Below are 110,164 nucleotides of genomic sequence, written 5' to 3' on the forward strand. Positions count from 1 at the left end.
CCGGTTACGACACCCAGGTCGGCGAGCGCGGCGTGACCCTGTCCGGCGGCCAGCGCCAGCGCATCGCCATCGCCCGTGCCATCCTGCGCGACGCCCCAATCCTGCTGCTCGACGAGGCGACTTCGGCGCTCGACGCCGAAAGCGAGAAACTGGTCCAGAAAGCGCTCGAACAACTGATGGCCGGACGGACCACCATCGTGATCGCGCATCGCCTCGCCACCATCCTGAAGGCCGACCGCATCCTCGTCATGCAGGATGGAAGGATCGTCGAGGAAGGCACCCACGCTTCGCTGTCGCGGCGCGAAAACGGCATCTATTCGCGGCTGGCGAAATTGCAGTTCGATGACGGCACACAGGCCGCGATCCAGGGCGCGGCCGAATAGGCCGGACCGTCCCGGTCAGCGCTCGGTAAGCTTCAGCTCGATGCGGCGGTTGCGGTCTCGCGCCTCCGGCGTGTCGGCCGGATCCAGCGGCTGATACTCGCCGAAGCCCGCTGCGACCAGCCGCTCCGGCGGCACGCCCTGCGAGATCAGATATTTGACGACCGACGTGGCGCGCGCGCTCGACAGTTCCCAGTTGTCGGCGAAACGGCCCGTGCCCGAAACCGGCACGTTGTCGGTGTGCCCGTCGACGCGCAGAACCCAGTTGATTTCCCCGGGGATCTCGCCTCCGAGCTCGATCAGCGCCGCGGCAAGCTTGGCCATTTCGGTCGCGCCGGCCGGATTGAGATCCGCCGAGCCCGACGGGAACAGCACTTCCGACTGAAACACGAACCGGTCGCCGACGATGCGGATGTTCTCGCGGTCGGAGAGGATCTCGCGCAGCCGGCCGAAGAAGTCCGACCGGTAGCGGTTGAGTTCCTGTACCCGCTGCGCAAGCGCGACATTCAGCCGCCGGCCGAGATCGGCGATCTTGGCATTGGACTCTCGGTCGCGCTCCTCGGACACCTCCAGCGCGTCCTCCAGCGCGGCGATCTGCTGGCGCAGCGCCAGGATCTGCCGGTTGAGCAGTTCGACCTGGCTCAGCGCCCGCTGGCTGATCGCGCGCTCGTCGCCCAGCGCGGCTTCCAGGTCGCCGATCTGGCTCTGCGCCGCCTCGCTCTCGCCGCTGCCGGCCGCAAGCAGGCTTTCCAGCCGCGACCGTTCGGCTTCCGCCGCCGACAGCGAAGCCTGCAACGCCAGCAACTGGTCCTCGGCATCCTGCCGGTTGCTGCGCTCAAGCGCGAGCAGTTGCGTCAGCTCGTTGATCTGCGAGTTCAGCCGGTTGAGCACGGCGTCCTTGCCGGAAATCTCCTGGCTCAACAGGAACTGTGCCAGCACGAAGACCGACAACAGGAACATGATCGCAAGGAGCAGCGTCGCCATGGCGTCGACGAAGCCCGGCCAGTAATCGACTCGCCTGTCGCTGCGGCGGTTCCGCGCCAGAGCCACGGCTATCTGCCCCCGTCATTCTTTTCGATGGCCGCGCTCAATCGGTCCAGCGTCCTACGGATCGCCTTCTGCTCCTCGGATTGCGATTCCACCCAGTCGCGCATCATCTGCTGTTCGGAGCGCATGTTGCGCACCAGCCCCTGGATACCCTCGGCCAGATTGGCCATCGCGGCGGTGGCCCGCTGATTGCCGCCCGCCCCGCTCTGCATCGATTTCAGCGCTTCGGCGACCGTCTTCATGTCGGCGCTGGTGTCGGCGCCGGCCCGCAGGCTGGGCACGCCGGATTGCAGGTCGGTCACGGACGAGAGCCAGTTTTCCAGCTCCGTGTAGAAACGGTTCTGCGCCCGGCCAGCCTGCAGGTCGAGAAAGCCCAGCACCAGCGATCCGGACAGGCCGAACAGCGAGGACGAGAACGCCGTGCCCATGCCTTCCAGCGGCGCGTTCAGGCCGGCCTTCAAGGCGTCGAGAATGTCGTTGGCGTCGCCCGCGCCCGGATCGAGCGACTGGATCGTCGCGCCGATCGATCCGATCGTCTGCAACAGGCCCCAGAAGGTGCCGAGCAGGCCGAGGAAAACCAGAAGGCCCGTCAGGTAGCGGGAGATGTCGCGCTGCTCGTCGAGGCGCGTGGCGATGGAATCGAGGATCGTGCGCGTTGAAAGTGTGGAGAGCGACCGCGCTTCGTGCCGGCTCAGAAGCGCACGCATCGGCGCGAGCAGCACAGGATCGCGCCGCGCCGCCATCAGCGCGTCGCCGGACCGGTAGGTGTTCACCCAGCCGACCTCGCGAAACAACCCGATAACCTGCTGGAAAACGAGGATGATGCCGACGAAGAGAACGCCGAAGATCAGCCCGTTCAGCCCCGGATTGCTCATGAAGGCCGTCGAGATGTGCCGGAACAGGATCGCCGCAACGAAGCCGACGATCACCAGGAAGATGATCATCGATAGAAGGAAGACTTGCGGGTTGGACAAGCGGTTGGGATCGAACCGGCCCTGCGGCGGGACGGTCGCGCCGTCCTGTTCCGTATCATCCATGCTCATTCCCGAATCCCTTTGGCATACGATCCCCTATGGATAACGAGACCTTAGACGGAAAAATGGCATAATCAAATGACGGAACGGCGTCCAACGCCAACCGGCGGGAAGGATTCGGATAGCCGGTGCGCTGATCGATATCCGGCGCGACAACGAGCGAACGGTCTCGTCAGCCTTTCGTCAGCGGACGATTGACCGTGTCCATGAGGGCCTTGTGGATCGCCTCGTTGCCCGCCGCGATGTCGCCGCGGCCGAACATGTCGGTTCCGCCGGCGAGGTCGCTGACGAAGCCGCCCGCCTCGCGGATCAGCAGGATCCCTGCCGCCATGTCCCAAGGCGACAAGCGCTCTTCCCAGAACCCGTCGAGACGCCCGGCAGCGACATAGGCGAGATCGAGCGCGGCGGCGCCCGAGCGCCGGATGCCGATCGCCTCGCCCATCACGTGGCGCAACTGCACCAGGAAGCGGCCGTGGTCACCGCGCCCGAGATGCGGGATGCCGCATCCGATCACGCAATCCGTCAGCTTGCGGCGCGCCGCGACCCGCAGGCGTCGATCGTTGAGATAGGCGCCCGCGCCCTTTTCCGCCGTGTAAAGCTCGTCGGTGGCCGGGTTGAAGATCACGCCGGCAACGAGTTGGCCCTGGCGCTCCAGCGCCAGCGACACCGCGAAGTGCGGAAAGCCGTGCAGGAAATTGGTCGTCCCGTCGAGCGGATCGATGATCCAGCGGTGCTGGGTATCCTTGCCCTCGACCGTTCCGCCTTCTTCCAGCAGGAAGCCGTAATCGGGACGTGCCCGCTCGAGCTCCGTGCGCAACACCTGTTCGGCGCGCAGGTCGGCCTGGCTGACGAAATCGCCGGGCCCCTTGACGGAAACCTGCAGGTTCTGGACCTCGCCGAAATCGCGCGCCAGCCCCCGGCCGGCCTTCATGACCGCCTGGACCATGACATTCATCAGTGCTGAACGCGCCATGCCGCTCGTCCTTCAGATCGTGTGTCGAATATCCGCGGCGGACGGTCAGTCCGCGCGGCGAATGTAAGTGATCTCGTTGGTGTCCACGAGGATCTTCTCGCCGGCCTCGATGAAGGGCGGCACCATCACGCGCACACCATTCTCCATGATTGCCGGCTTGTAGGAGGATGCCGCCGTCTGGCCCTTGACCACCGGGTCGGCCTCCACGATTTCGAGCACCACCTGGTCGGGCAACGAAACGCCGATCGGCCGGTCTTCGTGCAGTTCCACCGTGACCGTCATGCCGTCCTGAAGGAAGGCGGCGCGATCGCCGACGAAGTCCTTCTGCAATTCGAGCTGCTCATAGGTCTCGTTGTCCATGAAGACCAGTGCGTCGCCCTGCTCGTAGAGGAACTGGAAATCCTTCTGCTCCAGACGCACGCGCTCCACGGTCTCGCTGGCGCGAAAGCGTTCGTTCAGCTTGGTGCCGTCGATCAGGTTCTTCAGTTCCACCTGGTTGAAAGCGCCGCCCTTGCCGGGTTTCACGGCGTTGCATTTCACAGCCGCCCAAAGCCCGCCATTGTGTTCGATGACGTTGCCCGGCTTGATTTCGTTTCCGTTGATTTTCATGTGAGAGCACCGATTGTTGTCGCCCACCAGGGGGCCGCGTATTGGGGCGGTTCAAGACCACACTTGCGGCGATCTTTCAAGCTGCTTCGCCGCGCCGGCGGCGTGGAAGGTTCAGCGCAGGCGGTTGGCCCGATCGATGGCCGCGCGCCGCTCCTCCTCGGTCAACCCTTCCCAGAAGTCGTCCAGCGCTTCGTCGCGCAGCCCCGCGCGGCGCGTGACGACCACCCAGGCGGCGGCCTCCATTTCGTTCGGCTCCGTGCCGAGCCCGCCCCAATAGAGCTTCGCGACTTCCGCCTGCGCCGCGACATTGCCGGCGCGCGCCGCGCGGATCGTCCAGGCGAACGCCTTGTCGAGGTCGCGCACCCCGCCGATGCCGTGCAGGTACCAGTTGCCGAGATCGAACTGCGCCGTATCGTAGTTCTGGCGCGCCGCCTTGATCAGCCATTCGCGGGCGGCAACCGGATCGGGCGCAACGCCGGCCGTGCCGTTGACCAGGAACTGGCTGACGGCATATTGCGCGTCGGCGATCCCCTGCTCGGCGGCCTTCAGGAAATAGGGATAGGCCTCCATCGTGGACCGGCTTCCGGGCCTCTGGTCGATCAGGAGCTGCGCGTAATTGAACTGCGCACTCGCGTTGCCGGAATCCGCCGCGGCCTTCATCAGCTTGCGCGCCTCGTCGATCGCCGCCGGATCGTTCTTCCTGTCCAGGAGGATCAGGGCATATTGCAGCTGCGCTTCCGCCACGCCCTGCCCGGCCGCCAGGCGATACCATTTGGCGGCTTCTTCCTTGTCGCGCGAGACGCCGAGACCGCGCGCATAGATTTCGGCCAGCAGCGTCTGCGCCGCCGGATCGCCCTGTTCGGCGCGCGGCAGGGCCAGGTTGCGGGCGGTCAGGTAGAGCCCGCGCTGATAGGCGCCGAAGGCCTCGTCGACGGGCTGGTTGCCGAAACGCGAGGGAGCGATCTCCTCCGCGTCGAGCGTCTCCGGTCCGTCCGCCGCATAGACGGCGGGCGCGCACGCCACGGCGATCGCCACGAGAGCGGCGAGCCCGCGCCCGGCGCGCCTTGCGACTGCCATTGTCATGCCGCTTCGGTCAGGGTGAACGGTCCGAGGATGCGGTTGGCTTCGGCCACGGCCTCGCCCGGCTCCACCCCCTCCGCGAAGATCGCCCGCGACAGGGCGACGAATTCCGTTCCGGTGGATGCGGCGTCGGCCAGCGTCTCCAGAGACGCGCCGCCCATGAGGATGCATGGGATCTCGACCATCGCGGCCCACCACTCGGCGATATCCATGTTCTTGCGGTGCGGGCCCGGATGGGTGTCCTGTCCGAAGCGCCCGAAGAACAGGTAGTCGGGACGCGCCTCGCCCATCTCCAGAGCCTTGTGGCGGGTCTCGGCCCCGCCGGCGCCGACGATGTTGCGGCCGGCCAGCCGTTCCGCCGCCTCGCTCAAATCCGCCATTCCGCTGTCGACGTGCAGCCCGTCGGCGCCGGTTCGGCCGAAAGCGCGCGTGTCGTTGACGGCGATGGCGGCGACGCCCCGCGCCTGGGCGACGGGCACGCAGGCTTCGAGGTGCTTCTGATAAGCGCCCTCGTCGAGATCATGGACGGGGAAGATGACGGACGCGACATCGCCTCCGGTGAGTGCGGCTTCGAGCCGGGCGGCGAAGGCCGGACCGGACTCGCCGGGCGGCGCGACAAGCACGAGCCTGCAACGTTCGAGATCGGCCTCGTCGGCCGTATGGGATACCGTCTGGTTCATGGGCGCTAACTAAATTTCCTTCGGGTCCGGTTCAACCGGAAAAGGGACCGTTTTGCGGCGGAACCGTCCCGCTTCCCCGCCGCGACCTTTCTTAATCGCGTGAAATGCCGTAAGCGCGGCAGTGTCCAACGTCTCCGACGGCCCCCGATGCCCATCATTACCGATCCGTATTTCTATGCCGCGGCCATCCCGGCCGTCATCTTCGTCGGCCTGTCGAAAGGCGGCTTCGGCGGCGCGATGGCGCTGATCGGCATGCCGCTGATGGCGCTCGTCGTCTCCCCGATCAAGGCCGCGGCGATCATGCTGCCCATCCTGATCGTGATGGACATGGTCAGCCTGTGGACCTGGCGCGGCGTCTTCGACGGGCGCACGCTGAAGATCATGCTTCCGGCAGCGATTGTCGGCATCGGCATCGGCTGGCTGACGGCGACCTGGGTCACGGCGGCCCATGTCCGTCTCCTCGTCGGCGCCATCGCGCTGCTCTTCGTCGCGGATTATCTGCGCCAGCGGATCATGGATACCGGCAAGCAGCCCCTGGCGCACAACCCGATCAAGGGGCAGATCCTCGGCATCATCGCAGGCTTCACCAGCTTCGTCTCGCATGCCGGCGGCCCGCCCTATCAGTTCTATGCCCTTCCGCTCCGCCAGGATCCCAAGGTCTTCGTCGGAACCTCGGTCATCTTTTTCTCGGTCGTCAACGCGGTCAAGCTCGTACCCTATTTCGCGCTCGGGCAGTTCGACCCGACCAATCTGGCGACATCCGCCGTGCTGATGCCGGTGGCCCCGGTCGCCACGCTGACGGGCGCCTGGATCGTCCGCCGCATCGACAGAAGTGTCTTCTATCCCTTCATGTACACGATGATCCTGGTCGTCGGCGCGAAGCTCGTCTACGACGGATGGACCGGACTTTAGCTGCCGCGTGGGAAGGATTGACCGCGGCCTGGTTTGCCCCTACCGGTTAAAAGATGAATGCCGCGGACTCCTTTCACGCAATCGCAGACGCCAACCGCCGATTCATTCTGGAGGAGTTGCGCCGCGCGCCCATGACGGTGGGGGAACTGGCCCAAAAGCTTCCCATCTCCCGTCCAGCGGTTTCGCAGCACATGAAGATCTTGCTCGATGCGGGGCTGGTCTCGGCGCGCGCCGCGGGCACGAAGCGGTTTTACGAACTGAACCCGGCGGCCTTCCTGCCGCTCAACATTTGGCTCGACCAGTTCTGGGACGGCGACTGAGCGCCGTCCCGAAAAGGCCGCCTCGCGGCGGCCCCAAACTCGGATAACTGATGTGACTAGTGACGCGTCGCGGTGCGGATGCGCTCGATCTCTTCCTTCACGCGCAGCTTCTCGCGCTTGAGCTGGGTGAGTTCGACGCTGTCGGGTACGGGGCGGGACATGGCTGTGGAAATCTGCGATTCCAACGTTCCGTGCTTGCGCAGGAGGGACTCCAGATGGGCTTCTATCGACATGTAATGTCTCCTTCCGTTTGACCGGCCTGTCGTGGGCCGGACTTGGCATGGTGACACGGAAACCCGCATCTGTCGAACACGTGGCTGTGGAAATGAGTGTGAATTTGTTGCAAATAGTGAACTGATCGTAACGCGGGGATTCGCGACCGACGGCAGGCTGAAACACGACAAGAAGGAAGCGGCATGTCAGAGCAGGATCAGGCCGATTTGCGGCTTGCATTTGCGCGGCTTAAACAGGAACACGCAGACTATGACGCCGCCATCGACGCGATGCTCCAGGTCGGGTGCAACATGATGCAGATCCAGCGCATGAAGAAGAAGAAACTCGCCGTCAAGGACCAGCTTCAGAAGCTGGAAGACCAGATCATCCCGGATATCATCGCCTGACCGGAACCGCCATGACCGCAAAAGTCGCCATCATCATGGGCAGTCAATCCGACTGGCCGACCATGCGGCACGCCGCCGCTGCCCTGGATGAGCTGGACGTGCCTTACGAGGCGCGCATCGTCTCCGCCCACCGCACGCCCGACCGCATGGTCGAGTTCGCCAGGACCGCGAAACAGTCCGGCTTTCAGGTCGTCATTGCCGGCGCCGGCGGCGCCGCGCACCTTCCGGGCATGGTCGCTGCGATGACCCCGCTTCCCGTGCTTGGCGTGCCGGTCGAATCGAAAGCGCTGTCCGGGCAGGATTCGCTGCTGTCGATCGTGCAGATGCCGGCGGGCATTCCGGTCGGAACGCTTGCCATCGGCAAGGCGGGCGCCACCAATGCCGGGCTGATGGCCGCTGCAATCCTCGCCTTGCAGGACGACGCGCTTGCCGGCCGGCTCGAGGCCTGGCGCGCGGCCCGCACCGCCGCCGTCGCCGACCATCCGGTCGACGAGGAAAGCGGCTCGTGATGCGGCTGCGGCGCGGCGCCACGATCGGCATCATCGGCGGCGGCCAGCTCGGCCGCATGCTCGCAATCGCCGCGGCCCGGCTCGGCTTCAAGACCTGCGTGCTGGAGCCGCAGGAGGAATGTCCGGCGGCCCAGCTCTGCGACACCCACATCGTCGCCCCCTATGACGACCTGAGCGCGCTGGAAGACCTCGCCGAGCGCTGCGACGTCATCACCTACGAATTCGAGAACATCGATCTCGACGCTGCGCGCTGGCTCGAAGGCCGCGCAGAACTGCGCCCCGGCGCCCTGGCGCTCGAAATCGCGCAGGACCGGCTCGCGGAGAAGAATTTCCTCAATGACGCCGGCATCCGAACCGTGGCGTTCCGCCAGGTCGACGACGCGGCGCAACTGTCCGAGGCGCTGGCGGCGTTCGGCGGCCGCGGGATCCTCAAGACCCGCCGCTTCGGCTATGACGGCAAGGGCCAGGTCCGCTTTCGCGGCGACGCGTCCGACCCCTCACCAGAGGCCGCGCTGGAAAGCCTCGGCCACGCCCCGTCGATCCTGGAAGAGTTCGCACCCTTCGCCGCGGAGATTTCGGTCATCGCGGCGCGCGGAGCGGATGGGGCCGTCGCCTGCTACGACCCGCCCTGCAACGTCCACGAGGACGGCATTCTTGCGACCTCGACCGTGCCGAGCGGCTCAAGCAACGAGATCGAGTCCGCCGCGAAGACCGCGGCCGGCAAACTCGCCGAATCGCTGAACTATGTCGGCGTGATCGGCCTCGAGTTCTTCGTGATGTCGGACGGAAGCCTGCGCGCCAATGAATTCGCTCCGCGCGTCCACAATTCCGGGCACTGGACGGAAGCCGCATGCACAGTCTCGCAATTCGAGCAGCACATCCGCGCCGTCGCCGGATGGCCGCTCGGCGACATACGCCGGCATAGCGATTGCGTCATGCACAACCTGATCGGAGACGATATCGGCCGCATTCCCGATCTCGCCGGCCAGTCCGATGTTCTGGTGCACGATTACGGCAAGGCCCAAAGCAGAAAGGGCCGCAAGATGGGGCATTTCACCCGGATTACTCCGCGCATCGGTTGACATCGGCCGGGGTTTGCGGTTATCCACCGCTCCACTGGTTTGGCGCGCCTTTCGGCGCGTTTTTGTTTGAGCCCTCGACGGGCACCATAGGCGATAAAATGAAGATCAAGAACTCGCTCAAGGCGCTGAAGACTCGTGACCGCAACAACCGGGTCGTTCGCCGCAAAGGCCGCGTCTACATCATCAACAAGCAGAATCCGCGCTACAAGGCTCGCCAGGGCTGATCGGCGCCGCGTTGCTCGCGGCTGCCTCACGCAATTTTGCATTTGACGTTTGCGATGCGGGCAATACCTTGTCCGCATGCAGACGTTTTTTCGCTTTGTCCTTCTGACCTCGATTCTCGCTCTCGGCACACCCGCAGCGCTGGCGCAGGACGTTCCTGCCCAGGATTTCAACGGACCCGAATTCGAAGAACCCGGCCTCGACGAGCCCTTGCCGGTTCCGCGCGAAAACCTCACCCCGCAGCCGCCTGTCTATGACGACGTGCCGCTGGCCGCGGAGCCCGAGGCGACCCGGCTCGACGAGCTTTTCACCAAGCTGAAGAAGGCGAGTGATTCGCGCTACGCCGAAACTTTGGCCAACGGCATCTGGACCCAGTGGTACCGCTCCGGCAGCGCGACGATCGACCTGATGATGGGCTGGGCAAACGACGCCTACGAGGAAAAGAAATACAATGTCGCGCTGGATTTCCTCGACCAGGTGATCATCCGCGCACCGGACTTCGCCGAAGGCTGGAACCGCCGCGCCACGCTGCATTACTCGATGGACAATTTCGCGAAATCGATGACCGACATCGAGAAGGTGCTCGAACTGGAACCCCGCCACTTCGGCGCGCTGGCCGGCCTGGCCACGATCCTGGAGCGCACCGGCAAGAACGAGGCCGCGCTCAAAGCCTGGATGCGGGCGCTGGACGTCTATCCGGCGATGCAGTCCGCGCAGGACGCGGTGGTTCGGCTGTCCGACGAACTGGCCACCGACCAGATCTGAACCCGGCAACGCAGGACGAGACGATACCGGGCCGATGAACCTTGTCACCGTGACGCTTCTCGCCATCGCAGCGCCATTCCTGGTGCTCGCCGCGATCACCCGCGTCTGGGTCTGGCAGGTCGAGAAGGAGCATCCGCCGATCGGAAGCTTCGCGACCGCCAACGCCACGCGCATGCATTACGTCCTGGACAAGGCCGGTGCTTCGGCCGACCTGCCGCCGATCGTTTTCCTGCATGGCGCAAGCGGTAATCTCGCCGACCAGATGACGGCCTTCCGCGATCGCCTCGCCGGTCGTGCCGACCTCCTCTTCGTCGATCGGCCGGGGCACGGCTGGTCGGAGCGCGGTCCCCGTTCGAACGAACTTCCCGACGGCCAGGCCGCCACCGTCGCCGCGCTCATGGACGAACTCGGCATCGACAAGGCGGTGATCGCCGGCCATTCCTTCGGCGGAGCCATTGCCGCCAGCTTCGCGCTCGAACATCCCGACAAGACGATCGGCACGCTCTTCCTCGCACCCGTCAGCCACCCCTGGCCGGGCGGCGTCGACTGGTACTACAACCTGACGCCGGTCCCTGTGATCGGCCGCATCTTCTCCGAAACGCTGGTGCTGCCCTTCGGCCTCGGACGCATGAAGTCCGGCATCGCGGCCGTCTTCACGCCGAACAAGCCGCCCGAGGGTTTCGTCGAACAGACCGGTGTGCCGCTGCTGCTGCGGCCCTGGCACTTTCGCTCGAACGCCACGGATGTCGCCCGCCTCCACGACTACGTCACGCGAACGGCGCCGCGCTATCGCGAGATCCGTACTCCGGCCGTGATCATCACCGGAAACTGTGACGCCATCGTCCTGCCGAAGGTGCATTCCGTCGGACTGAACCGCGATCTGCCGGACGCCGAACTACTTTGGATCCGTAATCTCGGCCACAAGCCGGATTATGTCGCGACCGATCTAGCGGTCGCGGCCATCGAGAAGCTTGCCGGTTTCCCGCGCGACCTGCAGTCCATGGCGCGAGCACTGGAAGCGAGGATCGCGGATGACGCCTTCGGGCCGCTTGAGCGCTGCCTCGGCGATGTCGATCAGATGCCGGACAGTCCGTCAGAACCGATATAGGCGATCCGCAGCATGTTGGTCGCGCCCGGCGTGCGCAGGGGCACGCCCGCCGTGATGATGATCCGGTCGCCGGGCTTGGCGAACTCCTCGCGAAACGCGATGCGGCAGGCACGGTCGACCATGTCGTCGAGATCGATCGCGTCGTCGGTCACCACGCAATGCAGCCCCCAGACGAGCGCCAGCCGGCGCGCCGTCTCGATCACCGGTGAAAGTGCAATGACCGGGGTGTCGGGCCGCTCGCGCGAGGCGCGCAGGCCCGTCGTGCCCGACGAGGTGTAGCAAACCACCGCGGACAGTTTCAGCGTATGCGCGATCTGCCGGGCCGCCGCCGAAATCGCATCCGATCCCGTCGCCTCTGCCTCGGGACGCTGTGCGTTCATGATGCCCTGGAACAGCGAGTCGCGCTCGACCTTCTCGGCGATGCGCGACATCGTCTCGACCGCCTCGACCGGATAATCGCCGGCCGCCGATTCCGCCGACAGCATCACCGCATCCGCGCCTTCATAGACGGCGGTGGCGACGTCGGAGACTTCGGCGCGTGTCGGCACCGGAGCGGAGATCATCGATTCCAGCATCTGGGTAGCGACGACGACCGGCTTGCCGGCCTTGCGCGCCGCGCGCGTGATCTGCTTCTGAATTCCGGGCACCGCTTCCAGCGGCATCTCGACGCCGAGATCGCCGCGCGCGACCATGATCGCGTCGGACAGTTCGATGATCTCGTCCAGCCGCTCTACGGCCTGCGGTTTCTCGATCTTCGAGAGGAGCCCCACCCGTCCGCGCGCGATCTTGCGCGCTTCGGCCAAATCGTCAGGACGCTGGATGAAGGACAGCGCCACCCAGTCGATCTCTTCCTTCAGCACCGCGTCGAGGTCGACGCGATCCTTCTCGGTCAGAGCGCCGACGCCCAGCGTCGTGTCCGGCAGGCTGACGCCCTTCTTGGTCGAGATCTTCGTGCCGGAGACCACCTTGGCGACGATCGACTTGCCGTCGGTCTTCTCGGCTACCAGTTGCAGCCTTCCGTCGTCGATCAGCAGCCGGTGGCCGGGCTGAACCGCTTCGAGGATTTCGGGATGCGGAAGATAGACGCGCGTGGTGTCGCCCGGCTCGTTGCGATTGTCGAGCGTGAAGGTCTGGCCCGGCTGGAGCTCGACCGCGCCGTCGGCGAACGCGCCGACCCGCAGTTTCGGACCCTGCAGATCGGCCAGCACGCCGATCGGCCTGCCGATCCGTTTCTCGACCGAGCGGATGCGCTTGACGAGGTCGCGCATCAGATCGTGGCTGGCATGGCTCATGTTGATGCGGAACACGTCCGCACCGGCATGATGCAGCTTTTCGATCATCTCTTCGGTTGATGAGGAAGGGCCAAGCGTCGCGAGTATCTTGACTTTGCGAACGCGCCTCACTGGCCTTCTCCTTGCTGTCCGTTGGATGCCTGACCGGCCGGACTGGTCTCCGCCGGTTCCGGATCGTCCACGAGCTGGACCATCCAGTTTGTCTGGTTGCCTGTATCGTATTCACGGAAGCCGGCTTTCTGGAAGCCGCGCGCGTAGCAGTCGTTGACGCCCGTGATCTTGAACTGCAATTCGGCGATGCACATGCTCACCGGCCCGTCCCATCGCCCGCCGCGCACGCCGTCCTCCGCATAGAGGTAGTAGTAGCGTGATTCCAGCGGCCCCTCGATGAGCGTCTTGCAGGTCGAACCTTCAACGGCCCACCATCCTTCCGTGATCCAGCCGGCCCGCGCCCGGTAGCCGATGGCGACGCCGACAAGATCCTGTGTTGCGTTGCACACGCGAAAGTCCGCCCGTGCGACCCCCGTCTGCAGCGCGATCGCGGCCGCAGACACCGCGAACAGACCGACAACGCGCGTGTAAATCGATTTATCGAACGGATTTATCGGCATTTCGGGTGACACTGGTGTGACGCGATACAAATGGGTTTTCTCATCGTGGTTTGTCGCATGGCAACACTTTATGTCAATGCAAAGGTGGAACACAGACATGTTTTGCGCCCGCAGGCGATATCCCCGGGCTTGAAGCGCCGCCTGCGCCACCGATATGAAGTCCATCGCATGAGAGTGGAGACCCGGACATGACCGACATCCCGGAAGAAAAGCGCACCGAACTGGAAGCCGCCGCGTTCCGGCGCCTGGTCGCGCATCTGCGCGAGCGCACCGACGTGCAGAACATCGACCTGATGAACCTCGCCGGCTTTTGCCGGAACTGCCTGTCCAACTGGTATCGCGACGCCGCCGGGGCCGACGGCCTGGACCTGACGAAGGACGAAGCGCGCGAGATCGTCTACGGCATGCCCTATGACGACTGGAAGGCGCAATATCAGACCGAGGCGTCGCCGGACAAACAGGCCCGCTTCGCCGAAGTCGCGCCCCGCCACGATTGAGCCTGCACGCCTGATCGGGCTTTGACGATCGTGCATGGCCGGCGCCCCGTCAGGCGGGCGGCCACTTGAAGTCGTTTGCCCGGCCCGGCTTGCCGGGCGGCGGAACGCCGTCTTCCACCAGCTTCTTGCGCGCCGATTTCGCCTTCAGCGGGCTTTCCGGGTTCTGCTGGTTGACCGCGCGGATGTCGCCGAGAAGCGCGGTGCCGCCGTCCAGTTCCGGTGCGCCGACGGGTATCGGGTCGATGCGCTCGACATCCTCTTCCAGCAGCAAGGGCGGCAGGTGCATCGGCGAATAGCTCTCCGGCGCCAGCACCGTCAGCAGCGACGACGCTGCGTCACCGAACATCTGCTTGATCTGGCGCTCGACGTAGAAGGCGAGCTTGCGCTTGCCCGCGGTGGTGAAATTGATGCCGTCGGAATTGCGCAGGCTGACCGTCTGTCCGTTGATGTCGGAGCCGCGCGTGATGAAATTGCCGTCCTGGTCCACGAAACCGTCCCAGATGTCGACGAAGGTTCCGCCGGCGCTCTCGACCGCGGCGCGGTAGAATTCGTTGAAAGCGAGAATGTCGGCCGACATGCTCTTGAAGCGATAGGGCGCCCCGCCGACCCAGATCAGCGGAGTGTTGGTCTTGCGCACGCTCTGGGCCAGGCGCTCGATACGCGCCTTGTATTCGCGCACCCAGGCTTCGCTGCGCACCTGTTCGGTCTTTCCGTCCACCCGCATCGGCTGGCGGTCGTTGGAACCGATCATGACGACGACGAGCGCCGGATCGACCTCATCGATGATCGGCCCGACAGACGCGTTCCAGTCATAGTAGTCGTCGCGGACGAGACCCGACGACCCCTTGCTGCGCGCCTCGATCACGATCGCAGGCGCCTTCTCGAAGGCCGTTTCCAGCCCGCTGGCAAGGCCACCGGCGGTGAAATCGCCGACCACGAGGATGACGAGGGCGTTTTCCACCTTCTCCGGCGTGGGCTCGGACGCGGTGGAGTTTGATTGCGACTGCGATTGCGGCGCGACGCGCGCGCGCTTCACGTCACGGCGCGGCGCCTGCTGAACCTTCTCCTTCGCCTTGTTGCGACGGAACAGGAGGTCGATCAGGTTGCGCTTGGGCTTCTCCCTGGCCGATTGCGCCTGCGCCACGGAAACGCCGATCCCCGGCGCAACGCCGGGACCGGGCTTCACGGACAGGAACACGCCCGCAAGGGCCAGAACGATCAGCGGACGAAAGAACACCGCACGCATAGACAACATCCGCGGTTGACGACGCGGCCCGAGCCGCGCCGCGGTCAACGATCACGCAACAGGTTTAGCAATTCCTTGGAGGCATAGCCATCCTGCTGCAGTCCCGATTCGGCCTGATAGGAGAGTATGGCGCTTCGCGATTCCGGTCCGATCTTGCCGTCGATCGACCCGCCATAGTGCCCCTCGGTCTTCAGGCGCTTCTGCAATTCCTCGCTTTCGGCGATGCTGAGCCGGGTGAACGGCCGGGTCCAATCCTTCCTCGGCGCCGGGAAACCGGCGATCTGGTCGGCGAGCAGCCCGACGGCAAGCGCATATTTGTCGGCATTGTTGTAGCGCTTGATGACGAAGAAGTTCTTCACCATCAGGAAGGCCGGTCCGTCCCGCCCTTGCAGCACCTTCAACTCCGCGGATTGCCCGCCGCGGGGGAAATCCTTGCCGTTGGCGCGCCGCACGCCGATGCTTTCCCATTTCGACAAAGACATCGATCCGCCCGGGAACTTGCGGCCTTCCGGCAGGACGACCTCGTAACCCCAGGTCTGGCCCTTCTCCCAGCCATTGCGCCGCAGCAGGTTCGCCGCGGTCCACAACGCGTCCGGCACGGAATTCCAGATGTCGCGACGCCCGTCGCCGTCACCGTCGAGGGCGTAAGCGATGTAGCTCGTCGGAATGAACTGGGTATGCCCCATGGCGCCGGCCCACGAGCCCATCAGGTCCTTGCGGGACACGTCGCCGCGCTGCAGGATCTTCAAGGCGCCGATCAACTGGCCGCGCGCATATTTGGCGCGGCGGCGGTCGGCATAGGCCAGCGTGGCGAGCGCCTGCGGAACGTAATGCAGCCGGTCGCTGCGCTTCAGGAACTCGCCATAGTCGGACTCCATCGACCAGATGGCGAGGACCACGTGGCGGTTGACGCCGGTCTGGCGCTCGATCGAGTCGAGCAGGCGGCGGTACTTGCGCGCCATCTCCCGGCCGGTCGCCACCGAGCGTTCGTTCACCCGCCCGTCGATATATTGCCAGGCTTCGTCCCTGAATTCGGGCTGAAACCGCGCCTTCTCAAGCACGGTGGGGTCGGGCGCGGTGATCCCCGCGAAGGCCCGGTCGTAGACCGACGCGGAAACGCCGTTGGAAATTGCGATCTTCCGGAAATCTCCGATCCACCGCTGAAAGGCGGCGTCGGCGGATGCGTGGGATACGGCCAGTGACGCGAAAAGCGCCGTCGCCGCGATCACGGTTCCCGCATGTCGCAGACTGGATGCAAAGGGCATGGCTCTCACTCCTTTGTTGGCCCCGTGTCGATTCGCCCTGTTCCGCAATCGAACCGTCGATGTTTTGCTCGACAGAATCCAACGATTCCGTGGCATAATTTCGACGGCCCTATCGCTGCAGCCTCAAGCCGACGCGGGCGGTCGTCGTGGTCGAGCGTTGCAGCGGATCGCCGCTGAAGACGCGTTCATGGCCGAACTGCGTCACAAGGCCGGCAAACCGATTGAACCAGTGGGTGAAGGTCGCCTCGGCGCTCACCGTGGTTTCGTCCGCGCCGCTTTCGGCATCGCGGTATTCCACGCCCAGCGAGGCTTCCGCCGTCAGATAGGAGCGTGCGCGGTGAACGACGCCGAGATCGGCGGCATAGACGAGCGCGCCGCCCTCCCCCGACTTGCCGCTGGTTTCCGTGGTCGTGGACAAACCGAGGCTGACGTCGGTTTCGCGCCGCGGCGACCAGTTGACCGTGGCGGCGACAGAGATGCCGCCGATGTCGTCGAGCGCGGCATCGGCGACGTCTTCAAGCACGTAGCCGGCCGCGATCTCGCCATTCAGCTTCTCGCCGAGATCGACCTGCGTTCCCAGTTGCAGCGCGTATCGCATCGCGTCGCGATCGTAGCCGCCGCTGTCCGGCGTGTGGACCATGCGCCGCGTCCCGTAGCTGCCCTGGACGAAGGGCGCGAACACAGGCGACGCGTGAAAGCCCACGCGAAGCCGGCCGTCGATGACGGTGTTGTCCAGGTCGGACTGCGAGATTACCGCCCCGTCGCTGAGTTCCGCGTCGCCGTACATTTCATGCGTCGCCGCGATTTCGACTTCCCCGAACAGCCCGCCGGTGTCGCGGGCGAGAACCAGCGATCCGCCGACCGTCTGCGTCGCGGGCTTGTTGACCCCGCTGACCGCAGGCACCAGCGACGGGTCGGTGGCGGCGACGAACGCAGCCGATTGCGGATCGTCCAGCGCGTAGGCATAGCTCAGCGTCCCCGTCAGCGTGGCGTCCGCGCCGATATCGAGACGTCCGGTCGCCTCGGCCGACAGCGCCGGCTCCATGGTGCCATTCTCCAAGTCGCGCTGCAGGTTGCCGTCCACGGACATACCCATCGCATGCCGCGCCCAATCGGATTCCAGTTCCAGTGCAAGCGCCCCGTCGAGCGGCAGCGAACGGGTCGTCGATTCCGTGACGACCGGCGGAGCGCCGCTTTCCGTGTTGGCCGTTTCGGCCTTGGCGGAGAAGCCGACATCCAGCGTCGAGCGCAGCACGAAACTGCCCAGCTGCACCCCTGGGGCCGAGAACGGATCGTCCTCGCGCGTCGCACCGCCGCCTTGCACCGGCCCGATGGCGCCGGTGGGCATCAGCCTGGATCGCGCCGCGTCGTCCTGGGCCATTTCGGGATCGCCGGGCACCGAGGCCGCGGCCTCGTCCTCCATCGTCCAGATGTCGGAGCCGGCGTCGCTCGCCGACGGATCATCCGTTCCAAGACGCAGATCGCCGAGGTTCTGGCCGGCCGCGGGCGCGCAAAGGCCAAAGGCCAGCAACGCGCCGCCAAACAGGGGCACGAGCCGCACCGGGTGTCGCATCCGGTTCCATCGCCTTGAATTCGGGACCGTTGCCACGGTCAGTCACCTCGTTTTCGTTACCAGATGCTAAATGGCCGTGGTTAACGAATGCTTAGGGGCTGCCGCAAAAACCTTTGAATTCAAGGGCGTTCGACTTGCCTTACACGCTGTCTTTCATGGACAAGTCGCAGAGGTTGGAGTAGCCAAGCGCCATGAGCAGCGAAGCAAAAAAGCTGGAGCCCCTTGCAGAGCCGATCCTGTCGGCCATGAGGGCGATTTCCGTCGAGCAGAAGGGGCTCACCGCCCTGTCCGAATCCCTCGGCAACGGCCTCGGCGCGCCTTTCATGCAGGCGATCGAGACGATCCGCGCGATCCGCGGCCGCGTCATCGTGACCGGCGTCGGAAAGAGCGGCCATATCGGTTCCAAGGCGGCGGCGACGCTGGCATCGACCGGCACCCCGGCCTTTTTCGTCCACCCTGCCGAAGCCAATCACGGCGATCTCGGCATGATCGCCCGCGACGACGCGATTCTCGCCATGTCGTGGTCGGGTGAAACCCAGGAATTGAGCGGCATTTTGCGCTATTCGCGCCGCTTCGAGATCCCGCTCATCGCGATGACGGCCGGCGTCAACTCGACGCTGGCGCGCGAGGCCGACATCGTCCTGGCCCTGCCGAAGACGGAGGAAGCCTGTCCGCACGGGCTCGCGCCCACCACCTCGACGCTCATGCAGCTCGCGCTCGGCGACGCGCTGGCCGTCGCCCTTCTGGAGAGCCGCGGCTTCAGCGCCTCCGATTTCAGGACGTTCCACCCCGGCGGCAAGCTCGGCGCGAGCCTGACCCATGTCGGGGAAATCATGCACAAGGGCGACGCGCTGCCGCTGGTGCCGGCAGGCACGCCCATGCCGCAAGCCGTTCAGGTCCTGTCGGCGAAACGCTTCGGCTGCGTCGGCGTGATCGACGCGGACGGACTTCTGGCGGGCATCTTCACCGATGGCGACCTCGCCCGGAACATCGAGAACAACCTCTCCGGTCTTCTGGTCGACGACATCATGACCCGTACGCCGAAAACGGTGACGGAACAGACCCTGGCGGCGACCGCGATGGACCTGCTCAACCGTCACAATATTTCCGCGCTGATGGTGGTCGAGGGGCGCAAGCCCGTCGGCATCCTGCATTTCCACGATCTCTTGCGGATTGGGGTCGCCTGACAGGGCGAAGCGTCGTCCGCCTCGCCCATGAGACGCGTCAGGCCCTTTCGATTTCCAGCCGGTCGGAATTGCCGCCGCTGACGCGGACCGTCGTTCCCGCCGGAAGATCAGGCCCCTGCACCCGCCACAAAGTGTCGCCGAGGCGCACATGGCCGACGCCGTTGGTGATCGGCTGCTCCAGCGTGGCGGTCCGGCCGATCAGCTGCGCGACGCGGTTGTTCAGCATCGGCTCGTCGCTCGGCTTCTCGCGCCGCGCCAGCCAGGAACGCCCGGCATAGGCCAGGATGACCGAGAGCACCAGAAAGGTCAGGACCTGCGCCTGCCAGCCCCAGGCCTCCGCGCCATTCCCGGCGAAAGCAAGTGAAGCGCCGCCCACGATCAGGGCCGCCGCGCCCATCCACATGAAGAAGACGCCGGGCGCAAGCAGCTCGAGGACGAGCATGACAAGGCCGAGAATGACCCAGCTCCACGCTCCGAGCGCGCCTATCCATTCGATGATCATCTCACGCGTCCTCGTTGCGCTGGTCCGGCATCGAACGCCGCGTTGCGGGCACGGTGCGGCTGCGGGGCGCCTCGCCTGACGGACCGTCGCCGAAGACTTCCTTCGCGATCGCGCCGATGCCGCCGAGCGAGCCGATCAGCGATGCGGCCTCCATCGGCAGCATGACGATCTTCTGGTTCGGCGCCGAGCCGATCGTCTGCAAGGCCTCGGTGTATCTCTGTGCGACGAAGTAGTTGATCGCCTGGGTCGAACCGCCGGCGATCGCCTCTGAGACCGCCCGCGTCGCGTTGGCCTCGGCTTCGGCCAGACGCTCGCGCGCCTCGGCCTCGCGATAGGCCGCCTCTCGTTCACCTTCCGCCTGCAGGATGGCAGACTGTTTCATGCCCTCCGCGCGCAGGATCTGCGACTGGCGCTGGCCTTCCGCCTCGAGGATCTCGGCGCGCTTGTCGCGCTCGGCCTTCATCTGCCGCGCCATCGCATCGACGAGGTCGGTCGGCGGATTGATGTCCTTGATCTCGATACGGGTGATCTTGATGCCCCACGGGCTCGCCGCTTCGTCGACGACGCGCAGCAGACGTTCGTTTATTGCGTCGCGGTTCGACAGCAGCTCGTCCAGATCCATCGACCCCATGACCGAGCGGATGTTGGTCATGGTCAGGTTGAGAATGGCGTTTTCCAGCCCGGCCACCTGATAGGCGGCCTTCGGCGCGTTCAGCACCTGGTAGAAGCAGACGCCGTCGGCCTCCAGCGAGGCGTTGTCGCGGCTGATCACGACCTGCGTCGGCACGTCCAGCACCTGCTCCATCATGTTCATCTTCGCACCGATGCGGTCGAAGAACGGGATGATGATGTTGAGGCCCGGTTCCAGCGTCCGGGTGTACTTTCCGAACCGCTCGACAGTGTAGTTGTAGCCCTGCGATACGGTCTTGATCGCAGCAAACAGGACAATGACAATCAAGGCGGCAAACACCGCGACGGCAATATCGAATCCGAACATCGAGCCCTCCAAAAGCCGCAAGCGGCACCAACCATGTCTGCTATAATATGGGGACGTAAACCAGTGATTACAAAGCACTGGCCCAAATGACGTCTTCAGGCGTCATTGGCATCGATACGGAAATCAGGCCCGCGCCACGCACCCCGGCCAGCGCAAACCGCCTCAGATCCAGCCCTGCAACTCGCGCCGGACCATCGCTTCGATGACGGCCATGCCCTCGTCGCTGTCGTTGAGGCAGGGAATATGGGTGAAATTCTCGCCGCCATGCTCGTGGAAGATCTCAGCGCCCTCGCCGGCGATCTCCTCCAGCGTCTCCAGACAGTCCGACACGAAGCCCGGATTGAAGACCGCCAGCGACTTCACGCCTTCCCCGGCCAGCTTCTCGATCGTCTTGTCCGTGTAGGGCTGCAGCCATTCCTCCGGCCCGAATCGCGACTGGAAGCAGGTGATCAGCCGGCCCGTCTCCCAGCCGAGCCGCTTTTCGAGGAGCCTCGACGTCTTGTGGCAGTGGCAGTGATATGGGTCGCCACGCTTGAAGTAGCTTTGCGGAATGCCGTGATAGGAGGCGATCACCTTCTCCGGTTCGAAGTCCAGCGTCGCGATATGTGCCTCGATCGAGCGCGCCAGCGCCTCGATATAGGCCGGCTCGTCGTGATAGGAGGGCACGGTGCGCGCGGCCGGCATGAAGCGCGTCGCCATCAGCGCCTCGAACACCTTGTCATTGACGGTCGCGGTCGTCGTCGCGGAATATTGCGGATAGAGCGGAAACGCCACGATCCGGTCGCAGCCCTGCTCGCGCAACGCCGTCAGCCGCTCCTCGATGGAGGGGTTTCCGTAGCGCATCGCCCAGTCCGTGATGACGTGCGGATGACCCTTCAGCGCCTCGCCGAGCTTTTCGGCCTGCGAGCGCGTATAGGTCCGCAGATAACTCTCGTCGCGCTCCTTGTTCCAGATCTCCGCATAGGCCTTTCCGACCTTGCCCGGGCGTGTGCGCAGGACGATGCCGAACAGGATCGGGTACCAGACTGCCTTCGGCCATTCGATCACGCGCTTGTCGGTCAGGAACTCCCGCAGATAGCGGCGCATCGAAACGACATCCGTGCCGTCCGGCGTGCCGAGGTTGATCAGCAGCACGCCGACTTTCTGGATGGAGACTGGCGGATGATCCGATGGCAGCGGCCCGATGGCCTTCGAAGCCTCCCGGTCGATCGAGGTCGTGAGATTCATTCTTGTTTCCTTTTCGCCGGAACTTAGCCGCCGCCTGCGCAATTTCAATGCCGCCAAGCGACGCAACCCCGGCGCCCCAAACGAAAAAGGCGCGGGAATGTTTCCCGCGCCTTCATCTGTTTGCTGCCTGCGGATCAATTCGGAATGACGAGTTCCGTGCCGATCGTCAGGCTGCCGGCCGAAGCGCCCGGATTGGCTTCGGCGATCTTCTTCCACATGGTGCCGTCGCCGTAATAGGTCTTGGCGAGATCCCAGTAGTTGTCACCGCGCACGACGGTGTGCGTCTTCGGCGCCATGGCGTCTTCGGAAGCCGTCTCTTCCATGGCCGGCTTTTCTTCCGTCATGGTTTCCTCGGTCGCCGCCTCTTCCATGGCGGGCTTCTCTTCCGTCATGGTCTCCTCGGTCGCCGCTTCTTCCATGGCCGGCTTCTCTTCCGTCATGGTTTCTTCGGTGGCCGCCTCTTCCATGGCAGGCTTTTCTTCCATCGCCTCTTCGGCGGCCGGCTCTTCGGCCATCGCGGCTTCAGCGACGGTGATGCGGCCGTCCGTGTAGGGCTGGTAGGGGCTGTTGGCCGCGACGTAGTCGGCGAGCACCTGTTCCAGGCCCGGACCGTAGTCATAGGCGTTCATGCCGCTGTCCTTGAACACGGTGTAGCCGTCACCGCCGGCGCGCATGAAGTTGTTGGACACAACGCCGTAGGTGGCGACCGGATCGATCGGCGCGAAGGCGCCGCTGGCGTCGGCGACCATGACGTCAGAGACGCGCGAGCCCGGCTCCATGGCCACGTCGAAGGTGAACTTCACACCGGCGACCTGCGGGAAGCGTCCGGCGCCGTCCTCGATCTGGCTGACACCGTTCTCGAGCGCGGCGACCACGTCGGCGCCCGTCAGCTGGAACGTGGCAAGCGTGTTCTGGAACGGAAGCACGGTCAGCACTTCGCCCATCGTCACTTCACCCGCGTCGATGGAAGCACGCAGCCCGCCGCCATTCTGGATGGCGATCTGAACGCCCTGGTCCTTGACGCGATCGAGCATGGCATCGGCCACCAGATTGCCCATCGAGCACTCGACGGCGCGGCAGAACTTGCGGTCGCCTTCGATCGGTTCCGCGGACTCGCCGATCACCTTGGCCTTCAGTTCCTCGATCGGAGCGGCCAGTTCGGCGATCCGGTCGAGCGAGGCCTGGTCCGGCGTGACGGATGCGTCCATGGCGATCGGCTCGCCGGTCGCCTCGGTCACGACGCCTTCGTCGGAGAAGGTGACGGTCAGGTCTCCGAGATATTTCGAGTAGGCGTATGCCTGCACGACGGGGACCTTGTAGCCGGCCGGATTGTCGACCCAGGTCGGATAGGGGCCCTCGGCGTTTTCGGCGGTGTTCGACAGGAAGGTGTTGGAGTGGCCGCCCACGACGACGTCGACGCCTTCGATCTTGGCAATGGCCTCCAGGTCGCGCGGATAGCCGACATGGGTCAGCGCGACGATCTTGTTCACGCCCATCTCCGTCAGTTCCTTGACGGCGGCGGCGATCGTCTCGACATCCTCGGCAATCGTCACGTTCTCGCCCGGCGAGGACAGTTCGGCGGTGTTGTTGACCACGGCGCCGACGACGGCGATCTTCTCGCCACCCTTTTCGACGATCACATAGGGCTCGATCTTGTCGGCGAGTGCCGAAGCGCCGTCAGCGACGACGTTGGCGGACACGACCGGGAACTCGACTTCCGCGAGGAAGGTGGCGAGACCGTCTTCCCCGTCGTCGAATTCGTGGTTGCCGATGGTCATCACGTCGGTGCCCATCTTGTTCAGGAACTCGGCTTCCGCCGCGCCCTTGTAGGTCGTGTAGAACAGCGATCCCTGGAAATTGTCGCCAGCATTCAGGAACAGGAGGTTGCCGTCACCCGCCTTCTCGCGCGCCGCTGCCGCCGCGCTCACCAGGCGTGCGACACCGCCGAAGCACTTGCCTTCGGTTTCGTCTTCGGCCGAGCAGGTCGAATCGTACTTGTTGATCGATTCGATGCGCGAATGCAGGTCGTTGATGTGGATGATCTCCAGCGTGTAGTCCGCGCTGGCAGTGGCGGTTGCGACCGTCAGAGCGGAAACGCTCAAGGCGGCGAGTTTCAGAAATCGCTTCATGCTGTGCTCCCTTGTGGAATCGGCGCGCGGAGGTGACGACGCCGGTCAGCCACCTCTGGCATCGTATTGTTACGATTGAACGAAGGCGGCCATCGCCACATTGTTTCCATTGCAGGCCGCGCTTGGCAAGGGAGGTCTGCGATCACGCATTCGCGATCTCTTCCCTTGCGTTGTTTTCGTGGGGATATCCGGCCGGACGTCAGCCGAAGGTGCCGCCGCGGCGCACGAGCTTGAACTGCGCGCCGTCGGCGCGGGTGCAGTTCATTTCGCTCGGCGTGACCAGCCGGCAATTCGCCTTCACCCGCGTCGCCTTGCCGATCGAGACGTAGTCGAGCGAGATGGTCTGCGAGTCGATGTAGGAATAGGAGCCGCGCGCCAGCGTCGCGCCGTTGGAATTGTCGATCGTCGTCACGAGCCCGTTGCGCAGCTGCGAGGTTGAAATGCCCTGCGTGTCGCCCCAGTCGCCCTCGGCATAGGTCGGACGCGACGTGTAGACGCCGCCCGAGCGAGGCGCATCCATCACGCACCCGGCCAGGGAAGTGACCACGAGCATGGACACAGCGATTTTGGAAAACTTGACGGACTGGCGCAAAGACATGCGAAACCTCGACTGAACCGGTGGAATCAAAGCATACGGCATTTTCCGAAGGCATTGAAGGCGCAAGAACTTTCAACACCTGCGAATGTGGCGACAAAGAGGTTAATCGCCGGCCGCCTGCAAAGTTCCATCATCGATTTCACGCAAAACGGTTTCAGTTGCGGCCAGTCGGCGCTATGTGCTGGCCTGAGAGGAAACGTACAAGACAAGGTGATCGCATGCCCGCCTATCGCTCCCGAACCACCACCCATGGCCGCAACATGGCCGGCGCGCGCGGCCTATGGCGCGCCACCGGCATGAAGGATGGCGATTTCGGCAAGCCGATCATCGCCGTGGTCAACTCCTTCACGCAGTTCGTTCCAGGCCATGTCCACCTGAAGGACATGGGCCAGCTCGTCGCCCGCGAAATCGAGGCCGCCGGCGGCGTCGCCAAGGAATTCAACACCATCGCGGTCGATGACGGCATCGCCATGGGCCACGACGGAATGCTCTATTCGCTGCCGAGCCGCGAGATCATCGCCGACTCGGTGGAGTACATGGTCAACGCCCATTGCGCCGACGCCATGGTTTGTATCTCCAACTGCGACAAGATCACCCCCGGCATGCTCAATGCGGCGATGCGGTTGAACATCCCGGCCGTCTTCGTGTCCGGCGGCCCGATGGAGGCCGGCAAGGTCGTCTTGAAGGGCAAGACGCATGCGCTCGACCTGATCGACGCCATGGTCGCGGCCGCCGACGACAGCATCTCCGACGAGGAGGTGCAGGAAATCGAGCGTTCGGCCTGCCCGACCTGCGGATCCTGCTCCGGCATGTTCACCGCAAACTCGATGAACTGCCTGACCGAGGCGCTCGGCCTGTCCCTGCCTGGCAACGGCTCGACGCTCGCCACCCACGCCGACCGCAAGCGCCTCTTCGTGGAAGCCGGCCACCTGATCGTCGATCTCGCCCGCCGCTACTACGAACAGGACGACGAGGGCGTGCTGCCGCGGTCCATCGCGACCAAGGCCGCCTTCGAGAACGCCATGGCGCTCGACATCGCGATGGGCGGCTCCACCAACACGGTGCTGCACATCCTGGCGGCCGCTTATGAGGGCGACGTCGATTTCACGATGGACGACATCGACCGCCTTTCGCGCAAGGTGCCCTGCCTCTCCAAGGTCGCGCCCGCGAAGAGCGACGTGCACATGGAAGACGTCCACCGCGCCGGCGGTATCATGCGCATCCTCGGCGAGCTCGACCGCGGCGATCTCCTCAATCGCGACTGCCCGACCGTCCATTCCGCGACGCTCGGCGACGGCCTCGATCGCTGGGACATCCGACGCACCAACAGCGAGGACGTGCGCACCTTCTTCCGCGCAGCGCCCGGCGGCGTGCCGACCCAGGTCGCCTTCAGCCAGGAGGCACGCTGGAAGGACCTCGACATCGACAGCGAGAAGGGCGTGATCCGCTCCGTCGAGAACCCCTTCTCCAAGGATGGCGGCCTGGCCGTGTTGAAAGGCAACATCGCGCTGGACGGATGCATCGTGAAGACCGCGGGCGTCGATGAATCGATCCTGAAATTCACAGGCCCCGCCCGCGTCTTCGAAAGCCAGGACGCTGCCGTCAAGGCGATCTTGTCGAACGAGATCGTCGCCGGCGACGTCGTCGTGATCGTCTATGAGGGCCCGAAGGGCGGGCCCGGCATGCAGGAGATGCTCTATCCGACGAGCTATCTGAAGTCGAAGGGCCTCGGAAAGGCCTGCGCGCTGATCACCGATGGCCGCTTCTCCGGCGGCACCTCCGGCCTTTCCATCGGCCACGCGTCTCCGGAAGCCGCCAATGGCGGCGCCATCGGGCTGGTGCGCGAGGGCGATACCATCGAGATCGACATCCCCAACCGGACGATCAATCTCGCGGTGTCCGACGCCGAACTGGAGAAGCGCCGCGCGGAGCAGGACGCCGCCGGCTGGAAGCCCTCCAAGCCGCGCAAGCGCAACGTCACGACGGCCCTGAAGGCCTATGCGGCTTTCGCCGCTTCAGCCGACAAGGGCGCGGTGCGCATCCTGCCGGACTAGCGTCTGCTGAGCGTTGCGGGAATAAGGCCCCGCAGCGAATTGCCGCAATAAAGCTGCGACGCCCCGGCAAGATCGCCGGGCGTCAGCAGCGCCTCGCACGCAGCCCCGCTCGCCAGCAATTCCTGTCGCAAGACCCCCGGCAGCAGCCCGCAGAGGAGCGGCGGCGTAAGCAGGGCATCCCCCGGCGCCATCCGCGCGAAGACATTGGTGATCGTGCCCTCGCACACTGTCCCCTGCTCGTTGAGCAGGATCACTTCGTCGGCATCATCCACGGAGAATTCCGCCCGCGCCGCCGCATAGGTCCCGCGCCGCGTCGTCTTGTGACGCTGAAGCGGATCGTCGGACGCCAGCCGCGTCGACGCGATCGCCACCCGCCAGACCGTTCCCGGCGGATGCGCCGCATGGACCGAGGCGGTGACGGCCAGATCGCCGTCGCGCGCCAGTTCGAGCCGCATGCGCAAAAGGCCTTCGTCGGAAGCCGTTTCCCGCATCCGGGCAAGAGCCGCCGCCCGGTCGAAAACAAAACCGAGCGCCGTCGCGGACGCCTGCATCCGGTCGAGATGCAGGTCGCCACGCACGAACCCCGCCTCGGGGTCGTAGCGCAAGGTTTCGATCAGCCTGAAATCCATTTCTCCCCCGCCGCGAAGCGCGCCTTGAGCAGCGCTTCCTCATATTCGGCCTCGGCCACCGAATCGAAGACTATCCCGCCGCCGACATTGAACACAGCCTCACCGCTATCGAAGAGCGACAGCGTTCGTATGGCGACGCTGAATCGCATCTCGCCGCCCGGCGCGACATAGCCGATCGCTCCGCAATAGGCCTCGCGCGGCGACGTTTCCAGATCGTCGAGGATCTCCATCGCGGCGATCTTTGGCGCACCGGTGATCGAGCCGCAGGGAAACAGCGCCGCGAAGATGTCGTAAATCGTCACATCCGTCCTGAGCTTCGCCCGCACCCGGCTGATCATCTGGTGCAATGTCGGATAGGTCTCGACCTCGAACAGCGCCGGCACGTGAAGCGATCCGACTTCGCTGATGCGCGAGATGTCGTTGCGCAGCAGATCGACGATCATCCGGTTTTCCGCCTGGGACTTGATATCGTCCTTCATCTTGAGGATTTCAGCGGCGTCTTCCGCCGGATCCGGCCGGCGCGGCGCCGTGCCCTTCATCGGATGCGCCTCGATCCAGCCGTCGCGGCCCACCTGGAAGAACAATTCCGGCGACCGCGACACGAGGACAGGGTCGCACAGATCGACGCAAGCCCCGTAGCGCACCGGCTGGCGCGCTGTCAGTCCGTCGAACACGTCGCGGGGATTTCCACGCCATGCGCCCCGGATCGGGAAAGTGAGGTTTCCCTGATAGCAATTGCCGGCCCGCAGGTGATCATGCAGCACGGCGAATTTCCCGGCATAGGTTTCGCCATCCCAATCCGCCCGCAATCCCGACAGAAGCTCTCCATCATTCCCACCGTCCGGCAGGGCCGCATCGACCTCCGGCCCATCGAAGAGGCCGAAACACAAAAGCGGCGTCCGCATCGCTCGCGCACCGCCACGCGACGCCAGCGCCTCGTCGAAGAAAAAGCCCGCCTCGTATGAAACGAAGCCCGCCGACCATAGCCCTTCCCCCCGCGCGCGCTCGATCCGGTCGAACGCCGCCGCCAGTTCCGCGCCGTCGCGAGCGATCACAATCTCGCGCGGCCCGGAGAAGAACACCGATGTCGCTTCGAGATCGTTTCGGAAAAGGACAGAAGGGGCGGCTCGGCGGCCCATGGGCAAGGCATTCTCATCGCGGGAGGGCGAGCGCGAAGCTCATGTATACATGAGCGTTAGACCCGCTGACGGCTCTGTCCGTCAAGCGCAACGGGCGCGCTATCCGCAACTTGCCGCAAATAGGCGGTCAACCGTTCCCGGCCGACTGCGAGCCCCTTGTAGGCGAGTTGCTCCGCATCCAGCGCCGCCAGTTGCCCAAGGAGCCTGCACGCAAGCTCCGGGCCGGCCGGATGGCTCACCAGCACCGAGATCGGATCGAGAAAAATGCGGATCGTGAACAGGATGTCGCCCGAGCGGGGCATCTTGCGCAGGGTCTGCCGCTCGACGCGCAGATGAATGCGGTCCGGCGACATTCCGGCAAGAAACCCGCCGTCCACCTCCCTGCCCTCGTCACGCTCCTTTTTCGAGCGCGGATGATAGAGAGCCGCATTCTCCTGCAGAGACCAGTTCAGTCGCTCGACCGGCAATTCCACCCTCAGCTTGTCGAAGATGCGCGTGATCATCCCGGCTGTCCGCGTGCCCGGCCCGAAATCGGGCACGGTCGCGTGGATGACCTGCATGGGCCGGTCGAACTTCTCTGCCAGCGACCAGGATGACGGGAAGCACAGCGAGGCCGCGACCAACCGCCAGCCATCGTCGCATTTGCGCATCAGCACGAGATCGTCCTGCACAAGCAGCGAAGCCGTCTTGAGCGGTGCCGGATCGTCGGCAGCAAGCGGCACGCTCCGGCCCTCCTCGCCGATCGCCATCCGGTCTTCCGCAAGCCCATACGTGCCGGGAAACCGCTCCGGCAGATGACGGACCAGGTCGTCCAGAACCTCGCGCTGCGCCTCGACCGTGTCCGGCCGGGCCATGAAGACCCGGTCCGGGGCTGTGAGAAACAGCCTGTCCTTTTCCGCGAGATAGGCTTCGAGATCGCCGTCGATCTCGATCCAGTTCGCCATGTCGAACGGCTTCAGCCCGATCGTGAACGGCGTCGCCGATCCGTCATACGGCGTATGGGCGAGCTTCTTCATGGCGTTTGTGCCGGCGTTCCCTGATGAAAGATCATGCGCCAGGACCCGTCTTCTTCGCGGCGCCACAGCGAACTTCTGAGCGAGACCCGGGGATCTCCGTCGCCGCCTTTCCGCGAGGAGCGGTAGGTCGCCAGCACGATCATGTCGCTCACCCTCGCAACCTCGAAATCCTGGATCGAGACATCTGACGACGCGGTTTCTGAAACGAGCGCATCGACCACGTCCGCGAAGTCATACACCCGCCCGGACCGTCCGAATTCCCTGAAGTCCGGCGCGAGCACGGATTTGAGCCACGCGGAAGACCGCCGCGTGTCGGGAGCCGTCAGCGCCGTTTCGAGCGCGAGGATGTGATGCTTGAGGTCCTCCATCGCGACCTCGTCACGCGCCTTCGTCCATCGCCTCCAGCTCGTCGATGATGCCCTCGATGACCGACAGGCCCTTCGACCAGAAGGCGGGATCGGAGGCGTCCAGGCCGAATGGCGCCAGCAATTCGGAATGGTGTTTCGAGCCGCCGGCCCGCAGCATGTCGAAATACTTCGCCTGAAAACCGGTTTCCGCGTCCTGGTAGACGGCGAAGAGCGAGTTCACCAGGCAATCGCCGAAGGCATAGGCATAGACGTAGAAGGGCGAGTGGATGAAATGCGGAATATAGGCCCAGAAGGTCTCGTAGCCGCCGGCAAGCCGGATCGCCGGGCCTAGGCTTTCGCCTTGCACGCTCATCCACAATTCGCCGATCTGCTCCGAGGTCAGTTCGCCGGCCTTGCGTTCGGTGTGGACCTTGCGCTCGAAAGTGTAGAAGGCGACCTGCCGGACGACCGTGTTGATCATGTCCTCGGCCTTCTGCGCCAGCATCGCCTTGCGCTCGCGCCGTTCGGTCGTGCGGTCCAGCATCGAGCGGAAGGTCAGCATCTCACCGAAGACGGACGCCGTCTCGGCCAGCGTCAACGGCGTCTGCGCCATCAAGGCGCCCTGCTCGCCGGCCAGCACCTGGTGAACGCCGTGGCCGAGTTCGTGCGCGAGCGTCATGACGTCGCGCGGCTTGCCCAGATAGTTCAGCAGCACATAGGGATGCGCCGACGGCACGGTCGGATGCGCGAAGGCGCCCGGCGCCTTGCCCGGTCGCGCCGGCGCGTCGATCCAGGCCTTGTCGAAGAACTGCCGTGCGATCGCCTCCATTTCCGGTGAAAACGCGCCATAGGCGGAAAGCACCGTGTCCCGGGCCTCCTCCCAGCCGATCGTCGCCTGCGGCGTGTCGGGCAGCGGCGCGTTGCGGTCCCACGCCTCCAACTGGTCGAGGCCGAGCCACTTCGCCTTCATCGCGTAGTAGCGATGCGAGATCCGAGGATAGGCGTCGCGCACCGCTTCGGTCAGCGCGTCCACCACTTCGCGTTCGACCCGGTTGGCCAGATGCCGGCTGTCGGCGATGTCCTGGAAACCCCGCCAGCGGTCGGAGATCTCCTTGTCCTTGGCGAGCGTGTTGGTGATCAGCGTGAAGGTCGGCAGATGCGCTTTGAAGGTCTCGGCAAGGGCCAGGAAGCCTTTCTCGCGCTTGATGCGGTCATGGTCCTGCAACAGGTTCAGCGTCGGCTCGATCGCCAGTTCCTCGTCATCGACCACGAAGCGCAGTGCCGTCATGGTCTCGTCGAACAGCCGGTTGAAGGCGCCGCGGCCGGTCAGCGACTTTTCGTGGAAAAGCTGCTCGACCCGGTCTTCCAACTGGTAGGGCTTCTCCTTGCGCAGATCCTCCAGCCACGGCCGGTAGACGGCCAGCCTCGCATCCCCGGCGAGAGCGCTTTCCAGTTCCGCATCGCCCAGACGGTTCAGTTCCAGCGCGAAGAACAGCAAATGCGAACTGGTGTCGGTCAGGCGCTGCTGGATGTCCCCGTAGAACTTCGCCTTCGCCGGATTGGCCGTCTCGCCGGCATAGGTGAGGCTCGCATAGGCCATGATCCGGCCCAGCAGCTCTTCCAGTTGCTCATACTGCTCGACGGCCTTGCCCAATTCGCCCTGCGCGGCGGCGATCGCCAGCTTGCCCTTCCATTCCTCGCCGAAGGCACGGGCGTCCTCGTCAGCCTCTTCCAGGTCCCGCTTCAGTTCCGGCGCGTCGATCGCGGCATAGAGATCGGCGAGATTCCATTCCGGCAGGTCACCGAAGGGCGACCCGGGTTCGCTCGCCGACAGGCCGGCGGATCGGACCGGCGTGCCACCGGACAGGAAAATCGAATGGGAAATCATCAGGCTGCCTCGCCGCATCCGCCGGTGTCGCCGGCGATTGTTAAACTTTGAACGGCGGATTTAGCCCGCCCTTCAGCTGTGTGTGCCAACCTGACGCACAGATTGGAATTCCGGTCTCCCCTTGTCCGGAACATACTAGAGGCGCACGGCTGTACAAGCGATGAGAGATCGAATCCTCGTTGTCGACGACGACCCGGTCCAGCGCCGCCTTGTCGAGGCGGCAGTCGAACGACTAGGCTGCGAGGTGCAGACCTGCGACGGCGGCACCGCGGCGCTGAAGGCGCTCGACCAGGCGGCAAGCCCCTTCGACACGGTCCTGCTCGACCTCGTCATGCCCGACATCGACGGCCTGACGGTGATGCGCGCCATGCGCGAACGCGACATCGAGACCCCCGTCATCGTGCTGACCGCCCAGGGCGGCATCGACGTCGTCATCGCCGCGATGCGCGCGGGCGCGTTCGATTTCCTCGTCAAGCCGGTGTCGCCGGAACGGTTGAAGACCGCGCTTGATTCCGCCCTCAAGGTGACCTCGAAGCGCTCCCCCGCAAGCATCGGCACGAAACGTTCCAACGCGCGCACCATGATCACCTCCGCCGAATCGATGGACCGCGTGCGGGACCTGATCCGCAAGGCCGCCGCGAGCGACATTCCGGTGCTCATCGAAGGCGAATCCGGCACCGGCAAGGAACTGATCGCCCACGCGATCCAGGCCGACAGCGCCCGCAAGTCCAAGCCCTTCGTGGTGGTCAATTGCGGCGCGATCCCGGAAAACCTGATCGAGAGCATCCTGTTCGGCCACGAGAAAGGCGCCTTCACCGGCGCGACCGAACGCCATGTCGGCAAGTTCGTGGAGGCCGATGGCGGCACGCTGTTCCTCGACGAGATCGGCGAATTGCCGCTCGAGGCCCAGGTCAAGCTGCTGCGCGCCATCCAGGAGGGCGAAATCGAGCCGGTCGGCTCGCGCGCGGTGAAGAAGGTCGACATCCGCTTCATCTCCGCCACCAATCGCGACCTGATCGCCGCCATCAAGGCAGGCCGGTTCCGCGAAGACCTGTTCTACCGGCTGAACGTCTTCCCGATCCTCGTTCCGCCTTTGCGCCAGCGCGAGACCGACATCCCGCTGCTCGTGCGCCATTTCATGGAAACTTGCCGCCGCGGCGAACCCGGCTTCCGTGCCCGCTCGATCTCGCCGCGCGCGCTGGCCCTGCTGCAGTCCCATGACTGGCCGGGCAACATCCGGCAGCTTCAAAACGCCGTCTTCAGGGCCATGGTCCTGTGCGAAGGCGAGATGCTGGAGGAAGCCGACTTCCCGCAGATCCAGGCGCAGGTCCACGGCATCGATCCGCGCAGGCTGTCCGCGTCGACCGCACCGGGCGAGGAAACGACCAGGCCCACCGTCGATGCGCCCGGCATCGCTTCGACATCCGGCGAGCATGCCGATTTCTTCGGCGAGGCGGACATGCTGCGCATGCTCGACGAGACCGGCAACATGCGCCCGCTGGAAGACATCGAGGCCGAAGCGATCGCCTTTGCGATCGACCACTATGGCGGCCAGATGAGCGAAGTGGCGCGCCGTCTCGGCATCGGCCGGTCCACGCTTTACCGCAAGCTCAAGGAATACAATCTGAGCCAGGCCAGTGTCGCCGCCGAATAACTGTCGACAACTTTCGGCATCCGCCGGTCACGCGGCCTTTTGTCATCGTATTACCGCATTTGCCGACCATCAGGGCCGCCAAGTGGGGGGAAAATCGGAGACTTGGTGCGGATCGGCCTGTTATTCGGTGCACAATCGGGATTTCTCCGTGATCTGCGCTTCGATCATGATAACAAGCGGTTAACCATGTCTCCATTAGCCTCGCGGCATTGCAGTTCTGACGGGTTGGTGCGTATTGAGGTGCCGGACAACAAGTGAAGCAAGAGGGCTTCGCCAAGGGCGAGTGCGCGCATTCCCGCATGCGTTCGCCTTGCTGTGTCTGCTCGCCCCTCTCGCTCTGATTTCCGCCTCGGCCGCCGAGGCCGAAACGCGCACGCTCAAGCTCTACTACATCCACACGAAAGAGCGCGCCGAGATCACCTTCAAGAAGGACGGCAAATACGTCCAGAGCGGCCTCAACAAGCTGAACCGCTTCCTGCGCGACTGGCGGCGCAACGAGCCGACCAAGATGGATCCGCAGCTCTTCGACATCGTCTGGGAAGCCTACCAGATGGCCGGCGCGCGCGACTACATCCACGTCGTCTCCGCCTACCGCTCGCCGGCAACCAACGAGATGCTGCGCCGCACCCGCGGCGGCCAGGCGTCGAAAAGCCAGCACATGTACGGCAAGGCGATGGATTTCTACATCCCCGGCGTCAAGCTGTCGAAGCTGCGCGAGATCGGCTTCAAGCTGCAGGGCGGCGGCGTCGGCTACTATCCGAAATCCGGCTCGCCCTTCGTCCATTTCGACACCGGCAGCGTGCGCGCATGGCCGCGCATGAGCCGCGCCGAGCTCAACAAGGTGTTCCCGAACGGCGGAACGCTGCACCTGCCGCCGGATGGCAAGCCCCTGCCCGGCTACCAGCAGGCGCTCGCCGCCTACAAGTCGCGCAAGGCGAAGGGCCAGGCGACAGCCGTCACCTCCGGCGGCCGCAGCAGCGGTGGCGGCGGCCTGATCGCCGGCCTGTTCGGTGGCGGCATCCGGGACGAGGAGACGGTCCAGGCGCCCGCCGCGGCACCGCGCCCGCCTTCCGTGGTCCGCGCGCAGCCCGAACGGCCGCGCGAAACGCCCGCCACGCTGATGGCAGCACTTGCGCCCCGCGCGACGCCCCTGCCGCAATTCGCACCGCGTTCGGCGCCGATCGAGGCCGTCGAAGCGGTCGAGGCCGACGACGTGCCGCTGCCCTCCAACCGCCCGGAAATCCTGCTCGCGAGCACCAGCCCCGACGCGGGATTGCCGCGCCGTTCCGCCGAGGACATCGAGGCCGCGCTTGACAATGACAGCCCTCAAAGCCCGGCGGAGGACGAGGTCGAAAAGCTGATCGCCTCGGCCCGCGAAACCGACATCGTCAAGCGCGCGATGCAGATCCCGCTGCCGCAGGCCGCGCCGCGCCCCGAACGCATGGCCGGACCGAAGGTCGAGGTCGCCTCCCTGCCGAACCCGGAACCGCGCCCCGCCGAGACGGCGAGCGCTTTCGCACAGATACCGGTGCCCGGAGAACGCGCCGCCACCGAAGCGCGGCCGATGGCGCCCAGCTACGACACTGGCGTCGAAACCACCGAGAGGGCGCCGCGCCCCAATCCCTACACCGCGTCGATCAACCGCCCGGCCTCCGAACTCGTCCCGGCCGACATGATCGATCCGAGCCGCTTCGGCACCTGGACGACGGCACAACTGTCGCTCACGGATTACGGGCAGTTCGTCGAGCGCCCGATCTTCGCCCGCAACGCGCTTCGCGAAGCGCCGACCACCGTCTATACCCAGGGCTTCACCCGGCAGTCCGCCCCCGACCCGAACCGCTTCTCGGGCAAGGCCGTCAACTTCCTGACCGTGGCGAAGTTCGAAGGCGGCAAGGGCGGCGACGGCATGCCGCTGACGCTCAGCATCCCGCCCACGAACTGATGTCCTGACACATCCCGCGGAAGATCGGCCGCCGGCGATAGCCGTGCACGCTTCCTCGCCGACATATCAAAAAATGCGCCTACGCGAATCCGGCTCCGGCGATGTCGCCGAAACCGGAACGCGCAAGCGCATCAAAAGGTGAAATCGTGGTCGCGTCTCCCGGGAAACGCGAGACGTCTCAGATCATGCCAAGAGCGTTCTTGTAGAGGTCGAGGACGGCCTCTTCCTCCTGGCGCTCATTGGGATCCTTCTTGCGCAGGCGGACGATCGCGCGCAGCGCCTTGGTGTCGTAACCGCGCCCCTTGGCTTCGGCCATGACTTCCTTGATGTCGTTCTGGATCGTGGCCTTTTCCTCTTCGAGCCGCTCGATCCGCTCGACCAATTGCCGCAACTCGGCTGCCGCCACCGTGGTTTCGCTAACGGTTTCGTCCATCTGAACCTCGATATGTTTGCAGGACCATGCGCGGCCGCCTCATCTCCGCGAATGCGAAGCAGCGCCGGATGTCCGATGCTCTGGAAAGAGGTCAACCGATGCCCGATGCGCGCAGCAAGGTCAACTGCGCGCAAGCGTCTTTCACAGCTGCTTCGCGCTGCCCCGAAAGGCACGACGCACGGCTGTCACCTGCGCTTGGCGTCGAAGACGTGTTCGAGCTTGCGCGACAGGAGCCACGCCACCGGAATGGCGACGACGGCGCCCGCGATTGCCGCGATGCCGATATACTGGGCGGAGAACAAGTCGACCGTCAGAAGGCCGATCACGATGATGCCCATCAGCGTCGGAGCGGTGAGAAGATAGGCGGCGAGAAAGAGCGCGAACATGGCAACCCCCGTTTCATATTCCACGGAGGGAATATGTTCGCACGGGAGCGCCCTCGCCTTGACCGGGATCAAGGCGTTCAGCGTTCGCTTGGTCGGGAAGAAAAGCCCCGCCCGATAGGACGGCCGGGGCATGCAGGGCGGGATCAGCGCGGCAGCGTGGTCTCGCCCATCAGGAATTCGTCGATCGCACGCGCCGCCTGACGACCCTCGCGGATCGCCCAGACCACCAGCGACTGGCCGCGCCGGGCGTCGCCGGCGGCGAAGAACTTGTCGACCGTCGTCTTGTAGTCTTCGTCGTCGGCATGCACGGACGTGCCGCCGCGCCGGTCCACGTCGATCGTCAGCGCGTCGCCAAGCTCGGCCGACACGCCCTCTTCCAGCGGACCGGAAAATCCGATGGCGATGAAGGCGAGATCGGCGCGGATGAAGAATTCGCTGCCGGCGATCGGCTTGCGCCTTTCATCCACTTCGCAGCACTTCACATGGGTGATCTGGCCGTTCTCGCCGATGAATTCGAGCGTCGCGACCTGGAACTCGCGCTGCGCGCCTTCCGCCTGGCTCGACGAGGTGCGCATCTTGGTCGCCCAGTAGGGCCAGACCGCCAGCTTGTCTTCCTTTTCCGGCGGCTGCGGCCGGATGTCGAGCTGCGTGACCTTCACCGCGCCTTGCCGGAATGCCGTTCCGACGCAGTCCGACGCGGTGTCGCCGCCGCCGACCACGACGACATGCTTGCCGCCGGCCAGGATGGGCTCGGAGTTCCACGCGACCGAGGCGATGTTCTCGCCCGCCACGCGCTTGTTCTGCTGCACCAGATAGTTCATCGCCGGGTGCACGCCGCCCAGTTCGTCACCGGGAATGCCTGCCTCGCGCGGCTTTTCCGAACCGCCGCAATAAAGCACTGCGTCGAACTCGGCGAAGAGTTCGGCCACCGGCTTGTCGACGCCGATATTGACGCCCGTGTGGAACGTCACGCCCTCGCCTTCCATCTGCCGCGCACGCGCGTCGATATAGTGCTTTTCCATCTTGAAGTCGGGAATGCCGAAGCGCATCAGCCCGCCGACGCGGCTCTCGCGCTCGAACACATGCACCGTGTGGCCGACGCGCCCGAGCTGCTGGGCCGCGGCCATGCCGGCAGGCCCGGATCCGATCACCGCGACCCGCTTGCCGGTCTTGTGTGCCGGCGGCTGCGGCATGACGTAGCCGCTCTCATAGGCCCTGTCCGCGATCGCCTGTTCCACCGTCTTGATGGCGACGGGGATGTCTTCCAGGTTCAGCGTGCAGGCTTCCTCGCACGGCGCCGGGCAGATGCGGCCGGTGACTTCCGGGAAGTTGTTGGTGGAATGCAGGTTGCGGATCGCCGAGTCCCAGTCGCCATTGTAGACGAGGTCGTTCCAGTCCGGGATCTGGTTGTTGACCGGACAGCCCGTCGGCCCGTGACAGAACGGAATGCCGCAATCCATGCAGCGCGCGGCCTGCTTGGCCACTTCCGCGTCGTCCATCGGAATGGTGAATTCCTTGAAATGACGGATGCGATCCGATGCCGGCTGGTAGCGCGGCGTGTAGCGGTCGATCTCGAGGAAACCCGTAACCTTGCCCATGACTGATCCTGAAACTATTCCACGACGACCGCAGTGCCCGATGCAGATACCATCAGCATCGAGCCGCTGCCGGCCGTGATGTTTTCGTAATCGAGGTCGATCCCGATCACGGCGTTGCCGCCGAGACGGAGCGCCTCTTCCTGCATTTCCCTCAGCGCGATCTCACGCGCCTCGCGCAACGACTTCTCGTAGGCGCCCGAGCGGCCGCCGACGATGTCGCGAATGCCGGCGAAGAAATCGCGGAAGATGTTGGCACCGAGGATCGCCTCCCCGGTGACAACGCCGCGATAATCCACGATCCGCCGGCCTTCGATGGTGTTGGTCGTCGAAACGATCATCACCCTACTCCGCCGCCACGCTCATGCGCATGCGTTCCATTTCCTCGAGCGCACGCCGGTATTCGACCGGCATCACCTTGCGGAATTTCGGGCGGTAGGCGTCCCAGTTCTCCAGGATGTGCGCGGCCCGCTGCGATCCGGTGAAGTGCCGGTGATTGGAAATGAGCTGCAGAAGGCGCTCCTCGTCGTGACGCGTCATGTCTTCCGACACGTTGACGCGGCCCTTGTGGGCGAGGTCGCCGCCATGGTGATGCAGCTTCTCCAGGATGTCGTCTTCCTCCGGCACCGGCTCGAGTTCGACCATCGCCATGTTGCAGCGGGTCTCGAACGTATCGTCCTCGTCCAGCACATAGGCCACGCCGCCCGACATGCCAGCCGCGAAATTGCGTCCGGTCTTGCCGAGGACAACGACCACGCCGCCGGTCATGTATTCGCAGCCGTGATCGCCCACGCCTTCGACGACAGCCGCCGCGCCGGAATTTCGCACCGCGAAGCGCTCGCCGGCGACGCCGCGGAAATAGGCTTCGCCCTGGATCGCTCCGTAGAGCACGGTGTTGCCGACGATGATCGAATCTTCGGCGACGATCCTCGCATTGTCCGGCGGACGCACGATCAGCCGGCCGCCGCACAGGCCCTTGCCGACATAGTCGTTGCCGTCGCCGATCAGGTTGAAGGTGATGCCGTTGGCCAGGAACGCGCCAAACGACTGACCCGCCGTGCCGCGCAGCGTCACGTTGACCGTGTCGTCCGGCAGGCCCTTGTGGCCGTGCCGCTTGGCGAGTTCGCCGGACAGCATCGCGCCCGCGGACCGGTCCGTGTTGTGGATCGGCGTGTCGATACGCACCGCCTCGCGGGCCTCGAGAGCCGGCATCGCCTCGGCGATCAGCTTGCGGTCGAGGATCTCGTCGATCGGATGCTTCTGGCGCTCGGTCCAGTAGGTCGCGCTCTTCTCGGCTTCGGGCTTGTGGAACACACGCGCGAAATCGAGGCCGCGCGCCTTCCAGTGCTCGATCAGCGCTTCCTGCTGCAGCAATTCCGTCTCGCCGATGATCTCGTCGAGATTGCGGTAGCCCATCGCCGCGAGCAGTTCGCGCACTTCCTCGGCGACGTAGAAGAAGTAGTTGATCACGTGCTCCGGCGTGCCCTTGAAGCGCTTGCGCAGGACGGGATCCTGCGTCGCCACGCCGACCGGGCAGGTGTTCAGATGGCACTTGCGCATCATGATGCAGCCGGCCGCGATCAGCGGCGCGGTCGAGAAGCCGAACTCGTCGGCGCCGAGCAATGCGCCGACGATCACGTCGCGCCCGGTCCGCAGCCCGCCGTCGACCTGCAGCGCCACGCGCGAGCGCAGGCCGTTGAGGACGAGCGTCTGGTGCGTTTCGGCAAGCCCCATTTCCCAGGGCGAGCCGGCATGCTTCAGCGAGGTCAGCGGCGACGCGCCGGTACCGCCGTCATAACCGGAGATCGTGATGTGGTCGGCGCGCGCCTTGGCGACGCCCGCCGCGACCGTTCCGACCCCGACTTCCGACACCAGCTTGACCGAGATGTCGGCCGCCGGGTTGACGTTCTTCAGGTCGAAGATCAGCTGCGCCAGGTCCTCGATCGAATAGATGTCGTGATGCGGCGGCGGCGAGATCAGGCCGACACCTGGCGTCGAATGTCGGGTCTTGGCGATCACCGCGTTCACCTTGTGACCCGGAAGCTGGCCGCCCTCGCCGGGCTTGGCACCCTGCGCGACCTTGATCTGGATCATGTCGGAATTGACAAGATATTCAGTCGTTACGCCGAAACGGCCCGACGCCACCTGCTTGATCGCGGAGCGCTCCGGGTTCGGCGACCCGTCCGGCAGCGGAAGGAACCGGTCCGGTTCTTCGCCACCTTCGCCAGTGTTCGACTTCCCCCCAATCCGGTTCATCGCCACCGCCAGCGTCGCGTGCGCTTCCCTGGAGATCGAGCCGAAGCTCATCGCGCCGGTGGAGAAGCGCTTGACGATCTCAGCGGCCGGTTCGACGTCGTCGATCGACACCGGTGCACGCCCGGTCTCATTCGCGGTCCGGATGTGGAACAGCCCGCGGATCGTCTTCGCGTGACGCGCGTCCGCGTTCACCTGGCCGGCGAATTCGCGGTACTTGTCGGGCAGGCCGTTGCGCACGGCATGCTGCAGCGAGGCCACCGCATCCGGCGTCCAGACATGCTCTTCGCCGCGCACGCGGTACATGTACTCGCCACCCACTTCGAGCGCGTTCGTCAGCACCGGATCGGAGGAGAATGCCGCCTTGTGCCGGCGCACGGTCTCTTCGGCGACCTCGGCAAGGCCGATGCCCTCGATGGTCGTCGCCGTGCCGGTGAAGTACTTCTCCACGAACTCGCTCGACAGGCCGACGGCGTCGAAGATCTGCGCGCCGCAATAGGACTGGTAGGTCGAGATGCCCATCTTGGACATGACCTTCAGGATGCCCTTGCCGATCGACTTGATGTAGCGGTGCACCACCTCGTAGCGGTCGACTTCCGGCGGGAACTCGCCCCTGCCATGCATGTCGAGCAGCGTGTCGAAGGCCAGATAGGGGTTGATCGCCTCGGCGCCGTAGCCGGCGAGGCAGCAGAAATGATGCACTTCGCGCGGCTCGCCCGATTCGACGACGAGGCCGACCGAGGTGCGCAGACCCTTGCGGATCAGGTGATGGTGCACCGCCGCCGTCGCCATCAGCGCGGGAATCGCGATCCGGTCGGGCCCGACCTGCCGGTCCGACAAGACGATGATGTTGTAGCCGCCATGCACGGCCTGTTCGGCGCGCTTGCACAGCCGCTCGACCGCCACGGCCATGCCGTCGGCGCTCTCGTCGCTGTCATAGGTCGTGTCGAGCGTCTTGGTGTCGAACAGATCCTCGGTGTGGCCGATCGAGCGGATCTTCTCCAGGTCTCCATTCGTCAGGATCGGCTGGCGCACTTCCAGGCGCTTGCGCTTGGACGCGCCTTCCAGGTCGAAGATGTTCGGACGCGGACCGATGAACGAGACCAGGCTCATCACCAGCTCCTCGCGGATCGGGTCGATCGGCGGGTTGGTGACCTGCGCGAAGTTCTGCTTGAAATAGGTGTACAGCATCTTCGACTTGTTCGACATCGCCGAAATCGGCGTGTCGGTACCCATCGAACCGATCGCTTCCTGGCCGGTCGTCGCCATCGGCGCCATCAGGATACGCGTGTCCTCCTGGCTGTAGCCGAAGGCCTGCTGGCGATCGAGAAGGCTGACGTCCTCGCGCACCGCACGCGGGGCGACCGGCTTCAGGTCCTCCAGGATGAGCTGGGTGTTCTCCACCCAGTCGCCATAGGGGTGCATGGAGGCCATCTGCCGCTTGATCTCCTCGTCGGAGACGATGCGGCCCTCTTCCATGTCGATCAGCAGCATCTTGCCCGGCTGCAGCCGCCACTTGGTGACGATCTTCTCGTCGGGCACGGTGATGACGCCGGCTTCCGACGCCATGATCACCATGTCGTCATCGGTGACGATGTAGCGCGCCGGACGCAGCCCGTTACGGTCGAGCGTCGCGCCAATCTGGCGGCCGTCGGTGAACGCTACCGCGGCGGGGCCGTCCCACGGCTCCATCAGCGCGGCATGGTACTCGTAGAACGCCTTGCGTTCGTCATCCATCAGCTTGTTGCCGGCCCAGGCTTCCGGGATCAGCATCATGACGGCATGCGCGAGCGAGTAGCCGCCCTGGAACAGGAATTCGAGCGCGTTGTCGAAACAGGCGGTGTCGGACTGGCCCTCATAGGAGATCGGCCAGAGCTTCTCCATCTCGTCGCCGAAAAGCTCGGACTTCACCGACGCCTGGCGGGCAGCCATCCAGTTGACGTTGCCGCGCAGCGTGTTGATCTCGCCATTATGCGCGACCATCCGGTAGGGGTGCGACAGCTTCCAGGACGGGAAGGTGTTGGTCGAGAAACGCTGATGCACCAGCGCCAGCGCCGAGACGAAGCGCTCGTCGCGCAGATCCTTGTAATAGGCGCCGACCTGATAGGCCAGGAACATGCCCTTGTAGACGATCGTGCGCGACGACATCGACGCCGGATAGAATCCGTTGTCGCGGCCGTCGGTCTCCGAGTGGATCCGCGCTGAAATCACCTTGCGCAGGATGAACAGACGCCGCTCGAACGCGTCGCCGCCTTCAAGGTGGTTGGCCTTCGCCACGAAGACCTGCCGGTGAACCGGCTCGGTCGCCACGATTTCCGGCGCCTTCGACAAGGAGGAATTGTCGACCGGCACGTCGCGGAACCCGATCAGTTCCTTGCCTTCCTCGGCGATGACCTCGGTGATGATGCTTTCGATATGCGCGCGAAGCTCGGGGTCCTGCGGCATGAAGAAATGCCCGACCGCGTAGTCGCCGACAGGCGGCAGCTCGACGCCCTTTTCGGCCCATTCGGCGCGGAACAGCGCATCGGGAATCTGCACCAGCATGCCGGCGCCGTCGCCCATCAGTGGGTCCGCGCCCACCGCGCCGCGATGGGTCAGGTTCTCCAGCATCGCCAGGCCGTCACGGATGATCTTGTGCGACTTTTCGCCCTTCATGTGGGCGACGAAGCCCACACCGCAGGCGTCGTGCTCGTTGCGCGGATCGTAGAGCCCTTGCGCCGCCGGCAGGCCGGAAGCGGCTTTTCGCGCGGTGGCGGCCTTCGATACGGCCTGTCCGCCCATTCCGGCGGTTTCGGATGGAACCATCCTCGTCATCGCTCGATCCTCCGTCTCGGCGCAAGAAGCGCGCCCTTCAAACCCTGTCTAGCATCCCGGGCAAAGCCTGGCACCTTTCCGTTCGCGCTGCGTCACCCCGCGCCACCGACGCTCGCCGGTGAGATCGGAATGCCGCTCGTCAGGATCGGATCGGTGCCCTGCGCCTGCAGACGCCTATATGGATCAATCGGAAATTTCCATTCCAATTGACCCGAAATTCAAAATAGGACAGCAATGCTGCCCTATTCGTATGACAGATCGCAAAACTTTTCTCAAGATGCAAACACAAAAAAATCAAACCCTGTCTTGAACGAATCTGTCGCCAGGCCCGCGTTTTCGGTCACTTCCTTTCGCGGCGCCCACGCCTATCCATGCCTGCCGGGGTCAGTCCCAATAGTTCGCCATCAACGCAAGCGCCCATTCCGGTTCGCGGAATTCGCCCCGAGGGCGGTAGCCCGACCAGACCGGCTTGACGTCCAGCACCGGCGTGCCGTCGACCGCGTCCAGCCCCTCCACCGCGATCTCAAGGCCGTTGACGCCGACGACGCGGCAGATGCTGACGCCGATCCGGTTCATCCGCATGCGCCCCCGCTGGGCGAAGATCCCGACTTCGGGCCAGTCGGTCCGCCCGCGCGGATGCCGTGCGCCGAATTCCATGGGTTCGTCGGCATGCATGTGGAAATGGAAAACGACCTCGACATGCGAATGCGCGTCGACCCCCTTCAGGGCATCCGGCGAAAACAGGTCGTCACGCAGGCGTATCACCGCCCGGCTGTCGCCCCAGTGATCCTTGGTCGCCTCGACGCGCCCTCCTTCGACCCGCCCGATCGGCGTCATCGTGATCGTCTCGAAACCGTGATCCATCGATCCCTCCTCAACTCGGCGGCCGCAATCTAGCCGGGTCGACCCGCCAATGACAGCCACACCCCGAGAAGAGGACGGGCCGGCGCTTTCGGACGACCACGCCCAATCGGCCCTTGATCCTTCGGCCACGCGGTGCCAATCGGAACGTTCACGACATATCGCACTCCCCCGCTTTGCGCGATCCGCGCCAAGCGACCCCACCAAGGAGCCCCGCAGTGTTTTTCGCCTCCGACAACTGGGCCGGCGCCCATCCGAAGATTTCCGCTGCGCTCGCCGAACATGGCGGCGGCTTCAATGCCGCTTACGGCGCCGGCGAGATCGATCGCGCGGTGGAGCGGCGTTTCGCCGAGATTTTCGAACATGAGGTCTCGGTCTGGTTCCTGCCGACCGGCACGGCCGCCAATTCGCTGGCCGTCGCCTCCGTCGGCCACGTCGGGGGCGTCGCTTTCGCCCATCCCGACGCCCATATCCGCGAGGACGAAGGCGGCGCCCCGGAATTCCTGACCGCCGGCATGCGCGTGCGTCCTGTGCCGGGACCGGACGGCAAGATGGACGCCGCCCTCCTGCGCGAAACGATCAAGCCCTTCTCGCCCGGCGCGATCAATCAGGGCCGGGCCTCGGCTGTGTCGATCACACAGGCCACCGAAGCCGGAACGGTCTATTCCACCAGCGAGATCGCCGGCATCTCGAATGTCTGCCGCGATTTCGACCTGCCGCTGCACATGGACGGCTCGCGTTTCGCCAATGCGATGGTGACGCTCGATTGCTCTCCGGCCGAGATGACGTGGCGCCAGGGGGTCGACATCCTGTCCTTCGGCGGCACCAAGAACGGCTGCTGGTGCGCCGAGGCGCTCATCTTTTTCGATCCCGCCATGGCCGCAGAAATGCCCTATCTGCGCAAGCGCTCCGGCCTGCTCTTCTCCAAGAACCGCTTCATCGCCGCCCAGTTCCTCGCCTATCTCGAAGACGGTTTGTGGCTCGACCTGGCCCGCCACGCCAACGCCATGGCGGCGCAACTGGTCGCCGCAATCGAAGCGGCCCCAGCCACCCGCATGGCATGGGCCTGCGAGGCAAACGAGGTGTTCGCGATCCTGCCCATGGCGATCTATGAGCGCATCAAGACCGAAGGCGGACATCTCTATCCATGGCAGGTGCCCGCCGGCAGCGGCCTCGCCGTCGGCGAAGATGAAACCGTCGTGCGGATGGTCACCAGCTTCGCGACCGAAGCCTCGGAGATCGCCCGCTTCGCGGAACTTCTTGGCTGACAAGATAAAAACGGCGCTCAACTTTGCCTCACACGGAAGTGAGGGCGGATAACGCCGCGTTGATTTCCGTTTTACCGGCATGTTTGCGAACTCTTCGGTCACCGGCGGCACAATGCCCCGGGTCAGACCTTCAGAGGAGTTACACATGTCCAAAGCAACCAAGACCGCCTTCGGTGGCGCCGTTCTCGCCGGTGCCGTAGCAGCTGCCATTTCCGGCGCACAGCTCGTGACCGCAACCGACGCCGCCGCAGCCAATGTGAAGTGCTACGGCGTCGCCATGGCCGGCCAGAACGACTGCGCCGCCGGCCCGGGCACCACCTGTCAGGGCACCTCCACCATCGATTTCCAGGGCAACTCCTGGAAATATGTCGAGGAAGGCACCTGCGCATCCATGGAACTGCCGGATGGCCGCATGGGCTCGCTCGAGCCGCTCGACCGCGACCTGCCGGAGGCCTGAGGCCCCGCCACCTGACGCCGCAAACCGGAGACACCCCATGAACACGACCCCGTTTCGCGAAGGCCCGTTCGCAGCCCGTCCCCCGGCTGAAGGCAGGTCCCGGTTTGCGGCGCGAACCTCCCGTATCCCGGCTTCGGCCGGGGTCGGCTTCAAGCACAGCCACCTCGACGCCATTCTCGCCGATCCCGATCCGGTGGGCTTTCTCGAGGTTCACGCCGAGAACTACATGGGCGACGGCGGCTTTCCCCACCGCGCCCTGGAGCGCGTCCGCCAGGACTATCCGCTCTCGCTGCACGGCGTCTGCATGTCCATCGGCGGGCCGCAGCCGCTGAGCGAGGATCATCTCGCCCGCTTCAAGGCGGTGGTCGACCGCTACGAACCCGCTCTCATATCCGAACATCTGGCCTGGTCGACCCATGACGAGGTCTTCATGAACGACCTGCTGCCGCTCCCCTATACGCAGGCGACCCTGGCCCATGTCTGCGATCACATCGATCGCATGCAGGGTTTCATCGGCCGGCAGATGCTGCTGGAAAATCCCTCGACCTATGTCGTCTTCGAAAACTCGACCTTTTCGGAGACCGATTTCATCCGCGAGATCGTGCGCCGCACCGGTTGCGGCCTGCTGCTCGACGTCAACAACGTCTTCGTCTCGGCCACCAATCACGGCTTTTCGCCGATGTCCTATCTGATGGACTACCCGATGGAGCATGTCGGCGAGATCCACCTTGCCGGCCATGCCGTCCAGGAGGACGACGAGGGTGCGCCGCTGCTCATCGACAGTCACGACGCCCCGGTCGCCGACGCCGTCTGGGACCTCTATGCGATCGTCGTCAAACAGGCAGGCCCGATCCCGACGCTGATCGAATGGGACTCCGATCTCCCCGACTGGCCGGTGCTGCGCGCCGAAGCCGCCGCTGCCGACCGCATTCTCGAAGACGCGGCGCATTCCTTCATGATGGGCAAGAGCCATGCCGTCGGCGCCTGAGACACACGACCTCGACACGGCCGGTTTCCGCGCCGCGATTCTCGATCCCGCGCGCGAAAAACCAGCCATGGTCGCAGGACCGCGCGGCAAGCAGGCGGTCAAGCGGTTCAACGTCTACCGCAACAATGTCACCGTGAGCCTGATCAACGCGCTCGCCGACATCTTCCCGGCCGTCCAGCGCATCACCGGCGAGACGCTGTTCCGCGACATGGCGCGCGCATTCGTGCGTGCTAATCCGCCATCTTCGCCACTCCTGTTTCTCTATGGCGGCGAATTTCCGGCCTTCATCGAGGGCTTCGAACACGCCCGGCGCATGCCCTATCTCGCCGACGTCGCCCGCCTGGAGCGCGCCTGGCTGACGGCCTATCACGCCGCCGATCTCCCGGCGCTGCAGGCACAATCGCTCGCCGCGATCCCACCGGAGGATCTCGCAGACACCGTCTTCGCCCCCCACCCGGCCGCCGGCCTCGTGCGCTCGCGCCACGCGGTCTTCGACATCTTCGACACCAACCGCCACCACGAGAAAATCCGCCCGATAGACACCGCACGCGCCCAGGACGCGCTGGTCGCTCGTCCGGGGATCGACGTGACGGTGACCGCCCTTCCCGAGGGCCACGGAGCCTTCTTCGAGGCGCTGCTGGCGGGAGAAACACTCGGCGCGGCGGCAGAAGCCGGAGCTAAATGCGCCGACACCTTCGACATCAACGAGGCGATCGGCGGACTGCTGTCCACCGGCGCTTTTCTTGCCGTGAAAACGGACTGACGCGAACGGAAAAGAGATGACAATGACGACGACGCCCCTGTCCGGGATGCGCGATACGCGCCCCAATGCCCTGCCGGCTCCGATCGGCGCCCTCATCGGCCTTCATGAGAGAGTTTTTTCCGCGCTCGACGGCCTTTTGGCCGGGTGGTTCAACGGCTTTGCAGCACGCTTCACCTTCGCAAGCCTGCTGCTGCTCTATTACCTGAATTCGGGTGTGAACAAGCTGGGTGACGGCCTCTTCGGCTTTCTCAGCCCGTCGGTCGGCGCCTATGCGACGATCCTGCCGCCGGTCTTCGAGAACCATGGCGCCGATATCGCGACGATCCCCTTCTATTGGGACGCGGTTGTGCTGCTTGGCACCTGGGCGGAACTTCTGCTTCCGATCCTGATCGTGCTCGGCCTCTTCAGCCGCGTCGCCGCCCTCGGCATGATCGGCTTCGTCCTCGTCCAGAGCTATGTCGACATCGCCTTTCACGGCATTTCAGGCAAATATCTGGGCGCGATGTTCGACCGCTTTCCCGACGCGATCATCTTCGACCAGCGCCTTCTCTGGATCTTCGTCCTGGTGGTGATCGTCGCCAACGGTCCCGGCAAGCTGTCGCTCGACCACGTTCTCGCGCGCCGGTTCCGCTGACGAACCGCGCTTGCGGCCTCTTATAGACAAGAAAAAAGGCGGGATCTCTCCCGCCTTTCCGCGTCAGTCGCGCCGGCAGGGAGGGGGAACCCGGCGCGCTGACGTATGGGTGTTGGGCCTGTGAGAGGCCTTGGCCTTAGTTGACCGCCTTGGCCTCGATCCGCTTGGAATCCTTGCCGTTTGCGATCTCGATCTTGCGCGGCTTCATCGCTTCGGGGATTTCGCGCTCCAGATCGATATGCAGCAGGCCGTTCTTGAGTTCGGCGGCCTTCACTTCCACATAGTCGGCAAGCTGGAAGCGGCGCTCGAAGGCGCGCGATGCGATGCCGCGATGCAGGAATTCCCGCTTTTCGTCAGCCTTGTCTTCCGGCTTGGCGCCTGCGACGGTCAGGACGTTGGAACGGGCTTCGATGGTCAGGTCGTCTTCGGCGAAACCGGCGACGGCCATGGTGATGCGATAGGCGTTCTCACCGGTCCGCTCGATATTGTAGGGCGGATAGGTCTGGCCGTTGCTCTCCGGCTGGGCAAGCGTGTCCAGCATGGAAAACAGGCGGTCGAAACCGACGGTGGAACGGAACAGGGGCGAATAGTCGACGTGACGCATAATGGTCCTCCATTGGATGAGCGACTGTGTTTGCGTTTGACGTTGGCGACCACCCTCACGAGGCGCGGTCCTTGACGTCAGCGAACCCGTTACCGGCGTCCGCTCCCGATATCTGGTGATTGCCCGAAATCGGTTCAAGGGGGCGAATTTCGACGAACCTCGCTTCATGAACGGCAGATGAACAGTGCCTTCCGGACACGTTCAGGTCGGTTACGCCATTTTGTCTCCAACGTCGAACGGGTCGCCCACTGCGAGCCGGATACGAAGACAGGAGATCGAACATGAAATCGCTTTCGACCATCGCCCTCGCCGCGCTTCTTTCCACCGGAACGATCGTTGGCGCGCACGCCATGCCGGCCATGCAGGCACCGGCCGCTGCGACCGCGACTGCTGCAGATGTCGAACTTGTTGGCCATCATCGCTACAGCCATCGCATTTTGCCCAAGCACGTCGTCCAGCGCTCGCTGCAGCGCCGCGGCTATCGCCACATCCGCAACATGCGCCTTGTGCGCGGCGACTACTTCCTGACCGCGCGCGGCCATCGCGGCGAGGTTCGCCTGAGGGTTGACGGACGCACCGGCCGGATCCTCTCGCGCCAGGCATTGCACCACAGGCCGCACCGTCCCGGCATCCGGCTTCATGGCGGCAATGGCAACTTCTCCTACTCCTTCGGCATTCACTGAGGAGAGACAAGAGTTCGGCCGGGCCGCATCGTCCCTTCCGGTTCGGCCGTCCATGCCGGGAGCGCCTTCGTGGCGCTCCCGGTTTTTCTTTGACCTTTCGCGAACCGCCTCCTATCAATGCCGCCGACCCTTTTGGCGGGCCGGGGCCCGCAAGCGATCCCGTAGGCGATGACGGAACTCCGGCTTTTCGAACACAACCCCAATCCCCCTGTCTATTCCGACGGCTTCGTGGAGACGCCGGACGGGTTTTCGATCCGCTACGCCGCCTTCAGGACCGACCGGAATCCCGTGAAGGGATCGGTTTTCCTGCTGCAGGGCCGCAACGAGACGATCGAGAAATACTTCGAGACGATCGGCGACTTCATCAGCGCCGGGTTCGACGTCGCCACCTTCGACTGGCGCGGACAGGGCCGATCCAGCCGCTTCTTCGAAACGAGCGACGCCGGCTATGTCGACAGTTTCGAGCAATATGCGGTCGATGCCGAAACGGTGTTCCGGCATGTCGTCCTTCCGGACTGCAGACCGCCCTATTTCATCCTCGCCCACTCCACCGGCGGCCTTGTTGCCCTGCTCCTCGCCCCGCGCATGGTCAACCGGATCCACCGCATGGTGCTGCTCGCGCCCTTCCTGGGAATGCCCGTCTCGGAACGCCAGGAATGGCTGATGCGCACGGCCACGAAGTCGATGAGCTTCCTCGGCCTGGGCAATCTCGGCGTCTCGAACCGGGCAAACCGGCGGGTCAACAAGCCGTTTCAGGTCAACAACCCGGTGACGAGCGACGCCCATCGCTACGCGCGCAACATTTCCCTGCCGATCCGTTTTCCGGAATTGAAGCTCGGCGGCCCATCGGCCGCCTGGGTCTCCGCCGTGTTCGACGCCATCGACAAGGTCAACGACCCCGCCCACCTCGCCAAGACCATCATCCCGACGCTGGTCTTCATGGCAGGCGAAGAGCGCGTGGTCTCAAACGAAGCGATCCGACAATTGGTGGCCAACCTGCGCTCGGCGTCCCTGTTGACCATCGACGGGGCGTCCCACGAGATCCTGCAGGAAGCCGATCCGTTCCGCGAGCAGTTCTTCGCCGCCTTCAACACCTTCGTGCCCGGCTCGGGACCGGAGCATATCGACAAGCTCAGCGATTGAGGATGTCGAGCGCTGCGGCATGCAGCGCGGGCGTCGCAGCAGCGATCACGTCACCACCATCGACGGCATTTCCCCCCTCCCAGGTGGTGACCACCCCACCCGCAAGTTCGATCAGGGGGATCAGCGCGGCAATGTCGTAGGTCTGCAGCCCGGCCTCGATGACGATGTCGGCGAAGCCCGCCGCGAGCATGGCGAACGCGTAGCAATCGCATCCATAGCGGGGTAGCCGCACCCTGGACTCCAGTCGATCATAGGCCGTGCGCTTGGCATCCTTGAAAAGCGCAGGCGTGGTGGTGAACAGCGTCGCCTCCTCCACCGCGTGATGCTTGCGGGTGGCAAGCTCCACCGGCGCCTTACCGTCTCGCAACAACATGCTGGCTTCGCCATCAGCGACGAAGAGCTCGCCGGTGTAGGGCTGCGACATGAAGCCGGCCTTCGACACACCGTCGACCCTCAGCCCAACCAGTGTTCCCCAAACCGGCAATCCCGAGATGAAGGCGCGCGTTCCGTCGATGGGGTCGATGATCCAGACATGCGACGCCGTCGCGCGCACCGTGCCGTATTCCTCGCCGATGATCCCGTGATCGGGATAGACTTCCTCGATCACGGCGCGAATCGCCGCCTCCGCCTGCTTGTCGGCCGCAGTTACGGGATCGAAGCCGTCCTGATCCTTGTTGTCGATCAGCGAGACGCTGCGAAACAAGGGCAGCGTCTCGGCGGCTGCCGCAGCGGCAAGTCGTTGCAGGAACGCAACATCGGGGAGATTTTGATCTGTCATGCGTGCTTTCTGGGGAATCTGGGCAAAAGACTCAAGTGGCCCTCTAAAAAATGCGGCAGCGCACATTGACAATTGTGCATCGCAACATACTCTGAATCTCGGCAGTCCGCTGCCACGCCCTCCTTGGGCGTTTCCTCCCCAGACTTTGGCCGCGTCGTCTCCGATGCGGCCACTTTTTTGAGAAGTCGGCCCGCTCTGCCTATTCGGCCGCGATGGAATAGTCGTGGAAGCGGCTGTCCGGCAGCGCCATCAACCGATCGATGAAGCTGGCGAGGTCTTCCTTCAGGAGGGCGAAGGACGGCTTCTTGGTGATGGTCTGCTCGTCCATGTAGAGACCGCGATTGACTTCGATCTGAAGCGCATGCAGCCCCTTGAGCGGCCGGCCGTAATGCTCGGTGATGAAGCCGCCTGCATAGGGCTTGTTGGCAGTCACCAGATAGCCCATGCCGGAGAGGATCTCGGCCGCCGCCTCGCTCAGCCCCCGGCTCGCGCTGGCGCCGAACCGGTCGCCGATGATGAAGTCGGGCCGGATGCCTTCCGTTCCGTAGCGCACCGATGCCGGCATGGAATGACAATCGATCAGCACGGCATAACCGAAACGGCGATGGGTCTTTGCCAGCAGGTCGCGCAGCGCCTGGTGATACGGCTTGTAGATATTGGCGATTCGGTCCTTCGCCTCCGCCACAGGAATTCGGGAGCGATAGATCTCGATCCCCTCCGAAACGACCCGAGGCACCGTGCCCAGCCCGCCGGCGACCCGGATGGAGCGGGAGTTGGCGAAGGGCGGCAGCCGGTCGCCAAACATGCGCGGATCGAGCTCGTAGGGCTCGCGGTTGACGTCAAGGTAGGCGCGCGGGAAATGCGCCAGCAGCATCGGCGCGCCCTGCGGCACCGCGCCCGAGAACAACTCGTCGACGAAAAAATCCTCCGACCGGCGGATCGAAACCGCGTCGAGGCGGCTCATTTGCAGGAAACGGGACGGGTAGAAACGGCCGCTATGCGGCGAGTTGAACACGAAGGGCACCCTTTGATCGGCCGGCTGCCGCACCTCGAAGGCCGGATGCTCCGAGAAATCGGGATCGCTGTACATGATGGGCGTCGGTCCGGGTCGGTGATTCCTGTGTTCGCCCTGCGATTGTTGACAGGTGACCTGCCCCCTGTCCAGCCTCGCGCAAGGCGCTGCGTGCCAAAAACGCTTGCCAAGCGCCCCGGTTTGAGCGTGAAATAAACCCGATATTTACCCTGTCCGGTAATGAGTGGGGCAACATTTCCAGCCTTGCCGCCGGGCGGCGCAGCGAACGGGACAATCATGAACCGCATCCTTCTTGCCGAAGACGACAACGACATGCGCAGCTTTCTGGTGAAGGCGCTGGAGAGGGCCGGATACCAGGTCATCGACTTCGACAATGGCGCAAGCGCCTATGAACGGCTGCGCGAGGAGCCCTTCTCGCTTCTCCTGACCGACATCGTCATGCCGGAGATGGACGGCATCGAACTGGCCCGCCGTGCCACAGAACTCGATCCGGACCTCAAGGTGATGTTCATCACCGGCTTCGCCGCCGTCGCACTGAACCCGGATTCCAACGCACCGAAGGACGCCAAGGTCCTGTCGAAGCCGTTCCATCTGCGCGAATTGGTCTCCGAAGTCGACAAGCTCATCAAGGCCGCCTGACCGCCTCGGCACGACCGCCACAAATCTGACACGGAACCTATTGACCGGCCCCGTCTCTTGTGGTGTATGCGCGGCTCTGGACGGGCGGTTAGCTCAGCGGGAGAGCACTACGTTGACATCGTAGGGGTCACTGGTTCAATCCCAGTACCGCCCACCATCCAAAACCTAAGTTATTACTGACACTTAGGTTGACAATTTTCCGACGAACGAACCTTAAGCATTTCTACTGGCCATACTCTGGTCACAGCAGAGGCTTCGCGATGGCTGCAATCCGCAAGCATCGGGAAAAATGTCAGGCCGAAATCTGCGGACACCGTGTCCCATCAATCTCCCGCTTGTGCCGTCAGCTGAAAGACACCAAAGAATGGGCGAGGCGGATGGAGGCGCAGGCGGACAGGCAAGAAACTATACCCGGCAAGAAGGCTCTGGAAACAATCTTAGTCGGTGATTTGGTGCAGCGCGCCCACAAACTGCCGTTTGTATGACGACTTGAGGTCTCTCAAATGTATCCCGGTCAAGTACGACAACGACTTTCGCAGAGCAAAAGCCTTTCATCGCCGTGTGCCAAAGCGCTGCATCGACGCCGCGGAACATGCTGCAATCGAATGGGTCGATCAGTCTAACAACCGCTGCCTATTAATACCCATCGCATACGTCCCGCCAGTAGATGTCACAACTGACTTCTACGCTGTTCTGGATATGTCATTAGAGGCCGCGTAGCTCATGCCAACCAGCCTTTGGCAAGCCCGGCGCGGTTCAGATCGGTCACGACGAAACCGCAGACGATATTACATGCTCTGATTCACTTCTCTCGAATGCAACTCCTTTGCCGTCGAAGAGATGGGCGACTGTCTGCGAGAAAGTCAGATGGACCTCGTCGCCGGCACGCAATCCGGACCGCTCGCGGGCCTTGATGACGAATTCGGTTCCCGTCGGAGACACCGCCTCCACAAGCGTTTCGTCACCCAGTTCCTCGACAAGGGTTATTGTCGCGTTTCCTGCTTCTTTCCCCGCGGGGTCGAGAACCAGATCTTCCGGACGAATCCCGAGCGTCACGCTTTCTCCCGCTCTCGCGTCGCGGCCGTCTGCAACCGGGATGTGGCTCTCGCCGAATTCGTCGCTTGCCACGCGCAAGCCCGTCGTGTCGGCGGAGACGACTCGACATTCGATGAAGTTCATCTTCGGCGACCCGAGGAAGCCGGCCACGAACAGATTGCGCGGTGCATGGTAGAGCTCCAGCGGCGTTCCGACCTGCTGCACTTCGCCGGCATTCAGGACGACAATGCGGTCGGCCAGCGTCATCGCTTCCACCTGATCATGGGTGACGTAGATCATCGTCGCTTCGAGCCGGGCATGCAGCCGGGCGATCTCGCGGCGCATGCTGACGCGCAAGGCCGCATCAAGGTTCGATAGCGGTTCGTCGAACAGGAACACTTTTGGATTGCGAACGATCGCGCGACCGATCGCGACGCGCTGCCGCTGCCCCCCAGACAGTTGCCCCGGCTTGCGCTCCAACAAATGCTCCATCTGGAGTATCTTTGCGGCGTCCCTGATACGCCGGTCGATCTCGTCCTTGGGTCGCCGCGACAGTTTGAGGGCGAACGCCATGTTCTGGTAGACGGTCTTATGCGGATAGAGCGCATAGGTCTGGAAGACCATCGCAATGCCGCGCTCCTTGGGAGACTCGTCGTTGCAGATCTCGCCGCCGATGCGCACATTGCCGTCGCTGACGTCGTCGAGACCGGCGATCATCCGCAACAGTGTCGATTTTCCGCAGCCCGAAGGCCCAACGAAAACGATGAACTCGCCGTCGGCAACCTTGAGATCGACGTTGCGAATGATCTCGACGGCGCCGATGGATTTCGAGATGTTTTCCAATTGCAGCGTGGCCATGAAGTTCGTCTTTCCGGACGGACCTACACGGTCCGCGTCACTTTCCTGAGATGGCGCGGATTGTCGGGATCGTTTCCGAGCTTGCGCGACAGACGCTCGATGAAAACATAGAAGGAAACCGCCTGACAGATCGGCGTCAACGCCGGATGCGGAGCAGCGGGGCTTTCGAGATGGCCCGGAATTTCCCCATCGAAATCGTCGACGAGCCAAACATCCGCCCCGGCTTCCCGCATCCTTTGAGCGGTTTCCAGGACCCCTCCGCGGCTTTCGTCCGACGGCACGAAGAAGAGTCCTTTCAATCCCGCATCGGCGAGCGCGAACGGGCCATGGAGGACTTCCGCGGAACTGTAGGCCTCCGCATGGAGCCGGCAGGTTTCCTTGAACTTGAGCGCCGCTTCCGCCGCGACCGCCAGGCCCATGCCGCGGCCCACGCAGAAGATCGGCCCGGGCGCCCGGAAGGCCTCGTCGGCAGCCGTCCAATCGGCTGAGATTGCGCGGTCAAGTGCGTCCGGCAAGGCGTGGAGTCCCTCTTCAAGGTCGCTGTCTCCGGTCCATTCCGCGACGATACAGGCCATCGCGATCAACGATGCCACATAGCTCTTCGTCGCAGCCACAGAGACCTCCGGCCCCGCAAGCAGCGGCGCTGGCAGATCGACCAATTCCTCGAGCGGAGATCCGCCGGCATTGACCAGCGCGGCCGTCGTCGCCCCGCCCTGCGCACCAGCGGTGACAAGCGACAGAAGATCGGGGCTCGCGCCGGACTGCGAGATCGCAATCAGCGCTGCGCCGTCCAGACGCAACCGCGTCCCATAGACCGAAGCGACGGACGGACCAAGCGACGCGACGGGCCGCCCCACATGCGTCTCCACCACATATTTCAGGTAGGAGGCCGCATGGTCCGAAGAACCGCGTGCAGCCGTTACGAGCACGGGCGGATCGAGGCGTCGAAAACGCGCCCCGATCTCGCGATAGGCATCCAGCCCGTCCGTCAGCTGTCTGCGCGAGACCTCGGGAATCTCCCGTGTCTCGCGCGCCATCATCGTCTCAACCATTCGCGTCTCCGAACCATGTCGCGCGCGAGCCGCTGGATCAGGCATCCCCTTTCATTCGCGACTTGAAGAAGTCGAGATGCTTCTCCTGGGCGTCGATCATGCGGGCGCGATACTCGCCATAGATCTGGTCGGTATCGTGCAACGTCACACCCTCGATCGTGGGCGACGCGAATGTCGGCAGTTCGATACCCTTCTCGGCGAGTTTCTGTGCTGTCTGCGCGACGAGCTCGTGCATCATCATCATCGCCAGCACGGTCGACGACCCCGCGACCGGGCGCGACCAGCCGTCCACGGGCACGATGGCGTCCTCGATCGGTGCGCAGGTGTCGATCACGACATCCGCGGCGTCGGCCAGGCGCTTGCCGGAGGAATGAGTCGCCGGTTTGTCCAGATTCGCCTTCGCGTTGATCGCGATGACGGTCATGCCGCGCTTCTTCGCGTAGAGCGCCGTATCGATACCGGACGCATTGCGGCCGCTATGGCCGAAGATCACGATGCTGTCGCCGGGATTGAGCGGCTGGTGATCGAGAAACTTGTCGGCGTAATTTTCGGTGCGCTCCAGCCAGAGCAGCTCTCGCACGCCACCGGCGCCCAGCACGTTATGCCACATCAGGCGCGGATCGGTGAGCGGGTTGAAACCGACATAACTGCCGTAGCGCGGAAAGGTTTCTTGCGCCGGCAGAACGGAATGGCCCGAACCGTAGAGGTGGATCAACCCCTTGCCCGCGAGGGTCTCGGCGAGAGCGGTCGCGGCAGCCTCGAACGCCTGCGCGTTATCCTTGGCTGCGCGCTCCGCCAGTTCGAGCAAACGGCTGATATAGAGCGTGGTCATTATATTCGATGCCTTTCTATAGCGATTTCAAATGTGAAGTTTGGAACGGATCTCGTAGCGGTCTCCCCGCATGGTCGAGACCGCAAATTCGAATGGGCCCTTGCTGTCGGAGGTGATCCTGCGAACGATGAAGGCAGGGCTGCCGGCGTCGACATCGAGTAGCGACGCATCCTGCTCCGAGACGGTGCCTACGCGATAAATTTCGCGGGCCAGTTTCGGCTCGATCGCGAACCGGTCGCGCAGGACGTCGTAGAGCGAGAGGATGGGTTCTGCGATTTCCAGCAGCCCGGTAACGCGGCCGGACGGCAGGTAAGCAGTCTGGATGCCGATGGGTTGATCGTTGCCCGCCCTCAACCGGCGGAGCTTGACGACGGGCGAGCCTTCCGGGATTTCAAGCGCGCCCGCGACTTCCGTATCGGCAGGCAATTCGATCATCTCCAGAATCGTGGAACCGACCACCAGTCCCCGGTCAGCCATCTCCTGCGTGAAGCTCGTCAGACCGCGAACACCGGCGATAACCGTCGAGCTTCGCACGAAAGTCCCGCGTCCGTGTTCACGTCGCAGCAGGCCCGATTCCTCCAAGTTGCCGAGCGCATGCCGGATCGTGATGCGGCTGACACCCAGCATCTCGCTGAGTTTTCCCTCGTTGGGGAGTTGCGTACCGTCCTGCCACGTCCCGTCGGCGATAAGTGACCGCAGAGCCGATTCGGCCTGGTGCCAGAGCGGTTCCGGCCGCTTGCGGTCCGGCCGAGCGATATTGCCGATTTTCATGAGCCCTCCCTCCCCGTCCAAAGTGCGTGCACTCCTGCGGCAAGCCCGGCTCCAAAGAGGCTTGCACGCGGTCCAAAACGTCCCGTCACGATTTCGATTGCTCGCAGATGCGGCGGAAGCTGACGCCTCAGTGCAGGCAGGATCATCGGCGAAAGCACACCGATGCCCTCGGCTACGCCACCCGAAACGATTACCGCCTCGCTGCCGAGGAGAGCGACCGCTCCGGCAAGCGTCGCCGCTAGGGCATTTGCCGGGCCTGCAAGAACCGCTTTGGCATCCGCATGGCCTTCTGTTGCCGCGGCAATGAGATCGGCTCCCTTGTTCAACTCCGTGCGGCGGGCAAGGGCATCGAGCGCTCGTCCCGAGGCCTGCCGTTCAAGCCAGCCATGCTTGTCGTCACCGCCGTCACTCATGTCGGCACTCGCCCATCCAAAGGATGTCGCAGCGCCGTTCGCGCCACGAACGATGCGCCCGTCGGCAAGAACAGCCGAACCAATCCCTGTACCGATGGCCAGGAGAATTGCATTGGAAACGGTTTGTGCCGCGCCATGGGCTGCCTCGGCCAGCAGCGCCAGCTGGGCATCGTTTCCAAGCGCCAGCCGGACATCCGGGAAGGTCGAGGCCAGATCGACCCCGTCGAGATACGGAAGATTAGGTACCCAGGCGCAGCGCGAACCGGTCGCAAGACCGGGCACCGCGACCCCGAGGCGCGAAACACCGTGTGCGGAGATGAGATCATCGATCCTGTCACGAAACGCGCCAAGGCTTTCTGGTGCGGGCCAGTGGCCGACAGGTTGCGGCTCCGCCACGGAACCTTCGGCTATCACGCCCGCTCGAAGGTTTGTCCCACCGAGATCGATGCACAGGGTCGCGCTCATCCCTTGACCCCCGTGCTGACGATGCTGTCGACGAAGAAGCGCTGCAGGAACACGAAGAGCAACAATGGCGGCAAAACGGCCAGCGTCGCACCCGCCATCACGAGACCGGTGTTCATCGCGCCCCTGTTGTAGCTCAGGAGGCGACCGAGGCTAAGCACGATCGGATAGTCATCCGTGTTGCCCTGCAGCACGGTGAGCGGCCAGAGATAAGTATTCCAGTGGTAGACGAACGCGAACAGCGCGAGGGCAGCAATGGCCGGGATTACTGCCGGCGCGACCACCGAGAAGACGATACGTAATTCCGACGCACCGTCGACGCGAGCCGCATCGATGAGATCGTCCGGAACGCCGGCAATGAATTGCCGCATGAGGAAAATGCCGAATGCGTTCGCCAGATAGGGAACGATGACACCGAACAGGTGACCGTCCAGACCCATGTAGGTGACCATTCGGAACAACGGTATCAGCACGACGATCGGAGGCAGAAACATCGTCGATATCAGCACGGCAAACAGGATATCCCGGCCGCGGAAACGGTACTTCGCAAAGGCATAACCCGCCATGAGACTGGTCACCAGAATACCGGCCGTCGTTACCGTGGCGATCACCGCGGAATTCCAGAATGATCGTGCAGCATCGATGACGTCGGCAACTTCACGATAGGCCGTCAGCGAGGGCGTGGACGGGATCCAGACGGGTGGCGTCTGCATGCTTTCGGCCGGTGTCTTCAGGCTCGACAGCAACATCCAGACCAGCGGAAATGCGGCGATCACCGAAATCGCGACGATCGCAAAGAAGAGCAGGGAATTGCCAGTATGACGGCGAATCCTGCGCAGGCTGCGCCTTCCCGGCGACATCGCCGTCATGTCCTCTCCTCCTTCTGACGCGCGAGCGAGAATATCAGGACGATCACGACGATTAGAGAGAGCATCAGCATCACCGCCATCGCGGAACCCAGCCCGCCCTGCGCGCGCTCGATGCCAACGCGTCGGATATGGAAGGTCAGCACATTCGTCGAATTTGCGGGGCCGCCCTGGGTGATCAGCGCAACTGGCTCGAAGACCTGGACCGCGTTGATCACGGCAATCACCGCCGAGAACAGCAAGGTCCGCCGCAACAGCGGCAGGGTCACTCCGAAGAATTCCTGAACCGGGTTCGCCCCATCGATCCTGGCCGCCTCATGAAGCGACGACGGTATCTGGGTGAGACCCGCGATGGCGAGAATTGTGAAGTAGCCGACCTGCTGCCAAACATTAAGAATGACGATGGAATAGAGAGCGGTGTCGGGCGATGACAGCCATGCCTGAGGTCCGATCCCGATCCAGGAAAGGATCTGGTTCAACGGCCCCTCGCTCGGCGAATAGAGCTTCGACCAGACCAGCGCAACGGCGATCATAGGCACCATGTAGGTGGAGAACAGTATCGTGCGCAGGAATTGCCCGCCCGCGACTCGGCTCTGATAGACAAGCAGCCCGAAAATCACGGAAAGCGGCAGGATCGCGATGACCGAGAGAGCCGTATAGATGGCCGTGTTCAGGAAAGCCCGCTTGAAATCCCGTCCCACCGATATCGGACCGAGAATGTCTTCATAGTTGCGGAGGCCAACAAAACGCGCGGCCTCGAATCCGGTCTGTGTCGACCATTGGTGAAACGACAACCAGATCGTCAGCACCATCGGCACGAAAATGAAGACACCGATCAGCGCCACCGCTGGTGACACCATGATCCAGGCCGACCGTTTCTCAGCGCGCATCGATATCCAGACCCAAATGACGCGGGCGCGCCGAAACGCGCCCGCCAATGAAGTTGCCGCCGCGACCTAGCGCTGCGCGCGTTCGAGAATGGAATCCGCGTCGGCCTGAGCGTTCTGTTGAGCCTCCTGCGCAGAAATCTGTCCATACTCCAGCTGTTCGATCACCTGCTGGAGCGCGTCGGAGAACTCCTGACCGCCGAGGACGACCGGGAAGGCACGCGCGTTTTCGAGCGACGAGACATAACCCTCGAGGAACGGGCGGCCCAGCGCTTCCTCGAACGCCGCGACATCCGAAGTGCGCGATGGCAGGATACCCATCGACTGCAGGATCCCAGCCATCGCCGAAGCGCCGTTCTCGCCGGAAGCTGGTCCGTCCAGCCACGCCAGGAAATCCCAGGCGGCGGCCTGTTCCGTATCCTCGGCGCCGGCGTTGACCACGGTCATCCAGGAATAGGAAATCGACCGCGACGTATCGCCGCTCGGTCCGACCGGAATCGGCGCGGTTCCGATATTGGCGACATCCTCGCCCATGCCGGCCTTCAGCGCGCTTTCCCACCAGTTCGCCATGATGATCATGCCGGTATTGCCGGACACGAAATTGTCCAGGAACGGCCCTGTCGTGTTGGCATCCGACGTTCCCATCGCGGGATCGGTGTAACCTTCCTTGATCATGGTCTCGTAGAGCTCGAACGTCTCGAGCGCCTGCTGGCTGTCGAGCTGCGGCTTGCCGTCAGCGATCAGCGCTCCACCGTTGGAGGCAAGAAGAGACGCGAAGGGGTGAACGACGCCCGCCGCCCAGGAATTGATCAGGCCGAAGCCCTGCTTGCCGTCCGCGCTCAGCTTCGCGGCCGCATCCTGGAGTTCGGCCCAGGTTGTCGGGGGCGCGGAAATACCCGCTTCCTCGAACATCGCCTTGTTGTAGTTCAGGGCGTAGACGTTGATTTCATTGGGGATGCCGTAAATTTGACCATTGACGGCCGCCGCGGAGGCAATGCCCTCGGGCCATTCGGACGTCACCTCGTCTGAAACGGATTGCGGTGCGGGCGCGACAAGTCCGTCACGAACGAGTTCGGGAAGCCAAAGGTCGTAGATGCTCGCGATGGTCGGGCCATCGCCCGAACCGCCGGAGCGAATCGTCGTCAGCAGATCTCCGAAAGGAACCGCGCGGACGGAAATCGTGACGCCGGGATTCTGCTCGCTATAGGCGCTTGCAGCCTCTTCGAGGAGCTTGACGGTATCCGGAGCCCAGTGCGTCAAATAGGTAAGTTCGACGTCCTGCGCGGAGGCCGCGAAGGGCGTCAATACAGTGGCGGCGAATGCTGCGATGCGGATCTTGGTCATTGCGTTCATGCCGGTTCTCCCTCGGAATGCGGACGTGGATAGGTGGTGACAATCATTCCTAAAATAGGTTATAACCACATAACGATTTGTCTGTAAATCACTTCGGAGAAAAATCGCCATGACAGTCATCGAGGGGCGCGTGCTTACCCCGGACGGCCTCCGCAACGCCCGGGTGTCGATCGAGCACGGACGGATCGCCCGGATCGAGAAGCGTGGTGTGGTGGGAAACGACCTGATCCTGCCCGGCTTCATCGACCTGCATTGCCATGGCGGTGGAGGAGCTGACATCATGGAGGCCGGCGACGCCCCAAGCCGCGTCGCGAGCGCGCACGCGGCAAACGGCACGACGGCATTTCTCGCCACAACGATGACCGCGCCGCTCATCGACATTGAGGCAGCACTCGTTTCCGTCCGCGACTGCGCGAGCGCCTTGCGAAACGACGAGGCCGCCATTCTCGGAGTCCATCTCGAAGGCCCCTTCATCGATCGCGAGAAGCTCGGCGCGCAGCCGGACTTCGCGATCGATGGCGACACGGCGCTGATGCAGCGCTTGATGGCGCTCGCCGAAATCCGAGTTGTGACCTGCGCGCCGGAGGCGGATCCGGACGGCGCGATGACACGCTGGCTGCGCGACCGTGGCGTCCGCGTGCAGATCGGGCATTCGTCCTGCGATTACGAAACCGCCGCGAAGTGTTTCCTGGGCGGTCGCCACGGCGTAACCCATATGTTCAACGCGATGTCGCCGCTACACCATCGCGCACCGGGCATCGTCGGCGCCGCTCTCGCCCACGCGGAACATGCCGAACTCATTCCCGATCTCCTGCACGTCCATCCGGGCGCCATCAGGGCAGCTCTCCGGGCCATCCCGAACCTCTATGCCGTCACCGACGCGACCCCGGCATCGGGTATGCCCGATGGCGATTACCGTTTGGGTACGCAGCATGTGCGCAAATGCGGAAATGGCGTTCGGCTCGAGGACGGAACGCTCGCCGGCTCCAGCCTCACGATGCACCAGGCATTCCGCAATCTCGTGGAAATCGGGCTCTCGCCGGAAGAGGCGTCGCGAAGGACATCAACCATTGCGGCGGACTATTTGGGCATTCGCGACCGCGGCCGCATCGCGCCAGGTGCGATCGCGGACCTCGTGATTGTCGACGAATCTCTCGAGATGAAGTCAGTTGTCTTGCGGGGAACTGAGTTCAGCGGATCGTGAACGAACTTAGACGTTGTGAACAATCGGCTCACACATCGACTTGGCATCGAACGCTGATCCGGTATCACAACAAGCGACATACGTCGTTCCAGGTAGGGTCACCGACCCTGTTGAGCCTCATACTGGTGCCGAATCTGCCCGGCACGGCCTTTTGCGAAGTGCTCTTTTCCCGGAGTTCCAACGCGTTCCGGTAGGTCCGGAATGTTGATATCGTCGGGGTCACTGGTTCGATCCCAGTGCCGCCCACCATCATCCCGAAAAGCACCTTGAGACAAAGCAGCCTCACTGGCTTCGAGAATCGGCCCGTCACGAGCCGATCCCCCGCTACCGATCAAAGATAGTCGATGTGAATGAACAGGTCGCCTCCGGCGATCGGATCCAGCGGGCCGAGGCCGCCCAGATCGCCGCCGAAGTCGCCCGGGATGGTGACTGAGATCCAGAAATCCTCCGCCTTGTCGCCCTTCTCGTCGATCAGGTCAGACAGGAGGATGTCGTTCCAGCCGTCGTCCCCGCCCTCGCCCGAGGGGTAGGACACGAAGTCGAACTTGGTGTCCGACAGCATCGCGATCAGCGCGGCACCATCCTGGATGTCCAGGCCATTGTCGTCGCCATCCTTCAGAATCAATCGTTCGCGCAGGCTCGCGAGGAACTCCTCCATCTCTTCCGATGTCATGTCGGCCTTGTAGACCGGCCCGTCGGGGTCACTCGTCGAGGTCTTGGGAATTCCGGTCGTGTGTTGACCGCCCAGAAGACTGTCCTCGGTGTTTCCGCCGCCGCCCTCGCCGGATTCATTGGAGGTGCCGCCACCGCCCAGGCCGGTCGTGTGTTGGCCGCCCAGCAGGCTGTCGGCGGTGCTTCCGCCATCCGAGCCGCCCTCGCCGTCATTGGCGGTGTCGCCCTTGCCGAGACCGTTGGTGTGCTGGCCACCCAGGAGGCCGTCGTCAGTGGAGGAACCGTCCTCGTTGGCGAGATAGGATCCGCCGCGCGGCCCGATGTCCAGAAGATCGAGCAACAGATCGTCGCCCGCCGCATCCGTGACATTGATGAAATCGGTCAGGATCCCGAAATCCATCGCCTCGACGACGCTTCCGAGCTTGGTGATCAGATCGACCGCGGTCTGAAAATTCCCCGCATCGAAAGCGTCGGAGATCGAACCGAGCACCTTGATGAAATCGGAGAACGCGTCCCCGGACGCAGACCCCTTGCCATCCAGGCTGAATGACTTTTGCCATTCGCCCGAGGCAACAAGCTTGGAATCGAGGAAGTCGGATATGTCGGCGATCAACTGAGAATAGATGATCGGATTTGTTTTCAAAGCTGCCATCTCTAGTCCCCTTCAACAGAATTTGACGGCAAGCCTGACTCCAATCGAAGCAGAAGAATGTGCTTTCCGGCACACCTGAAGCGGAAGGGGCAATATCCGCCCGGCAATACTGCCGAATTGAGCTCTTCGACGGAGACCATGTCGATGCAGCAACTCGGTCGAACCGGATCGTCAGGCGGTCTTCGCCTGGAAACGCGCCTGCGTCAGGTCGACGAAACGCTGCACCGTCCGTTGCCCGTCCTTTTCCTGCTGGCGCAGATACCCCTCGACGAGATGCCGGGTTGCGCGCGCATGCGTCAGATCGTCGAGCCCGTAGGCAATGCCGTAGCGGCCCGGCGGGTGATTGCGCACCCATTCCTCGCGGCAAGAATAGCGCGACGGGACGACGACGCTCAGGCACCCGCACAAAGCGGCGTATTGGGAGTAGAAGCTCGCCTCGTCATAGGAATAGAAGATGGTGCTGCGATTGAAGATCTCGGCGATCTCGCCATGCGACATGCCATCGATTTGAACGGCATTCGCGGTCTCAGGGATCCGCGGCGTGTTCGCGCCCTTGCGCACGAGATAGCACGCCCCGGCACGGTCGCTGCGCCCTTCGTCGCGATAGGCCGGATTGACCGTCCAGACGAAGAGATCCGTCGCGCCGCCCGTGATCTCCGGAATGTCGCAGATTTCCCCGACCCGGAAGAACATCTCGTCCTTCGTGAAGGCATAAGGGTCTCTCAGGCCCGGCCTGTAGAGGAGCCAGCGGACCACGTTGGTGGCCTTGAGCGGATTGCCTAATGTCACTTCCGGATAGACGACGATGCTGGAAGAGCGCAGGTCGCGCGCCGTCGCCAACGGCGTGTTGAGGTCGGTGCTGACCGCGAACGGTTCCCAGACAGCTCTCGGCGTCCGTCCACGCAGAACGCGCAACCCGTGCCTGAAGGACGTCCAGTCGAGGCTCCGCCCCGGCGGGCGATGCCATGGCCAGAGATAGGCTTCCTCGCCAAGCGAATTCAGGGCGTGAACCAGCTGGTGCAGGAATATCGACCCGCCGCCATCCGGGTCGTATGAGCTCGCATAGACGATATAGTTCGGGCGGTCAGGCCGCGCCCGTCCCCTCATCCCTCGACCGAGACTGGGAATCACTCGCCCGCCTCGGACGCCAGGTAGCGTGCCTCCAGGTCGAGGAGATCGCGCCTGCGGTCCTTCAGCTTGCGGGCGGGAACTCCCGCATAGATCGACCACGGTTCGGTCGTCTCGCGGACGAGGGCGGCCGCGCCCACCGAGGTGCCTGCCGATAACGTGACGCCCGGCATGACGATCGCCCCTGCGCCGACAATGCTGTGACGGCACAAGCGCACCGGCTGCTTCACTTCGGTCTTGTAGCGCGCCGGCACGGTCGGGTTGGTCATGGTCGCGCCGCTGTAATCGTCGGATTGGGTGAAGACCTGCGTGTGATAGGAAAGTGTCACGAAATCCTCCATCACGATGCCGGGCATGCCGCCCGCGACCAGCGCGAACGGGCCCACATAGACATTGCGCCCCAGTTCGACGCGGCCGGAAATCACGCAGAAATCGTCGATGCGGCTGTTGTCGCCGACATGCATCTGTTCAGCGCCATAGATCGAGGCCTTGTCGCTGATCTTCACGTCGCGGCCAAGCGACGCGAAGCCGAGCGCCTCCAATGCGTCACGCGACAGATACGGCATGGCTCCTCCTCCGCGCTCACCCAACGCAAGACCTAGTCGGCTTTGACGCCACGGGAAAGCCGCTTCAGCGATGAACCGGAAGAAGGCTCAGGCCGCGCGCCGGTCGCGCAGGCTTGCTCGCGCCGCCTCGATCACCACCTCGATATCCGCATCCAGTGCAGCGAACATTGGCAGGCGAACGAGGCGCTCGGCGGTGTCATTCGTCACGGGAAGATCGCCAGTGGATCGGCCGAAGCGACGACCGGCAGGTGACGAGTGCAACGGAACATAGTGGAAGGGCGTCACGATGCCGGCCTCGCGCATATGCGCGATGAAAGCGTCCTGGTCGGCGCGATCGCGCATCAAAAGATAAAACATGTGGCCGTTGCCGGCGCAATCGTCCGACGCATGCGGAAGGCCGACACGCCCCGCCGCCTCCAGATCGCGAAACGCTTCGGCATAGCGCTCGAACAGCGCCAGGCGCTTCTGTCTGATCGATCCGGCATGCCTGAGCTGAGCATAGAGAAACGCAGCCATCAGCTCGCCCGGCAGGAAGGATGAGCCGACATCGACCCATCGATAGGCATCCACCTCGCCGCGCGTGAAGGAGGTGCGGTTCGTCCCCTTCTCGCGGATGATTTCCGCTCGTGCGACGAGGTCGGCCCTGCGCAGCGCGAGCGCGCCGCCCTCGCCGCTCGTGACATTCTTCGTCTCGTGGAAACTGAACGTCGCGAGATCGCCGAGCGAGCCGACCGGACGCCCCTTGTAGCTGGAGCCATAGGCATGCGCGGCGTCTTCGACCAGGAACAGGTCATGCGCGGCGGCGATCTCGGCCAGCCGGTCCATGTCCGCGGGAAAGCCCGCGTAATGCACCACGAAGATCGCACGCGTTCTCGGCGTGACGGCTGCCGCAACCTTGCCCGGGTCGATGTTGAGCGTGACAGGATCGATATCGACGAAAACGGGGGTCGCCCCGCGCAGGACGACCGCGTTCGCCATGGAGACGAAGGTGAAGGACGGCATGATCACCTCGTCCCCCGGCCCAATGTCACAGAGAAGCGCGGCCATCTCCAATGCAGCCGTGCAGGAATGGGTCAGCAGCGCGGCGCTTGCACCGGTCTCCTTGACGATCAGTTCGTTGCAAAGACGCGTGAAGGCGCCGTCGCCGGAAAGTTGCCCTTCCCGGATGGCGGCCTGGATGAAACCGAACTCCTCCCCAACGACATATGGCCGGTTAAAGGGGATCCTCACCTCCGCCACTGCGTTCCTTTCATCTCCCATGCCGGGGCTGCTCGCAGGACAAGCCGGTGAAAGCACCGTGCGAGGTGGCCTCGACCTGCCTCACCTGACAAGTCCGGCATGCGCCGCAGCGAGACCTTCCAGCGCCGACCGCACCGCATCCGTCGGCTCGCAGGCGCGCCGTGTTTCCAGGCTGACATGGATCAGCAGCTGTTCGCCGGTCGCGTGCAACGTGCCGTCTTCGCCAAGCAGGCTGTGGCGCAGGCGCAGCTTCTTTCCGGCGCCCTCCGTAACGACCGTCTCGACGTGGATCGGCGCACCGGCGTGAAGCTCGGCCAGATATTTGATCCCCGTCTCGACGGTGAAGAAGCTGTTGCCGGCGGCGACATAGTCCTCGCCGGCGCCGATGACCGCCAGCACGGCATCCGCGGCGTCGGAAAACGCCTGCCCGTAGCGGCTCTCGTTCATGTGGCCGTTATAGTCCGTCCAGTCGACCGGCACGATCCGCGAAATGGTCTGAAGCGCCTGTCCGGCGACGGCTTCGGAAGGCGGTGCGATGGTCTTCTCGTGGGCGTTGAGAAGCACGCCCACCGCCGCGTTGCGCCCTTTCAGCGCCCGCATCTTGGCCACGAGATTGTCGTCGCGCAAACGCTCCAGTTCCCGGATCGTCATGTGACCGGATTGCGCGTCCGACTGGGCGGCGATGCGTTCGACCAGTTCGTCGGTCAAATCCGGCACGTCCATCAGCTTGGTCCAGGGCCATTGCAGCGCCGGGCCGAACTGCGCGAGAAAATGCCGCATCCCTGCCTCTCCGCCGGCGATCCGGTAGGTCTCGAACAGTCCCATCTGCGCCCAGCGCAGGCCGAAACCGTAGCGGATCGCGTCATCGATCTCGCCTGTGGTGGCAATCCCGTCCTTGACCAGCCAGAGCGCCTCGCGCCACACCGCTTCCAGCAGCCTGTCGGCGATATGGGCGTCGATCTCCTTGCCGATCGTCAGCGGGAACATTCCGATCGACCGCAATATGTCGGCCGCCCGCGTCACCGTATCCGGCGCATTGACGGCGGACGGCACCAGTTCGACCAGCGGCAGCAGGTAGACAGGGTTGAACGGATGGGCGACGAGCACCGCGCCCGGCCGTTCCAGTCCCTCCTGCAATTGCGATGGCCGGAAGCCGGAGGTCGACGATCCGATGATCGCGTCGGCAGGCGCATGACGCTCGACATCGGCGAGAATCGCATGCTTCAGATCGAGCCGCTCGGGCGCGCTCTCCTGGATCCAGGTTGCGCCTGCGACCGCCTCGGCAAGCGTGTCGCAAAAGACGAGCCGTCCCTCAGCCGGCAGCCGCACCTCGTAGAGCATCGGCAGCGCCCTGCGGGCATTTGCCAGCACCGCGCCGATCTTGCGCTCGGCCTCGGGGTCAGGGTCGTAGACCGCGACGTCCCAGCCATTGAGCAGGAACCGCGCCAGCCAGCCCCCGCCGATCACGCCGCCGCCAAGGATGGCGGCCTTCTGCGAGGTCGTCATTTCGGCGCCCTCTTGGTCAGTCCGAGCCGTTCGCGCACGGCGTCCGGCCCGATCACCCGCGCACCCATGCGTTCGACAATACCGACCGCGCGCTCGACCAATTGCGCGTTGGTCGCCAAAACGCCCTTGTCGAGAAACAGATTGTCCTCAAGCCCCACGCGCACATTCCCGCCGGCCAGCACCGCTGCGGCCGCATAGGCCATCTGGTCGCGTCCGAGCGAAAAACCCGACCAATGCCAGTCGGACGGGATGTTGTTGACCATCGCCATGAAGGTGTTGAGATCGTTCGGCGCGCCCCAGGGAATGCCCATGCACAATTGCACCAGCGCCGGCCCCTCCAGCACGCCTTCCTCGACAAGCTGGCGCGCAAACCACAGATGGCCGGTGTCGAACGCCTCGATTTCCGGCCGCACGCCGAGTTCGGTCATCATCGCGCCCATGGCGCGCAGCATGCCGGGCGTGTTGGTCATCACGTAGTCGGCCTCGGCGAAATTCATCGTGCCGCAATCGAGCGTGCAGATTTCCGGCAGGCACTCCGCCACATGCGCCACGCGTTCAGCCGCGCCGACCATGTCGGTACCCGCAATTCTCAATGGCAGCGGCGCTTCGGTCGAACCGAAGACGATGTCGCCGCCCATGCCCGCCGTCAGGTTCAAGACGACATCGGTCTCCGCGTCGCGAATGCGCTCCGTGAGCTCGCGATAGAGCGCCAGGTCGCGTGACGGTGCGCCGGATTCGGGGTCGCGAACGTGGCAATGCACGATCGCAGCGCCCGCCTTCGCCGCCTCGATGGCGCTGTCGGCGATCTCCTTCGGCGAGCGGGGCACGTGCGGACTCCGATCCTGTGTGCCGCCCGAGCCCGTCACGGCGCAGGTGATGAAGACCTCTCGGTTCATGGAAAGCGGCATGCCGACCCCCTCTGCAAATGCCTGTTGACGGTGAAGGCTAGGCGAAACGGCCTCCCGTCCGCCACCGCTTCCACGCCATTCCACCGACCGTTTGCGCCACGCCTGGACAAAGCGGCGCGGCCTCGTCACATTTTCGATCCGCCGCCGCTATCATGATGTAAGAGGAAAGGCGACAACGAACCGAATGCGAAGTGGAGACAGGCATGTTGATGGCAATTCTCATCATGGTGATCGTCGGCGGAATCGCGGGCTGGCTTGCCGGCCTGATCGTTCGCGGCGGCGGCTTCGGCCTTGGCGGCAACATCGTCGTCGGCATTCTCGGCGCGGTGATCGCCGGTTTCCTGCTGCCGCGCGCCGGCTTCATGATCGGCGGCGGACTCATCGGCTCGATCGTGTCGGCCACGATCGGCGCGGTCATCCTGCTCGTCATCGTCAAGGTTCTCAAGCGCGCCTGACCCGCATGCGTCCGGCGCATCGCAGGCCTTGATCACGCCACGGCCGATGCGTAAGGCAGGCATGACCTCCCTGAATCCGGACTGTGCGAAAAGACATGCGAACAATCACCGTCGACGACATCCCCGGCGCGGTCGGCACCGAGATCGGCCGCTCCGAGTGGCGCCCCGTGACCCAGGAGATGATCGACCGCTTCGCCGATGCGACCGACGATCATCAATGGATCCACGTCGATCCCGAGCGCGCCGCCAGGGAAACGCCTTTCGGCGGCTCAATCGCCCATGGCTTCCTGACGCTGTCGCTTCTGTCGACGCTCGCCTATGAGGCCCTGCCCACGCTGGAAGGCGCGACGATGGGCATCAATTACGGCTTCGACAAGATCCGCTTCCAGGCCCCGGTCAAGACCGGATCACGCGTCCGCGCCGTCTTCATGCTTGCGAACGCCGACATCCGCCCCTCGGGCCGCGTGCTCAACACTTACGAGGTGACGCTGGAAATCGAGAACAGCCTCAAGCCGGCGCTCACCGCCACATGGATCACCATGTCCGTGGTGGCGCGCGATTAGGGTTATCCCCGGCCCGCCGAATAGCGGCGGTAGGCCTCGGCGATCCCGATCACGGCGCCGAGCGGCATCTGGCCGAAGATGAATCCGCGTCCGGGCCGCCTCGACGTCAAGGTCGCTTCGGTTTGGTCGCCATACCGGGCGATCTGCCCGTAGACCTCGTGGGTGTCCCCGTCATCGATCGGAGAGGCAAAGTCGTATCGCCCGAGATGCTCGGTCCGGGTGAGTGCGTCGAAGAAGCGCCCGAACCCAGTCCGGTCGTCGCGCAGCAATCCGTTCTGCGGCCCGTTCGCAAAAGCCTCGAGATCCGCGATCACGGCGCCCAGCGCCGCCGGATCGTCCGTCGCATAAGGCCACTTGATCACGCGCGTCTTTGTGAAGCCGCGCCCGCGGCTGTGACGAACCGTGATCCGCACGAAATGCGCGTCGCGCCATGTTTCCAGCCCGGCAAGCACCGCGCAATCCGTGTAGCCGACCTTGCCTTCATGGACGACGCCGAAATCGGCGACAGGCCGGATGCCGGCGCCTTTCTCCAGCCTGGCCGCAACGTGTTCCAGCATGACGCCTCCCGGTCTCTCCGCCCCGCCTCATGCAAACATGCAAGGCTTAAGGCCGGGTTGACCGGTCGGAAACGCTCACTGACCCCGCGTTGCGTCCTTCAGGAAGTCGAACGCGTAGTCGGAGAAGCTGCGCCAGCATTCCACGCGAAACGCGTCGTCCGCCATGCGCCACAGCACGATCTCGATCTTGCCGAGCACGGTGCGCGAGCAGGCGCTAACCGGAAACGTCTCCAGCGACAGGTCGCGCGGACAGCCGGCATTGAGGACATCGGCCGCCGCCGGCCCCGTCACGAGAATGGCCGTGTTGCGGTGAGACACGTCGACCGCGGCAAAGAGCACGCCGGCGCCCTCGAGATCCGCCATCGGGTAGCGTTCGCCTTCCTCGATCACCAGCCACTCGTCCGGGCCGAGCCACAGCACCGCCCGCGCGCCGGCCTGAGCCGAAGCGCCGGGTCGCGTCGGAAGCTCGACGCCGAGGCTGTTCGACACCGCCGCGACACTCTCCGCCGGCACGCGCAGCGAAACCCGTCGCGCAGCACCCGCCGGTCGCACGCTCACGGATGCGCCGCCCGCGAACCGGCCGTCCAGCGGCAATTCACGCGTCACCTGACCCTCAGCCATGGAGCCTGCCTCCTTCCTTGTCGAAGAACACCGTGTCGCACACCTCGACCTCGATCACCCGGTCCGGCATCGGCACATGCAGCGTCTCGCCCATGCGCTTGAAGCCGTCGTCGATCAGCGCCAGGGCGATCGGCTGGCCGCAGTTTTCCGACCAGTAGGACGACGACACCCAGCCGATGATCTTCATCGGAACCGGCTGATGCGGATTGGCGACGATCTGGGCGCCTTCCTCCAGAACGGTCTTGCCGTCCTTCACCTTCAGCCCGACGAGCTGGCGGCGGCCGTCCGCCGCCAGATCGGGTCGCTTCAGGCCGCGAATGCCGACGAAATCCGTCTTCTTCTTGCCAACCGCCCAGGAAAGCCCGGCGTCATGCGGGGTCACCGTGCCGTCCGTGTCCTGGCCGACGATGATGTAGCCCTTTTCGGCACGCAGAACGTGCATCGTCTCCGTGCCGTAGAGGCACATGCCCATCGGCGCTCCGCGCTCGTGGATCGCGTCCCACACCATGCGGCCATGGTCGGCCGGCACGTTGATCTCGTAGCCCGCCTCGCCCGTAAACGACATTCGGAAGACCCGGGCCGGCACCCCACAGACCGTGCCCTCGGCATAGGACATGTGCGGAAAGGCCTCGTTGGACAGGTCGATGCCGGAGACGAAAGGCTCCACGATCTCGCGCGCCTTCGGTCCTTGCACCGCGATCACCGCCCATTGTTCCGAAGTGGACGTCAGCCACACTTTCAGATGCGGGAACTCGGTCTGGAGATAGTCCTCCATGTGGTGCAGCACGCGCGGCGCGCCGCCCGTCGTGGTCGTCACGTGGAACCGGTCCTCGGCGACACGCGCCACGACGCCGTCGTCATAGATGAAGCCGTCCTCGCGGCACATGATGCCGTAGCGCAGCTTGCCGACGCCGAGCTTCATGAACGGGTTGGTGTAGAGGAGATCGAGGAACTGCGCCGCATCCGGACCGACCACCTCGATCTTGCCAAGCGTCGAGGCGTCGAACATGCCGGCAACCTCGCGCACAGTCTTGCACTCGCGATTGACGGCGGCATGCATGTCCTCGCCCGAGCGCGGATAATACCAGGCGCGCTTCCACTGCCCGACATCCTCGAAGACTGCGCCGGCGGCCTCTTCGGAGGCGTGCATCGGCGTCCGGCGAACCGGATCGAACAGCTTTCCCCGCGCATGATTGACAATCGCGCCGAAGGTGGTCGGCGTGTAGGGCGGACGGAAGGTCGTCAGCCCCACCTGCGGGATCGGACGGCCCAGCGCCTCGGCAGCGATCGCCAGACCGTGCAGGTTCGACAACTTGCCCTGGTCGGTCGCCATGCCGTTGGTGGTGAAGCGTTTGACATGCTCGATGGAGTGCATACCTTCCTGAACCGCGAGGCGGATGTCCTTCGCCGTCACATCGTTCTGGTAATCGACGAAAGCCTTGATGACCTTGCCTGGCGTCGAACCCGGCGCGGCGCCGGACATGCCGCCGGACCATTTGCCTTCGCCGTCGACCCGGATTGTGACGCCCGATGTCGTCGCGCCCGGACGCGCCTGTTTCGCCATCGTTTCGCCGACGGCCAGCGCTTCGGCGACGCTCGCCTCCAGACCGTCCGTTCCGTTGCAGGCACCGACGGAGACGCAATCCTGCGCATAGGTTCCTGGCAGGAACCGCTCGCTCGCCTCATCCCAGGCCACCTTGCCGCGCGACTGGGAGAACATGTGCACCGACGGCGTCCAGCCGGCGCTCATGAGCAACGCGTCGATCGGAATGATCTCGGCTTTCGCCGTGCCCTTTGCGGGCTCCACCGTCATCGATGCAACCCGCAACTTGCCGCCCGCGCCCGTCACGGCGTGGCCCGTCAGCACGCGGATCCCGAGCGCCCTGGCCTCTTCCGCCACGCCGCTGTCCGGCGCGTCGCGCAGATCGACGATGGCGGGAATGTCGACGCCGGCCTTCTTCAGGTCGATCGCCGCGGCATAGGCGCTGTCATTGGCGGTATAGACGCCGACGCTGCGCCCCACGGCGACGCCGTAATGGTTCAGATACATGCGCGCGGCCGAGGCCAGCATGATGCCCGGGCGGTCGTTGTTGGCGAACACCATGTGCCGCTCGATCGCGCCCGCGGCGATGATCACGCGCCGGGCGCGCAACTGCCACAGCCGTTCGCGCGGCAGGTCCGGATCGGGCGCGGCCACATGGTCGCTCACCCGCTCCACCAGCCCGACGAAATTCTGCGCGTAATAGCCGAAGGCCGTCGTGCGCGTCAGCAGCCGCACATTGTCCATCGCGGCGAGGCGGCCAGCCGCCTGCTCGGCCCAGTCGAAGCCGCCGAGCCCGTCCAGCCGGGCCTCGGTTTCGAAGCGCAGCGCGCCGCCGACCTGCGCATTCTCGTCGCACAGGATCACCTGCGCCCCGGTCTCGGCGGCGGCAAGCGCCGCGGCGAGCCCGGCGGCGCCGCCGCCGATCACCAGAACGTCGCAATGCACGTAGCGCGAGGCATAGTGGTCCGGATCGATCTCCGTCGGCGCGACGCCAAGCCCTGCCGCGTTGCGGATGAAGGGTTCGTAGAAATGCTTCCAGGCGACCTTCGGCCACATGAAGGTCTTGTAGTAGAAACCGGCCGAAAACAGCGGCGAGGCGATGTCGTTGACCGCGCCGATGTCGAAGCCGAGCGACGGCCAGCGGTTCTGGCTGACCGCGTCCAGCCCGTCATGGATTTCCTGCACGGTGGCGCGGATGTTCGGCGCACGGCGCGCCGCGTCGCGGCGCACGCCGACCAGCGCGCTGGGCTCTTCCGCCCCGGCCGACAGCACCCCGCGCGGGCGGTGATATTTGAACGACCGGCCGACCAGGTGGACGTTGTTGGCGATCAGCGCGGACGCCAGCGTGTCTCCGGCAAGCCCCGTGAAGCTCTTGTCGTCGAAGGTGAAACGAACGGTGTTGGCGGGCGTCAGCCGGCCCTTGCCGGCGATGCGGTTGATACCGGCGGCGGTCATGGCGCGCTCTGTCCTTCCTGCGGCTCCTCAAGCACCGGCTTCGGCTCGCCGGCCTTGTAGGTCATGACGAATTTGTCGGTCACCGTGTGGCGCACCGCGTTGAAGAAGCGCCCGCAGCCGTGCATGTGCCGCCAGCGCTCGAACGCCATGCCCTTCGGGTTGTCGCGATAGAAGAAATACTGCGCGAACTCCTCGTCGGAGATGTCCGCGATATTCTCGGGTCGCGCGATGTGCGCCTCGCCGGCATGGCGGAATTCGAGCTCGGGGCGCTCTTCTTCGCAATAGGGGCAACGGATCAGAAGCATGGAGCCATCCTCACTTGAACTTGAAGCAGGGGCGTGTGTTGGCCGCGCGGTTGAGGGAGCACGGGTCGGCGCATCGCCGTGGCGAATATCCGAAGCGGATTGGTGGACAGAACGAGACGACGTCCTTCATCTGGGATGAGGCTCACGGTCCTGTGCCGATCGACGCCATGGCAAGTCAGCAACTCGGTCATCGCGTCAGATCTCCTGTCCTTCGCACAGTTCCCGCCCCTTGGCCTCGTAAGGCGCCAGCCGCCGGATCAGCGTCTCCAGACTGTCGAACGGCCGGTAGAGCGCCCGATCCTCGATCGAGGCCAGCAGGGCGAATGGATTGACGGACACGATCACGTTGCGTGGCAGTTTTATGTTGCCGAAACCGCCGGCGTCCTCCGGCCACGGTTCGGAAAAGAGCACCACCTTCTGTCCGTTGACCTCGACGCAGGTGAGCGTCCCTTGCTCGACGGCGAAGGGCCATTCCCCGATCGTGTCGCGCGCATCGATCGCCAGTTCCGGCAGACCGCCGCCGAACGCCGCCTCGTTTGCCGCCGACGAGGCCGGCCAGCCGAGCGACGCGCCAAGCGCTGCGGATATGGCGATCGCCGATCGCATCAGTGGGCCACCGCCGCCGCAGCCGCCTCGTCGATCAGGCGTCCCGTCGTGAAGCGCTCCATCGTGTATCCGGCGTTGATCGCATGCGGCGCGTTCTGCGCGATCGTGTGGGCGAAAACGTGGCCCGAGCCGGGCGTCGCCTTGAAGCCGCCGGTGCCCCAGCCGCAATTGACGAACAGGCCGGGAACCGGCGTCCTGGAGATGATCGGCGAACGGTCCGGCGTCACATCGACGATGCCGCCCCAGGAGCGCAGCATGCGCATCCGGGTGAAGACCGGGAACATCTCGCAGATCGCGTCCAGCGTATGCTGGATGATGTGCAACCCGCCGGTCTGCGAATAAGAGGTGTACTGGTCGGTGCCGGCCCCGATCACCAGTTCGCCCTTGTCGGACTGGGAGATATAGGCATGCACGGTGTTCGACATCACGACGCACGGAAAACACGGCTTGACCGGCTCTGAGACCAGCGCTTGCAGCGGGAAGCTCTCCAGCGGCATGCGCACACCCGCCATCTCCATGATGACGGAGGTGTTGCCCGCGGCGACGACGCCGACCTTCTTGGCGCCGATGAAGCCGCGCGACGTCTCAACGCCGGTCACCGCGCCGTCGGCGCCGCGGCGGACGCCCGTCACTTCGCAATTCTGGATGACGTGGACGCCACGATCCGAGGCAGCACGCGCATAGCCCCATGCGACCGCGTCGTGGCGGGCCGTGCCGCCGCGCCGTTGCAACGCCGCACCCATCACGGGGTAGCGCGCCGTCTGCGAGATGTTGAGCGGCGGGCAGTATTCCTTCGCCTCTTCCGGCGTCAGCCATTCATTGTCGACGCCGTTCAGCCGGTTGGCGTGGATGTGCCGCTTGAACACCTGAACGTCATGGACATTGTGCGCCAGCATCATGACGCCGCGCGGCGAATACATGACGTTGTAGTTGATATCCTGGCTGAGATTCTCCCACAGCTTCACCGCGTGATCGTACAGGCCTGCGGATTCGTCGTAGAGATAGTTGGAGCGGATGATCGTCGTGTTGCGTCCGGTATTGCCGCCGCCGAGCCAGCCCTTCTCCAGAACGGCGACATTCGTGACACCATGTTCCTTGGCCAGGTAGTAGGCTGTGGCGAGGCCGTGGCCGCCGGCCCCGATGATGATCACGTCATAGTCGCTGCGCGGCTCGGGCGAGGCCCATTGCCGGCCCCAGCCCTTGTGCCCCCGCATTGCTTCGCGCGCCAGGGCGAATCCGGAAAATTTCCGCATCGCAACACACCTCGTCAGGTCGTCCAGAAATGCGCATCGGGACATGCTCCGAGCGCCGCAGAATGCTAGCATTATCGGCGGGCCGCAGCATACCCTGCCCTTTTTGCGACCTGCCATGGCGCGCACGGCATTGGCGCGGCGCGCATCGACTCGTCGGCAACTTGGAAAAAGCGGGCATGAAAAAAGGAAGGCACGGGGATGGGGCGTATCCCGTGCCTTCCCGGCAGCGTGATCCGGAGAAGACAGCTGCCAAACAGGTCACGCGGAACCGTGTCCGCTCCCGCTCGACCATCCCGTTGATTTACGTAAGGTCATAACTTGAATCTGACCATGCGGGAGAAATTTCGAGGGAAAGCCGGGTTCACAAATCCGTGAATGGCCGGATTTGGCGGCCTGCAAGTATCCCCGCCGCGATAGTGGACAATCCTTGGTTATTCTGCTACTAGGCCGCTCGAATCCGCGATGACGCGTCGCGGAACGGGAACGTTGTGTTCCGCCATTTGCCGTCATTCAGAAGAAAGTTGGGATCCACGTGCAAGTTCTCGTACGCGACAACAATGTTGACCAGGCGCTTCGCGCGCTGAAGAAAAAGATGCAGCGCGAAGGCATTTTCCGCGAAATGAAGATGCGCGGACATTACGAAAAGCCCTCCGAGAAGCGCGCCCGCGAGAAGGCGGAAGCCGTCCGCCGCACGCGCAAGCTCGCCCGCAAGCGCGCTCAGCGCGAAGGATTGCTGGGCGGCCGCGGCCGATAAGACGCCGACGGAGCGCTTTGTCGCGATTTCGTCCCTTTTCGATTTGAAGAAGGTGGCGCTGCTTCAACAAAAGCGCGCCGCCTTTTTTCATATGCGGCGCCGACAGGATGGGAAACGAGCCAATGGAAATGATGGGCAGGACGAGGCGGTCCATGCGCCCCTCCGGCACGAACCGCCAGCCCTTCGGCGGAAAGGCCGGACTGGCCGCGGCGACGATCGTGCTGGCGGGCTTCGCGGTCGCGGGCTGTGAAACGTCCGACGTCGATACCCGTTTCGCCACCACCATCGAGGCCGAACAGGGCAGCGAGGAGAACATCGCTTCCCTCTCCAACGTGATTCGCGCCAATCCGCAGGATCCCAACGGCTACAACGTCCGCGGCTCCGCCTTCGGCCGCGCCGGGCGCTACGAGGACGCGCTGCGCGATTTCGATCGCGCCATCCAGATCAATCCGCGGTTCCACGAAGCCTACGCCAATCGCGCGCTGATCTATCGCAACATGGGCGATCTCGGCCGGGCGGCCGAGGACTATGATCGCGCCATCCGGCTCAATCCGCGCTACGACGCGGCCTATATCGGTCGCGGCGAGCTCTACCGCCGTGCCGGTCGCGTGACGGAGGCCTTCAACGATTTCCAGAAGGCCATCCAGCTCGACACGACCGATCCCCGCGCCTTCTTCCGGCGCGGCCTGATCTACCAGACCCGCGGCCAGCACGACTTCGCCATCGACGACTTCTCCACCGCCATCTCGCTGCAGCCCAGCGCCCCCGAGCCCTATAACGGCCGTGGCCTGTCCTACATGGCGCTCGGCCAGACCGACAACGCGTTCGACGACTTCAACTACGCCCTACGCCTAGACGAACGCATAGCCGAAAGCTGGGCGAACCAGGCGCTGGTCTATGAGAAGCGCGGCGAACTGGACAAGGCCAAGAAATCCTACCTGCGCGCACTGCAGCTCGACGGCGAATACGAGCCGGCCCGCAGCGGCCTCGCCCGCGTCGGCGGCTGACGTCGACGGGCCCCGCCTTTATCGAACGTCGACACTGATCCCAGAACAAGAAAACGGACCGCCCGCGTCAGCGAGCGATCCGTGATGCATGCGATGACCGTTCCGTCGGAACGGTCATCCGGATCAGGCCAGGAAGTAGCCCAGGATCATCAGCAGGACGAAGGCGACGATGCCGCCGAACAGGCCGCCGCCGGCGAAGAAGCCGAAGGACATGGCAATGAGCAGGGCGACGCACATCACGACGAGCCATTTGCTCATGTTCAGGAACATCGCGTAGGTGCGCTCATGTTCCGTGTAATCCATTTCGGCTCCGGTTTCCGCAGGACCGGAAGGGTGAGTGTCGGCCATGGCTTCTGCTCCGCTCGGCAAGTGTCTGACTGGCTTGCGATTAGCGAAAAGCCCGGCCGACTGCAATGCCTTCGATGAAACTGCGTGATTATGCCGCCAGAATTGCAATCTTCGCGGTCGGCAGCACGTTCAGCGCCGGGAGGCGCGACGCCGGCGTGTCGAACAAGAGCCTGCGCTCCGTTTCCGTGGAGTGGAACAACGGATAGCGCTGGCAGATCTCGGCTTCACGCAGCGGGCTGGCAAACAGCACCGGCTCCACCAGAAACTCCTTCACCTTCTTCGGCCCGGCGATGATCGTCGATCGGAACACCCGCCGATAGAACGGAATGTGGTCTTGGGCGACAAGCCCGAGACAGGCATTCACCTTGAAGTGCTTGGTCGCCATGAAGGCGATCCGCAACGTCATGAGCGCCAGACCCGGCACCTCGCGCGACATTTCCTCGTCCACCGCGAAACGGCTCGGATCGATGAATGTCTGCCCCTGCGCCAGAAGCGGCTTCATGACTTCGGGAAAAATCCGCACCGCCTGACAGTCCGGGGTTTCCGCGGTCACGTGGGCGATGCGCAGCGTGGAGGCGAGCTGTTCCTCGTAATAGACGCCGAACACCTGCGCCCCCGGCAGCCGGTCGCTCTCGTCCACCGCGTCGCCATGCAGCTTGTGGGCGTAAAGGTCATGCGCGTCGAAGGCCCGGCTGCGCAATTGGCTGATGTCTTCGAAGTCCTCCGGCGAAACGACGCGCCGGTATTCCATGCGCTGCGTCGCTTCGAGAATGTGTTCATTCAGGTTGGCAGCGCCACCCGTCCCCTCGGCATGTCCAAGCGGTACGCTCATATCGTGTCCCCATATGTCCCGGGAAACAGGGTAAACAAGCTCTTAACGTTGTAAATAGCAATATCTGATTAAGTCCTTGTTAACCATGATCGATTGCGAGCGTGGTTAAGGCCGGGCAATTGCCCCTGGGTCACTTTGAGCGCTTTCGCGCCCCTCTAACGGGGCCTCCCGGCGCTTCAGGAAGCGACGGCGGCTTTCGGGGAAATGTAGCGGACCGGCGAGACTGGCAGCAGCGAATGGCGGGCCAGTTCGAGGATCGAGGCGGTCGGCAGGGCCGGCCCGAGCACGAAGCCCTGGATGCGGCTCACCCCCTTGGTGGCAAGCACGAGACTGAGTTGCGCATCCGAAGACACACCCTCGATCGTCACTTCGAGGCCGAGCATGATGCACAGGTTGGTCACGCCGCGCAGCAGGTCGATCGGCGTCTTCCCGCTCTCGATGCCCTCCACGAAGGAGCGGTCGATCTTCACCTTGTCCAGCGGCAGCTTGTGCAGATAGCTGAGCGACGAGTAGCCCGTGCCGAAATCGTCCAGCGAGACCTTGATGCCGCGGTCGCGGATCGTCTGCAGCATGGTGAGCATTTCCGCCTCGTTGGAGATGACGGCGGTTTCCGTCACCTCGATCTCGAGACGGTTCGTCGAGATGCCGGACTTGCGGATAGCGTCGTCGATTTCGTCGAGCAGGCGCGAACGGCGGAAGTCGATGGCCGACAGGTTGACGGAAACGCTCACGTCGCCCGGCCATTTCACGCAATCCTGCATCGCCCGCAGCAGCACCGACCGGCTCACCTTGCCGATCATGCCCATCTCTTCGGCGAGCGGAATGTACTCGGCCGGCGAGATGTCGCCCAATTCCGGGTGGCTCCACCGCGACAGCGCCTCGCAGGCGACGATCTTGCCCGTATGCGCATCGACGATCGGCTGGTAACGCACCGAAAGCGCGTCTTCGTCCAGCGCCTTGGCCAACTCGCCCTTCACCAGCTGGCGGCGCTTGTATTCGGCGTCCATGGAATCCTCGAACACCGAGCAAACGCCCTTGCCCTGCGCCTTGGATCGATAGAGCGCGAGGTCGGCGCGCACCATCATGCGGGTGAGGTCGAAGCCGGCGCCCTCCGCCGCGGCAAGGCCGATGCTAACCGTCACATGCACCTGCTCGCCACTCAGCTCGTAGACGCCCATCAGCTTGGACCGCACCAGCTCGGCTGTTTCGTTCGGCGACAGGGCGTTGGCCTGCTCGGGCACGAACACCATGAATTCGTCGCCGCCCTGGCGCGAGACCAGCACGTCGCTGAGGCGGAAATCCTTTAGCCGGGACGCCACGGTGCGCAGAAGCATGTCGCCCTGCGCGTGGCCGAGCGTGTCGTTGACATGCTTGAAATCGTCGATGTCGAGCATGATCAGCATGCAGCCGCTTTCGCACGACTTCTGCTTCAGCCGTTCGGAGATCAGCGTCGCGAAATAACTGCGATTGGGCAGGCCCGTCAGCGCGTCGTAGCGCGCCATGGACAGCATCTGCCGCTCGGCATTGATGCGTTCGGTGATGTCCTCGAAGGTCAGCACTGCACCGGACGAACCGCGCGGGTTCGACCGGAATTCCACGTGGCGCCCGTCATTGAGCACGAAGCGCTTTTCCGTGCCGCCCCGGAGGATCATCGGCAGCAACTGCCGCCGCAGCTTGTCGACCTGGCGCACGGACAGCACCTTGCGCGCCCGTCCATAACGCAGGATCGTCTCGAAGTGACGGCCCTCCAGAACGATGTGGTCGGGAATGTCGAACAGTGTACGCGCCGTCTTGTTGGCGACCAGAACCCGCAGATCGTCGTCGAACATGATCAGACCGTGCGACATGTTGTTGAGCGCGATGTCGAAGCGCTCGGCGATTTCCTGGTTCTTGGCGCGGCCCTGGATCGCGTCGATCACCGAGGCGCGAATGTTGCGCACCAAGGTCTGCATGAGCGCGATGTAGGGCACGCACATCAGCGCCGCGAGCAGATGCGCGAGATCGCCATAGAGCGCGGCGCCCACGGAGGCAGGCACCAGCAGCGACACCACGATCGTGAAGACCAGCCGGGGCGAGCCGTAGAGCCTGGCAACGACGGTCGGCAAGGTGGCGAAGACCAGCGTGAAGGCGGAAATCAGGGTGTATTCGCTGGAGGCGACATGCATCGCCACGAAGGCGTAGACGCCGATCAGGCCCGCTCCGACCGCGGAGGTCCACATGTAGCGGGTTTCCCACATGGTCGCCCACTCGACCTTCTCGTCGCCCTCCAGAGCGGCGGCCCGCTCCTTGTCCGCATGGTACGCGCCGAACTGGCGAACCCGGACATAGGCCGTCAGCAGGATCGCGACGACGAGCACCGGATAGACGATATGGCCGGTGTCCAGCCACGCCGCGCCGACGACGATGAACTGCATCACGGCGCCGACGACGAGAGAGTGCGAATCCCTGAAGAAGGTGTCCACGAACGACGTGTACACCTCGGCCATCATCGATTTTGAGATGGTTTGCTTCAAAACTCGCCTCTGTGGATTCCGGCGGGGACCAGCGCCGACGCTAACGCTCCGCGCTTAAGGAAGCGTTTAGGGGATACCCAAGACTGGAAGAAACGGGCGCATGCCGGCCGCGGAAGGGCGGTTCGCCCGGCAGGTTCAGATCTTTGCCTTCAACGGCTGGTTGTGATCCGCCCGACGCGCCATCGCGGTATCGATGCTGGCCGCGCGAACATGACCGTAACCGGCGATCTCGGCCGGCCAGGACGCGAACGCAACGGCATCGGCCAGATTGTCCCGGTCGAGCGTGCCGGCGATCCGGTCCACGTCGCGCTCATAGGTCGCCAGCATTTCCAGGTCGAGCCGGCGGTCGGCGTGGCGCGCGAACGGATTGAGCGGCGAAAACCGGAGAAATTTCAGACGGCTGAGCAAATGGAAGGCCGTCATCATGCGCGGGCCGAAAACACGCTTCTTCGGCCTGCCCTGCGCGTCGCGCTCTCCGAGGATCGGCGGTGCGAGGTGGAATTCGATTTCGCGCCAGCTTTCGAATTCGATGCCGAGCTGGCGGCGAAATTCCGGCGACGCGTAGAGCCTTGCAACCTCGAATTCGTCCTTGATCGCCATCAGCCGGAACAACTGCCGCGCCACGGTCTCGGTCAGCACGCCCGAATCACCGTCCACTTCCGCCTCGCGCCGGGCGAGCTGCGCGACACGGTCCCGGTAGCGCTCGGCATAGGCGCGATTGTGGTAGGCGGCGAGGAACTCCGCCCGGACGGAAATGACGTGGTCGAGCGTCTGCGCGATCTCGCGCCCGCGGCCGGCATGCGCCTCGAGAATGTCCGCAAGCGCTTGCGGGTCATGCGCCAACCGGCGCCCCCAACGGAACGCCTCGACATTCATCGCCACCGCCTGCCCGTTGAGCTGAATGGCCTGCTCGATCGACGCGCTCGCGACCGGCAGCGCGCCCTTCTGGGCGGCGAAGCCTAGCATGAGCATGTTGGCGGCGATGGTGTTGGCGAACAACGTGCTCGCGGCACGGCCCGCGTCGACCAGGTGCAGGTCGTCTTCGCCGGCGGCGTCGCGGATCGCCGAGACGAGCCGGTCCGTCGGCAGGCGGTAGTCGCGGTCGCGGGCGAAATCGCCGGGCATCACCTCGGCGCGGTTGACCACGACTACGGTTTCGTCCTTGCGGATCGCGGCGAGCACCTTGCGGCTGCCCGTCACGACGAGATCGCAGCCGAGCACCAGATCCGCCTTGCCCGGCGAAACCCGGATCGAGGAGACGGCGTCGGGCGTGCGGCCGATGCGCATGTGCGAGAACACCGCGCCGCCCTTCTGCGCGAGACCCGCCATGTCGATGATGCCGACGCCCTTGTTCTCCAGATGCGCCGCCATGCCGAGAATGGCGCCGATCGTCACGACGCCGGTGCCGCCGATGCCGTCGATGATCGCCGCCCATTCCTCGTGCCCCTCGCCGAACGCAACGACGGGCGCGTCGGGCACGCCGTCCAGCGGATCGGCCTTCTGCTTGACCGGTTCCGGCTTGCGCAACTTGCCGCCATGCACCGTGACGAAGGACGGGCAGAACCCCTTGAGGCAGGAAAAGTCCTTGTTGCAGGCCGACTGGTCGATGCGACGCTTGCGGCCGAATTCCGTCTCGACCGGCTGGATCGCGACACAGTTCGACTGCACGCCGCAATCGCCGCAGCCCTCGCAGACGAGTTCGTTGATCAGCACCCGCTTGTCGGGATCGGGGAAGGTGCCGCGCTTGCGCCGACGGCGCTTCTCCGCCGCGCAGGTCTGGTCGTAGATCAGCACGGAGACGCCGGGCACGGTCAGCAACTCGCGCTGCACCGCGTCGAGATCGTCGCGGTGATGAATCGTCACCCCGCCCGGAAAATTGGCGTGGCCGGCATATTTCCCGGGCTCGTCGCTCACGACCGCGATCCGCTCGACACCCTCGCCGCGCACCTGATTGGCGATCGCATCGACCGTCAGATCGCCCTCGACATGCTGGCCGCCGGTCATCGCCACGGCGTCGTTGAAGAGGATCTTGTAGGTGACGTTGACGCCGGAGGAGACCGCGAAGCGGATCGCCAGCGAGCCGGAGTGGTTGTAGGTCCCGTCACCGAGATTCTGGAAGATGTGGCCGCGCCGCGAGAATGTTGCCTCGCCGACCCAGTTGGCCCCCTCGCCGCCCATCTGCGTGAAGCCCGACGTGTCGCGCTCCATCCACAGCGCCATGAAATGGCAGCCGATGCCGGCCGAGGCGCGCGCGCCTTCGGGAACCCGTGTCGAGGTGTTGTGCGGGCAGCCCGGACAGAAGGTCGGCACGCGCGCGCCGGCGTCCTTGGTCTGTGCGAAGCGCTCCTGAAGCTGCCGGATATGCGAGACGCGCAACGCAACGTCCTCGTTCGGCCCGCACACCGCCAGGACCCGCTCGCCGACCGCGACCGCCACGTCGTTGGGGTCGAGCGCGCCCATCACGGGGAACAGCTCGCGGTTGCGTTCGTCGCGCTTGCCGATCACCTGCGGACGGTCGGTCAGCCCGTAAAGCTCCTCCTTGATCTGCACCTCGATCAGCCCGCGCTTCTCCTCGACCACGAGGATCGTGTGCAGCCCGTCGGCGAAGCGCTTCAGGTCTTCCGGATCGAGCGGCCAGGGCATGCCGACCTTGTAGAGGCGGATGCCGAGATTAGCCGCGGCGACCTCGTCGATGCCGAGATCGCCCAGCGCCTCCCGCAGGTCGAGATAGTTCTTGCCCGCCGCGACCAGCCCGAGTTTCGGATTTCGACCGCCCTGCCAGACCACGTGGTCGATCTGGTTGGCCCGGTTGTAGGCCACCGCCGCCTCGCGCTTGTAGCGGTGCAGCCGCTCCTCCTGCCCGAGGAAATCCAGTTCCGTTCGGCGGATGTTGAGACCGCCGGGCGGCATGTCGAAGTCGGGAATGACGGGCCTGATCCGGTCGAGACCCACCTCGATCGAACCGGTCGATTCGATGTTGTCCTTGACGCATTTCATCGCCGCCCAGGTGCCGGCGAAGCGGCTGAGCGCATAGGCGTGCAGCCCGTAATCGACGATCTCCTGCACGCCCGCCGGATTGAAGATCGGGATCAGCGTGTCGACGAAGGCAAACTCCGACTGATGCGCGTTGGTCGAGGATTCCGCCGTGTGATCGTCCCCCATCAGCGCCAGCACGCCACCATGCTTGGACGAGCCGGCGAGATTGGCGTGACGGAACACGTCGCCGGTGCGATCGACGCCCGGCCCCTTGCCGTACCAGAGCGCGAACACGCCGTCATGGCGGCCCATGCCGTCGAGTTCGGCCTGTTGCGTGCCCCAGCAGGCGGTCGCCGCCAGTTCCTCGTTGACGCCCGGCTGGAAGCGGATGCCGGCCTGTTTCAGGAGATCGCCCGCCGCCCAGAGCTGCTGGTCGAGCCCGCCGATCGGCGAGCCGCGATAGCCGGAGACGAAACCGGCCGTGTCGAGGCCCGCGCGCCGGTCGCGCTCGCGCTGCATCATCAGCATGCGCACGATCGCCTGGCTGCCCGAAACGAAGATCCGCTCGCAGGACAGATCATATTTGTCACCGAGCGTGACCGGTCTCGTCATGGGGCTTCTCCGCATCCTGTTCAACAGTGCCGTCGGGGCAGTGTTGGGTCTCGCCGGGATCGCGTCAAATCTTTTCCGTTGTGCGGCGCGAAAGAGAAAGATCCCGAAAATTCAGGCTGTTCCGTCGCAACAATCGGTCGTTTGGAACACTCTCGGCGAAATGCGTCAGGCGCCCGCCGAAAAGCCGCCATCGACCGTGAGCACGGTTCCCGTCATGTAGCGCGAGGCGTCGGAAGCGAGCAGCAGCAGCGCGCCGTCCAGATCGTCCGGCCGGCCGAGACGGCGCATCGGAATGCGGCCCTTCAGAAAGCCGCCCGCGCCCTTGTCGAGAAAGGGCTTGGTCATCGCGGTTGCGAACCAGCCCGGCGCGAGCGCGTTGATGCGCACCCCGGAGCGCGCCCACTCGATCGCCTGGGCGCGCATCATCTGTTCCAGCGCCGCCTTGGTGCCGGCATAGGCGCAGACGCCGGCCATGCCGGTGCGCGCGAGCACGCTGGTCACCTGGATGATCGAGCCGCTGCGCTTCGCCGCCAGCATCCGCGTCGCCGCCTCCCGTGTCACCCGCATCGTGCCCGCGACATTGGTCGAGAACACGTCCGCCAGCGCTTCGTCGTCGAATTGTTCGGCGCGTTCGAAATGCGCGATCCCCGCGGCGTTGACCAGCACGTCGACCGGTCCCAGGTCGCGCTCGACCGCCTCGAACACCGCCTCGACCGCCGCGCCGTCGCGAATGTCGCAATCGTAGTGCCGCACGGACGCGTCTTCGCCGACCGGCGGCGCGCAGCTCGCGCCGGCAACGAGAGCGCCCCGCCCGGCCAGGAGCGCGGCGAAATGCGCTCCAAGGCCGGACGAGGCGCCGGTTACCAGGCAGACCTTGCCTGCCACTCCAAGAATGTCGTCCGCCACTCGGAACCTCTGCATCGCCCGTCGGGGTTGAACTACCCCAACGTCAGCGCAATCGGCAACCCCGAATGGCGAACGCCGTCAGGTCAGGCGAACCACCAGCGCTCCATCCAGCGCTCGCCGTCGCAGTCGAAGTTCGACGCCATGTCGCCATGGCCGATCTTGCCGTTGGTGGCGAAGACGAAGTTCGCGAACATCGGCAGCACCGTTCCGCCGTCCTGCGACACGAGGCTCTGCATCTCCGAATACATCTCGCGACGTTTCGCCTCGTCCAGCTCGGCGCGGGCGGCAACGAGGAGTTCGTCGAAGCGCGCGTTCTTCCAGTGGCTGTCGTTCCAGGCCGCACCCGACTCGTAGGCCGTGGTGAAGATCTGGTCTTCCGTCGGACGACCGCCCCAATAGACGGCGGAGAACGGATGCTTCAGCCAGACATCCGACCAGTAGCCGTCATTCGGCACGCGGTTGACATTGACCTTGATGCCGGCGCTTTCCGCCGAGTTCTGGTAGAGGACCGCGGCTTCCACGGCGCCCGGGAAGGCGGCGTCGGCAGCCGACAGCGTGACCTCGAGGCTGTCGAGGCCGGCCTGCTTCAGGTAGAACTTCGCCTTGTCGGGATCGTACGGCGTCTGCGGCAGTTCCTTGTCGTAGAAGCGGTAGCTCGGTCCGATCGGCTGGTCGTTGCCGACCGTGCCGTGGCCGAACAGGATCTTGTCGACGAGTTCCTGGCGGTTGATGGCGTGCTTGAGCGCCAGGCGCACATTCACGTCGTCCAGCGGCGCCTGGTCGGTCAGCGCGGCAAAGGAGTAGTACTGCGGGCCGGCGATCGAGTTGATCTCCACGCCCGGCTTGCGGCCGAGCAGGCCGACGGTCTTCAGGTCCAGCTTGTCGATCATGTCGACCTGGCCGGAAACGAGCGCCGTGGTGCGTGCGTTGAGATCGACCACCGAGAGCATTTCCACGGCGTCGAACCAGCCGCGATCCTGGTTCCAGTCGTCGGTGAAGCGCTCGAGCTGAGCGACCACGCCCGGATCGAAATGCACCAGCTTGTAGGCGCCGCAGCCGTCGCCGGACTTCCAGTCGATGCCGCCATTGCCGTCGGACGGGCAGATGGCCATGTGGTAGTCGGTGAACACGAACGGGAAGTCGGCGCTGCCGGCTTCGAGTTCGAAGACCACCGTGTCGTCACCGTCCTTGCTGATGCTGGTGATGGACGCGACCAGCGGCTTTGCGACCGAGGTCGACTTCTCGCCGCGGTGATAGTTCACGGAGTCGATCACGTCGTCGGCCGTCAGCGGCTTGCCGGAATGGTAGGTGACGCCCTGGCGGATCTTGAAGCGCCAGGTCTTGGCGTCCGGCGTCGCTTCCCAGCTCTCGGCCAGCGACGGTTCCAGGGAGCCGTCGGTGCCGACGACGGTCAGGTAGCCATGCATGCCGAAGGGCAGGGCGACGGTGAAGCCGTTGGTCCACGTTGCCGGATCGAGCGTGTCATTGGTGTTGCCATGGCCCTTGGCGTGGCGAATGGTGCCGCCTCGCTTCGGCTGCGCGTAGGCGCGGCCGGGCATGAGTCCGGCGGACAGCCCGGCGACGGCGAGACCCGTTGCCGCACCCGCCTGCAGGAAACGGCGGCGCGTCGTCGAGCCCGCACCCGGCGTCCATAGAGTCCGAGAATTCATCATTGCTACTCCCTGGGTTGTTTGACTGGTCAATCAAATATCTTTTTGACCGCGAGAGCAAGGTCCGAGGCCGGGTCCCTCCCGGCCTCGGATCTCGCGCCACGATCCCTGAACGTAGACCGTTATTGTGTAGAACGGGCAACAAATCACCCGAAAAAGTGGTCAGAAAAATTGACCACTCGATTGTGCTTCCCCCACGCCAATGCTAGCAAACCGCGCGATCCGCCTTGACCGGCGGCGCTTTTCATGTGCGTCTGCGGAACTGACGCGACGGCCGGGAGGATCGGCGGCCGGGACGCAGTTCACCGGCTGGCGCGGCCCGCATCTGGGGAGAGAAATGGCTCCATTGCTGAAATTGTCACGCGCCATCGACGCGGTGACCGGCTTCATCGGCCGGTCCGCGTCATGGCTGATCCTGGTCGCCGTGCTGGTCAGCGCCGGCAACGCCACGATCCGCAAGGTCTTCGACACCTCGTCCAACGCCTGGCTGGAACTGCAGTGGTATCTCTACGGCGCCGTCTTCATGATGGCGACGGCCTACACGCTGCAGCGCAACGAGCATGTGCGCATCGACATCGCCACCTCCGGCCTGTCGAAGAAGACGCGCGACTGGATCGACCTGTTCGGCCACGTCTTCTTCCTCCTGCCCTTCTGCGGCATCATGGTGTGGCTGTCCTGGTCCTTCATGACCCGGTCGATCCGCTCCGGCGAGGTATCGATCAACGCCGGCGGCCTCGTCCTTTGGCCTGCCAAGACGATGATCTTCCTCGGCTTCGCGCTTCTGACCGCGCAGGCCGTGTCGGAGATCATCAAGCGCGTCGCGGTCATTGCCGGCAAGATCGAAGACCCGACGGTCAAGCATGACCTGCCCCCGATCGTGGAAGAGCTGGAATCGGCTGCCGACCTCGACGAGAGGAGAAAGGCATGATCGAGCTCATCGCCCACAATCTCGCGCCCATCATGTTCACATCCGTGATGGCGCTTCTCCTGCTCGGCTATCCGGTCGCCTTCACCCTGGCCGCGGGCGGGCTCGTCTTCTTCTTCATCGGCGTCGAGCTCAGCCAGTTCGCGCCAGACCAGATCAACCTGTTCTACCCGCTGATCCAGGCGCTGCCGAACCGCGTCATGGACGTCATGCGCAACGACACGCTGCTGGCGATCCCCTTCTTCACCTTCATGGGGCTGATCCTGGAGCGCTCGCGCATGGCCGAGGACCTGCTCGACACGATCGGCCAGCTGTTCGGGCCCATCCGCGGCGGCCTCGCCTATGCCGTGATCCTCGTCGGCGCGCTGCTTGGCGCCACCACCGGCGTCGTCGCGGCCTCCGTCATCGCCATGGGCCTGATCTCGCTTCCGATCATGATGCGCTACGGCTACGACCGGTCGCTCGCCACCGGCACGATCGCGGCGTCCGGCACGCTGGCCCAGATCGTGCCGCCGTCGCTGGTGCTGATCGTCATGTCCGACCAGCTCGGCCGCTCCGTCGGCGACATGTATGCCGGCGCGCTTCTGCCGGCGATCATGATCATCGTCATGTACTGCGCCTACATCTTCTTCGTCACGATGGTCCGCCCCAAGGCGGCGCCGGCCCTGCCCGCCGAATTCCGCACGCTCGGCGGCGGCGTCTTCTCGCTGGTCGCCGTGATCGCCGCGACGGTGGCGCTCGCCTATGCGCTTTACTATTTCGTCTTCGACGCCCTGCGCTACGAGACCCGTTTCGTCTGGTCGGCGACGCTCGCCACCGCGGCGGCCCTGATCTTCAGCCTCGTCAACCGCCACCTGAAGCTCGGCATCATCTCGCGTCTCGCCGAACAGGTCGTCATCGTGCTGATCCCGCCGCTGGCGCTGATCTTCCTCGTGCTCGGAACCATCTTCCTCGGCATCGCCACGCCGACCGAGGGCGGCGCCATGGGCGCGACGGGCGCGCTGGTCCTGTCGCTGGTGAAGCGTCGCCTCGGCATGAAGACGCTCAAGGAAGCGCTCGATTCCACCACCAAGCTGACCGCCTTCGTGATGTTCATCCTGATCGGCGCGCGCGTCTTCGGCCTGACCTTCTACGGCATCAACGGCCATCTGTGGATCGAGGAACTGCTGCTGGCGCTGCCGGGCGGAGAACACGGCTTCCTCGTCTTTGTGACGGTCGTCGTCTTCATCCTCGGCTGCTTCCTCGACTTCTTCGAGATCGCCTTCATCGTGGTGCCGCTGCTCATCGCCCCGGCGGAATCGCTCGGCATCGACCTGATCTGGCTCGGCATCATCCTCGGCATCAACCTGCAGACGTCGTTCCTGACGCCGCCCTTCGGCTTCGGCCTGTTCTATCTGCGCTCCATCGCCCCCTCCAGGGCGTGGAAGGACGACGTCACCGGCAAGACCATCGAGGGCATCCGCACGCTGGAGATCTACAAGGGCGCCCTGCCCTATATCGTGATCCAGTTCCTGGCGATCATGATCGTGATCTTCTTCCCCCGCCTCGTCACCCACTACAAGGACGACGTCAAACCGGTGAACCTGGACGACGTGCAGATCCAGCTGCCGGGAATGGGCGCGCCGGGCGGCCTGCCTGGCCTGCCCGGACTGCCGGGCCAGGGTGGCGGCGGTGCCGCTCCCGGCGGACTGCCCGGATTGCCGGGCGGCCTCAATCTCAACAACGCCCCGCCTGCGGGTCTCGGCAACCAGTCCGGCGGCAGCGCGCCCGCCATGGGCCTGCCAGGCCTTCCGGGCGGACTGAACCTGAACGGCACGCCGCCGGCGATCGAGACCGCGCCAGCCGACCCGGCGGTCGATCTCAGCCAGCCGCCGGTCATCCAGTGATCGCATGCGGTCCCGCTGCCGGCGGGACCGCGCCCAACCCGCCGAACATCGTGATCTTGTTGCATTTGCCCGCCACCCTCACCACCTGAGGCGAGGCCGCGCTGGCGGTCGCCAAACCGTGACGCGCAAGAGGAGAGCGGCAATGTTCGATCCGAAAAAGCTTCTGACCGACCTGTTGGAAAGCAAGGTTCCCGGCACCGAGGGAACGGTGCGCGACAAGGCCGGCCAGGTCGGCCAGCTCGCCAAGGACAATCCCATCGCCACCGGCGCGATCGCCGCCGTCCTGCTCGGCACCGGCACCGGACGCTCGATCACCGGCTCGGCGCTGAAGCTCGGTGGTCTCGCCGCCGTCGCCGGCCTCGCCTACAAGGCCTACCAGAACTATCAGGACGGCAAGTCGCCCGAACAGAGCCGCTCCGACACCGCGGGCGCGCCGGACCTGCTGCCTCCCCCCGCCGACACCGCCTTCGATCCGGCCGCGGCGCCTCAGGGCGAAGACGCGTTCACGCTCGCCCTCATCCGCGCCATGATCGCCGCCGCCCGCGCCGACGGCCATGTCGATGACGCCGAACGCGAACAGATCGCCGGCAAGCTCGCCATGTCCGGTCTCGACGACGACGCCGCCGACTTCATCAACCGCGAACTCGCCGCCCCGCTCGACCTCGACGCCATCCTCTCGGCCGCGCAGACCGACGCCCAGAAGCTGGAGCTCTACACCGCTTCGCGCCTGACCATCCGGCCCGACAGCCGCGCCGAACGGGGCTATCTCGACCTTCTGGCCGGCCGCCTCGGACTGCCCGAGGCGCTCGTCGACCATGTCGAGGCGACGATCGAAGGCGCGACCGCCTGACGCTGCGGGAGACGCGGCGCGCGCCTTCTGCTACAGATTCGCCGCGCCGCTCCCGGCCCCAAAGGAACGCCTCTCGCCATGGCGGCACTCTCATGACGAACAATCCCGACCGGCCGCTGCACCTGCGCATCGCGCTCGAAAACGACATCGCCATCGGGCCTGGCAAGGCCGACCTTCTGGAAGGCATCCGGGACACCGGTTCGATCGCGGCGGCGGGTCGCCAGATGGGCATGAGCTACAAGCGCGCGTGGTCGCTGATCGAGGCGATGAACACCGCCTTCAGCCAGCCGGTCATCGAAACCGCGCGCGGCGGCAGCGCCCGCGGCGGCGCGCGGCTGACCCCGACCGGCGAAACGGTGCTCGCCACCTATCGCCACATGATGCGGGCCGCCGAAAGCGCCATCGCCCCGGACGTCGAAATCCTGCAATCCCTTCTTGACCCCGATCAGCGCAAACGTGAAAACTTCGATTGACAGGAATGGTAGTCCCGATATGTTTTGCGAAACATATCGGGAAAGGGCACGCCATGACGCATTCGACTGCCATATTCAGGACCGCCATCTGCGCGGCCGGCCTTGCTGCGCTCGTCCTCGGACGGCCATCGGCGGCGGCCGCACAGGTTGAGTGCGGCGACACGCCGCTCATCGTCTTCGCCGCCGCCTCCATGACCGACGCCGTCGGCGAGATCGCGACGGCCTTCGCCGAGCAGACCGGTTGCGAAACCAGCGTGTCGTTTGCCGGCTCCTCGACGCTCGCCCGGCAGATCGCCCAAGGCGCGCCGGCCGGCGTCTTCCTGTCCGCCAATCGCGACTGGGTCTCCTGGCTGACCGAGAACGCCCCCGAACAGGTCGCTGGCACAGCCGTGACCGTCGCCCGCAACGGCCTTGTCGCCGTTTCGCGGTCCGGCGAGACCGGCGACATCGCGGAATTGCTGTCCGCCCGCTTCGCCATGGGCGACCCCGAACACGTGCCCGCCGGCATCTACGCCAAATCGGCGCTGGAGACGCTCGGCATCTGGCAAGACGTGTCGCCCAATGCCGCCTTCACCGAAAATGTCCGCGTCGCGCTGGCACTGGCCGCACGCGGCGAAGTCGGGGCGGCGATCGTCTATTCCACCGACGCGCGCATGGAGCCAGACCTCGCCGTCGCCTATCGCTTCGATCCGGCCAGCCACCCGGAGATCGCCTATGAGGCCGTCCTCCTGAAGCGTGGCGGGCCGGCCGGCGCGGCCTTTCTCGACATGCTCTCCGGCCCGCAAGGCCGCAGGATCCTCTCCACCTACGGCTTCCTGCCGGGCAGCGACGGCGGCAGCGGCTAGGCCATGACGGGTGGGGGCGAACTTGCAATCATCATACTCTCCCTGAAGGTCGCCGCGACCGCGATGGTCGTCACCCTGCCCTTTGCATTCTTCGTCGCCTACGCGCTCGCCCGCTGGCGCTTCCGCGGCCGCGGCCTCCTGCAGGCCGTCACCACCCTGCCCCTCGTGCTTCCGCCGGTCGTGACCGGTTACGCGCTGCTCGTATTGTTCGGCGCCAACGGCCCGCTCGGCTGGCTCTTTCGTGAAACGATCGGCCTCGAATTCGCCTTTCGCTGGACCGGGGCGGCCCTCGCCGCCTCCGTCATGGCCTTCCCGCTCCTCGTCCGGCCGATCCGCCTGTCGCTGGAGGCCATCGATCCCGGTCTGGAGGAAGCCGCCGAAACGCTCGGCGCCAGCCGGCTGCGCATCCTCGCCACGGTCACCTTGCCGCTCGCCCTGCCCGGCGTGCTCGCCGGCGTCATTCTCGGCTTCGCCAAGGCGCTCGGCGAATTCGGCGCCACGATCACCTTCGTCTCCAACATTCCCGGCCAGACCCGAACCCTGTCGCTGGCGATCTATTCCTTCCTGCAAAGCCCGACTGGCGACGCCGCCGCGCTGCGCCTGATCGGCTTTTCCGTCTTCCTCGCCATCGTCGCCATCATCGGTTCCGAATGGATCGCCACCCGCCTTTCGCGAAACGGGAAGAGCCGCAATGGCTGAGATCGACGTCGATGTCGCCGTCCAGGCCGGCGAATTCACGCTGGAGGCCGCCTTCGAGGCCGGCCCCGGCATCTGCGCGATCTTCGGCCAGTCGGGCGCCGGCAAGTCCACCCTGCTGCGCAGCGTCGCCGGCCTCGTCGCCCCGCAACGCGGCCGCATCGAAATCGGCGAAGAGGTCATCCTCGACACCGACGAGGGGATCTGCGTGCCCGCCCGCGAGCGCCGGGTCGGCTATGTCTTCCAGGACGACCGCCTGTTTCCGCATATGAGCGTCCAGCGCAACATCGCCTATGGCGCGCGCGGCGCCGCGCAACCGGAAGCGTCCGAAGCCGAGCAGGTCGTCGCCATGCTCGGCATCGCCGACCTGCTCGACCGCTACCCCGCGACCTTGTCCGGCGGCGAGCGCAAGCGCGTGGCGATCGCACGCGCCCTGCTGTCTCAGCCGCGCATCCTCCTGATGGACGAGCCGCTGGCCTCGCTCGATCACGCCCGTCGCGAACGCATCATGCCCTATCTGGAGCGCATCCGCTCCGAGACCCGCATTCCGATCCTTTATGTGAGCCACGAGATCGACGAGATCGCGCGACTGGCCGACACGCTGGTGATCCTGTCGCAGGGCCGCGTCGTCGCCTCCGGCCGAACCCCGGCGCTGTTCGCGCGCACCGATCTCGGCGCCTGGCTCGGCCAGAACGGCGGCGGCGTATTGTTGCGCGGCATCTTCCGTCACTTCGATCCCGAATACCGCATGATCGAAGTCGATCTCGACGGCTACACGCTGCACCTGATCGGTCCCGACGACGAACGGGACCTGCCGGAGCCCGGCACGAACCTGCGCCTGCGGGTCCATGCCCGCGACGTCGCCATCGCCCTCTCGCCGCATGGCGACCTCTCGGTGCGCAACCAGATGCCTCTCGTCATCGAGTATATCGAGAAGGTCGACAACGCCTACAGCATCATCCACGGCCTGATCGGCCTGCAGCCGCTGAGATCCCGCATCACCCGCAAGACCGTCGACGATCTGGGTCTGCATGCCGGCATGACCGTCTATGCGCTGATCAAGTCCGCCGCCTTCGACCGGCGGCTGGTGCGCGAGCAACACGGCTCCCGCAAGATCCACGCATGGCGCAGCGGAAGCCAGGACGACTAGCCGCCGGAAATCGCCCTTACGCAAAGGGAGGCAGGGAAATACTCGGTCTTTCTTCCGCCGTACGCAGTACCGCAAAGCGCAATGACGGAGTTGCTGGACCACGCCCCTGCTTCAATGCGGCCAGCGCGTGCGAACATTTTTTTGAATGGTTGGAATTGCATGTATTCGCGAATTCGGTAACCATTCATTAAATGATTCGTTCCAGTTTGGAACGACGACGTCATTCAGCGTCGCCAGCTCCTCCCTCTGCGGCCTGAAAAGTCGGGCGATCTTTTGCACCAAGAGATCGCCCGCTTTGTGTCAGGCCTCCCCGCACACATCGCCAGCCGCGCAAAGCCATGCGCTATCGGACGGCAAGCCGCAAAGTCGTGGCGGTTCAGGGTGCGGGCTGCTCCAGGAAAGCCCCGATACGCTCGATCGCCCGCTCGATGTTCTCAGCCGAATTGGCGAACGACAGGCGAATGTAGCCCTCGCCGAGAATGCCGAAATCCGGACCGCCGATCAGCGCCACGCCCGCATCGTCCAGCAGCGCGGAAGCCAGCGGCTTGGCTTTCCAGCCGGTCGCCGAAACGTTCGGAAAGGCGTAGAAGGCGCCCTTCGGCGTGGCGCAGCTCACATTCGGCAGCGCGTTCATGCGCTCCACGACGATTTTGCGCCGCGCGTCGAAGGCAGCCATCATCGTGTCCACCGCGTCCTGCGGCCCGTCGATCGCCGCGATGCCGGCAAACTGCGACGGCGCGTTGACGCACGACCAGCAATTGACCGCCAGCTTGCGCACCTTGTCGATCAGCCCGTCGGGCCAGATCGACCAGCCCATGCGCCAACCGGTCATCGCCCAGGTCTTCGACCAGCCGTTCAACACGATCAGCCGGTCGCGCAACTCGGGATAGGTCAGAAGCGAGGTGTGGCGCTCGCCGTCATAGGTCATCACGTCGTAGATCTCGTCGGACATGACCGCCACGTCGGGGAAGTCGGCCAACCCCTTGACCAGCGCGTCGATCTCCGATTTCGGCGTCACCCCGCCGGTCGGGTTGGCCGGCGAATTGAGGATGATCAGCCGCGTCTTGTCCGTGATCAGAGACAGCGTTTCGGCCGCCGAGAAGGCGAAGCCGTTCTCCTCGCGGATCGGCACCGGCACCGGCGTCGCGCCGGTGAACTCGATCATCGAGCGATAGATCGGAAAGCCCGGATCGGGATAGAGGATCTCCGCGCCTGGCTCGCCGAACAGCGTGATCGCCGCATACATGGTCGGCTTGCCGCCGGGCATGATCATCACGCTTTCCGGCGAAACCTCGACGCCGGTCGTGGTCAGCGTACGCCGCACGACGGCTTCGCGCGCCGGAAGGATGCCGTTTGCCGGCGTATAGCCGTGATGGCCGTCGCGCAGCGCCTTGATCGCGGCCTCGACGATATGCTCCGGCGTTTTGAAGTCCGGCTGGCCGATGCCCAGATTGATGATGTCGCGCCCCTCGGCGGCCAGCTTGGTGGCGCGCGCCAGCACGGCGAAGGCGTTTTCCTCGCCCATACGATCATATGCGGCAACGGTGTGCAGCATGCCTTCCCTCCGAAAAAATCAAAAAAATCGAGATGTTGTCTGGCATTCACCCGCGCTTTTTGCAATCCAGCAAGCACTGGACATTTGCCAACGATTGGGGACCGATGCGCGATCTGTCGAAATGGGAGGGTTGCGCCCTCCCCAACGCCTCGGTCCTGGACGGCCGTTTCGTCCGGCTGGAGAGGCTGACGGCCGCCGATCACGGCGACGGCCTCTATGACTGCTCCACCATGCCGGACGCCGCCGAGCGCTTTCGCTGGCTGCCGGAATTCCCGCCGCGCAACCGCGCCGAGTTCCAGACCTGGCTGGACAAGGCGGAAGCCAGCCGCGATCCGCTCTATTACGCGATCATCGACAAGGCGTCGGGCAAGGTGGCGGGCCGCCAGACCCTGCTTCGCATCGACGCGGCCAACGGCGTCGTCGAGATCGGCCACGTCCTCTGGTCCTCGCTCATGGCCCGCAAGCCGGCGGCGACCGAGGCCTTCTACCTCCTCGCCCGCCACGTCTTCGACGATCTCGGCTATCGCCGCTTCGAATGGAAGTGCAACGACCACAACGAGCCCTCGAAACGCGCCGCCATCCGCTTCGGCATGGTGGCGGAAGGCGTGTTTCGCCAGGCCGCCGTCGTCAAGGGCGCCAATCGCGACACGGCATGGTTCTCCATGATCGACGGCGAATGGCCGATGACCCGCGCATCCTTCGAGACATGGCTGGCGCCGAAGAACTTCGACGAGACGGGCCATCAGCGGACCCCGTTGTCGACGCTCAACGCCCGGCAGCTGATCGCCAACGGCCTGAAGCTGCACCGCGTCGGCCTGGAAGCCCAGTCCACCGTCGAGACGCTCCAGGCCCTCTCCTACGCCCGGACGCGCAACCTGATCGGCGCCGAGCCGATCCCGCTGGAATGGGACTATCGCGAGATCCTGGCGGAATGCGAGGTCTGGGTCTTCGACCGCGAGAACAAGCCGGCCGGCGCGCTCATCCTGCGCCGCCGCGAGGACGACCTCTATGTGGAGTCCATCGCCACCATGCCGGCCGTCGCCGGCTACGGCTATGGCCGCGCGATGATGGCCGCCGCCTTCAACCGCGCCGAAACGCTCCGCCTGCCGAAGGTCCGGCTGATGACCAACACGCTCAATCCGGCGCTGGACTGGTACCGTCGCCTCGGCTTCGTGGTAGAAGGCGAGGAAACGCTCGGGGACCGCAAGGCCTTGCACATGGTCGCTGCCGTGGCGTAAGCGCTGGAGGAGCGTGAACCGAAGAGCGCAAAGCGAGGGAAGAGAGTGCCTGGACATCTGCAAGGTAAGATCGCCGTCGTCACCGCGGCCGGCCAGGGCATCGGCCGGGCCATCGCCGAAGCCTTCGCCGCCGAGGGCGCGACCGTGCATGCCTCCGACCGCGACATCGACAAGCTCGACGGGCTCGACGCCGTCAAGGCGCGCCTCGACGTCACCGACACGGACGCCGTCAACGCCTATGCGTCGGCCGTCGGCGGCATCGACATCCTCGCCAACGTCGCCGGCTTCGTGCATCACGGCACCGTCCTCGATTGCGAGGAGGCCGACTGGGATTTCTCCTTCGACCTCAACGTGAAATCCATGCACCGCATGATCCGCGCCTTCCTGCCGGAGATGATCACCCGGGCGCAGGCCAACGGCTCGTCGGCTTCGATCATCAACATGTCGTCGGGCGCCTCGTCGCTGAAGGGCGCGCCGAACCGTTATGTCTACGGCGCCACCAAGGCGGCCGTGATCGGACTGACCAAGTCGGTGGCGCAGGACTTCATCCGCCAGTCGGTCCGCTGCAACGCCATCTGCCCCGGTACCGTCGAATCACCCTCGTGGCATCAGCGGGTGGAAGAACTCGGCAAGACCGCCGGCGGCGTCGATGAAGCGATGCGCATGTTCGTCGAGCGCCAGCCCATGGGCCGGGTCGGCAGGCCGGAGGAAGTGGCCGCGCTCGCCGTCTACCTGGCCAGCGACGCCGCCGCGTTCACCACCGGAACGGCGATCCCCATCGACGGAGGATGGACCCTGTGATGTCTGACAAGAACAGCCAATACGACGCCAGGACACTGGCCGCAGCCGCCGCGATCTTCATCGGTTTCGCGCTGATCATCTTCTTCCTGCCGAACATCATGCTGGCCGTCGGCGAGCAGAACCGCGTCCTGGCCGGCGCCGTCGTCATCGGCGTCCTCGTCCTGCCCTTCGTCGGCCTGTGGCTGCGCGGCCGCATGCGCCGCAAGGGCGATTGATTTGCGTATCCTGATCACCGGGGCGGCCGGCATGATCGGCCGCAAACTCACCGAACGCCTCGTTTCGGATCGCGCACTCGCGGGCCAGCCGATCGCCAGCTTGCACCTGCAGGACGTCGTCGCCTTCGATCCGCCCGCAGCCGAATTCACCGTGACCACCGAGACGAGCGACGTCGCCGACCCCGGCGTCGCCGACGCGCTCGGCGCGCGCGAGGCCGATGTGATCTTCCATCTCGCCGGCGTCGTCTCGGGCGAGGCCGAAGCCGACTTCGCCAAGGGCTACCGCGCCAATCTGGACGGCACCCGCGCCCTGTTCGACGCCATTCGCCGCCACGAGGCCACGAAACCCCGGCTGGTCTACGCCTCCTCCATCGCGGTTTACGGCGCGCCTTTCCCGACCGTCATCGACGACGACTTCCAGCCGGTCCCGCTGACTTCCTACGGCAGCCAGAAGCTGATCGGCGAATTGCTCCTGACCGACTACACGCGCCGCGGCTTCTTCGACGGCGTCGGCCTGCGCCTGCCGACAATCTGCGTGCGCCCCGGCAAGCCGAACCGCGCCGCCTCCGGCTTCTTTTCCTCCATCATTCGCGAACCGCTCGCCGGTAAGGAAGCCGTCCTGCCGGTGTCGCGCGACGTGGTGCACACCCATGCGAGCCCGCGCTCGGCCGTCGGCTTCCTGCTGCATGCGGCGGCCCTGCCGTCCGATGCGATCGGTGCCCGGCGCAACCTGACGCTGCCGGGCGTCGCGGTCTCCGTCGACGAGCAGATAGAAGCCCTGCGCCGCGCAGCCGGCAATGCCGCCGTCGCACTGATCCGTGAAGAGCCCGATCCGGCGGTGGCCGCGATCGTCGATTTCTGGCCGCAGCGCTTCGAGGCCAAACGCGCCCGCGCCCTGGGATTCGTCGCCGAGACCAGTTTCGACGACATCATCCGCGCCCATGTCGAAGACGAGTTGGACGGCTAGAACCGGCCCTGTGCCGCCGCAGCCGCTGCGAGCGGCACCGACGGTGAAAAGGGATCACACGAAGCGCCGATCAATTGCTCCGGGCTGAGGATACGAGAATGGACCGCAGCCAAGCCGATCGCCCGCCCCCGGAAGCCGGGCCGCCGCATCCGTTTCACACGCGGACCTATCTGCGGGGCCTCGACAATATCGGCGAAACCGTTGCGGACGGACGGGGAAGGTTTCATCTTCTGCGCCGACCGATCCCGGGCAGCGAACTCTTCGACGGCGCAGGGCCCTGGCCCTATTACCGAGTCTCCGGGGATGAAGACCTTCACACCCTGCGTGAGGGTTTCGCCGATCTCGTCACCATCACCGTGGTCACCCAACCGGGCTATGTGCCGCCGGCCGATCAGGTCGACAGCATCTTCCTGAAGGATCACTTCGCCTACGATCCGCGCCTCCCGCGCACGGTACTCAGCGCCCGCACGGCAAAGCGGCTGCAGGCCGGCCTGGCGATCAGCCGCTTCGAGGTCGCGGACGACCGGCCGGCGACGACACGCATGGCGGCCGAGATGACGCCCCTCTACCGGCGCCAAGCGGCGCGGCGCGGCTTCTCGGAATTCTTCCGCAGCTTCTCCGACACGCATTTCACCTCGATCGCGGACCTGGATGCAGGCCGCTATTTCAAGGTGACGATCGATGGCGAGACCGGCGCGATGGCCTGCGGCATCCTGCATCAAGGCGTACTCCAGATCCTGCACATCGCGATTTCCGACATCGGCCTGCAACACAACGCGTCCTACGTTCTCATGAGCGGCCTGCTCGAACAGGCCGACGAAGCACAGGCCAAGCTTCTCACAGGGGGCATGCCGGACAGCGCCCGCGACACGCTCGAGACCTTCAAGCGGCGCTGGGCGAACAGCTACGAGCCGGTCTACCTGCTGCGGATCGTCAACGACCGCCGCAAATATGAGGAACTGAGCGCGAACCGGAACCCGAAGGGTTTCTTTCCCGCCTACAGGCAGGCGATTGCCAGCGACGGACGGAGCGAACGGACATGAGACCGGGTTTCATCATCCATGCGCCGCCCTACACCAACCGCAGTTCCGGGGTCCGGGCGCTCTACCGACTCTGCCACCATTTGAACATGTCCGGCCACGACGCCGCGATGTTCGTGCCCGGCCTCTCCAGCGCCAGACCTCTCACGCCCTTCCGCCGCCTGCGCCGGCACATGCGGTCTGGCTTCCGCGCCCAGCCGCCTTATGTCGTGGAGGATGGCTGGCTCGCACCGCTTCACAAGGGCGGCACGGTTGGCGACAACATCGTCATCTACCCCGAAGTCGCGCATGGAAACCCGCTCTCGGCGCGCAAGGTCGTTCGCTGGCTTCTGCACGAACCCGGGTTCCTCGGCGGCGATGACACCTATCCCGACAACGAACTGGTCTTCGTCTTCGACCGGCAGAAGCTCGACCGGGCAAGCCGGGCGACCAGGCAGACGCTGGGCGAGAACCGCGTCCTGTGGACCGGCCTTGTCGATCCGAAACACATCCACCCGAACGGAGCGCAGGAACGGGATCTCGTCCTGACCTTCGAGCACAAGGGCAAGGCGCTCGCCGAACGGTTCCCGCTGGACGAGACCGTCGGCGCCGTCAGGCTGGAGGACTTGACCCCGGACTATGCGGCGCTCGGAGACATCTTGCGCCGCACCCGAACCCTCCATTCCTACGACCACTACAGCAACGTGCTGCGTGAGGCGGTGATTTGCGGGTGCGAGGTCTTGGCGATCGACGAGGCCGGTCGCTGGCACGACCCGCGCCACTGCGACTGCCGCCAGAACATCGACTGGACAAAGGCGACGCCGCGGACCTACGCGCAGGAATTCGAAGACAGCACCTTCGTCGAGGGCTTCGTCGCCGAACTCGAACGCGAAGGATATCTTTGAGGGCGTTGCGCCTCAGGCCGCCAGCGCGCCGCCGAGCAGGATCAGCCCGAGCACCATCACCAGCGCCGCGCCGCCGATCTCGATGCCGCGATGCACCCGCGACGACATGGCGCCGGAACCGGAAATGCGCAGCGCCGCGTTCTTCGCCGTCACCGCCAACGTCGCCAGCGCCGACACCGTGATCGCGGTTCCCACCGCCATGGCGAAGACCGACAGGATGCCGCCGAGATAAAGGCCGTTCAGGAGGGCGAAGGTCAGCACGATCAGCGCGCCGGAACACGGCCGCAGCCCGACCGCCAGCACGGCCGCGCCGGCGGAGCGCCAATTCATCGGCCCGGCCAGCATCTTCGGATCGGGCGCATGGGCGTGCCCGCACGTGTCACACACCGCACCGTCACCGGTGTGATCGTGGTCGTGATGATGATTATGGGCATGATGGTGATGATGATCGTGCCCGTGGCCGCCGGCATGATCGTGATGATGGTCGTGGTGGTGCTCGGCCACCGCCGCCGACGACAGCGAGGCCGGGGCGCGGCGCGGGCGCAGTTTCGTCACCAGCAGCCAGAAGCCGAACAGCGCGATCAGCGCATAGCTCGCCGCCTCCATGAACCAGGTCGCATCCGTCATCGACACCGCCGTGCCGCGCAGCACCAGGAAGGCCGCGCCGACCAGAACCACCGCGGAAACGGCCTGCGCCATGGCCGACACGAAGGAGAGAATGACGCCGCGACGCAGAAGCGTCTCGTTGGCCAGCATGTAGGAGGAAATCACCGCCTTGCCGTGGCCGGGCCCGGCAGCGTGGAAGATGCCATAGGCGAAACTCAGCCCGACGAGCAGCCATGCCGCGTTGCCGTCCTCGCGCATCGCCTTCAAGGCGCCCGTCATCTCGCGATAGAAGGAGCGCTGCATCTCGTTGATCCACAGGAAGAACCCGGCAAACACGCCGCCGCTCGGCTGCATCGAGACTTCGTTGGATCCGATACCGAGGGACGATTGCGCCGACGCCAGTTCCGCGCCGGCAACGGCCAGGACCAGTGCCGCCCCCACGATCAGCAGCGCCTTGCGCGACCGTGTCATTTGCACGTCACCTCCATGCGCGTCGCCAATAGGCTCGACAGGTCGTTGCCGGTCGGCTCGTTGAAGAAGGCCTCGGTCAGCGACGCCTGGTTCTGCGCGATCGCCTCGTCGGGATCGGGCACGACCATCTTGAAGCTGCAATTGGCGGGCGCCCCGCGCAGCTCCATGTTGCTTTCGTCGTAGAAATCGATCGCCGTGTAGAAGGTGGGATCGTAGACGCCGAAGCTCGGCGACGCGGCGATGTCGATCGTCTCGTCCGGCTCGGCGGTGAAGAACATGATCAGCTGGCCGTCCTCGAACAGCGCCTTCATGTCCGTGACCGGTTTGACGCCGACGCTCTTGCCGCCCACCAGGATCGTCTGGAAATAGTCGAATTCGGCAAGCGAACCCGTGACGACGGAGGCCACCTCCGCAAGTTCGGGCTCTTCGAGCTGGTTGTCCAGGTCGGCGTCGAACTCCAGGAGAACGGTAGAGGAGAACAATTCGTCGAAGCGCCAGACATGACGCAGCGCGCTCACATGTCCGTCGGGCGCGACCTCCACTTCAAGCCGGGCCTCGGCGAAGACATGCGGGTGGGCCGAAGCCGGCCCGGAGAGACCGAGAAATCCCGCGGCGCAGGCGAGCGCGGAGGCTGATATCCGTTTCATGGCAACCGGCAACGTGAAGAGAACTCCTGTCAGGCGAACCGCACAAACCCGGCGGCATTATGACCACCGCTGCTCATAACCCCGAAACCACTCGGCAAGGAAGTCGACCAATGCGCGCACTTTGGCGGGCAGGTAGCGCCGATGCGGATAGACGACGTAGATGCCCGCCGCCGCGGTGGTGGAACCGGGCAGCAATTCACGCAGCGCGCCGCTCGCCAGATCGTCGCGGACGATGAAATCCGGGCACATAGCAAAGCCCAGATTGGCGAGCGCCGCCGCCCGTGTCGAAAGCGGGCTGTTGACCTCCACCGGGCCGGACACCGTGACCGCCTGCGACGAGCCGTCGGCGGAATGCAGCACCCAGGTGTTGCGCCGCCGGGCATTGGTGTCGATCACGCAGGGCCGGTCGGCCAGATCCTCGGGCTCTTGCGGCGCCCCGTATTTCTCGATCGTCTCCGGCGTCGCCACCAGCAGCGTGCGAAACGGCGCGAGCCGGCGCGCGATCAGCCCGGAATCCTCGAGCGTCGTCACCCGGATGGCGAGGTCGAACCCCTCCTCCACGAGATCGACGAAGCGGTCGTCGAGATGGATGTCGAGGCCGACCTCGGGATTGGCGGCGCAGAAATCGATCAGCGCCTGGTCCAGCCCGGCATCGGCAAACGACCGCGGCGCGGAAACCTTGATTCGCCCGCGCACCCCCTCGCGGCTGTCGCGCACCATGTCCTGCAGCGTGTCGATCTCGCGCACGATCTCCACCGAGCGCTTGTAATAGGTGTGGCCGAGTTCGGTCAGCGAGAACTGCCGGGTCGTGCGGTTCAGGAGAAGCGCCCCCAATTCGTCCTCCAATTCGCGCACATATTTCGACAACAGCGCCTTCGAGCGGCCAATCTTGCGTGCGGCGGCGGAGAAACCTTCATTCTCCACCACGGCGATGAAAGCGCGCATGCGGGTCAGCGTGTCCATGCCGGCGCACTCCTTTCCGGTGTCAATCCAGCCGTCTACATGCATCGAACGGCATGCCGGCTTCGTTCACAATCTGCACCACACAAATCTTTGCGCAAGCCCTCGATTTGCCATTGATTCCCGTCGGTTCTGGTCCTATATCCGCGTTGCCCTAAGTCGCACGTGCCTGTGGGTGTCCGCCGACCTCTCGAATTTGGTGAGAGGCCCGGCAAGGTACCCGGAGCTAACCCCTCCGGTCGCTTCCCGGCCAACCGGACAAGCGAGGACATCTTGAAGCAACGACGGTCGGGTCTATCACTCGTCTGGCGGTCCACACGCCGGAATAGCGAGAGACACAACCATCCTTGCCAAACGTGCGGTCGGTACTTCCACCAATCATTGGCAAATCAAGGCCGATCTTTTTCGGTCTGAGATTTTTCGCCTGGTTTCGGACCCGGGGAAGACGCGCGTCGTCTTTCGCGGAGTGCGAGGCCTGAACGTCGACGCAGCACGCGCTGCCCGAACCTTTTTGATTGGGACCGCCATGACGACCGCTCGCATCCACGATTTCCTCGCCACCCGCCGCCCGGCCTCCCCCTGCCTCGTGGTCGATCTCGACGTGGTCCAGGACAATTACTGCGCCTTCCGCAAGGCGCTGCCGGACAGCCGCATCTACTACGCCGTCAAGGCGAACCCGGCCCCGGAAATCCTGCGCCTGCTCGCATCCCTCGGCTCCTCCTTCGACACCGCTTCGGTGCCGGAGATCGAGATGGCGCTCGACGCCGGCGCAACCCCGGACCGCATCTCCTTCGGCAACACCATCAAAAAGGAACGCGACGTCGCGCGCGCCCATGAGCTCGGCATCAACCTCTTCGCCGTCGATTCCGTCGAGGAAGTCGAGAAGATCGCCCGCTCCGCACCCGGCGCCCGCGTCTTCTGCCGCGTCCTCACCGATGGCGAAGGCGCCGAGTGGCCGCTGTCGCGCAAATTCGGCTGCGCGCCGAAAATGGCGATCGACGTGCTCGCCCAGGCAGCCCGCATGGGCCTCGTCGCCTATGGCGTCTCCTTCCATGTCGGTTCGCAGATGACCCACCTCGCCGCCTGGGACAAGGCGCTCGCCGACGCGCGCTTCGTCTTCGAAGGCATGCTGGAAAAGGGCATCACCCTGAAGATGGTCAACATGGGCGGCGGTTTCCCGACCCGTTACCTCAAGGACGTCCCCACGGCGGAAGCCTATGGCCGCGCCATCTTCGACGCGCTGCGCAAGCATTTCGGCAACCGCATCCCCGAGACGATCATCGAACCGGGCCGCGGCATGGTCGGCAATGCCGGCGTCATCAAGTCGGAAGTCGTGCTCGTCTCGAAGAAATCCGAGGAAGACGACGTGCGCTGGGTGTTCCTCGACATCGGCAAGTTCGGCGGCCTGGCCGAAACCATGGACGAGGCGATCCGCTACGAGATCCTCACCCCGCGTGACGGCGATGCGGCCGAACCCTGCGTGCTCGCCGGACCGACCTGCGACAGCGCCGACGTGCTCTACGAGAAGAACCCCTATCCGCTGCCGCTGTCCCTGACCGTCGGCGACGAGATCTTGATCGCGGGCACAGGGGCCTACACGACGACCTATTCGGCCGTCGCCTTCAACGGCTTCGAGCCGCTCCGCTCCTACGTCATCTGACGCGGCGCCGGCAGGACACACGACAATGGAAACGCTTGTTCATGACGGCGACGCCGTCACGATCGCGCTCGAGCAGGCTTCGGACGTCATCGCACGCGATGGCGTCCTGGCCCGCGCGATGCAGCCGAACTGGAAGAAGAAGACCTCCCAGAAGCTGCGCGCCGGCCGCCGCCCGGCCGAGGGCCTCGCCTTCGTCGCGCGCGACAATGCCGGCGCGATCGTCGGCACCGTGCGCCTTTGGCACATCCAGGCCGGCATCGACGGCTTCGGCCGGCCGGTCTCCGCGCTGATGCTCGGCCCGCTCGCCGTCGATCCGGACGCGAAGAGCCGCGGCACCGGCACGGTGCTGATGCGCCATGCCCTGTCGGAGGCCGCCCGCCTCGGCCACGGCGCGGTGCTGCTGGTCGGCGACGCGCCCTATTACGCCCGCTTCGGCTTCTCGACCGCCAATACCGGCGCGCTCGCCCTGCCCGGTCCGGTGGAGCGTGACCGCTTCCTGGCGATCGAACTGGTCGAAGGCTGGCTCGACGGTGCCGCCGGCATGGTCGTCGCCACCGGCACGAAGACCCACAAGGCCCGTGCGGCCAAGACCCGCCTCGCCGCCTGAACGGGCAGAGGGGCTGCAAGCGGCGCGGTCGAGCCTTGAGGAGGGCTCCCGCGCCGCACTGGCTTGATCCCGGTTCCCGCTGCTGGCAGCATGCCGCGACGGGAACCGGGCCATGACCATTTCGATATCGCTGGCGGAGACTGAAGACGAAGTGGAAGCGGTTCGTGACCTGTGCCGCGACTTCGTTTCCTGGCAGCTCGAAGCGTTCCCGGAAAAGCGCGAGACGATCCTCGCCTATTTCGACCCTGTCAGCTTCGAAGAGGCCTTGGCCGAGTTGCCGGCCATCCATGCCCGCCCGGGCGGGGCCATCCTCCTTGCGACGGAGGACGCGCAGCCGCTCGGCTGCATCTCCTACAAGCCGTTGGAGAGTGGAGCGGCAGAGGTGAAACGGCTCTTCGTCTCGCCGTCGGCGCGCGGCAAGGGCGTCGGCGGCGCCCTGGTCGAGGCGATGATCGGCGAGGCCCGCGCCGACGGCTATCGCGAACTGCGCCTCGACACTGCCGATTTCCTCACCGACGCCTGCCGCCTCTACCACCGCCACGGCTTCGAGGATGTTACGCCCCCGGCCACGCCCGGCGCCGCGTCATCTCATGCCGTCTTCATGCGGCGAGCGCTTTAGCCGCCCGTCCATTCTGGTGATGAAGCGTTCACATCGCCTGGCGATGCCGCTTCCGTTCAGGCGACTGCGCCCATCGGCTCGATGGCGTCGAGATTCATCTGCCCGGCCGCGATCGCAAGGTCATGATTGGCCTGCAGGTTCAGCCAGAACTGTGGCGTCGTGCCGAAATAGCGCCCCAGGCGCAGCGCGGTGTCCGGCGTCACGCCGCTCTGCTCATTGGCAAGCCGTTCGATGCGCGTGCGCGGCACATCCAGCGCCCTGGCAAGCCTGCCCGCGCTCAGCTTCAGCGGAACGAGATATTCCTCGCGAAGCACTTCGCCTGGGTGGACGGCCGGCACCGGCCGATAATCGGACATGGTTCGCCTCCTTGTTCCTCTCAATGATAATCCACGATCTCGACCCGGTCCGGCCCGGCAGGCGTCCAGATGAAACAGATACGCCATTGGCTGTTGATCCGGATCGAATGCTGGCCCGCGCGATCGCCTTTCAGCTCTTCCAGCCGGTTGCCCGGCGGCGAACGAAGATCGTCCAGTTGCACCGCAGCCTCCAGCATCGCGAGCTTGCGCAACGCCACTCGGAATATCTCGGCCGGAAACCCTTTGGGACATCGGCCGCCCGCAACCGTCTCGGTTCGCCTGTCGCTGTAACCGACGATCAAGCCAGAACGCCTCCCGCGATGTCACCGGCTTCGACCGGCACCCGAGTTCACAGGACTTGTATCATGGAGCGATACAGGCATCAACAAGATTGTATCACTGAGTGATACATACCTGAACAAGAAACCGGCCTACCCCCGGATGTCGATCACGCCGCAATCGCCGGCCTCCGAGCCGAAGACGACGCGGTAGCCGTCCTTGTCCCAGGCCATGGACGAGATCGGCCCCTTGCCGCCACGGCGCAGGAGCACTTCCTTCTCGTCGGCGAAGCGCACCGCCAGCACCATGCCGTCGGCATAGCCGACCGCGACGATGTCTTCCTGCGGATGGCAGGCGACGGCTGTCGCCATGGAATCGCCGCGCACGCCCAATTCCAGCGGCGCCTTGCCCATCGGGCCGTCCTTGCCGGTAAACGGCCAGACGATCGCGCCCTGAGCGCCGGACGTCGCCAGCCACTTGCCCTTCATCGACCACGACCAGTCCTTCACCTTGGCCGGATAGCCCGACATGCGCATGTGCTTCATGTCGTCGAGCCGCCAGCCATGCAGCGCGTTTTCCTGCATGGTCGTGACGAAATACTTGCCGTCCGGAGAGAAGGTCGCGGCCATGTGCGCGCCCTTCCAATCCAGGTCGATCGGCTTTCCCGCCGTCATCACCCAGTGCAGCGTGCCGCCATTGTAACGCGCCGTCGCGAGCCGCAAGCCCTTCGGCGCGAAAGCAAGCCCCTCGATGGAGCGTTCCTCTGCGAACTCCTTCACCGTGCCGTCGGCAAGCCGCGCCCAGGCCTGCTTGCCCGCCGCCCAGGCGATCGCGCCCTGCGGCCCCGCGGCGACCGTCGTCACCCATTTGCGCCCAGCCGAGCCGACCTCTTCGGTCGCACCGGCCGCGTCCATGCGCTTGACCAGCCCGTCCTCGCCGCCGGTGATCAGCGTCTTGCCGTCGAGCGACACCGTCGCGCAGGTCAGCCCGTCATGCATGGCCGTCGGCCGGTCGCCGCCGTCGAGCCGGTGCACGACGCCGTCGGCCAGCGCGAAGACCGGCGTGTCCTCGAGAAATCCGGCGAACAGGCAGTAGCCGTCGAGATCAAGCGGAGCGACAGTGGGCATGGCAGCGATTTTCCGGTTTCAGTCCTTGCGAGGCACGATCTCGTAGCACTCGTTCTTCAGAACCACCACCTGCGAGATCGGGATCGGCGTCAGCTCGTTGTGGCCGTAGACGAACCACGTGTCCCAATTGGCGCGCAGCCAGTCGAGCGACAGCGACCGCGTCCCGCCCGGGCAACTCGCCTCCGGAAAGATCGACAGCGTCCGCCCGGCCTTGCCGCCCGTGACGGTCATGACGCCGAGGCCGCAGCCGACATCGATCGGATCGTAGACCATCAGGTCCACCGGCGCCGAACCCGGACCGGTCGCATAGTTGAACGGCAGCCGGATCACGTCGCCGCACCACAGCGCGTCGTTGCGCATCGACATAAGCGGGACGGGTTCCATGCGGTCAGGCCGCGCAGGCCGCGAAGGTCCGCTCCAGCTTCTCGCGGTCGAGCTCGCGGCCGATGAAGACGATGCGGCTCTCGCGCTTCTCGCCGTCCTTCCAGTCGCGCTCGTGATCGCCCTCGATGATCATGTGCACGCCCTGCACCACGTAACGCTGCGGATCGTCCGGAAACGCGATGATCCCCTTCAGGCGCAGGATGTTCGGCCCGTCGAGCTGGGAGATCTTCTGGATCCACGGCATGAATTTGCGCGGGTCCACCTCCCCGCCACGCAGCGAGACCGACTGGATCGTCGTGCCGTGGATGCCGCCATGGTCGTGATGATGGTCTCCGTCGCCATGATGGTGGTGGTGATGTCCGTGCCCGTGATCATGTCCGTGATCGTGGTGATGGTCGTGATCGTGATCGCAATCCGGTCCGCAGGCGTGGTCCGGGTGATCATGGTCGAGGAAATGCGGATCGCTCGCCAGCGCCCGCTGCAGGTCGAAGGCGCCGCGGTCGAGGATGTCCTTCAGCGCCACGTTGGAACGCTCGGTGCGGTGAATGCGCGCATGCGGATTGATCGCCCGGATCGTGTGTTCCAGCCCGTGCAGATCCTCTTCCGAGACGAGGTCGGTCTTGTTCAGGAGCACGACGTCGGCGAAGGCGATCTGGTCCTCGGCCTCGCGGCTGTCCTTCAGCCGCAGCGGCAGGTGCTTGGCATCGACCAGCGCGACCACGGCGTCGAGCCGGGTCTTCTCGCGCACGTCGTCATCCATGAAGAAGGTCTGCGCCACCGGCGCCGGATCGGCAAGCCCGGTCGTCTCCACCACGATGGCGTCGAAACGGCCCGGCCGGCGCATCAACCCCTCGACCACACGCACAAGGTCGCCGCGCACCGTGCAGCACACGCAGCCATTGTTCATCTCGTAGATTTCCTCGTCGGATTCCACGATCAGGTCGTTGTCGATGCCGATCTCGCCGAATTCGTTGACGATCACGGCATAGCGCTTGCCGTGGTCTTCGGTGAGGATACGGTTCAAGAGGGTGGTCTTGCCGGAGCCGAGATAGCCGGTCAGCACGGTGACGGGGATGG

At 64.8% G+C, this 110,164-nt stretch carries 109 protein-coding genes, 1 tRNA gene and 1 pseudogene (2 of these 111 cut by a window edge); 45 read left to right on the top strand and 66 right to left on the bottom strand.

Features of this window, described 5'->3' with window-relative positions:
• Positions 1-383, top strand: the 3' portion of a protein-coding gene (locus MRY80_RS06400; protein ID WP_293289165.1) for an ABC transporter transmembrane domain-containing protein. 1,432 nt of this gene lie to the left of the window's left edge; the window shows 383 of its 1,815 coding nt (coding positions 1,433-1,815); the start codon falls outside the window, past its left edge; it ends in the stop codon at positions 381-383.
• A gap of 15 nt (positions 384-398) precedes the next feature.
• On the opposite strand, the gene MRY80_RS06405 is transcribed toward MRY80_RS06400, so the two are convergent.
• The 6 genes from MRY80_RS06405 to MRY80_RS06430 form a co-directional block, all read right to left on the bottom strand.
• The gene (locus MRY80_RS06405) at positions 399-1,430 is read right to left on the bottom strand and encodes a peptidoglycan -binding protein (protein WP_293289167.1); all 1,032 of its coding nucleotides are present in this window, start codon (positions 1,428-1,430) and stop codon (positions 399-401) included.
• 2 nt (positions 1,431-1,432) lie between these two features.
• Positions 1,433-2,470: a flagellar motor protein MotA gene (locus MRY80_RS06410; RefSeq protein ID WP_293289169.1), complete on the bottom strand. Its 1,038-nt coding sequence runs from the start codon at positions 2,468-2,470 to the stop codon at positions 1,433-1,435.
• 163 nt (positions 2,471-2,633) lie between these two features.
• The gene (locus tag MRY80_RS06415) at positions 2,634-3,434 is read right to left on the bottom strand and encodes an inositol monophosphatase family protein (RefSeq protein WP_293289171.1); all 801 of its coding nucleotides are present in this window, start codon (positions 3,432-3,434) and stop codon (positions 2,634-2,636) included.
• Positions 3,435-3,479: 45 nt separating this feature from the next.
• Entirely contained in the window at positions 3,480-4,043 is a 564-nt protein-coding gene (efp, locus tag MRY80_RS06420; RefSeq protein WP_293289173.1) for an elongation factor P, read from the bottom strand.
• 111 nt (positions 4,044-4,154) lie between these two features.
• Positions 4,155-5,126 (bottom strand): tetratricopeptide repeat protein, encoded by a 972-nt coding sequence (locus MRY80_RS06425; protein ID WP_293289175.1) that lies wholly within the window; start codon positions 5,124-5,126, stop codon positions 4,155-4,157.
• A complete protein-coding gene (locus MRY80_RS06430) occupies positions 5,123-5,803 on the bottom strand; it encodes a thiamine phosphate synthase (protein WP_293289177.1) in 681 nt (226 codons plus the stop codon). The genes MRY80_RS06425 and MRY80_RS06430 overlap by 4 nt, the downstream gene beginning before the upstream one ends.
• Before the next feature lie 147 nt (positions 5,804-5,950).
• Between MRY80_RS06430 and MRY80_RS06435 the strand changes: the two genes are divergently transcribed.
• Entirely contained in the window at positions 5,951-6,715 is a 765-nt protein-coding gene (locus MRY80_RS06435; RefSeq protein WP_293289179.1) for a sulfite exporter TauE/SafE family protein, read from the top strand.
• A gap of 53 nt (positions 6,716-6,768) precedes the next feature.
• On the top strand, positions 6,769-7,035 hold the full coding sequence (locus MRY80_RS06440; RefSeq protein ID WP_293289181.1) for a metalloregulator ArsR/SmtB family transcription factor: 267 nt from the start codon (positions 6,769-6,771) through the stop codon (positions 7,033-7,035).
• Positions 7,036-7,091: 56 nt separating this feature from the next.
• Here the strand turns inward: MRY80_RS06440 and MRY80_RS06445 are convergent, their stop codons facing one another.
• On the bottom strand, positions 7,092-7,268 hold the full coding sequence (locus MRY80_RS06445) for a DUF465 domain-containing protein (protein WP_293289183.1): 177 nt from the start codon (positions 7,266-7,268) through the stop codon (positions 7,092-7,094).
• Between the two features lie 183 nt (positions 7,269-7,451).
• Between MRY80_RS06445 and MRY80_RS06450 the strand changes: the two genes are divergently transcribed.
• The 6 genes from MRY80_RS06450 (at position 7,452) to MRY80_RS06475 (ending at position 11,341) form a co-directional block, all read left to right on the top strand.
• A complete protein-coding gene (locus MRY80_RS06450; RefSeq protein WP_293289185.1) occupies positions 7,452-7,655 on the top strand; it encodes a YdcH family protein in 204 nt (67 codons plus the stop codon).
• A gap of 11 nt (positions 7,656-7,666) precedes the next feature.
• Positions 7,667-8,164, top strand: a complete 498-nt coding sequence (purE, locus tag MRY80_RS06455; protein WP_293289187.1) for a 5-(carboxyamino)imidazole ribonucleotide mutase — start codon at positions 7,667-7,669, stop codon at positions 8,162-8,164.
• Positions 8,164-9,246: a 5-(carboxyamino)imidazole ribonucleotide synthase gene (locus tag MRY80_RS06460; RefSeq protein ID WP_293289633.1), complete on the top strand. Its 1,083-nt coding sequence runs from the start codon at positions 8,164-8,166 to the stop codon at positions 9,244-9,246. The genes purE and MRY80_RS06460 overlap by 1 nt, the downstream gene beginning before the upstream one ends.
• 98 nt (positions 9,247-9,344) lie before the next feature.
• A complete protein-coding gene (gene ykgO / locus MRY80_RS06465; RefSeq protein ID WP_293289189.1) occupies positions 9,345-9,470 on the top strand; it encodes a type B 50S ribosomal protein L36 in 126 nt (41 codons plus the stop codon).
• 76 nt (positions 9,471-9,546) lie between these two features.
• Positions 9,547-10,233, top strand: coding sequence for a hypothetical protein (locus MRY80_RS06470; RefSeq protein ID WP_293289191.1), 687 nt, complete (start codon positions 9,547-9,549; stop codon positions 10,231-10,233).
• A 34-nt stretch (positions 10,234-10,267) separates the two neighbouring features.
• Positions 10,268-11,341, top strand: coding sequence for an alpha/beta hydrolase (locus tag MRY80_RS06475; RefSeq protein ID WP_293289192.1), 1,074 nt, complete (start codon positions 10,268-10,270; stop codon positions 11,339-11,341).
• Here MRY80_RS06475 and pyk read toward each other — a convergent pair.
• Together pyk and MRY80_RS06485 are read right to left on the bottom strand one after the other, a co-directional pair.
• Positions 11,308-12,744 (bottom strand): pyruvate kinase, encoded by a 1,437-nt coding sequence (gene pyk / locus MRY80_RS06480; protein WP_293289194.1) that lies wholly within the window; start codon positions 12,742-12,744, stop codon positions 11,308-11,310. The genes MRY80_RS06475 and pyk overlap by 34 nt on opposite strands.
• On the bottom strand, positions 12,741-13,244 hold the full coding sequence (locus MRY80_RS06485) for a DUF1036 domain-containing protein (protein ID WP_293289635.1): 504 nt from the start codon (positions 13,242-13,244) through the stop codon (positions 12,741-12,743). The genes pyk and MRY80_RS06485 overlap by 4 nt, the downstream gene beginning before the upstream one ends.
• 188 nt (positions 13,245-13,432) lie before the next feature.
• Between MRY80_RS06485 and MRY80_RS06490 the strand changes: the two genes are divergently transcribed.
• Entirely contained in the window at positions 13,433-13,741 is a 309-nt protein-coding gene (locus MRY80_RS06490; RefSeq protein WP_293289196.1) for a DUF1244 domain-containing protein, read from the top strand.
• A 49-nt stretch (positions 13,742-13,790) separates the two neighbouring features.
• Here MRY80_RS06490 and MRY80_RS06495 read toward each other — a convergent pair whose 3' ends face one another.
• The 3 genes from MRY80_RS06495 to MRY80_RS06505 all read right to left on the bottom strand — a co-directional run bounded on the left by MRY80_RS06495 (position 13,791) and on the right by MRY80_RS06505 (position 17,825).
• On the bottom strand, positions 13,791-14,987 hold the full coding sequence (locus tag MRY80_RS06495; protein ID WP_293289198.1) for a DUF459 domain-containing protein: 1,197 nt from the start codon (positions 14,985-14,987) through the stop codon (positions 13,791-13,793).
• Between the two features lie 44 nt (positions 14,988-15,031).
• Positions 15,032-16,252: a lytic murein transglycosylase gene (locus MRY80_RS06500; RefSeq protein ID WP_293289200.1), complete on the bottom strand. Its 1,221-nt coding sequence runs from the start codon at positions 16,250-16,252 to the stop codon at positions 15,032-15,034.
• Positions 16,253-16,361: 109 nt separating this feature from the next.
• Positions 16,362-17,825 (bottom strand): outer membrane beta-barrel protein, encoded by a 1,464-nt coding sequence (locus MRY80_RS06505; RefSeq protein ID WP_293289202.1) that lies wholly within the window; start codon positions 17,823-17,825, stop codon positions 16,362-16,364.
• 191 nt (positions 17,826-18,016) lie between these two features.
• Here MRY80_RS06505 and MRY80_RS06510 point away from each other — a divergent pair, with 191 nt between their 5' ends.
• A complete protein-coding gene (locus MRY80_RS06510; protein WP_293289204.1) occupies positions 18,017-19,012 on the top strand; it encodes a KpsF/GutQ family sugar-phosphate isomerase in 996 nt (331 codons plus the stop codon).
• Between the two features lie 37 nt (positions 19,013-19,049).
• On the opposite strand, the gene MRY80_RS06515 is transcribed toward MRY80_RS06510, so the two are convergent.
• From MRY80_RS06515 to MRY80_RS06535, 5 genes are all read right to left on the bottom strand, one after another.
• The gene (locus MRY80_RS06515; protein ID WP_293289206.1) at positions 19,050-19,514 is read right to left on the bottom strand and encodes an NfeD family protein; all 465 of its coding nucleotides are present in this window, start codon (positions 19,512-19,514) and stop codon (positions 19,050-19,052) included.
• Position 19,515: 1 nt separating this feature from the next.
• Positions 19,516-20,511 (bottom strand): SPFH domain-containing protein, encoded by a 996-nt coding sequence (locus tag MRY80_RS06520; RefSeq protein WP_293289208.1) that lies wholly within the window; start codon positions 20,509-20,511, stop codon positions 19,516-19,518.
• Positions 20,512-20,673: 162 nt separating this feature from the next.
• Positions 20,674-21,738, bottom strand: coding sequence for a ferrochelatase (gene hemH / locus MRY80_RS06525; protein ID WP_293289210.1), 1,065 nt, complete (start codon positions 21,736-21,738; stop codon positions 20,674-20,676).
• A gap of 134 nt (positions 21,739-21,872) precedes the next feature.
• Complete coding sequence (locus MRY80_RS06530; protein ID WP_293289212.1) at positions 21,873-23,867, bottom strand: 5'-nucleotidase C-terminal domain-containing protein; 1,995 nt, start codon at positions 23,865-23,867, stop codon at positions 21,873-21,875.
• Between the two features lie 199 nt (positions 23,868-24,066).
• Positions 24,067-24,387 (bottom strand): hypothetical protein, encoded by a 321-nt coding sequence (locus tag MRY80_RS06535; protein WP_293289214.1) that lies wholly within the window; start codon positions 24,385-24,387, stop codon positions 24,067-24,069.
• A gap of 296 nt (positions 24,388-24,683) precedes the next feature.
• Here MRY80_RS06535 and ilvD point away from each other — a divergent pair, with 296 nt between their 5' ends.
• Positions 24,684-26,519 (top strand): dihydroxy-acid dehydratase, encoded by a 1,836-nt coding sequence (gene ilvD / locus MRY80_RS06540; RefSeq protein WP_293289216.1) that lies wholly within the window; start codon positions 24,684-24,686, stop codon positions 26,517-26,519.
• Here ilvD and MRY80_RS06545 read toward each other — a convergent pair.
• From MRY80_RS06545 to MRY80_RS06565, 5 genes are read right to left on the bottom strand one after another with little or no spacing between them, the layout of a single operon-like run.
• Positions 26,516-27,148, bottom strand: coding sequence for an aminotransferase class IV family protein (locus MRY80_RS06545; RefSeq protein ID WP_293289218.1), 633 nt, complete (start codon positions 27,146-27,148; stop codon positions 26,516-26,518). The genes ilvD and MRY80_RS06545 overlap by 4 nt on opposite strands.
• Positions 27,133-28,287, bottom strand: coding sequence for an aminodeoxychorismate synthase component I (locus tag MRY80_RS06550; protein WP_293289220.1), 1,155 nt, complete (start codon positions 28,285-28,287; stop codon positions 27,133-27,135). Before MRY80_RS06550 ends, MRY80_RS06545 begins: the two co-directional genes overlap by 16 nt.
• 56 nt (positions 28,288-28,343) lie before the next feature.
• Positions 28,344-29,303, bottom strand: coding sequence for a DUF3445 domain-containing protein (locus MRY80_RS06555; RefSeq protein ID WP_293289222.1), 960 nt, complete (start codon positions 29,301-29,303; stop codon positions 28,344-28,346).
• Positions 29,300-29,671 (bottom strand): DUF4440 domain-containing protein, encoded by a 372-nt coding sequence (locus tag MRY80_RS06560; RefSeq protein ID WP_293289224.1) that lies wholly within the window; start codon positions 29,669-29,671, stop codon positions 29,300-29,302. The genes MRY80_RS06555 and MRY80_RS06560 overlap by 4 nt, the downstream gene beginning before the upstream one ends.
• Positions 29,672-29,681: 10 nt before the next feature.
• Positions 29,682-31,538 (bottom strand): M3 family oligoendopeptidase, encoded by a 1,857-nt coding sequence (locus MRY80_RS06565; RefSeq protein WP_293289226.1) that lies wholly within the window; start codon positions 31,536-31,538, stop codon positions 29,682-29,684.
• Positions 31,539-31,698: 160 nt separating this feature from the next.
• Between MRY80_RS06565 and MRY80_RS06570 the strand changes: the two genes are divergently transcribed.
• Both MRY80_RS06570 and MRY80_RS06575 read left to right on the top strand, forming a co-directional pair.
• The gene (locus MRY80_RS06570) at positions 31,699-33,192 is read left to right on the top strand and encodes a sigma-54 dependent transcriptional regulator (RefSeq protein WP_293289228.1); all 1,494 of its coding nucleotides are present in this window, start codon (positions 31,699-31,701) and stop codon (positions 33,190-33,192) included.
• Positions 33,193-33,475: 283 nt separating this feature from the next.
• Positions 33,476-35,134 carry a DUF882 domain-containing protein gene (locus tag MRY80_RS06575; RefSeq protein ID WP_293289230.1) on the top strand — a complete coding sequence of 553 codons (1,659 nt, stop codon included), beginning with the start codon at positions 33,476-33,478 and terminating at the stop codon, positions 35,132-35,134.
• 178 nt (positions 35,135-35,312) lie between these two features.
• Here MRY80_RS06575 and MRY80_RS06580 read toward each other — a convergent pair whose 3' ends face one another.
• The 6 genes and pseudogenes from MRY80_RS06580 to MRY80_RS06605 form a co-directional block, all read right to left on the bottom strand.
• Positions 35,313-35,567, bottom strand: a complete 255-nt coding sequence (locus MRY80_RS06580) for a DUF2312 domain-containing protein (RefSeq protein WP_293289232.1) — start codon at positions 35,565-35,567, stop codon at positions 35,313-35,315.
• Between the two features lie 185 nt (positions 35,568-35,752).
• On the bottom strand, positions 35,753-35,953 hold the full coding sequence (locus MRY80_RS06585) for a hypothetical protein (RefSeq protein WP_293289234.1): 201 nt from the start codon (positions 35,951-35,953) through the stop codon (positions 35,753-35,755).
• Positions 35,954-36,096: 143 nt separating this feature from the next.
• Positions 36,097-37,551, bottom strand: coding sequence for a glutamate synthase subunit beta (locus tag MRY80_RS06590; RefSeq protein WP_293289236.1), 1,455 nt, complete (start codon positions 37,549-37,551; stop codon positions 36,097-36,099).
• 14 nt (positions 37,552-37,565) lie between these two features.
• On the bottom strand, positions 37,566-37,889 hold the full coding sequence (locus tag MRY80_RS06595; RefSeq protein ID WP_293289238.1) for a heavy metal-binding domain-containing protein: 324 nt from the start codon (positions 37,887-37,889) through the stop codon (positions 37,566-37,568).
• A gap of 4 nt (positions 37,890-37,893) precedes the next feature.
• A pseudogene (gene gltB / locus MRY80_RS06600) lies at positions 37,894-42,537 on the bottom strand (glutamate synthase large subunit); the annotation flags it as partial.
• Between the two features lie 462 nt (positions 42,538-42,999).
• Positions 43,000-43,479: a TrmO family methyltransferase gene (locus MRY80_RS06605; RefSeq protein WP_293289239.1), complete on the bottom strand. Its 480-nt coding sequence runs from the start codon at positions 43,477-43,479 to the stop codon at positions 43,000-43,002.
• Between the two features lie 215 nt (positions 43,480-43,694).
• On the opposite strand from MRY80_RS06605, the gene MRY80_RS06610 reads away from it, so the two are divergent.
• The 5 genes from MRY80_RS06610 (at position 43,695) to MRY80_RS06630 (ending at position 47,586) form a co-directional block, all read left to right on the top strand.
• Positions 43,695-44,744, top strand: coding sequence for a low specificity L-threonine aldolase (locus tag MRY80_RS06610; protein WP_293289241.1), 1,050 nt, complete (start codon positions 43,695-43,697; stop codon positions 44,742-44,744).
• A 145-nt stretch (positions 44,745-44,889) separates the two neighbouring features.
• Positions 44,890-45,201, top strand: coding sequence for a DUF2282 domain-containing protein (locus MRY80_RS06615; RefSeq protein WP_293289243.1), 312 nt, complete (start codon positions 44,890-44,892; stop codon positions 45,199-45,201).
• 37 nt (positions 45,202-45,238) lie between these two features.
• A complete protein-coding gene (locus MRY80_RS06620) occupies positions 45,239-46,189 on the top strand; it encodes a DUF692 domain-containing protein (RefSeq protein ID WP_293289245.1) in 951 nt (316 codons plus the stop codon).
• The gene (locus MRY80_RS06625) at positions 46,173-46,952 is read left to right on the top strand and encodes a DNA-binding domain-containing protein (protein WP_293289247.1); all 780 of its coding nucleotides are present in this window, start codon (positions 46,173-46,175) and stop codon (positions 46,950-46,952) included. Before MRY80_RS06620 ends, MRY80_RS06625 begins: the two co-directional genes overlap by 17 nt.
• A gap of 22 nt (positions 46,953-46,974) precedes the next feature.
• Entirely contained in the window at positions 46,975-47,586 is a 612-nt protein-coding gene (locus tag MRY80_RS06630; protein WP_293289249.1) for a DoxX family protein, read from the top strand.
• 136 nt (positions 47,587-47,722) lie between these two features.
• Here the strand turns inward: MRY80_RS06630 and MRY80_RS06635 are convergent, their stop codons facing one another.
• A complete protein-coding gene (locus MRY80_RS06635) occupies positions 47,723-48,190 on the bottom strand; it encodes an Hsp20 family protein (RefSeq protein WP_293289251.1) in 468 nt (155 codons plus the stop codon).
• 281 nt (positions 48,191-48,471) lie between these two features.
• Between MRY80_RS06635 and MRY80_RS06640 the strand changes: the two genes are divergently transcribed.
• Both MRY80_RS06640 and MRY80_RS06645 read left to right on the top strand, forming a co-directional pair.
• Positions 48,472-48,873 carry a hypothetical protein gene (locus tag MRY80_RS06640; RefSeq protein WP_293289252.1) on the top strand — a complete coding sequence of 134 codons (402 nt, stop codon included), beginning with the start codon at positions 48,472-48,474 and terminating at the stop codon, positions 48,871-48,873.
• A 168-nt stretch (positions 48,874-49,041) separates the two neighbouring features.
• Positions 49,042-50,016, top strand: a complete 975-nt coding sequence (locus MRY80_RS06645) for an alpha/beta hydrolase (protein WP_293289253.1) — start codon at positions 49,042-49,044, stop codon at positions 50,014-50,016.
• On the opposite strand, the gene hisN is transcribed toward MRY80_RS06645, so the two are convergent.
• Together hisN and MRY80_RS06655 are read right to left on the bottom strand one after the other, a co-directional pair.
• Entirely contained in the window at positions 50,006-50,794 is a 789-nt protein-coding gene (gene hisN, locus MRY80_RS06650; protein WP_293289255.1) for a histidinol-phosphatase, read from the bottom strand. The two genes, MRY80_RS06645 and hisN, sit on opposite strands and share 11 nt — an antisense overlap.
• A gap of 199 nt (positions 50,795-50,993) precedes the next feature.
• On the bottom strand, positions 50,994-51,884 hold the full coding sequence (locus MRY80_RS06655) for an N-formylglutamate amidohydrolase (RefSeq protein WP_293289257.1): 891 nt from the start codon (positions 51,882-51,884) through the stop codon (positions 50,994-50,996).
• 219 nt (positions 51,885-52,103) lie between these two features.
• Between MRY80_RS06655 and MRY80_RS06660 the strand changes: the two genes are divergently transcribed.
• The 3 genes from MRY80_RS06660 (at position 52,104) to MRY80_RS06670 (ending at position 52,951) form a co-directional block, all read left to right on the top strand.
• Positions 52,104-52,466: a response regulator gene (locus MRY80_RS06660; RefSeq protein ID WP_293289259.1), complete on the top strand. Its 363-nt coding sequence runs from the start codon at positions 52,104-52,106 to the stop codon at positions 52,464-52,466.
• A gap of 82 nt (positions 52,467-52,548) precedes the next feature.
• Positions 52,549-52,623: transfer RNA gene (locus tag MRY80_RS06665), tRNA-Val, on the top strand.
• A 103-nt stretch (positions 52,624-52,726) separates the two neighbouring features.
• Positions 52,727-52,951, top strand: coding sequence for a hypothetical protein (locus MRY80_RS06670; RefSeq protein WP_293289261.1), 225 nt, complete (start codon positions 52,727-52,729; stop codon positions 52,949-52,951).
• Between the two features lie 280 nt (positions 52,952-53,231).
• On the opposite strand, the gene ugpC is transcribed toward MRY80_RS06670, so the two are convergent.
• From ugpC to MRY80_RS06710, 8 genes are all read right to left on the bottom strand, one after another.
• Positions 53,232-54,359, bottom strand: coding sequence for a sn-glycerol-3-phosphate ABC transporter ATP-binding protein UgpC (gene ugpC / locus MRY80_RS06675; protein WP_293289263.1), 1,128 nt, complete (start codon positions 54,357-54,359; stop codon positions 53,232-53,234).
• Between the two features lie 23 nt (positions 54,360-54,382).
• Positions 54,383-55,411: an SIS domain-containing protein gene (locus tag MRY80_RS06680; RefSeq protein WP_293289265.1), complete on the bottom strand. Its 1,029-nt coding sequence runs from the start codon at positions 55,409-55,411 to the stop codon at positions 54,383-54,385.
• A 37-nt stretch (positions 55,412-55,448) separates the two neighbouring features.
• Positions 55,449-56,243 (bottom strand): sugar isomerase domain-containing protein, encoded by a 795-nt coding sequence (locus MRY80_RS06685; protein ID WP_293289267.1) that lies wholly within the window; start codon positions 56,241-56,243, stop codon positions 55,449-55,451.
• 27 nt (positions 56,244-56,270) lie between these two features.
• The gene (locus tag MRY80_RS06690) at positions 56,271-57,014 is read right to left on the bottom strand and encodes a GntR family transcriptional regulator (protein WP_293289269.1); all 744 of its coding nucleotides are present in this window, start codon (positions 57,012-57,014) and stop codon (positions 56,271-56,273) included.
• A complete protein-coding gene (locus MRY80_RS06695; protein ID WP_293289271.1) occupies positions 57,011-57,892 on the bottom strand; it encodes an ROK family protein in 882 nt (293 codons plus the stop codon). The genes MRY80_RS06690 and MRY80_RS06695 overlap by 4 nt, the downstream gene beginning before the upstream one ends.
• Positions 57,889-58,758 carry a carbohydrate ABC transporter permease gene (locus tag MRY80_RS06700; protein ID WP_293289273.1) on the bottom strand — a complete coding sequence of 290 codons (870 nt, stop codon included), beginning with the start codon at positions 58,756-58,758 and terminating at the stop codon, positions 57,889-57,891. Before MRY80_RS06700 ends, MRY80_RS06695 begins: the two co-directional genes overlap by 4 nt.
• Positions 58,755-59,645: a sugar ABC transporter permease gene (locus MRY80_RS06705; protein ID WP_293289639.1), complete on the bottom strand. Its 891-nt coding sequence runs from the start codon at positions 59,643-59,645 to the stop codon at positions 58,755-58,757. Before MRY80_RS06705 ends, MRY80_RS06700 begins: the two co-directional genes overlap by 4 nt.
• A gap of 66 nt (positions 59,646-59,711) precedes the next feature.
• Positions 59,712-60,995, bottom strand: coding sequence for a sugar ABC transporter substrate-binding protein (locus MRY80_RS06710; RefSeq protein ID WP_293289275.1), 1,284 nt, complete (start codon positions 60,993-60,995; stop codon positions 59,712-59,714).
• Between the two features lie 109 nt (positions 60,996-61,104).
• Between MRY80_RS06710 and nagA the strand changes: the two genes are divergently transcribed.
• On the top strand, positions 61,105-62,199 hold the full coding sequence (gene nagA, locus MRY80_RS06715; RefSeq protein ID WP_293289277.1) for an N-acetylglucosamine-6-phosphate deacetylase: 1,095 nt from the start codon (positions 61,105-61,107) through the stop codon (positions 62,197-62,199).
• Positions 62,200-62,530: 331 nt separating this feature from the next.
• Here nagA and MRY80_RS06720 read toward each other — a convergent pair whose 3' ends face one another.
• The 6 genes from MRY80_RS06720 to MRY80_RS06745 form a co-directional block, all read right to left on the bottom strand.
• Entirely contained in the window at positions 62,531-63,523 is a 993-nt protein-coding gene (locus MRY80_RS06720; protein WP_293289279.1) for a hypothetical protein, read from the bottom strand.
• A 171-nt stretch (positions 63,524-63,694) separates the two neighbouring features.
• Entirely contained in the window at positions 63,695-64,630 is a 936-nt protein-coding gene (locus MRY80_RS06725; protein ID WP_293289281.1) for a hypothetical protein, read from the bottom strand.
• A 20-nt stretch (positions 64,631-64,650) separates the two neighbouring features.
• Positions 64,651-65,217 carry an acyltransferase gene (locus tag MRY80_RS06730; protein ID WP_293289282.1) on the bottom strand — a complete coding sequence of 189 codons (567 nt, stop codon included), beginning with the start codon at positions 65,215-65,217 and terminating at the stop codon, positions 64,651-64,653.
• A gap of 87 nt (positions 65,218-65,304) precedes the next feature.
• The gene (gene rffA / locus MRY80_RS06735; RefSeq protein WP_293289284.1) at positions 65,305-66,456 is read right to left on the bottom strand and encodes a dTDP-4-amino-4,6-dideoxygalactose transaminase; all 1,152 of its coding nucleotides are present in this window, start codon (positions 66,454-66,456) and stop codon (positions 65,305-65,307) included.
• A gap of 81 nt (positions 66,457-66,537) precedes the next feature.
• Positions 66,538-67,962: a carnitine 3-dehydrogenase gene (locus tag MRY80_RS06740; RefSeq protein ID WP_293289285.1), complete on the bottom strand. Its 1,425-nt coding sequence runs from the start codon at positions 67,960-67,962 to the stop codon at positions 66,538-66,540.
• Entirely contained in the window at positions 67,959-68,870 is a 912-nt protein-coding gene (locus tag MRY80_RS06745) for a 3-keto-5-aminohexanoate cleavage protein (RefSeq protein ID WP_293289287.1), read from the bottom strand. Before MRY80_RS06745 ends, MRY80_RS06740 begins: the two co-directional genes overlap by 4 nt.
• Before the next feature lie 203 nt (positions 68,871-69,073).
• Here MRY80_RS06745 and MRY80_RS06750 point away from each other — a divergent pair, with 203 nt between their 5' ends.
• Positions 69,074-69,325: a GlsB/YeaQ/YmgE family stress response membrane protein gene (locus MRY80_RS06750; RefSeq protein ID WP_293289289.1), complete on the top strand. Its 252-nt coding sequence runs from the start codon at positions 69,074-69,076 to the stop codon at positions 69,323-69,325.
• A 95-nt stretch (positions 69,326-69,420) separates the two neighbouring features.
• On the top strand, positions 69,421-69,888 hold the full coding sequence (locus MRY80_RS06755) for a MaoC family dehydratase (protein WP_293289291.1): 468 nt from the start codon (positions 69,421-69,423) through the stop codon (positions 69,886-69,888).
• Positions 69,889-69,890: 2 nt separating this feature from the next.
• On the opposite strand, the gene MRY80_RS06760 is transcribed toward MRY80_RS06755, so the two are convergent.
• The 6 genes from MRY80_RS06760 to MRY80_RS06785 all read right to left on the bottom strand — a co-directional run bounded on the left by MRY80_RS06760 (position 69,891) and on the right by MRY80_RS06785 (position 76,228).
• Positions 69,891-70,445 (bottom strand): hypothetical protein, encoded by a 555-nt coding sequence (locus MRY80_RS06760; RefSeq protein WP_293289293.1) that lies wholly within the window; start codon positions 70,443-70,445, stop codon positions 69,891-69,893.
• Between the two features lie 75 nt (positions 70,446-70,520).
• Complete coding sequence (locus MRY80_RS06765) at positions 70,521-71,066, bottom strand: sarcosine oxidase subunit gamma (RefSeq protein ID WP_293289295.1); 546 nt, start codon at positions 71,064-71,066, stop codon at positions 70,521-70,523.
• On the bottom strand, positions 71,059-74,064 hold the full coding sequence (locus MRY80_RS06770; protein ID WP_293289297.1) for a sarcosine oxidase subunit alpha: 3,006 nt from the start codon (positions 74,062-74,064) through the stop codon (positions 71,059-71,061). Before MRY80_RS06770 ends, MRY80_RS06765 begins: the two co-directional genes overlap by 8 nt.
• On the bottom strand, positions 74,061-74,369 hold the full coding sequence (locus MRY80_RS06775) for a sarcosine oxidase subunit delta (RefSeq protein ID WP_293289299.1): 309 nt from the start codon (positions 74,367-74,369) through the stop codon (positions 74,061-74,063). Before MRY80_RS06775 ends, MRY80_RS06770 begins: the two co-directional genes overlap by 4 nt.
• A 195-nt stretch (positions 74,370-74,564) precedes the next feature.
• On the bottom strand, positions 74,565-74,975 hold the full coding sequence (locus MRY80_RS06780) for a hypothetical protein (protein WP_293289301.1): 411 nt from the start codon (positions 74,973-74,975) through the stop codon (positions 74,565-74,567).
• Positions 74,975-76,228 carry a sarcosine oxidase subunit beta family protein gene (locus MRY80_RS06785; RefSeq protein ID WP_293289303.1) on the bottom strand — a complete coding sequence of 418 codons (1,254 nt, stop codon included), beginning with the start codon at positions 76,226-76,228 and terminating at the stop codon, positions 74,975-74,977. Before MRY80_RS06785 ends, MRY80_RS06780 begins: the two co-directional genes overlap by 1 nt.
• 532 nt (positions 76,229-76,760) lie before the next feature.
• Here MRY80_RS06785 and rpsU point away from each other — a divergent pair.
• Positions 76,761-76,982, top strand: coding sequence for a 30S ribosomal protein S21 (gene rpsU / locus MRY80_RS06790; RefSeq protein WP_175278240.1), 222 nt, complete (start codon positions 76,761-76,763; stop codon positions 76,980-76,982).
• A gap of 122 nt (positions 76,983-77,104) precedes the next feature.
• The gene (locus MRY80_RS06795) at positions 77,105-77,989 is read left to right on the top strand and encodes a tetratricopeptide repeat protein (protein WP_293289308.1); all 885 of its coding nucleotides are present in this window, start codon (positions 77,105-77,107) and stop codon (positions 77,987-77,989) included.
• Positions 77,990-78,112: 123 nt separating this feature from the next.
• Here MRY80_RS06795 and MRY80_RS06800 read toward each other — a convergent pair whose 3' ends face one another.
• The 6 genes from MRY80_RS06800 to MRY80_RS06825 all read right to left on the bottom strand — a co-directional run bounded on the left by MRY80_RS06800 (position 78,113) and on the right by MRY80_RS06825 (position 87,846).
• Entirely contained in the window at positions 78,113-78,337 is a 225-nt protein-coding gene (locus MRY80_RS06800) for an aa3-type cytochrome c oxidase subunit IV (protein ID WP_293289309.1), read from the bottom strand.
• Between the two features lie 88 nt (positions 78,338-78,425).
• Positions 78,426-79,169 (bottom strand): hypothetical protein, encoded by a 744-nt coding sequence (locus MRY80_RS06805; RefSeq protein WP_293289310.1) that lies wholly within the window; start codon positions 79,167-79,169, stop codon positions 78,426-78,428.
• A 176-nt stretch (positions 79,170-79,345) separates the two neighbouring features.
• Positions 79,346-81,682 carry an EAL domain-containing protein gene (locus MRY80_RS06810; protein ID WP_293289311.1) on the bottom strand — a complete coding sequence of 779 codons (2,337 nt, stop codon included), beginning with the start codon at positions 81,680-81,682 and terminating at the stop codon, positions 79,346-79,348.
• 135 nt (positions 81,683-81,817) lie between these two features.
• Positions 81,818-85,285, bottom strand: a complete 3,468-nt coding sequence (locus tag MRY80_RS06815; protein ID WP_293289313.1) for an indolepyruvate ferredoxin oxidoreductase family protein — start codon at positions 85,283-85,285, stop codon at positions 81,818-81,820.
• A gap of 150 nt (positions 85,286-85,435) precedes the next feature.
• Complete coding sequence (locus MRY80_RS06820) at positions 85,436-86,176, bottom strand: SDR family oxidoreductase (RefSeq protein WP_293289315.1); 741 nt, start codon at positions 86,174-86,176, stop codon at positions 85,436-85,438.
• 83 nt (positions 86,177-86,259) lie between these two features.
• The gene (locus tag MRY80_RS06825; protein ID WP_293289317.1) at positions 86,260-87,846 is read right to left on the bottom strand and encodes an ABC transporter substrate-binding protein; all 1,587 of its coding nucleotides are present in this window, start codon (positions 87,844-87,846) and stop codon (positions 86,260-86,262) included.
• A gap of 337 nt (positions 87,847-88,183) precedes the next feature.
• On the opposite strand from MRY80_RS06825, the gene MRY80_RS06830 reads away from it, so the two are divergent.
• The 7 genes from MRY80_RS06830 to modC all read left to right on the top strand — a co-directional run bounded on the left by MRY80_RS06830 (position 88,184) and on the right by modC (position 94,671).
• Entirely contained in the window at positions 88,184-88,774 is a 591-nt protein-coding gene (locus tag MRY80_RS06830) for a TRAP transporter small permease subunit (protein ID WP_293289319.1), read from the top strand.
• Complete coding sequence (locus tag MRY80_RS06835; protein WP_293289321.1) at positions 88,771-90,657, top strand: TRAP transporter large permease subunit; 1,887 nt, start codon at positions 88,771-88,773, stop codon at positions 90,655-90,657. Before MRY80_RS06830 ends, MRY80_RS06835 begins: the two co-directional genes overlap by 4 nt.
• Positions 90,658-90,799: 142 nt before the next feature.
• The gene (locus tag MRY80_RS06840) at positions 90,800-91,507 is read left to right on the top strand and encodes a tellurite resistance TerB family protein (RefSeq protein ID WP_293289323.1); all 708 of its coding nucleotides are present in this window, start codon (positions 90,800-90,802) and stop codon (positions 91,505-91,507) included.
• A 92-nt stretch (positions 91,508-91,599) separates the two neighbouring features.
• Positions 91,600-91,980 (top strand): winged helix-turn-helix domain-containing protein, encoded by a 381-nt coding sequence (locus tag MRY80_RS06845; protein WP_293289325.1) that lies wholly within the window; start codon positions 91,600-91,602, stop codon positions 91,978-91,980.
• A 53-nt stretch (positions 91,981-92,033) separates the two neighbouring features.
• Positions 92,034-92,825: a molybdate ABC transporter substrate-binding protein gene (modA, locus tag MRY80_RS06850; RefSeq protein WP_293289327.1), complete on the top strand. Its 792-nt coding sequence runs from the start codon at positions 92,034-92,036 to the stop codon at positions 92,823-92,825.
• Positions 92,826-92,828: 3 nt separating this feature from the next.
• Positions 92,829-93,524, top strand: a complete 696-nt coding sequence (gene modB / locus MRY80_RS06855) for a molybdate ABC transporter permease subunit (protein ID WP_293289328.1) — start codon at positions 92,829-92,831, stop codon at positions 93,522-93,524.
• Positions 93,517-94,671, top strand: coding sequence for a molybdenum ABC transporter ATP-binding protein (gene modC / locus MRY80_RS06860; protein ID WP_293289330.1), 1,155 nt, complete (start codon positions 93,517-93,519; stop codon positions 94,669-94,671). Before modB ends, modC begins: the two co-directional genes overlap by 8 nt.
• 376 nt (positions 94,672-95,047) lie before the next feature.
• Here the strand turns inward: modC and MRY80_RS06865 are convergent, their stop codons facing one another.
• Positions 95,048-96,226, bottom strand: coding sequence for a pyridoxal phosphate-dependent aminotransferase (locus tag MRY80_RS06865; protein WP_293289332.1), 1,179 nt, complete (start codon positions 96,224-96,226; stop codon positions 95,048-95,050).
• A gap of 104 nt (positions 96,227-96,330) precedes the next feature.
• Between MRY80_RS06865 and MRY80_RS27290 the strand changes: the two genes are divergently transcribed.
• From MRY80_RS27290 to MRY80_RS06900, 6 genes are all read left to right on the top strand, one after another.
• The gene (locus tag MRY80_RS27290) at positions 96,331-97,464 is read left to right on the top strand and encodes a GNAT family N-acetyltransferase (RefSeq protein ID WP_346433385.1); all 1,134 of its coding nucleotides are present in this window, start codon (positions 96,331-96,333) and stop codon (positions 97,462-97,464) included.
• Positions 97,465-97,509: 45 nt separating this feature from the next.
• Complete coding sequence (locus tag MRY80_RS06880) at positions 97,510-98,265, top strand: SDR family oxidoreductase (protein WP_293289334.1); 756 nt, start codon at positions 97,510-97,512, stop codon at positions 98,263-98,265.
• The gene (locus MRY80_RS06885) at positions 98,265-98,480 is read left to right on the top strand and encodes a hypothetical protein (RefSeq protein ID WP_293289336.1); all 216 of its coding nucleotides are present in this window, start codon (positions 98,265-98,267) and stop codon (positions 98,478-98,480) included. Before MRY80_RS06880 ends, MRY80_RS06885 begins: the two co-directional genes overlap by 1 nt.
• A 1-nt stretch (position 98,481) precedes the next feature.
• Positions 98,482-99,447, top strand: coding sequence for a D-erythronate dehydrogenase (gene denD / locus MRY80_RS06890; RefSeq protein ID WP_293289338.1), 966 nt, complete (start codon positions 98,482-98,484; stop codon positions 99,445-99,447).
• A 98-nt stretch (positions 99,448-99,545) separates the two neighbouring features.
• A complete protein-coding gene (locus MRY80_RS06895) occupies positions 99,546-100,490 on the top strand; it encodes a GNAT family N-acetyltransferase (protein WP_293289340.1) in 945 nt (314 codons plus the stop codon).
• A complete protein-coding gene (locus MRY80_RS06900; protein WP_293289341.1) occupies positions 100,487-101,371 on the top strand; it encodes a hypothetical protein in 885 nt (294 codons plus the stop codon). The genes MRY80_RS06895 and MRY80_RS06900 overlap by 4 nt, the downstream gene beginning before the upstream one ends.
• Before the next feature lie 12 nt (positions 101,372-101,383).
• Here MRY80_RS06900 and MRY80_RS06905 read toward each other — a convergent pair whose 3' ends face one another.
• Genes MRY80_RS06905 through MRY80_RS06915 form a run of 3 tightly spaced genes read right to left on the bottom strand, consistent with a single transcriptional unit; the run spans position 101,384 to position 104,058 of the window.
• Positions 101,384-102,448 carry a nickel/cobalt transporter gene (locus tag MRY80_RS06905; protein WP_293289343.1) on the bottom strand — a complete coding sequence of 355 codons (1,065 nt, stop codon included), beginning with the start codon at positions 102,446-102,448 and terminating at the stop codon, positions 101,384-101,386.
• Entirely contained in the window at positions 102,445-103,095 is a 651-nt protein-coding gene (locus MRY80_RS06910) for a DUF1007 family protein (RefSeq protein WP_293289345.1), read from the bottom strand. Before MRY80_RS06910 ends, MRY80_RS06905 begins: the two co-directional genes overlap by 4 nt.
• Before the next feature lie 57 nt (positions 103,096-103,152).
• Complete coding sequence (locus MRY80_RS06915; protein WP_293289347.1) at positions 103,153-104,058, bottom strand: LysR family transcriptional regulator; 906 nt, start codon at positions 104,056-104,058, stop codon at positions 103,153-103,155.
• 523 nt (positions 104,059-104,581) lie between these two features.
• On the opposite strand from MRY80_RS06915, the gene odc2 reads away from it, so the two are divergent.
• The 3 genes from odc2 to MRY80_RS06930 all read left to right on the top strand — a co-directional run bounded on the left by odc2 (position 104,582) and on the right by MRY80_RS06930 (position 106,941).
• Positions 104,582-105,715, top strand: coding sequence for an ornithine/lysine decarboxylase (gene odc2 / locus MRY80_RS06920; protein ID WP_293289349.1), 1,134 nt, complete (start codon positions 104,582-104,584; stop codon positions 105,713-105,715).
• Between the two features lie 25 nt (positions 105,716-105,740).
• Positions 105,741-106,322: an N-acetyltransferase gene (locus MRY80_RS06925; protein ID WP_293289351.1), complete on the top strand. Its 582-nt coding sequence runs from the start codon at positions 105,741-105,743 to the stop codon at positions 106,320-106,322.
• 112 nt (positions 106,323-106,434) lie between these two features.
• Positions 106,435-106,941 (top strand): GNAT family N-acetyltransferase, encoded by a 507-nt coding sequence (locus MRY80_RS06930; protein WP_293289353.1) that lies wholly within the window; start codon positions 106,435-106,437, stop codon positions 106,939-106,941.
• Between the two features lie 56 nt (positions 106,942-106,997).
• Here MRY80_RS06930 and MRY80_RS06935 read toward each other — a convergent pair whose 3' ends face one another.
• The 5 genes from MRY80_RS06935 to MRY80_RS06955 all read right to left on the bottom strand — a co-directional run.
• On the bottom strand, positions 106,998-107,297 hold the full coding sequence (locus MRY80_RS06935; protein ID WP_293289354.1) for a HigA family addiction module antitoxin: 300 nt from the start codon (positions 107,295-107,297) through the stop codon (positions 106,998-107,000).
• 20 nt (positions 107,298-107,317) lie between these two features.
• Positions 107,318-107,599, bottom strand: a complete 282-nt coding sequence (locus MRY80_RS06940) for a type II toxin-antitoxin system RelE/ParE family toxin (RefSeq protein ID WP_293289356.1) — start codon at positions 107,597-107,599, stop codon at positions 107,318-107,320.
• A gap of 129 nt (positions 107,600-107,728) precedes the next feature.
• Positions 107,729-108,703, bottom strand: a complete 975-nt coding sequence (locus MRY80_RS06945) for a WD40 repeat domain-containing protein (RefSeq protein WP_293289358.1) — start codon at positions 108,701-108,703, stop codon at positions 107,729-107,731.
• A gap of 18 nt (positions 108,704-108,721) precedes the next feature.
• Complete coding sequence (gene imm45 / locus MRY80_RS06950; protein ID WP_293289360.1) at positions 108,722-109,087, bottom strand: Imm45 family immunity protein; 366 nt, start codon at positions 109,085-109,087, stop codon at positions 108,722-108,724.
• 4 nt (positions 109,088-109,091) lie between these two features.
• Positions 109,092-110,164: the 3' portion of a GTP-binding protein gene (locus tag MRY80_RS06955; protein ID WP_293289362.1), read on the bottom strand. The gene runs 13 nt beyond the window's last position; 1,073 of the gene's 1,086 nt are visible here — the last part of the coding sequence; the start codon falls outside the window, past its right edge; the stop codon is at positions 109,092-109,094.

The organism is Oricola sp., from assembly GCF_022763245.1.
Taxonomy (GTDB): domain Bacteria; phylum Pseudomonadota; class Alphaproteobacteria; order Rhizobiales; family Rhizobiaceae; genus Oricola.

What these genes read in the sequence shown, in the direction of transcription:
- MRY80_RS06925 (WP_293289351.1), top strand. Translation starts at nt 105,741, where the DNA reads ATGGAAACGCTTGTTCATGACGGCGACGCCGTCACGATCGCGCTCGAG.
- MRY80_RS06645 (WP_293289253.1), top strand. Translation starts at nt 49,042, where the DNA reads ATGACGGAACTCCGGCTTTTCGAACACAACCCCAATCCCCCTGTCTAT.
- MRY80_RS06895 (WP_293289340.1), top strand. Translation starts at nt 99,546, where the DNA reads ATGGACCGCAGCCAAGCCGATCGCCCGCCCCCGGAAGCCGGGCCGCCG.
- MRY80_RS06765 (WP_293289295.1), bottom strand. Translation starts at nt 71,066, where the DNA reads ATGGCTGAGGGTCAGGTGACGCGTGAATTGCCGCTGGACGGCCGGTTC.
- MRY80_RS06630 (WP_293289249.1), top strand. Translation starts at nt 46,975, where the DNA reads ATGACGACGACGCCCCTGTCCGGGATGCGCGATACGCGCCCCAATGCC.
- MRY80_RS06410 (WP_293289169.1), bottom strand. Translation starts at nt 2,470, where the DNA reads ATGAGCATGGATGATACGGAACAGGACGGCGCGACCGTCCCGCCGCAG.
- hemH (WP_293289210.1), bottom strand. Translation starts at nt 21,738, where the DNA reads ATGAATCTCACGACCTCGATCGACCGGGAGGCTTCGAAGGCCATCGGG.
- odc2 (WP_293289349.1), top strand. Translation starts at nt 104,582, where the DNA reads ATGACGACCGCTCGCATCCACGATTTCCTCGCCACCCGCCGCCCGGCC.
- modC (WP_293289330.1), top strand. Translation starts at nt 93,517, where the DNA reads ATGGCTGAGATCGACGTCGATGTCGCCGTCCAGGCCGGCGAATTCACG.
- MRY80_RS06720 (WP_293289279.1), bottom strand. Translation starts at nt 63,523, where the DNA reads ATGGCAGCTTTGAAAACAAATCCGATCATCTATTCTCAGTTGATCGCC.
- MRY80_RS06550 (WP_293289220.1), bottom strand. Translation starts at nt 28,287, where the DNA reads ATGGGCCGCCGAGCCGCCCCTTCTGTCCTTTTCCGAAACGATCTCGAA.
- ykgO (WP_293289189.1), top strand. Translation starts at nt 9,345, where the DNA reads ATGAAGATCAAGAACTCGCTCAAGGCGCTGAAGACTCGTGACCGCAAC.
- MRY80_RS06780 (WP_293289301.1), bottom strand. Translation starts at nt 74,975, where the DNA reads ATGCGATCGGCGATCGCCATATCCGCAGCGCTTGGCGCGTCGCTCGGC.
- MRY80_RS06930 (WP_293289353.1), top strand. Translation starts at nt 106,435, where the DNA reads ATGACCATTTCGATATCGCTGGCGGAGACTGAAGACGAAGTGGAAGCG.
- hisN (WP_293289255.1), bottom strand. Translation starts at nt 50,794, where the DNA reads ATGACAGATCAAAATCTCCCCGATGTTGCGTTCCTGCAACGACTTGCC.
- MRY80_RS06635 (WP_293289251.1), bottom strand. Translation starts at nt 48,190, where the DNA reads ATGCGTCACGTCGACTATTCGCCCCTGTTCCGTTCCACCGTCGGTTTC.
- MRY80_RS06785 (WP_293289303.1), bottom strand. Translation starts at nt 76,228, where the DNA reads ATGCGGAAATTTTCCGGATTCGCCCTGGCGCGCGAAGCAATGCGGGGG.
- MRY80_RS06445 (WP_293289183.1), bottom strand. Translation starts at nt 7,268, where the DNA reads ATGTCGATAGAAGCCCATCTGGAGTCCCTCCTGCGCAAGCACGGAACG.
- MRY80_RS06760 (WP_293289293.1), bottom strand. Translation starts at nt 70,445, where the DNA reads ATGCTGGAACACGTTGCGGCCAGGCTGGAGAAAGGCGCCGGCATCCGG.
- ilvD (WP_293289216.1), top strand. Translation starts at nt 24,684, where the DNA reads ATGCCCGCCTATCGCTCCCGAACCACCACCCATGGCCGCAACATGGCC.
- MRY80_RS06660 (WP_293289259.1), top strand. Translation starts at nt 52,104, where the DNA reads ATGAACCGCATCCTTCTTGCCGAAGACGACAACGACATGCGCAGCTTT.
- MRY80_RS06770 (WP_293289297.1), bottom strand. Translation starts at nt 74,064, where the DNA reads ATGACCGCCGCCGGTATCAACCGCATCGCCGGCAAGGGCCGGCTGACG.
- MRY80_RS06490 (WP_293289196.1), top strand. Translation starts at nt 13,433, where the DNA reads ATGACCGACATCCCGGAAGAAAAGCGCACCGAACTGGAAGCCGCCGCG.
- MRY80_RS06815 (WP_293289313.1), bottom strand. Translation starts at nt 85,285, where the DNA reads ATGCGGAGAAGCCCCATGACGAGACCGGTCACGCTCGGTGACAAATAT.
- modA (WP_293289327.1), top strand. Translation starts at nt 92,034, where the DNA reads ATGACGCATTCGACTGCCATATTCAGGACCGCCATCTGCGCGGCCGGC.
- MRY80_RS06570 (WP_293289228.1), top strand. Translation starts at nt 31,699, where the DNA reads ATGAGAGATCGAATCCTCGTTGTCGACGACGACCCGGTCCAGCGCCGC.
- MRY80_RS06470 (WP_293289191.1), top strand. Translation starts at nt 9,547, where the DNA reads ATGCAGACGTTTTTTCGCTTTGTCCTTCTGACCTCGATTCTCGCTCTC.
- MRY80_RS06425 (WP_293289175.1), bottom strand. Translation starts at nt 5,126, where the DNA reads ATGACAATGGCAGTCGCAAGGCGCGCCGGGCGCGGGCTCGCCGCTCTC.
- MRY80_RS06560 (WP_293289224.1), bottom strand. Translation starts at nt 29,671, where the DNA reads ATGGAGGACCTCAAGCATCACATCCTCGCGCTCGAAACGGCGCTGACG.
- MRY80_RS06905 (WP_293289343.1), bottom strand. Translation starts at nt 102,448, where the DNA reads ATGACACGGTCGCGCAAGGCGCTGCTGATCGTGGGGGCGGCACTGGTC.
- MRY80_RS06825 (WP_293289317.1), bottom strand. Translation starts at nt 87,846, where the DNA reads ATGAATTCTCGGACTCTATGGACGCCGGGTGCGGGCTCGACGACGCGC.
- MRY80_RS06900 (WP_293289341.1), top strand. Translation starts at nt 100,487, where the DNA reads ATGAGACCGGGTTTCATCATCCATGCGCCGCCCTACACCAACCGCAGT.
- MRY80_RS06605 (WP_293289239.1), bottom strand. Translation starts at nt 43,479, where the DNA reads ATGGATCACGGTTTCGAGACGATCACGATGACGCCGATCGGGCGGGTC.
- MRY80_RS06655 (WP_293289257.1), bottom strand. Translation starts at nt 51,884, where the DNA reads ATGTACAGCGATCCCGATTTCTCGGAGCATCCGGCCTTCGAGGTGCGG.
- modB (WP_293289328.1), top strand. Translation starts at nt 92,829, where the DNA reads ATGACGGGTGGGGGCGAACTTGCAATCATCATACTCTCCCTGAAGGTC.
- MRY80_RS06500 (WP_293289200.1), bottom strand. Translation starts at nt 16,252, where the DNA reads ATGCCCTTTGCATCCAGTCTGCGACATGCGGGAACCGTGATCGCGGCG.
- MRY80_RS06885 (WP_293289336.1), top strand. Translation starts at nt 98,265, where the DNA reads ATGTCTGACAAGAACAGCCAATACGACGCCAGGACACTGGCCGCAGCC.
- MRY80_RS06755 (WP_293289291.1), top strand. Translation starts at nt 69,421, where the DNA reads ATGCGAACAATCACCGTCGACGACATCCCCGGCGCGGTCGGCACCGAG.
- MRY80_RS06745 (WP_293289287.1), bottom strand. Translation starts at nt 68,870, where the DNA reads ATGCCGCTTTCCATGAACCGAGAGGTCTTCATCACCTGCGCCGTGACG.
- MRY80_RS06530 (WP_293289212.1), bottom strand. Translation starts at nt 23,867, where the DNA reads ATGAAGCGATTTCTGAAACTCGCCGCCTTGAGCGTTTCCGCTCTGACG.
- MRY80_RS06475 (WP_293289192.1), top strand. Translation starts at nt 10,268, where the DNA reads ATGAACCTTGTCACCGTGACGCTTCTCGCCATCGCAGCGCCATTCCTG.
- MRY80_RS06510 (WP_293289204.1), top strand. Translation starts at nt 18,017, where the DNA reads ATGAGCAGCGAAGCAAAAAAGCTGGAGCCCCTTGCAGAGCCGATCCTG.
- MRY80_RS06915 (WP_293289347.1), bottom strand. Translation starts at nt 104,058, where the DNA reads ATGGACACGCTGACCCGCATGCGCGCTTTCATCGCCGTGGTGGAGAAT.
- MRY80_RS06485 (WP_293289635.1), bottom strand. Translation starts at nt 13,244, where the DNA reads ATGCCGATAAATCCGTTCGATAAATCGATTTACACGCGCGTTGTCGGT.
- efp (WP_293289173.1), bottom strand. Translation starts at nt 4,043, where the DNA reads ATGAAAATCAACGGAAACGAAATCAAGCCGGGCAACGTCATCGAACAC.
- MRY80_RS06440 (WP_293289181.1), top strand. Translation starts at nt 6,769, where the DNA reads ATGAATGCCGCGGACTCCTTTCACGCAATCGCAGACGCCAACCGCCGA.
- MRY80_RS06495 (WP_293289198.1), bottom strand. Translation starts at nt 14,987, where the DNA reads ATGCGTGCGGTGTTCTTTCGTCCGCTGATCGTTCTGGCCCTTGCGGGC.
- MRY80_RS06740 (WP_293289285.1), bottom strand. Translation starts at nt 67,962, where the DNA reads ATGACGACCTCGCAGAAGGCCGCCATCCTTGGCGGCGGCGTGATCGGC.
- MRY80_RS06775 (WP_293289299.1), bottom strand. Translation starts at nt 74,369, where the DNA reads ATGCTTCTGATCCGTTGCCCCTATTGCGAAGAAGAGCGCCCCGAGCTC.
- MRY80_RS06590 (WP_293289236.1), bottom strand. Translation starts at nt 37,551, where the DNA reads ATGGGCAAGGTTACGGGTTTCCTCGAGATCGACCGCTACACGCCGCGC.
- MRY80_RS06800 (WP_293289309.1), bottom strand. Translation starts at nt 78,337, where the DNA reads ATGGCCGACACTCACCCTTCCGGTCCTGCGGAAACCGGAGCCGAAATG.
- MRY80_RS06555 (WP_293289222.1), bottom strand. Translation starts at nt 29,303, where the DNA reads ATGAAGAAGCTCGCCCATACGCCGTATGACGGATCGGCGACGCCGTTC.
- MRY80_RS06595 (WP_293289238.1), bottom strand. Translation starts at nt 37,889, where the DNA reads ATGATCGTTTCGACGACCAACACCATCGAAGGCCGGCGGATCGTGGAT.
- MRY80_RS06640 (WP_293289252.1), top strand. Translation starts at nt 48,472, where the DNA reads ATGAAATCGCTTTCGACCATCGCCCTCGCCGCGCTTCTTTCCACCGGA.
- MRY80_RS06830 (WP_293289319.1), top strand. Translation starts at nt 88,184, where the DNA reads ATGGCTCCATTGCTGAAATTGTCACGCGCCATCGACGCGGTGACCGGC.
- MRY80_RS06670 (WP_293289261.1), top strand. Translation starts at nt 52,727, where the DNA reads ATGGCTGCAATCCGCAAGCATCGGGAAAAATGTCAGGCCGAAATCTGC.
- MRY80_RS06690 (WP_293289269.1), bottom strand. Translation starts at nt 57,014, where the DNA reads ATGAAAATCGGCAATATCGCTCGGCCGGACCGCAAGCGGCCGGAACCG.
- MRY80_RS06615 (WP_293289243.1), top strand. Translation starts at nt 44,890, where the DNA reads ATGTCCAAAGCAACCAAGACCGCCTTCGGTGGCGCCGTTCTCGCCGGT.
- MRY80_RS06520 (WP_293289208.1), bottom strand. Translation starts at nt 20,511, where the DNA reads ATGTTCGGATTCGATATTGCCGTCGCGGTGTTTGCCGCCTTGATTGTC.
- MRY80_RS06865 (WP_293289332.1), bottom strand. Translation starts at nt 96,226, where the DNA reads ATGCTGCACACCGTTGCCGCATATGATCGTATGGGCGAGGAAAACGCC.
- MRY80_RS06945 (WP_293289358.1), bottom strand. Translation starts at nt 108,703, where the DNA reads ATGCCCACTGTCGCTCCGCTTGATCTCGACGGCTACTGCCTGTTCGCC.
- MRY80_RS06845 (WP_293289325.1), top strand. Translation starts at nt 91,600, where the DNA reads ATGACGAACAATCCCGACCGGCCGCTGCACCTGCGCATCGCGCTCGAA.
- MRY80_RS06565 (WP_293289226.1), bottom strand. Translation starts at nt 31,538, where the DNA reads ATGATTTCCCATTCGATTTTCCTGTCCGGTGGCACGCCGGTCCGATCC.
- MRY80_RS06585 (WP_293289234.1), bottom strand. Translation starts at nt 35,953, where the DNA reads ATGTTCGCGCTCTTTCTCGCCGCCTATCTTCTCACCGCTCCGACGCTG.
- MRY80_RS06750 (WP_293289289.1), top strand. Translation starts at nt 69,074, where the DNA reads ATGTTGATGGCAATTCTCATCATGGTGATCGTCGGCGGAATCGCGGGC.
- MRY80_RS06805 (WP_293289310.1), bottom strand. Translation starts at nt 79,169, where the DNA reads ATGAGCGTACCGCTTGGACATGCCGAGGGGACGGGTGGCGCTGCCAAC.
- MRY80_RS06680 (WP_293289265.1), bottom strand. Translation starts at nt 55,411, where the DNA reads ATGGTTGAGACGATGATGGCGCGCGAGACACGGGAGATTCCCGAGGTC.
- MRY80_RS06730 (WP_293289282.1), bottom strand. Translation starts at nt 65,217, where the DNA reads ATGCCGTATCTGTCGCGTGACGCATTGGAGGCGCTCGGCTTCGCGTCG.
- MRY80_RS06910 (WP_293289345.1), bottom strand. Translation starts at nt 103,095, where the DNA reads ATGAAACGGATATCAGCCTCCGCGCTCGCCTGCGCCGCGGGATTTCTC.
- MRY80_RS06515 (WP_293289206.1), bottom strand. Translation starts at nt 19,514, where the DNA reads ATGATCATCGAATGGATAGGCGCGCTCGGAGCGTGGAGCTGGGTCATT.
- MRY80_RS06840 (WP_293289323.1), top strand. Translation starts at nt 90,800, where the DNA reads ATGTTCGATCCGAAAAAGCTTCTGACCGACCTGTTGGAAAGCAAGGTT.
- MRY80_RS06725 (WP_293289281.1), bottom strand. Translation starts at nt 64,630, where the DNA reads ATGAGGGGACGGGCGCGGCCTGACCGCCCGAACTATATCGTCTATGCG.
- MRY80_RS06415 (WP_293289171.1), bottom strand. Translation starts at nt 3,434, where the DNA reads ATGGCGCGTTCAGCACTGATGAATGTCATGGTCCAGGCGGTCATGAAG.
- MRY80_RS06620 (WP_293289245.1), top strand. Translation starts at nt 45,239, where the DNA reads ATGAACACGACCCCGTTTCGCGAAGGCCCGTTCGCAGCCCGTCCCCCG.
- MRY80_RS06705 (WP_293289639.1), bottom strand. Translation starts at nt 59,645, where the DNA reads ATGCGCGCTGAGAAACGGTCGGCCTGGATCATGGTGTCACCAGCGGTG.
- MRY80_RS06700 (WP_293289273.1), bottom strand. Translation starts at nt 58,758, where the DNA reads ATGACGGCGATGTCGCCGGGAAGGCGCAGCCTGCGCAGGATTCGCCGT.
- purE (WP_293289187.1), top strand. Translation starts at nt 7,667, where the DNA reads ATGACCGCAAAAGTCGCCATCATCATGGGCAGTCAATCCGACTGGCCG.
- MRY80_RS06435 (WP_293289179.1), top strand. Translation starts at nt 5,951, where the DNA reads ATGCCCATCATTACCGATCCGTATTTCTATGCCGCGGCCATCCCGGCC.
- imm45 (WP_293289360.1), bottom strand. Translation starts at nt 109,087, where the DNA reads ATGGAACCCGTCCCGCTTATGTCGATGCGCAACGACGCGCTGTGGTGC.
- ugpC (WP_293289263.1), bottom strand. Translation starts at nt 54,359, where the DNA reads ATGGCCACGCTGCAATTGGAAAACATCTCGAAATCCATCGGCGCCGTC.
- MRY80_RS06835 (WP_293289321.1), top strand. Translation starts at nt 88,771, where the DNA reads ATGATCGAGCTCATCGCCCACAATCTCGCGCCCATCATGTTCACATCC.
- MRY80_RS06625 (WP_293289247.1), top strand. Translation starts at nt 46,173, where the DNA reads ATGCCGTCGGCGCCTGAGACACACGACCTCGACACGGCCGGTTTCCGC.
- MRY80_RS06580 (WP_293289232.1), bottom strand. Translation starts at nt 35,567, where the DNA reads ATGGACGAAACCGTTAGCGAAACCACGGTGGCGGCAGCCGAGTTGCGG.
- MRY80_RS06795 (WP_293289308.1), top strand. Translation starts at nt 77,105, where the DNA reads ATGGAAATGATGGGCAGGACGAGGCGGTCCATGCGCCCCTCCGGCACG.
- MRY80_RS06935 (WP_293289354.1), bottom strand. Translation starts at nt 107,297, where the DNA reads ATGTCCGATTATCGGCCGGTGCCGGCCGTCCACCCAGGCGAAGTGCTT.
- MRY80_RS06685 (WP_293289267.1), bottom strand. Translation starts at nt 56,243, where the DNA reads ATGACCACGCTCTATATCAGCCGTTTGCTCGAACTGGCGGAGCGCGCA.
- MRY80_RS06710 (WP_293289275.1), bottom strand. Translation starts at nt 60,995, where the DNA reads ATGAACGCAATGACCAAGATCCGCATCGCAGCATTCGCCGCCACTGTA.
- MRY80_RS06460 (WP_293289633.1), top strand. Translation starts at nt 8,164, where the DNA reads ATGCGGCTGCGGCGCGGCGCCACGATCGGCATCATCGGCGGCGGCCAG.
- MRY80_RS06545 (WP_293289218.1), bottom strand. Translation starts at nt 27,148, where the DNA reads ATGGATTTCAGGCTGATCGAAACCTTGCGCTACGACCCCGAGGCGGGG.
- MRY80_RS06535 (WP_293289214.1), bottom strand. Translation starts at nt 24,387, where the DNA reads ATGGATGCGCCTCGCTCGGGCGGCGTCTACACGTCGCGTCCGACCTAT.
- MRY80_RS27290 (WP_346433385.1), top strand. Translation starts at nt 96,331, where the DNA reads ATGCGCGATCTGTCGAAATGGGAGGGTTGCGCCCTCCCCAACGCCTCG.
- MRY80_RS06505 (WP_293289202.1), bottom strand. Translation starts at nt 17,825, where the DNA reads ATGCGACACCCGGTGCGGCTCGTGCCCCTGTTTGGCGGCGCGTTGCTG.
- MRY80_RS06430 (WP_293289177.1), bottom strand. Translation starts at nt 5,803, where the DNA reads ATGAACCAGACGGTATCCCATACGGCCGACGAGGCCGATCTCGAACGT.
- MRY80_RS06450 (WP_293289185.1), top strand. Translation starts at nt 7,452, where the DNA reads ATGTCAGAGCAGGATCAGGCCGATTTGCGGCTTGCATTTGCGCGGCTT.
- MRY80_RS06695 (WP_293289271.1), bottom strand. Translation starts at nt 57,892, where the DNA reads ATGAGCGCGACCCTGTGCATCGATCTCGGTGGGACAAACCTTCGAGCG.
- nagA (WP_293289277.1), top strand. Translation starts at nt 61,105, where the DNA reads ATGACAGTCATCGAGGGGCGCGTGCTTACCCCGGACGGCCTCCGCAAC.